99 protein-coding genes, 5 tRNA genes, 1 pseudogene and 1 riboswitch (2 of these 106 running past the window's edge) are annotated in these 114,212 nt (G+C 70.2%); of the genes and pseudogenes, 57 read left to right on the top strand and 48 right to left on the bottom strand.

What is annotated here, in order from left to right:
- The 3 genes from AB0C16_RS11640 to AB0C16_RS11630 form a co-directional block, all read right to left on the bottom strand.
- On the bottom strand, positions 1 to 705 hold the 5' portion of the coding sequence (locus AB0C16_RS11640; protein WP_357681548.1) for an alpha/beta hydrolase. 84 nt of this gene lie to the left of the window's left edge; 705 of the gene's 789 nt are visible here — the first part of the coding sequence; its start codon is at positions 703 to 705; its stop codon lies beyond the left edge, outside the window.
- An 82-nt stretch (positions 706 to 787) separates the two neighbouring features.
- Entirely contained in the window at positions 788 to 1,414 is a 627-nt protein-coding gene (locus tag AB0C16_RS11635; RefSeq protein ID WP_357681546.1) for a DUF6596 domain-containing protein, read from the bottom strand.
- Positions 1,415 to 1,454: 40 nt separating this feature from the next.
- A complete protein-coding gene (locus tag AB0C16_RS11630; protein WP_357681544.1) occupies positions 1,455 to 1,652 on the bottom strand; it encodes a hypothetical protein in 198 nt (65 codons plus the stop codon).
- Between the two features lie 248 nt (positions 1,653 to 1,900).
- Here AB0C16_RS11630 and AB0C16_RS11625 point away from each other — a divergent pair, with 248 nt between their 5' ends.
- From AB0C16_RS11625 to AB0C16_RS11615, 3 genes are read left to right on the top strand one after another with little or no spacing between them, the layout of a single operon-like run.
- Positions 1,901 to 2,212 (top strand): hypothetical protein, encoded by a 312-nt coding sequence (locus AB0C16_RS11625; protein WP_357681542.1) that lies wholly within the window; start codon positions 1,901 to 1,903, stop codon positions 2,210 to 2,212.
- Positions 2,203 to 2,763, top strand: coding sequence for a hypothetical protein (locus tag AB0C16_RS11620; protein ID WP_357681540.1), 561 nt, complete (start codon positions 2,203 to 2,205; stop codon positions 2,761 to 2,763). Before AB0C16_RS11625 ends, AB0C16_RS11620 begins: the two co-directional genes overlap by 10 nt.
- The gene (locus tag AB0C16_RS11615) at positions 2,753 to 3,397 is read left to right on the top strand and encodes a hypothetical protein (protein WP_357681538.1); all 645 of its coding nucleotides are present in this window, start codon (positions 2,753 to 2,755) and stop codon (positions 3,395 to 3,397) included. Before AB0C16_RS11620 ends, AB0C16_RS11615 begins: the two co-directional genes overlap by 11 nt.
- On the opposite strand, the gene AB0C16_RS11610 is transcribed toward AB0C16_RS11615, so the two are convergent.
- Complete coding sequence (locus AB0C16_RS11610) at positions 3,394 to 3,774, bottom strand: YciI family protein (protein ID WP_357681537.1); 381 nt, start codon at positions 3,772 to 3,774, stop codon at positions 3,394 to 3,396. The genes AB0C16_RS11615 and AB0C16_RS11610 overlap by 4 nt on opposite strands.
- 132 nt (positions 3,775 to 3,906) lie before the next feature.
- Positions 3,907 to 4,866, bottom strand: a complete 960-nt coding sequence (locus AB0C16_RS11605) for a LysR substrate-binding domain-containing protein (protein WP_357681535.1) — start codon at positions 4,864 to 4,866, stop codon at positions 3,907 to 3,909.
- A 114-nt stretch (positions 4,867 to 4,980) separates the two neighbouring features.
- Between AB0C16_RS11605 and AB0C16_RS11600 the strand changes: the two genes are divergently transcribed.
- Together AB0C16_RS11600 and AB0C16_RS11595 are read left to right on the top strand one after the other, a co-directional pair.
- Positions 4,981 to 5,409: a RidA family protein gene (locus AB0C16_RS11600; RefSeq protein ID WP_357681533.1), complete on the top strand. Its 429-nt coding sequence runs from the start codon at positions 4,981 to 4,983 to the stop codon at positions 5,407 to 5,409.
- A gap of 53 nt (positions 5,410 to 5,462) precedes the next feature.
- Complete coding sequence (locus AB0C16_RS11595) at positions 5,463 to 6,440, top strand: amidohydrolase family protein (RefSeq protein WP_357681531.1); 978 nt, start codon at positions 5,463 to 5,465, stop codon at positions 6,438 to 6,440.
- 324 nt (positions 6,441 to 6,764) lie between these two features.
- Here the strand turns inward: AB0C16_RS11595 and AB0C16_RS11590 are convergent.
- Both AB0C16_RS11590 and AB0C16_RS11585 read right to left on the bottom strand, forming a co-directional pair.
- Positions 6,765 to 6,890: pseudogene (locus tag AB0C16_RS11590) on the bottom strand (SWIM zinc finger family protein); the annotation flags it as partial.
- Between the two features lie 317 nt (positions 6,891 to 7,207).
- Positions 7,208 to 9,970 (bottom strand): DEAD/DEAH box helicase, encoded by a 2,763-nt coding sequence (locus AB0C16_RS11585; RefSeq protein WP_357681529.1) that lies wholly within the window; start codon positions 9,968 to 9,970, stop codon positions 7,208 to 7,210.
- 244 nt (positions 9,971 to 10,214) lie between these two features.
- Between AB0C16_RS11585 and AB0C16_RS11580 the strand changes: the two genes are divergently transcribed.
- Genes AB0C16_RS11580 through AB0C16_RS11555 form a run of 6 tightly spaced genes read left to right on the top strand, consistent with a single transcriptional unit; the run spans position 10,215 to position 17,275 of the window.
- Entirely contained in the window at positions 10,215 to 11,207 is a 993-nt protein-coding gene (locus AB0C16_RS11580) for a thiamine pyrophosphate-dependent dehydrogenase E1 component subunit alpha (protein WP_357681527.1), read from the top strand.
- A complete protein-coding gene (locus AB0C16_RS11575; RefSeq protein ID WP_357681525.1) occupies positions 11,204 to 12,184 on the top strand; it encodes an alpha-ketoacid dehydrogenase subunit beta in 981 nt (326 codons plus the stop codon). The genes AB0C16_RS11580 and AB0C16_RS11575 overlap by 4 nt, the downstream gene beginning before the upstream one ends.
- Entirely contained in the window at positions 12,181 to 13,443 is a 1,263-nt protein-coding gene (locus AB0C16_RS11570; RefSeq protein WP_357681524.1) for a dihydrolipoamide acetyltransferase family protein, read from the top strand. The genes AB0C16_RS11575 and AB0C16_RS11570 overlap by 4 nt, the downstream gene beginning before the upstream one ends.
- Before the next feature lie 10 nt (positions 13,444 to 13,453).
- Positions 13,454 to 14,857 (top strand): dihydrolipoyl dehydrogenase, encoded by a 1,404-nt coding sequence (gene lpdA, locus AB0C16_RS11565; protein WP_357681522.1) that lies wholly within the window; start codon positions 13,454 to 13,456, stop codon positions 14,855 to 14,857.
- Positions 14,854 to 16,176, top strand: coding sequence for an acyl-CoA dehydrogenase family protein (locus AB0C16_RS11560; protein ID WP_357681520.1), 1,323 nt, complete (start codon positions 14,854 to 14,856; stop codon positions 16,174 to 16,176). Before lpdA ends, AB0C16_RS11560 begins: the two co-directional genes overlap by 4 nt.
- Positions 16,160 to 17,275: a phosphotransferase family protein gene (locus AB0C16_RS11555; RefSeq protein ID WP_357681518.1), complete on the top strand. Its 1,116-nt coding sequence runs from the start codon at positions 16,160 to 16,162 to the stop codon at positions 17,273 to 17,275. Before AB0C16_RS11560 ends, AB0C16_RS11555 begins: the two co-directional genes overlap by 17 nt.
- Before the next feature lie 3 nt (positions 17,276 to 17,278).
- Here AB0C16_RS11555 and AB0C16_RS11550 read toward each other — a convergent pair whose 3' ends face one another.
- The 3 genes from AB0C16_RS11550 to ureA form a co-directional block, all read right to left on the bottom strand.
- Positions 17,279 to 17,902, bottom strand: coding sequence for a GntR family transcriptional regulator (locus tag AB0C16_RS11550; protein ID WP_357681516.1), 624 nt, complete (start codon positions 17,900 to 17,902; stop codon positions 17,279 to 17,281).
- 223 nt (positions 17,903 to 18,125) lie between these two features.
- Entirely contained in the window at positions 18,126 to 19,808 is a 1,683-nt protein-coding gene (locus AB0C16_RS11545) for an urease subunit alpha (protein WP_357681514.1), read from the bottom strand.
- Positions 19,809 to 19,869: 61 nt separating this feature from the next.
- A complete protein-coding gene (ureA, locus tag AB0C16_RS11540; protein ID WP_357681512.1) occupies positions 19,870 to 20,565 on the bottom strand; it encodes an urease subunit gamma in 696 nt (231 codons plus the stop codon).
- A 237-nt stretch (positions 20,566 to 20,802) separates the two neighbouring features.
- Between ureA and AB0C16_RS11535 the strand changes: the two genes are divergently transcribed.
- The 10 genes from AB0C16_RS11535 (at position 20,803) to AB0C16_RS11490 (ending at position 33,211) form a co-directional block, all read left to right on the top strand.
- Positions 20,803 to 22,002 (top strand): aminotransferase class V-fold PLP-dependent enzyme, encoded by a 1,200-nt coding sequence (locus tag AB0C16_RS11535; RefSeq protein WP_357681510.1) that lies wholly within the window; start codon positions 20,803 to 20,805, stop codon positions 22,000 to 22,002.
- A gap of 78 nt (positions 22,003 to 22,080) precedes the next feature.
- Positions 22,081 to 23,808, top strand: a complete 1,728-nt coding sequence (locus AB0C16_RS11530) for a peptide ABC transporter substrate-binding protein (protein WP_357681508.1) — start codon at positions 22,081 to 22,083, stop codon at positions 23,806 to 23,808.
- A gap of 21 nt (positions 23,809 to 23,829) precedes the next feature.
- The gene (locus AB0C16_RS11525; RefSeq protein ID WP_357681506.1) at positions 23,830 to 24,801 is read left to right on the top strand and encodes an ABC transporter permease; all 972 of its coding nucleotides are present in this window, start codon (positions 23,830 to 23,832) and stop codon (positions 24,799 to 24,801) included.
- Positions 24,798 to 25,730: an ABC transporter permease gene (locus AB0C16_RS11520; RefSeq protein ID WP_357681505.1), complete on the top strand. Its 933-nt coding sequence runs from the start codon at positions 24,798 to 24,800 to the stop codon at positions 25,728 to 25,730. The genes AB0C16_RS11525 and AB0C16_RS11520 overlap by 4 nt, the downstream gene beginning before the upstream one ends.
- Positions 25,727 to 26,707 carry an ABC transporter ATP-binding protein gene (locus tag AB0C16_RS11515; protein WP_357681503.1) on the top strand — a complete coding sequence of 327 codons (981 nt, stop codon included), beginning with the start codon at positions 25,727 to 25,729 and terminating at the stop codon, positions 26,705 to 26,707. Before AB0C16_RS11520 ends, AB0C16_RS11515 begins: the two co-directional genes overlap by 4 nt.
- Before the next feature lie 62 nt (positions 26,708 to 26,769).
- The gene (locus AB0C16_RS11510) at positions 26,770 to 27,759 is read left to right on the top strand and encodes an ABC transporter ATP-binding protein (protein ID WP_357681501.1); all 990 of its coding nucleotides are present in this window, start codon (positions 26,770 to 26,772) and stop codon (positions 27,757 to 27,759) included.
- Positions 27,760 to 27,833: 74 nt separating this feature from the next.
- Complete coding sequence (locus AB0C16_RS11505) at positions 27,834 to 29,330, top strand: aldehyde dehydrogenase (RefSeq protein ID WP_357681499.1); 1,497 nt, start codon at positions 27,834 to 27,836, stop codon at positions 29,328 to 29,330.
- Between the two features lie 88 nt (positions 29,331 to 29,418).
- Complete coding sequence (locus AB0C16_RS11500) at positions 29,419 to 30,594, top strand: FAD-dependent oxidoreductase (protein ID WP_357681497.1); 1,176 nt, start codon at positions 29,419 to 29,421, stop codon at positions 30,592 to 30,594.
- A 34-nt stretch (positions 30,595 to 30,628) separates the two neighbouring features.
- Positions 30,629 to 32,311 carry a N,N-dimethylformamidase beta subunit family domain-containing protein gene (locus AB0C16_RS11495; RefSeq protein ID WP_357681495.1) on the top strand — a complete coding sequence of 561 codons (1,683 nt, stop codon included), beginning with the start codon at positions 30,629 to 30,631 and terminating at the stop codon, positions 32,309 to 32,311.
- 174 nt (positions 32,312 to 32,485) lie between these two features.
- Positions 32,486 to 33,211, top strand: a complete 726-nt coding sequence (locus AB0C16_RS11490; RefSeq protein WP_357681493.1) for an aldolase/citrate lyase family protein — start codon at positions 32,486 to 32,488, stop codon at positions 33,209 to 33,211.
- Positions 33,212 to 33,421: 210 nt separating this feature from the next.
- Here the strand turns inward: AB0C16_RS11490 and AB0C16_RS11485 are convergent, their stop codons facing one another.
- Positions 33,422 to 34,996: an ATP-binding cassette domain-containing protein gene (locus AB0C16_RS11485; RefSeq protein WP_357681491.1), complete on the bottom strand. Its 1,575-nt coding sequence runs from the start codon at positions 34,994 to 34,996 to the stop codon at positions 33,422 to 33,424.
- A gap of 111 nt (positions 34,997 to 35,107) precedes the next feature.
- Between AB0C16_RS11485 and AB0C16_RS11480 the strand changes: the two genes are divergently transcribed.
- The 5 genes from AB0C16_RS11480 (at position 35,108) to AB0C16_RS11460 (ending at position 40,473) form a co-directional block, all read left to right on the top strand.
- Positions 35,108 to 35,320, top strand: coding sequence for a hypothetical protein (locus AB0C16_RS11480; protein WP_357681489.1), 213 nt, complete (start codon positions 35,108 to 35,110; stop codon positions 35,318 to 35,320).
- Positions 35,321 to 35,411: 91 nt separating this feature from the next.
- Positions 35,412 to 36,830, top strand: a complete 1,419-nt coding sequence (locus tag AB0C16_RS11475) for a S28 family serine protease (protein ID WP_357681487.1) — start codon at positions 35,412 to 35,414, stop codon at positions 36,828 to 36,830.
- Positions 36,831 to 36,886: 56 nt separating this feature from the next.
- Entirely contained in the window at positions 36,887 to 37,537 is a 651-nt protein-coding gene (locus AB0C16_RS11470; protein ID WP_357681485.1) for a TetR/AcrR family transcriptional regulator C-terminal domain-containing protein, read from the top strand.
- A 753-nt stretch (positions 37,538 to 38,290) separates the two neighbouring features.
- Positions 38,291 to 39,811, top strand: a complete 1,521-nt coding sequence (locus tag AB0C16_RS11465; protein ID WP_357681483.1) for an N-acyl homoserine lactonase family protein — start codon at positions 38,291 to 38,293, stop codon at positions 39,809 to 39,811.
- On the top strand, positions 39,808 to 40,473 hold the full coding sequence (locus tag AB0C16_RS11460) for a TetR/AcrR family transcriptional regulator (RefSeq protein WP_357681481.1): 666 nt from the start codon (positions 39,808 to 39,810) through the stop codon (positions 40,471 to 40,473). The genes AB0C16_RS11465 and AB0C16_RS11460 overlap by 4 nt, the downstream gene beginning before the upstream one ends.
- A 122-nt stretch (positions 40,474 to 40,595) precedes the next feature.
- Here the strand turns inward: AB0C16_RS11460 and AB0C16_RS11455 are convergent, their stop codons facing one another.
- The 4 genes from AB0C16_RS11455 to AB0C16_RS11440 form a co-directional block, all read right to left on the bottom strand.
- Complete coding sequence (locus AB0C16_RS11455) at positions 40,596 to 41,312, bottom strand: hemerythrin domain-containing protein (RefSeq protein WP_357681479.1); 717 nt, start codon at positions 41,310 to 41,312, stop codon at positions 40,596 to 40,598.
- A gap of 365 nt (positions 41,313 to 41,677) precedes the next feature.
- A complete protein-coding gene (locus AB0C16_RS11450; RefSeq protein ID WP_357681477.1) occupies positions 41,678 to 42,064 on the bottom strand; it encodes a VOC family protein in 387 nt (128 codons plus the stop codon).
- Positions 42,061 to 42,867, bottom strand: coding sequence for an ArsR family transcriptional regulator (locus AB0C16_RS11445; protein ID WP_357681475.1), 807 nt, complete (start codon positions 42,865 to 42,867; stop codon positions 42,061 to 42,063). Before AB0C16_RS11445 ends, AB0C16_RS11450 begins: the two co-directional genes overlap by 4 nt.
- 201 nt (positions 42,868 to 43,068) lie before the next feature.
- Entirely contained in the window at positions 43,069 to 43,650 is a 582-nt protein-coding gene (locus tag AB0C16_RS11440) for a TetR/AcrR family transcriptional regulator (protein WP_357681473.1), read from the bottom strand.
- A 78-nt stretch (positions 43,651 to 43,728) separates the two neighbouring features.
- Between AB0C16_RS11440 and AB0C16_RS11435 the strand changes: the two genes are divergently transcribed.
- Positions 43,729 to 44,136 carry a VOC family protein gene (locus AB0C16_RS11435; RefSeq protein WP_357681471.1) on the top strand — a complete coding sequence of 136 codons (408 nt, stop codon included), beginning with the start codon at positions 43,729 to 43,731 and terminating at the stop codon, positions 44,134 to 44,136.
- Between the two features lie 161 nt (positions 44,137 to 44,297).
- On the opposite strand, the gene AB0C16_RS11430 is transcribed toward AB0C16_RS11435, so the two are convergent.
- The 4 genes from AB0C16_RS11430 to AB0C16_RS11415 all read right to left on the bottom strand — a co-directional run bounded on the left by AB0C16_RS11430 (position 44,298) and on the right by AB0C16_RS11415 (position 46,287).
- On the bottom strand, positions 44,298 to 44,603 hold the full coding sequence (locus AB0C16_RS11430; protein WP_357681469.1) for a transcriptional regulator: 306 nt from the start codon (positions 44,601 to 44,603) through the stop codon (positions 44,298 to 44,300).
- Entirely contained in the window at positions 44,600 to 45,043 is a 444-nt protein-coding gene (locus tag AB0C16_RS11425) for a hypothetical protein (protein ID WP_357681467.1), read from the bottom strand. The genes AB0C16_RS11430 and AB0C16_RS11425 overlap by 4 nt, the downstream gene beginning before the upstream one ends.
- 150 nt (positions 45,044 to 45,193) lie before the next feature.
- Positions 45,194 to 45,883 carry an erythromycin esterase family protein gene (locus AB0C16_RS11420; RefSeq protein ID WP_357681465.1) on the bottom strand — a complete coding sequence of 230 codons (690 nt, stop codon included), beginning with the start codon at positions 45,881 to 45,883 and terminating at the stop codon, positions 45,194 to 45,196.
- A gap of 23 nt (positions 45,884 to 45,906) precedes the next feature.
- On the bottom strand, positions 45,907 to 46,287 hold the full coding sequence (locus tag AB0C16_RS11415; protein ID WP_357681463.1) for a helix-turn-helix domain-containing protein: 381 nt from the start codon (positions 46,285 to 46,287) through the stop codon (positions 45,907 to 45,909).
- A gap of 134 nt (positions 46,288 to 46,421) precedes the next feature.
- On the opposite strand from AB0C16_RS11415, the gene AB0C16_RS11410 reads away from it, so the two are divergent.
- Complete coding sequence (locus AB0C16_RS11410) at positions 46,422 to 46,829, top strand: RidA family protein (protein ID WP_357681461.1); 408 nt, start codon at positions 46,422 to 46,424, stop codon at positions 46,827 to 46,829.
- A gap of 23 nt (positions 46,830 to 46,852) precedes the next feature.
- Here AB0C16_RS11410 and AB0C16_RS11405 read toward each other — a convergent pair whose 3' ends face one another.
- From AB0C16_RS11405 to AB0C16_RS11395, 3 genes are all read right to left on the bottom strand, one after another.
- Positions 46,853 to 49,615 carry a cation-transporting P-type ATPase gene (locus tag AB0C16_RS11405; protein WP_357681459.1) on the bottom strand — a complete coding sequence of 921 codons (2,763 nt, stop codon included), beginning with the start codon at positions 49,613 to 49,615 and terminating at the stop codon, positions 46,853 to 46,855.
- A 709-nt stretch (positions 49,616 to 50,324) separates the two neighbouring features.
- A complete protein-coding gene (polX, locus tag AB0C16_RS11400) occupies positions 50,325 to 52,007 on the bottom strand; it encodes a DNA polymerase/3'-5' exonuclease PolX (RefSeq protein WP_357681457.1) in 1,683 nt (560 codons plus the stop codon).
- A 48-nt stretch (positions 52,008 to 52,055) separates the two neighbouring features.
- Positions 52,056 to 53,024 (bottom strand): aldo/keto reductase, encoded by a 969-nt coding sequence (locus AB0C16_RS11395; RefSeq protein ID WP_357681455.1) that lies wholly within the window; start codon positions 53,022 to 53,024, stop codon positions 52,056 to 52,058.
- Between the two features lie 214 nt (positions 53,025 to 53,238).
- Between AB0C16_RS11395 and AB0C16_RS11390 the strand changes: the two genes are divergently transcribed.
- The 6 genes from AB0C16_RS11390 (at position 53,239) to AB0C16_RS11365 (ending at position 62,642) form a co-directional block, all read left to right on the top strand.
- Positions 53,239 to 54,327, top strand: a complete 1,089-nt coding sequence (locus AB0C16_RS11390; RefSeq protein ID WP_357681453.1) for a histidine kinase — start codon at positions 53,239 to 53,241, stop codon at positions 54,325 to 54,327.
- Positions 54,328 to 54,465: 138 nt separating this feature from the next.
- Positions 54,466 to 57,039, top strand: coding sequence for a class III lanthionine synthetase LanKC (lanKC, locus tag AB0C16_RS11385; RefSeq protein ID WP_357681451.1), 2,574 nt, complete (start codon positions 54,466 to 54,468; stop codon positions 57,037 to 57,039).
- A 4-nt stretch (positions 57,040 to 57,043) separates the two neighbouring features.
- Positions 57,044 to 57,175 carry a SapB/AmfS family lanthipeptide gene (locus AB0C16_RS11380; protein WP_357681449.1) on the top strand — a complete coding sequence of 44 codons (132 nt, stop codon included), beginning with the start codon at positions 57,044 to 57,046 and terminating at the stop codon, positions 57,173 to 57,175.
- A 75-nt stretch (positions 57,176 to 57,250) separates the two neighbouring features.
- Positions 57,251 to 58,945, top strand: a complete 1,695-nt coding sequence (locus AB0C16_RS11375; RefSeq protein ID WP_357681447.1) for an ABC transporter ATP-binding protein — start codon at positions 57,251 to 57,253, stop codon at positions 58,943 to 58,945.
- A complete protein-coding gene (locus AB0C16_RS11370; RefSeq protein ID WP_357681445.1) occupies positions 58,942 to 60,669 on the top strand; it encodes an ABC transporter ATP-binding protein in 1,728 nt (575 codons plus the stop codon). Before AB0C16_RS11375 ends, AB0C16_RS11370 begins: the two co-directional genes overlap by 4 nt.
- Positions 60,666 to 62,642 (top strand): prolyl oligopeptidase family serine peptidase, encoded by a 1,977-nt coding sequence (locus tag AB0C16_RS11365; protein ID WP_357681443.1) that lies wholly within the window; start codon positions 60,666 to 60,668, stop codon positions 62,640 to 62,642. Before AB0C16_RS11370 ends, AB0C16_RS11365 begins: the two co-directional genes overlap by 4 nt.
- 44 nt (positions 62,643 to 62,686) lie before the next feature.
- Here the strand turns inward: AB0C16_RS11365 and AB0C16_RS11360 are convergent, their stop codons facing one another.
- Entirely contained in the window at positions 62,687 to 63,292 is a 606-nt protein-coding gene (locus tag AB0C16_RS11360) for a response regulator transcription factor (protein ID WP_357681441.1), read from the bottom strand.
- A 201-nt stretch (positions 63,293 to 63,493) separates the two neighbouring features.
- Positions 63,494 to 64,531 carry a zinc-dependent alcohol dehydrogenase family protein gene (locus AB0C16_RS11355; protein ID WP_357681439.1) on the bottom strand — a complete coding sequence of 346 codons (1,038 nt, stop codon included), beginning with the start codon at positions 64,529 to 64,531 and terminating at the stop codon, positions 63,494 to 63,496.
- 201 nt (positions 64,532 to 64,732) lie between these two features.
- Between AB0C16_RS11355 and AB0C16_RS11350 the strand changes: the two genes are divergently transcribed.
- A complete protein-coding gene (locus AB0C16_RS11350) occupies positions 64,733 to 66,142 on the top strand; it encodes a glutamate--cysteine ligase (RefSeq protein WP_357681437.1) in 1,410 nt (469 codons plus the stop codon).
- A gap of 61 nt (positions 66,143 to 66,203) precedes the next feature.
- Positions 66,204 to 67,238, top strand: coding sequence for a hypothetical protein (locus AB0C16_RS11345; protein WP_357681435.1), 1,035 nt, complete (start codon positions 66,204 to 66,206; stop codon positions 67,236 to 67,238).
- 14 nt (positions 67,239 to 67,252) lie between these two features.
- On the opposite strand, the gene AB0C16_RS11340 is transcribed toward AB0C16_RS11345, so the two are convergent.
- Complete coding sequence (locus AB0C16_RS11340; RefSeq protein ID WP_357681433.1) at positions 67,253 to 67,969, bottom strand: PaaX family transcriptional regulator C-terminal domain-containing protein; 717 nt, start codon at positions 67,967 to 67,969, stop codon at positions 67,253 to 67,255.
- 31 nt (positions 67,970 to 68,000) lie between these two features.
- On the opposite strand from AB0C16_RS11340, the gene AB0C16_RS11335 reads away from it, so the two are divergent.
- Complete coding sequence (locus AB0C16_RS11335) at positions 68,001 to 69,698, top strand: acyl-CoA dehydrogenase family protein (protein ID WP_357681431.1); 1,698 nt, start codon at positions 68,001 to 68,003, stop codon at positions 69,696 to 69,698.
- A gap of 360 nt (positions 69,699 to 70,058) precedes the next feature.
- Here the strand turns inward: AB0C16_RS11335 and AB0C16_RS11330 are convergent, their stop codons facing one another.
- The 4 genes from AB0C16_RS11330 to AB0C16_RS11315 form a co-directional block, all read right to left on the bottom strand.
- Positions 70,059 to 70,745 (bottom strand): class I SAM-dependent methyltransferase, encoded by a 687-nt coding sequence (locus AB0C16_RS11330; RefSeq protein ID WP_357681429.1) that lies wholly within the window; start codon positions 70,743 to 70,745, stop codon positions 70,059 to 70,061.
- A gap of 229 nt (positions 70,746 to 70,974) precedes the next feature.
- The gene (locus AB0C16_RS11325) at positions 70,975 to 73,230 is read right to left on the bottom strand and encodes a DUF4132 domain-containing protein (RefSeq protein WP_357681427.1); all 2,256 of its coding nucleotides are present in this window, start codon (positions 73,228 to 73,230) and stop codon (positions 70,975 to 70,977) included.
- 48 nt (positions 73,231 to 73,278) lie between these two features.
- Entirely contained in the window at positions 73,279 to 75,681 is a 2,403-nt protein-coding gene (locus AB0C16_RS11320; RefSeq protein WP_357681426.1) for a DUF4132 domain-containing protein, read from the bottom strand.
- A gap of 2 nt (positions 75,682 to 75,683) precedes the next feature.
- Positions 75,684 to 76,076 carry a hypothetical protein gene (locus AB0C16_RS11315; protein WP_357681423.1) on the bottom strand — a complete coding sequence of 131 codons (393 nt, stop codon included), beginning with the start codon at positions 76,074 to 76,076 and terminating at the stop codon, positions 75,684 to 75,686.
- A 149-nt stretch (positions 76,077 to 76,225) separates the two neighbouring features.
- Here AB0C16_RS11315 and AB0C16_RS11310 point away from each other — a divergent pair, with 149 nt between their 5' ends.
- On the top strand, positions 76,226 to 76,966 hold the full coding sequence (locus tag AB0C16_RS11310) for a crotonase/enoyl-CoA hydratase family protein (RefSeq protein ID WP_357681421.1): 741 nt from the start codon (positions 76,226 to 76,228) through the stop codon (positions 76,964 to 76,966).
- A gap of 303 nt (positions 76,967 to 77,269) precedes the next feature.
- Here AB0C16_RS11310 and AB0C16_RS11305 read toward each other — a convergent pair whose 3' ends face one another.
- A complete protein-coding gene (locus AB0C16_RS11305; RefSeq protein ID WP_357681418.1) occupies positions 77,270 to 78,541 on the bottom strand; it encodes an FAD-binding oxidoreductase in 1,272 nt (423 codons plus the stop codon).
- Positions 78,542 to 78,769: 228 nt separating this feature from the next.
- Between AB0C16_RS11305 and ligD the strand changes: the two genes are divergently transcribed.
- Positions 78,770 to 79,951: a non-homologous end-joining DNA ligase gene (ligD, locus tag AB0C16_RS11300; protein ID WP_357681416.1), complete on the top strand. Its 1,182-nt coding sequence runs from the start codon at positions 78,770 to 78,772 to the stop codon at positions 79,949 to 79,951.
- A 44-nt stretch (positions 79,952 to 79,995) separates the two neighbouring features.
- Here ligD and AB0C16_RS11295 read toward each other — a convergent pair whose 3' ends face one another.
- The 8 genes from AB0C16_RS11295 to AB0C16_RS11260 all read right to left on the bottom strand — a co-directional run bounded on the left by AB0C16_RS11295 (position 79,996) and on the right by AB0C16_RS11260 (position 87,177).
- The gene (locus tag AB0C16_RS11295) at positions 79,996 to 80,346 is read right to left on the bottom strand and encodes a cupin domain-containing protein (RefSeq protein WP_357681413.1); all 351 of its coding nucleotides are present in this window, start codon (positions 80,344 to 80,346) and stop codon (positions 79,996 to 79,998) included.
- 11 nt (positions 80,347 to 80,357) lie between these two features.
- Positions 80,358 to 81,776 carry an FAD-binding oxidoreductase gene (locus AB0C16_RS11290; protein ID WP_357681411.1) on the bottom strand — a complete coding sequence of 473 codons (1,419 nt, stop codon included), beginning with the start codon at positions 81,774 to 81,776 and terminating at the stop codon, positions 80,358 to 80,360.
- Positions 81,773 to 82,882 carry an ABC transporter ATP-binding protein gene (locus AB0C16_RS11285; protein WP_357681408.1) on the bottom strand — a complete coding sequence of 370 codons (1,110 nt, stop codon included), beginning with the start codon at positions 82,880 to 82,882 and terminating at the stop codon, positions 81,773 to 81,775. The genes AB0C16_RS11290 and AB0C16_RS11285 overlap by 4 nt, the downstream gene beginning before the upstream one ends.
- On the bottom strand, positions 82,869 to 83,666 hold the full coding sequence (locus AB0C16_RS11280; protein ID WP_357681406.1) for an ABC transporter permease: 798 nt from the start codon (positions 83,664 to 83,666) through the stop codon (positions 82,869 to 82,871). The genes AB0C16_RS11285 and AB0C16_RS11280 overlap by 14 nt, the downstream gene beginning before the upstream one ends.
- Positions 83,663 to 84,535, bottom strand: coding sequence for an ABC transporter permease (locus AB0C16_RS11275; protein ID WP_357681403.1), 873 nt, complete (start codon positions 84,533 to 84,535; stop codon positions 83,663 to 83,665). The genes AB0C16_RS11280 and AB0C16_RS11275 overlap by 4 nt, the downstream gene beginning before the upstream one ends.
- A 6-nt stretch (positions 84,536 to 84,541) precedes the next feature.
- Positions 84,542 to 85,660 (bottom strand): ABC transporter substrate-binding protein, encoded by a 1,119-nt coding sequence (locus AB0C16_RS11270; RefSeq protein ID WP_357681401.1) that lies wholly within the window; start codon positions 85,658 to 85,660, stop codon positions 84,542 to 84,544.
- 4 nt (positions 85,661 to 85,664) lie between these two features.
- Positions 85,665 to 86,273: an XRE family transcriptional regulator gene (locus AB0C16_RS11265; RefSeq protein ID WP_357681399.1), complete on the bottom strand. Its 609-nt coding sequence runs from the start codon at positions 86,271 to 86,273 to the stop codon at positions 85,665 to 85,667.
- 148 nt (positions 86,274 to 86,421) lie between these two features.
- Positions 86,422 to 87,177, bottom strand: a complete 756-nt coding sequence (locus tag AB0C16_RS11260; protein ID WP_357681397.1) for an IclR family transcriptional regulator — start codon at positions 87,175 to 87,177, stop codon at positions 86,422 to 86,424.
- Positions 87,178 to 87,258: 81 nt separating this feature from the next.
- Between AB0C16_RS11260 and AB0C16_RS11255 the strand changes: the two genes are divergently transcribed.
- The 9 genes from AB0C16_RS11255 to AB0C16_RS11215 all read left to right on the top strand — a co-directional run bounded on the left by AB0C16_RS11255 (position 87,259) and on the right by AB0C16_RS11215 (position 97,848).
- Positions 87,259 to 88,416 carry a 4-hydroxybenzoate 3-monooxygenase gene (locus tag AB0C16_RS11255; protein WP_357681396.1) on the top strand — a complete coding sequence of 386 codons (1,158 nt, stop codon included), beginning with the start codon at positions 87,259 to 87,261 and terminating at the stop codon, positions 88,414 to 88,416.
- Positions 88,410 to 89,159, top strand: coding sequence for a CoA transferase subunit A (locus AB0C16_RS11250; protein ID WP_357681394.1), 750 nt, complete (start codon positions 88,410 to 88,412; stop codon positions 89,157 to 89,159). The genes AB0C16_RS11255 and AB0C16_RS11250 overlap by 7 nt, the downstream gene beginning before the upstream one ends.
- Entirely contained in the window at positions 89,159 to 89,782 is a 624-nt protein-coding gene (locus tag AB0C16_RS11245; RefSeq protein ID WP_357681393.1) for a 3-oxoacid CoA-transferase subunit B, read from the top strand. The genes AB0C16_RS11250 and AB0C16_RS11245 overlap by 1 nt, the downstream gene beginning before the upstream one ends.
- A gap of 16 nt (positions 89,783 to 89,798) precedes the next feature.
- Positions 89,799 to 90,467, top strand: coding sequence for a protocatechuate 3,4-dioxygenase subunit beta (pcaH, locus tag AB0C16_RS11240; protein WP_357681390.1), 669 nt, complete (start codon positions 89,799 to 89,801; stop codon positions 90,465 to 90,467).
- Positions 90,464 to 90,955, top strand: a complete 492-nt coding sequence (gene pcaG / locus AB0C16_RS11235) for a protocatechuate 3,4-dioxygenase subunit alpha (protein WP_357681388.1) — start codon at positions 90,464 to 90,466, stop codon at positions 90,953 to 90,955. Before pcaH ends, pcaG begins: the two co-directional genes overlap by 4 nt.
- Positions 90,945 to 92,297, top strand: coding sequence for a lyase family protein (locus tag AB0C16_RS11230; protein WP_357681385.1), 1,353 nt, complete (start codon positions 90,945 to 90,947; stop codon positions 92,295 to 92,297). Before pcaG ends, AB0C16_RS11230 begins: the two co-directional genes overlap by 11 nt.
- 13 nt (positions 92,298 to 92,310) lie before the next feature.
- Positions 92,311 to 93,408: a 4-carboxymuconolactone decarboxylase gene (gene pcaC, locus AB0C16_RS11225; protein WP_357681383.1), complete on the top strand. Its 1,098-nt coding sequence runs from the start codon at positions 92,311 to 92,313 to the stop codon at positions 93,406 to 93,408.
- Between the two features lie 136 nt (positions 93,409 to 93,544).
- Positions 93,545 to 95,236 carry a glycosyl hydrolase family 18 protein gene (locus tag AB0C16_RS11220; RefSeq protein ID WP_357681381.1) on the top strand — a complete coding sequence of 564 codons (1,692 nt, stop codon included), beginning with the start codon at positions 93,545 to 93,547 and terminating at the stop codon, positions 95,234 to 95,236.
- 260 nt (positions 95,237 to 95,496) lie between these two features.
- On the top strand, positions 95,497 to 97,848 hold the full coding sequence (locus AB0C16_RS11215; RefSeq protein ID WP_357681379.1) for a glycosyl hydrolase family 65 protein: 2,352 nt from the start codon (positions 95,497 to 95,499) through the stop codon (positions 97,846 to 97,848).
- An 82-nt stretch (positions 97,849 to 97,930) separates the two neighbouring features.
- On the opposite strand, the gene AB0C16_RS11210 is transcribed toward AB0C16_RS11215, so the two are convergent.
- From AB0C16_RS11210 to AB0C16_RS11175, 8 genes are all read right to left on the bottom strand, one after another.
- A complete protein-coding gene (locus tag AB0C16_RS11210) occupies positions 97,931 to 98,608 on the bottom strand; it encodes a YoaK family protein (protein WP_357681377.1) in 678 nt (225 codons plus the stop codon).
- A 322-nt stretch (positions 98,609 to 98,930) separates the two neighbouring features.
- Positions 98,931 to 99,701 carry a DUF4389 domain-containing protein gene (locus tag AB0C16_RS11205; protein WP_357681374.1) on the bottom strand — a complete coding sequence of 257 codons (771 nt, stop codon included), beginning with the start codon at positions 99,699 to 99,701 and terminating at the stop codon, positions 98,931 to 98,933.
- 343 nt (positions 99,702 to 100,044) lie between these two features.
- The gene (locus AB0C16_RS11200) at positions 100,045 to 100,431 is read right to left on the bottom strand and encodes a hypothetical protein (protein WP_357681372.1); all 387 of its coding nucleotides are present in this window, start codon (positions 100,429 to 100,431) and stop codon (positions 100,045 to 100,047) included.
- Between the two features lie 543 nt (positions 100,432 to 100,974).
- Positions 100,975 to 101,049, bottom strand: a tRNA-Val gene (locus AB0C16_RS11195).
- Positions 101,050 to 101,068: 19 nt separating this feature from the next.
- Positions 101,069 to 101,140 (bottom strand) — tRNA-Gly (locus AB0C16_RS11190).
- Between the two features lie 55 nt (positions 101,141 to 101,195).
- Positions 101,196 to 101,266, bottom strand: a tRNA-Cys gene (locus AB0C16_RS11185).
- Between the two features lie 17 nt (positions 101,267 to 101,283).
- Positions 101,284 to 101,355: transfer RNA gene (locus tag AB0C16_RS11180), tRNA-Gly, on the bottom strand.
- A gap of 87 nt (positions 101,356 to 101,442) precedes the next feature.
- Complete coding sequence (locus tag AB0C16_RS11175) at positions 101,443 to 103,203, bottom strand: N-acetylmuramoyl-L-alanine amidase (RefSeq protein WP_357681370.1); 1,761 nt, start codon at positions 103,201 to 103,203, stop codon at positions 101,443 to 101,445.
- Positions 103,204 to 103,508: 305 nt separating this feature from the next.
- Between AB0C16_RS11175 and AB0C16_RS11170 the strand changes: the two genes are divergently transcribed.
- From AB0C16_RS11170 to AB0C16_RS11130, 9 genes are all read left to right on the top strand, one after another.
- Positions 103,509 to 103,778 (top strand): hypothetical protein, encoded by a 270-nt coding sequence (locus AB0C16_RS11170; protein ID WP_357681368.1) that lies wholly within the window; start codon positions 103,509 to 103,511, stop codon positions 103,776 to 103,778.
- Positions 103,779 to 103,798: 20 nt separating this feature from the next.
- Positions 103,799 to 105,619 (top strand): glutamine--fructose-6-phosphate transaminase (isomerizing), encoded by a 1,821-nt coding sequence (gene glmS, locus AB0C16_RS11165; protein ID WP_357681366.1) that lies wholly within the window; start codon positions 103,799 to 103,801, stop codon positions 105,617 to 105,619.
- A 72-nt stretch (positions 105,620 to 105,691) separates the two neighbouring features.
- Positions 105,692 to 106,459, top strand: a complete 768-nt coding sequence (locus AB0C16_RS11160) for an SAM-dependent methyltransferase (protein WP_357681364.1) — start codon at positions 105,692 to 105,694, stop codon at positions 106,457 to 106,459.
- A 109-nt stretch (positions 106,460 to 106,568) separates the two neighbouring features.
- Positions 106,569 to 107,528 carry a tripartite tricarboxylate transporter substrate-binding protein gene (locus tag AB0C16_RS11155; protein WP_357681362.1) on the top strand — a complete coding sequence of 320 codons (960 nt, stop codon included), beginning with the start codon at positions 106,569 to 106,571 and terminating at the stop codon, positions 107,526 to 107,528.
- Between the two features lie 4 nt (positions 107,529 to 107,532).
- Positions 107,533 to 107,725: riboswitch (cobalamin riboswitch) on the top strand.
- 116 nt (positions 107,726 to 107,841) lie between these two features.
- Positions 107,842 to 110,016, top strand: coding sequence for a ribonucleoside-diphosphate reductase subunit alpha (locus AB0C16_RS11150; protein ID WP_357681359.1), 2,175 nt, complete (start codon positions 107,842 to 107,844; stop codon positions 110,014 to 110,016).
- Positions 110,017 to 110,043: 27 nt separating this feature from the next.
- Entirely contained in the window at positions 110,044 to 111,039 is a 996-nt protein-coding gene (locus AB0C16_RS11145; protein ID WP_357681357.1) for a ribonucleotide-diphosphate reductase subunit beta, read from the top strand.
- A gap of 427 nt (positions 111,040 to 111,466) precedes the next feature.
- Positions 111,467 to 111,540 (top strand) — tRNA-Leu (locus AB0C16_RS11140).
- 523 nt (positions 111,541 to 112,063) lie between these two features.
- Complete coding sequence (locus tag AB0C16_RS11135; protein WP_357681355.1) at positions 112,064 to 112,501, top strand: hypothetical protein; 438 nt, start codon at positions 112,064 to 112,066, stop codon at positions 112,499 to 112,501.
- Positions 112,408 to 112,845: a hypothetical protein gene (locus tag AB0C16_RS11130; protein ID WP_357681352.1), complete on the top strand. Its 438-nt coding sequence runs from the start codon at positions 112,408 to 112,410 to the stop codon at positions 112,843 to 112,845. The genes AB0C16_RS11135 and AB0C16_RS11130 overlap by 94 nt, the downstream gene beginning before the upstream one ends.
- A 129-nt stretch (positions 112,846 to 112,974) precedes the next feature.
- On the opposite strand, the gene AB0C16_RS11125 is transcribed toward AB0C16_RS11130, so the two are convergent.
- Together AB0C16_RS11125 and AB0C16_RS11120 are read right to left on the bottom strand one after the other, a co-directional pair.
- Positions 112,975 to 113,625 (bottom strand): VC0807 family protein, encoded by a 651-nt coding sequence (locus tag AB0C16_RS11125; RefSeq protein WP_357681350.1) that lies wholly within the window; start codon positions 113,623 to 113,625, stop codon positions 112,975 to 112,977.
- Positions 113,622 to 114,212, bottom strand: the 3' portion of a protein-coding gene (locus tag AB0C16_RS11120; protein ID WP_357681347.1) for an alpha/beta fold hydrolase. 591 nt of this gene lie beyond the right edge of the window; 591 of the gene's 1,182 nt are visible here — the last part of the coding sequence; its start codon lies off the right edge, out of view; its stop codon occupies positions 113,622 to 113,624. The genes AB0C16_RS11125 and AB0C16_RS11120 overlap by 4 nt, the downstream gene beginning before the upstream one ends.

The raw sequence follows: 114,212 nt of genomic DNA, 5'->3' as shown, positions 1-114,212 counted from the left end.
GCTCGGGAGGGCGCCGGCCACGAGCCGGGCGACGTCGCGCATCCACGCCGGACTGGCGCCGCCCGCCATGACGAGCGTGGGGACGGTCGTCGTGGCGGCCCGCTCGACCGGCACGGCCCCGCCCGTGGCCGCGTCACCCATGACGGCCGAGTCGTAGGCGAGCGTCGGGGCCAGTGTCTCCAGGGCGGCCCACATCGGGGCGTGCCGCATCTGCCCGATCACTTCGGCGGGCGTGCCGACGATGGACAGGAACAACTCCAGCGCGGCTGCGCGCCGTCCCTCCGCCAGCACCTCGGCCAGCCGCGCCGCGTACGCCTTGGCCTCGATCCGCAGTTCCTCGTCGTCGGGGTTGAACGGCGGCTCGTAGAGGGCGAGGCGGGTGACGGCCAGGCCCTGCGCCGCCGAGTCCAGGGCCAGGGCGGCCCCGGACGAGATGCCGTAGACGGCGGCCCGCCCGCCGGCCGCGTCGATGACGGCCGCCAAGTCCTCCACCTCGCGCTCCACCGCGTAGGGCGGGGTGTCGCCGCTGTCGCCGCGCCCCCTGCGGTCGTAGCAGAACACGGTGAACCGCGGCGCGAGCCGCTCGGCCAGCGCGGCGCCGGTCGCGCGGTCGCAGAGCGCGCCGGCCACGTAGACGAGCGCCGGCCCGGACCCGGTGCGGTCGAACGCGATCGCGGTGCCGTCCTTCGAGTGCGTGACCTCCATGGTCTGCCTCCTTTTCCTCTCGGTCGTCTCCGGCCCGGTTGTTTCCGACTCAGCCGTTTCCCGACCTAATCGTTTCTCCGGCCTAATCGTTTCTCCGGCCTGGTCGCTTCCCGACGGCTCGGTCGTTTCCCGACCGACGAACGGGCGAGGCCAGGACGGACACACCAACGTCGCCGGTTTCGGCCAGGCGGCGTTCCAGGTAGAGGCGCTCGGCGTCGTTGCCGGCCAGGGCGAGGGCCTCGCGGTAGGCGGCGGTCGCCTCCGGCGAGCGTCCCAGGCGGCGCAGCAGGTCGGCGCGGGTGGCGGGCAGCAGGTGATAGCCGGGCAGCTCCGCCGACAGCCGTTCCACCAGCGCCAGCCCCGCGGCGGGCCCCTCGGCCATGCCGACCGCCACCGCCCGGTTCAGCCGCACCACGGGCGAGGGGACGAGCTCGGCGAGCCGGTCGTAGAGGGCGACGATCTGCGGCCAGTCGGTGGCTGCGGCGTCGGCCGCGGTGGCGTGGCAGGCGGCGATGGCCGCCTGGATCTGGTACGGCCCCGGCCGGCCGAGGCGCGGCGCCTCCTCCAGCAGCTCGACGCCTTCGGCGATCGCGGCCCGGTCCCACCGGGAGCGGTCCTGGTGTTCCAGGGTCACGAGCGAGCCGTCGCGGTCGACGCGGGTGGCGCTGGTGTCCCAGATCCGGTATCCGCCGGGAACGCCCTTGGCCACGTACCGTCTTCTACCGGGATCGTCGGCAGTGCTCCGGCCTTCAGGTCGGGGGTGAAGCCGACTGTCCAGCGTAGCGGGGCAGGAACAGCCGATTCGCCGCCAGGCGGACCGGCGTCTCGTAGATGCTTCCGCCGAGCGACAGCCGGATGCCGCGGCGGGTGAGGGTGTCGCCGATGTCGCGGGCGTCGGGGACGGAGCGGGCGAGCCGGTCAACTAGCCGATCAGTTCTCCCATCCACTGATCGCACCGTTTAAGCCCCCTTCACCGGACACATTCGCGGACTGCCTATGTGAGACGCCCCCGCTGCAGGTCACGATCCCGGCCAGTAGGCGGGCAACCGTCCGATGAGGGATCCTCTAACGGACACATCAAATAGGGCCGTGGCGTATAGGCGGGCTGACGTATTTCACCTGATCTCCGCTCTGGGACAGTGGTTCGATGATGACGGGAGTCCCAAGAGCGGACGGTGGTGAGGTTTGGCGGTTGATGCGCCAGGACGAGCTCGTCGGCGAGATCATGATCGTGGGAACGGATCAGCCGTGGCTGCACGGTCGGTTTACAGCGGGGCCAGCGTTCAGAGACCTGGAGCCGTTGTTCCAGGAAGAACTGGCGCTGATCGATCATCTCGAGGAGGAGTACGAACGGTGGGAGACGCTCTATGAGCGGATCGCCCGACAGCTCAGGCTGATCGCGCCCACTGGTCCTGTGCCGGAATTCCTCCTGCACGTCCAGGGCGACCATGCCTGGTTCCGCTGGAGCGAGGAACGCACGATGCAGAGTAGGAGGCGGTGCCCGTGACAACCGTTGAAAACACCGAGGCCAAGCAGCGGTTTCTGATCCTGCACGATTACGGCATGGGCGGCGCATGGTGGTGGGTTCGCGCACGTTCAGCCCGGCAGGTCCTCGAGACGTTCGCCGAGATCGAGGTAGTCGATGCCGCGGACCTCATCCAACAAGCAGAAGAATGGGACTTGGAAGAGGTCGAGGTCGACGCGCCGACCATGCCCGCAGGACTGGACGACCTGCGCGCCAAGCGGCAAGCGCACCGGCACCTGCCCGGCTTCGGGGCGCTGGCCGATCGAACCATCGTCTACCTTCGGCGCCGCTGGGACGGAGACGACGGCGTCGACCCGGCCACCTACCTGATGGAGATCGGATCCGACGGACGCCGACTGAGGCAGGTGAAGCTGCCTGAGAACGGAGACGCCCTCAAGAGCGATCCAGACGACTGGCCGTTCAACCCGCCCGTCGTGGACCTCTTCGACCCAGAACTGAAGGACCTGGAGATCAGCAGAGAAGAGTTCGAGGCGGCCTGGCACCGCGCCCGCAGGGACAACCGTGACCTTTGATCACCCGCCCGACCCTCCAGAAGCGCATAGGTACAGCGCGGCCGATATCACCGTGCTCGAGTTCGACGCCGCCGTCCTCAAACGGCCGGGCATGTACTTCGGCGTAGGACTGGACGACCCTAGGCTGCCGGTCTTGTTGCTGTCGGCTGCGGCTCGGCACGCACTGCACCCAGCGACACGAGTCGCAGAAGATCACTCTTTAGCCACAGAGATCGCCGTCCTCGGCGACCTCTGCTTCAACGTGACGATCAACCAGCAGCACGCTTGGTCAGATTCCCCGCCCCTCGGCTACTTCGACTCCCTACTCGGCCCCGAGTGGTGGCTCCTGGCAGCGATCGCGACGCTCTGCGCAACGACAACTGTCGAAATGTGGAGCGACGGCCGAGGCTTCAGCCAAGAACTCACCGGCCTCCGCCCCCTGAGCACTGTGCAGAGGTTCGATCCGCATGCCGGAAGCGGGACTCGCATCACCTTCACAATCGACGGCCACAACCTCCCGTCCAGCGCTGTCTTTCCCGCAGACCTCGGCAACATCGACGCCCACGGCCCGGACTGCACCGCCGCGGACGGGCCCGGCTACGTCGTCATCCGCGACCACAGGCGCGGCGACCAGAGCAGCACCCTCCTGGCCTAGGTGTCCTCTACTCCGCCCCCTGGTGCGTCGTTCTTGAACAGCACCGGCTTCCAGACCGGCCGGATCTCGATCTTCCCGACCTTCGCCCACGGGCGCTTCGCGGCGATCTCGATCGCCTCGTCCAGGTTCGCGCAGTCGATCACGCTGAAGCCTCCCATCTGGTCCTTGGTCTCGGCGAACGGCCCGTCGGTCAGCGGCACCTCGCCGGACCGCACGCGCAACGTGGTGGCGTCCGCCGGGGGCCGCAGCCCGGTCGAGCCGGCCAGGACGCCGCGGCTCCGCATTTCCTCGCCCCAGCCTCCGCACCCGGGGATCGCCGTGTCGTCCTGGACGCCTCCGGCGGACGCATCGCCGCACAGCATGAGCACGTATCGCATTCTTCCTCCTGCTTCCCCCTGGCGAATCGTCATTCTGCCGACGAACCGGGCCGGCAGTAAGGACCATCTTTGGGGTAATTCGACCTGCCGGGGCTGCTCGGCGTCGTGGGCCGCGTGCCTGACTAGAGCGCCTCAGGCCAGGCCGGGACGGAGCCTGGCCGCTTCCTGGCGCAGGTGCGTGAGGAGCGCGCCGGTCGCCGGCGACAGCGGCCGGTCCGCCGGGAACGTGACGCCGACCGAGCGCCGGATCGACGGCAGCGGGGTGTCGATGACGCCGAGATGGGCGTCGTCCTCGGCGATCAGCATGGGCAGGGCCGCGATCATGTCCGTGGTCAGCAGGAGCTGTCGCACGGTCAGGATGGACGTGCACTCGACGCGGTCCGCGGGAATCGGCAGGCCCTCGTGGACGAACAGCTCCTCCAGCTCCGCGCGCAGCTCGGTCTGGCTCACCGGGAAGATCCACGGGTAGCCGGCCAGTTGGCCGAGCGTGGGCTCGCGCAGCTCGTGCGCCGGATGGCCGGCTCTGGCCACCAGCCTGACCGGCTCCGCGTAGAGCCGCTCCTGCGCCAGGCCCTGCGGGAGCGAAGGAGTCAGCCGTCCGATGGTCAGGTCGGTGTCGCCGGTGAGCAGCGCCGTCTGGAGCAGGTCGGGCGTGGCCTCCCGGACGATGACGGTCAGCCGCGGATGCTCGCTCTTGAGGCTCGCGATGGCCCGGGGGAGCAGCAGGTTGGACCCGGCCAGGTGGGTGCCCACCCGCACCCGGCCGAGCTCCGCGCGGGCCAGCAGGTCGAGCTGCCGGCCCGCCTGGCGTAGCTGGGCCAGGACGGCACGGGCGTGTTCGATGAAGCTCTCGCCGTAGATGGTCGGCGTGACGCCGCGGTGGCCGCGGTCGAACAGGGAGACGCCCAGGATTGCCTCGACCTCGTGCAGTCCCCGGGTGACCACGGGCTGCGTGACGTGGAGCGCCTTCGCGGCGCCGACCACGCTGCCCTGGTCGGCGATGCCGGTGACCAGGGTCAGGTGCCGCAGCTTGAGCCGCCCGTCGAGCAGCTTGTCCGTCCTGTCGGTCCTGTCGGTCCCGTCCGTCGTCATGCCGGCGATGGTATGCCCGTACGGGCATAGGCCGCGATCGTTTCGGCATTGGACGGGCATGTCGGGAGATGCCTAACCTCGGACCATCGCGACGGACCGAAGGAGGGACGGAACGTGGCCGAGGCGTTCTCCGTCGAGGGCAGGGCGACCCCGCGCGGGCGGTTCCCGCACGTCAAGAGGGCCGGCGATTTCATCTTCGTCTCCGGCACCAGCAGCCGGCGCCCCGACAACAGCATCGCGGGCGCGTCGGCGGACGCGATGGGCGCCACCGACCTGGACATCCGCGTCCAGACCCGCGCCGTCATCGAGAACGTGCGCGAGATCCTGTCGGCCGCCGGGGCGGAGCTCACCGACCTCGTGCAGGTCACCGTCTACCTGGTGAACATGAACGACTTCGCGGGTTACAACGAGGTCTGGGCCGAGCACTTCGACGAGACCGGTCCGACCAGGACCACGGTCGCCGTGCACCAGCTGCCTCATCCCCACCTGCTCATCGAGATGCAGGCGATCGCCTGCGCGGCCCACTCCCGGGAGACGCCATGACCGAGATTCCGCCGGTGATCGATTCCCTTGGCAGGGGGTGAACCGTGGGCATCGTGGACGTTCACACGCATTACGTCCCCCGGGGGTGGCCCGACCTGGGAGAGGGGTGGCCGTGGTTGCGCGTCGACTCCGAACGCGAGGCGGTCATCATGATGGGCTCGCAGGAGTTCCGGCGGATCCGGGCCGACTGCTGGGACGCCGATGCGCGGCTGGCGGACATGGACGCCGACGGCATCGACGTCCAGGTCGTCTCACCGACGCCGGTGTTCTTCGGGTACGAGTCCGCCGGTGACGAGGCGCTCAAGGTGGCGCGGATCTTCAACGACCTCGCGCTCGAGATCTGCGAACCCGCGGGCCGGCGGCTGCTGCCGTTCTGCCAGGTGCCGCTCCAGGATCCGGACGCCGCCTGCGCGGAGCTGGACCGGTGCCTGGCGGCGGGGCACGTCGGCGTCGAGATCGGCAACCACGTGGGCGACCGCGACCTGGACGACGCCGGCGTGGTGACGTTCCTGCGACACTGCGCCGAGGTCGGCGCTCCGGTGTTCGTCCACCCGTGGGACATGGACCGGTCGCCCCGCCTGGACCGCTGGATGGCCCGCTGGCTCACCGGCATGCCGGCGGAGACCCACCTGTCGATCCTGGCGATGATCCTGGGCGGGGTCTTCGACAGGGTGCCGGACTCACTGCGCATCTGCTTCGCTCACGGCGGCGGGTCGTTCGCCCTGTGGCTGGGCCGGCTCGAGAACGCGTGGCACAGGCGGAGCGACGTCGTCGCCACCTCGCTGCACCCGCCGTCGCACTACCTCGACCGGTTCAGCGTGGACTCCGTGGTGTTCGACAGCCGGGCCCTGCGCCTGCTGGTCGACGTGCTGGGCGCTTCGCGGGTGATGGCCGGCAGCGACTACCCCTACCCGCTGGGCGAGCGTCCCGCCGGGGAGGTCGTCCGCCGGGCGGACTTCCTGGACGACGAGGCCAGGGCCGCGATCCTCGGTGGCAACGCCGCCCGTTTCCTCGGACGCGCTCTCGGCTGAGACGCCGGACCCGCCCGCCGGGCGGCCGGAGACGAGCAGTTGGCGCGCCCGCCAGGCGGCCGAGGCGGCGAGCACCTCCAGGGCGGCCACGTCCACGCCCGGAGCCGGCTCCAGCCCGAGCGGCGCGAACGCCACGTCCTGGGGCGGCGGGCCGGGCAGCGGCGGCACGCCGAGCGCGAACGCCTCGGCGGCGGGGGTGCCGGCCGGAGCGGCGGCGGGCGCGCCCCGCCCCCGCAACGCGTCGACCAGCTCCAGCTCGCCGCGCCCGCGCAGCAGGAGCAGCACGAACGGATCGCCGTCGAGCAGCCACGACGCCTGGTAGCAGAGCGCCGCGGCGTGCCGGCAGGGGTGGCCCCAGTCGGGGCAGGAGCACTCCGGTTCCAGGTCGCCGACCGCGGGCAACAGCGGCACGGCCGCCTCCGCGGCGGCCTCGACCAGGTCGTGGGGCATGTCGCGGTCGAGCAGCGCGGCGATGTGCCCGGCCTTGGCGGCCACCTGGTCGAGGAAGCGCCGCCATTCGGCGTCGGTGAGCCGCTCGACGTGGACGACGGTGTCGTACTCGTCGCCGGTGACGGCGGCGATGCGGCCGGGGCTGACCGTGATCGGGCCGACCTGGCCGGTCTTGGCGTAGGCGCGGCCCGCGCGCAGCAGGACCTGGTCGAGCGAGGTGTCCTCGAGGGCCTTGATCCAGGCGCGGCCCCACCAGGTGGTGGCGAAGCGGGCGCCGGCGCGTTGCGGGGGGAACGCGGGGAATCCTCTGGCGTCGTTCATCGGAGCTCCACGAGGGCGGCGAGTTCGGCGTCGGTCAGTTCGGTGAGCGCGGCCTCGCCGGAGGCGAGCACCGACTCGGCCAGGGAGCGCTTGGCGGCGAGCATCGCGGCGATGCGGTCCTCGATCGTGCCCTCGGCGATCAGCCGGTGCACCTGGACGGGCCTGCTCTGGCCGATGCGGTGGGCGCGGTCGGTGGCCTGGTCCTCGACGGCCGGGTTCCACCAGCGGTCGTAGTGGATGACGTGGTCGGCGCGGGTGAGGTTGAGACCGGTGCCGGCCGCCTTGAGCGACAGCAGGAAGACGGGCGCCCGGCCGTCCTGGAAGCGGCGGACCATCTCCTCGCGGCGGGCCACCGGCGTGCCGCCGTGCAGCAGCTGGGTGGCGACGCCCCTGGCCGTCAGGTGGCGGTCCAGCAACCGGGCCATGGCGACGTACTGGGTGAAGACCAGCACCGCGCCGTCCTCGGCCAGGATGGTGTCGACCAGCTCGTCGAGCAGCTCCAGCTTGCCCGAGCGGCCGGCCAGCCTGGGGGCCGCCTCGTGCAGATACTGGGCGGGATGGTTGCAGATCTGCTTGAGGCCGGTCAGCAGCTTGACGATCAGGCCGCGCCTGGCCATGCCCCGCGCGTCCTCGATCCGCGCCATGATCTCGCGCACGACGGCCTCGTAGAGCCCGGCCTGCTCGGTGGTGAGCGCCACCGGCCGGTCGGTCTCGGTCTTGGGCGGCAGCTCGGGCGCGACGCCCGGGTCGGACTTGCGGCGGCGCAGCAGGAACGGCCCCACCAGCCGGGCCAGCCGCTCGGCCGCCGCGGAGTCGCCCGACTCCACCGGCTTGGCCCATCGTGACCGGAACCGGCCCAGCGGCCCGAGCAGGCCGGGCGTGGTCCAGTCGAGGATGGCCCACAGCTCCGACAGGTTGTTCTCGACCGGGGTGCCGGTCAGCGCGACGCGGGCGCCGGCCGGGATCTCGCGCAGCGCCCTGGCCGTGCTCGACGTCGGGTTCTTGACGTGCTGGGCCTCGTCGGCGACCAGCAGGCCCCACGGCTGCGCGGCCAGCCGGTCGGCGTCCAGCCGCATGGTGCCGTACGTGGTCAGGACGAACCCGTCGTCGGCCATCGCGCGGGCGGCGCCGTGGTAGCGGCGGACCGGCACGCCGGGGGCGAACCTGGCGATCTCCCGTTCCCAGTTGCCCAGCAGCGAGGCGGGGCAGACGACGAGCGTGGGCCCGCTGCCGCGGCGGTGCAGGTGCAGGGCGATCAGCGTGATCGTCTTGCCCAGGCCCATGTCGTCGGCCAGGCAGCCGCCGAGCCCGAGCGAGGTCATCCTGGCCAGCCAGCGCAGCCCCTGCAGCTGGTAGTCGCGCAGCGTCGCGGCCAGCCCGTCGGGCGGGCCGATGTCCTCGGGCTCGGCGAGACGGTCGCGCAGGTCGCGCAGCCAGGCGCTGGGCTCCACCGGCACCTGCTCGCCGTCGAGCTCCGCCACCTGGACGGTGCCGGTCAGCGCGGCGCCGAGCGCGTCGAGGGCGGTCAGCGGCTTGAGGTCACGCCGGCGGGCCTTGCGGGCCAGGTCGGGGTCGATGAGCACCCACTGGTCGCGCAGCCGTACGACCGGGCGGTGCGCCTCGGCCAGCCGGTCCATCTCGGCCGCGGTGAGCGGCTCGCCGCCGAGCGCGAGCTGCCAGTCGAAGCTGGTCAGGTGGTGGCCGCCGAGGAACGACGGCAGGTCCGACGGCGCCGCGTCGCGCCCGCCGAGGACGGCGCGGGCGCTCAGGCCGCGCACCATCGACCGGGGCCAGTGCACCTCCACCCCGGCCGCGGCCAGCCGCTCGGCGGCCCCGGCCAGCAACTGCTCGACGTCGCCGTCGGACAGTGTGAGCTCGTCGGGGACGGCGCTGTCGAGCAGCCGTTCCAGCGGTGGCCAGACGCGGGCGGCCCGGCGTACCGCGATGGTGGCGTCGATCCGGGCCCGGCCGCCGAACCCGGGATCGCGGCCCTCCCACAGGTCGGCGGCGTCCGCCACGAGCGACGGATCGGCCAGGCTGTGCAGTTGCGCGACGGCGCGGAACTCCCCGGCCACCGGGTCGTCGGCCTCCAGGCGCAGCGACAGCCGCACCCCGGAGTCGAGCCCGGCCGCGACCTCGTCGGCCCACTCGCGCAGCCGCGGCGCCTTCACCGGCCTGGCCGACGCGAACGCCGACGTGCCGGTGGCGCGCACCGCGCCGGGGGAGCGCGGCATCGCGTCGGCCACCGCGTCGAGGAAAGCCCGCACCTGCCGTTCCGCGTCGGGCAGCAACAGCGCCGACGCGTCCGCCGTGTCCGCTGTGTCCGCCGCGGCGGCGGGTGGTCCGAGGGGTACGGCGCGCGCCGTGGCGGGCATGGCGTCGGCCAGTTCCTTGATGCGCCGGACGTCGGCCGCGTCGAACGGCCCCGCCCGCCAGGCGTCGTGGTCGCCGTCCGTCACCGCGGGCAGGATGCGTCCCCGGGTGACCAGCTGGAGCGCCACCAGCGCGGCGGCGCCCCAGAAGCGGGCGGCGGGGTGCGCGCTCTCGTCGCGGCGCGCCCTGGCCAGGGTGGCCACGGCCTCGGCGACGGGAACCCGCACGACGGTGGCCTCGCGGGTGCGGAGCCCGCCGCCGTGCTGCTCGACGACCGTCACCGTGGTGTCGCCGCCGGGGTCGAGGAAGGCCATCCGGCCGGCCCTGGGCGGATCGCCCGGCTCGAAGACGACCGCCTGCCGGACCAGATCGATGGAAGAACTCACAACCGTACAGCGTACGGTACGAAGGCACCGTGGCTCACCACGGGCACAGCCGGAGAGATCAGCGTTCATCTTTACACCGCTAGGATTCCAGCGATATATTACCACGACATCGCTTTGCGCCCTATGGAACGAGGTGACGGCCGTGCGTACCACCGAGTCATTCGCGGGAACGCCAGACAAGCTTCCGGCTGACGCGGTCAGGTTTCTCCATCCAGACGGACAGCTCACCGGTCCCGGACACTCGATGACCGCTGAGCAGCTGGTGGACGCCTACAAGTGGATGACGCTGTCCCGTGTCGTAGACGAACGGGCGTTCACCCTGCAACGGCAGGGCCGCCTCGGCACCTTTTCCCCGACCAAGGGCCAGGAGGCGTCCGTTGTGGGATCCGCCATGGCACTCACGGTCGGACAGGACTGGATCGTGCCCCAATACCGTGAGCTGGGCGCGTGCCTCGTCCATGGGCTACCTCTCGACCTGTGGTTCATGTACTGGATGGGCAACATGTCCGGGGGTCGGATCCCCGACGACGTGCGCATCCTTCCAGTACAGATCTCCTTGGCATCGCAGCTTCCCCATGCGGTGGGCCTGGCGTGGGCTCGCCGACTGCAGAACCTCGACGACGTGGCCATCGCGTACTTCGGTGACGGGGCCTCATCCGAAGGGGACTTCCATGAGGCGCTGAACTTCGCCGGTGTCCTTCGCGCACCGGCGATCTTCTTCCTGCAGAACAACGGCTGGGCCATCAGCACCCCGCGCAGCGCACAGACGGCGGCCAGTTCGTTCGCCAGCCGCGCCCAGGGTTACGGAGTCGCCAGCGCGACGGTCGACGGTAACGACGTGGTCGCCGTGTACGAGGTGACGAAGGAAGCCGTCGCCCGAGCCCGAGCCGACGAAGGTTCGACACTCATCGAGTCGATCACTTATCGACTGGGGCCCCACAACACCGCGGACGATCACACCCGATACGTCGCGGAGGGCGAGATGGAGGCGATGGCTGAGTTCGACCCGATCGTCCGCCTGCGAACACACCTCATCTCGCAGGGCCTCTGGGACGAACACCGCGACACCGAGCTGCTTGCCGGCCATGCACGTCGAGCCCAGCACGCCGCGGAGACCGCGGAGGCCAGGCGGCCGCACTACTCACAGGTCTTCGATCACGTCTTCGCCAGGCCCACACAACGCCTTGCTCGACAGGCTGCTGAGACGGCGAGACGTCACGGCCAGGAGCCGTCATGACGACGATGAACATGATCGAGGCGATCAACCTCGCACTCCGGGAAAGCATGTACGCCGACGATCGCGTGGTGGTCCTGGGCGAGGACGTCGGACGGCTCGGTGGCGTCTTCAGGGCGACGGCGGGACTGCAAGCACAGTTCGGGCGTCACCGGGTCGTCGACACCCCTCTGGCCGAGGGAGCGATCATCGGCACCGCCGTGGGCCTCGCCGCCGGCGGCATGATTCCCGTGCCGGAAATTCAGTTCCTGGGCTTCGCTCATCAAGCGTTTCATCAGATCGCCGCTCAAGTAGCGCGCTTTCGCCACCGCTCCCAAGGTCGCTATCCGATGCCGATGACGATTCGAGCGCCATTCGGCGGCGGCGTCCGGACGCCTGAGCTGCACTCGGACGCTCTCGAAGCACAGTTCGCCCACTGTCCGGGCCTGAAGGTCGTGGCACCCTCGAATCCGGCGGACGCGCGATCTCTGCTCATTGCCGCGATCGCCGATCCGGATCCCGTCCTCTTCCTCGAGCCGCTCAAGGGCTACCGGCTGGTCAAGGGAGACGTGTCCGAGAGCGCCGGCGGCGACACGCTCGGATCTGCCCGCACGGCACGTGCCGGAGACGATGTGACCATCATCGCGTGGAGCGCTTCGGTGCAGCTGGCGGAGCAAGCGGCGGTCCGGGCAGGTGAGGAGCTCGGCGTCTCGGTCGAGGTGCTCGACCTTCGGTCACTGATTCCCTTGGACGTAGCGAGCATCGCCACTGCCGCGGCCAAGACCGGCCGCGTCGTGGTTGTCCAAGAGTCGCCCGTGACGGGGGGATTCGCGAGCGAGGTCATAGCCACCATCGTCGAAGAAGCCTTCTACGACCTAGAGGCTCCAGTGCGACGTGTAGGCGCCCCCGACGCTCCATATCCCTTGCCCGGCGTCGAAGAGATCTACCTGCCGTCGGTCGATGCCGTGCTTGAGGCCATTCGTGAGGTGACCAGCGAGTGAGCCGCTACGAGTTCAAGCTGCCCGATGTCGGCGAAGGGCTGGAAGAAGCCGAGATCATCGAATGGCACGTGCGTCCAGGTGACACCGTCGGGGCGGATCAGGTCGTCGTCTCCGTGGAGACGGCCAAATCCGTCGTCGAGTTGCCGATTCCGGTCGGGGGACGCATCGCCACCGTTTGCGGAGAAGCCGGGACGGTCGTCCCAGTCGGCGGGGTTCTCATGGCCGTCACGACCGATGCGGAGTCCGCCGACGTGCTCGGCCTGACCGTGGCGGAGGACTCAGCGCCGGGTAGGGGCGAGGCGACGACCTCGCGGGCGCGGAGCACTGCCGTGCTCGGGCCAACGGCGGCACCTCGAGCGCTGAGGATCAAGGCGTCGCCCCTGGTCCGTCGCATGGCCAAAGAGCGAGGAGTCGACCTCGACGTGGTCACCGCTTCGGGTCCTAACGGCCGAGTAACCCGTGCGGATCTCGAGCGCCACGTCGCCGAGGCATCGGCGACGACCGCGCGGCCGCCGGCGGATCCTGCCATCGAGCGTAAGAGGCGAACCGAACCAGGCGGAGGGGCTTCCTCGTCCGTCCCGTTCCGGGGTGTGCGAGCGCGAATCGCCTCGGTCCTCACAGAATCGATCAAGACCGTTCCGCACATCTACGACTGGCGAACCACGGACGTGTCAGCGTTACTGGACTTGAAGCGACGCCTCGCCGGGATGCGACCGGAAGGTCATCGCCTGAGCCTTGTGTCGTTGCTGGCGCGCATCACTCTCGCTGGACTGAGAAGGCACCCCATCCTGAACGCCAGACTCGATGTCGTAGCCGGGAGGATCCACATCGACGGCGTCGTCGACCTCGGACTCGCGATAGCCGGTCCCGAAGGACTCGTCGTGCCAGTGGTCAAGAATGCGCACGCGCTGACGCTCACGGAGCTCAACGACGAGCTGAGACGACTCACCGACGGGGCGCTCGATCGGACCCTCCCGGTATCCGACATGGGCCGAGCCACCTTCACGGTGAACAACTTGGGACCGCTCGGCGCAGACCACGGGTCACCATTGCTGCGCGTCGGAGAAGCGGGGGCCGTGGCGTTCGGCGCTGTCCGGGATGGCGTCGTGGCAAGGGAGGGACGAGCAGTCGTCGCGCCCACGATGGGGGTCACCGTCGTGGGTGACCATCGGGTCCTCGACGGCTCGGATCTCTGCGCGTTCACGAACACCATCCTCCGGTTCATCGAAGAGCCGGATCTCCTCCTGACGGAACTCTGAAGGAGAAGCTGTGGTTGTCGGAGAGGTCGCTGAGCGCGCCGAGTTCCTTGTGATCGGCGGCGGTGTCGGCGGCTATGTCGCGGCTCTGCGGGCGGCGGAACTCGGCGCAGAGGTCGTCCTGGTGGAGCGACGCGGTGTCCCGGGTCTGGGAGGGGTTTGTCTCCACGAAGGGTGTGTCCCGTCCAAGGCGTTGATCGAGTTCGCCCGTCAGGTCGAATGCGTGCGTCGGCTCGCGGCCGGCCAGATCGCTGATTGGCGCCCTGACGTGGTCGGGGCGTGGGAGCGGCGAACCGCGGCGTCCGCTCGGCTGGCCGAAGGCATCGCGAGGCGGATGAAGGCCCTCAACATCCTGATCGTCGACGGGGAGGCCCGCTTCAACAGAAGGAGACGTGTCGCGGTCCAGCAAGCGAACGGAGTCGGCTTCATTGACTTCGAGCGATGCGTCATCGCCACCGGCAGCCGTCCGCGGCAACTGCCCCTCCTGCCGGTCGACGGCGACCGAGTAGTCGACTCTACGGGCGCTCTCGATCTTCGGGTGCTGCCGGGCCGGATGGTCATCGTCGGCGGAGGCTACATCGGACTCGAACTCGGAACCGCCTACGCCAAGCTCGGCGTCCAAGTGACAGTCGTGGAGATCGGGCCGCGGCTCCTTCCGGGCCTCGAAGGTGACCTGGTCCGGCCGGTCAGGAAGGGGCTTCGCAAGCTCGGCGTCGACATCCTGTTGTCGACGCGACCGGTCGAGCTGACCAGCGAGGGTCTGCTCGTCGCCGGTGAGGACGGTGGCCGGCAGGTCATCCCCGCCGACGTCGTCGTCGTCACCGCTGGCCGAGTTCCGAATACGGACGATCTCGGGCTCCACATGGCCGATGTGCCGGTAACCGATGATGGGCTCATCGTCGTGGACGCCAAGTGTCTTGTCCGCCCCGGTCTCGCCGCGATCGGCGACGTGACGCCGGGACCCGCGTTCGCGCACCGGGCCAGCGCTCAGGCCATCGTGGCCGCGGAGTCGCTCCTCGGGCACCCGACAGAACTTGATACCGCGACGATCCCGAGCGTCATCTTCACTGACCCGGAGATCGCGACGACAGGTCTCACCCTCGACACCGCCCGGTCCATGGGAATCGAGGCGCGGACCGCCACCGCGAGCTTGAAGGCGTCAGGGCGGGCGTCGGCGCTTGACACCGACGGATTCGCTCGCCTCGTCATCGACCCTGACCGTGACCTGGTCATCGGCGCACAGGTCGTGAGCCCTCACGCGTCAGACGTCATCAGTGAGCTCACGCTCGCGATCGAACTTGCCGCAAGTCCGTGGGACATCGCGCTGACGGTGCATCCGCACCCGACTTTCAGCGAGTCCCTCCATGAGGCCGCCGTCGCGGCCACGAAGGCACCGACACGTCGGAGGGCTGTATGACCTGGGATTTTTCGACCGAGCCGGAATTCGAAGCGTCATTGGAGTGGATGCGCGAGTTCGTACGTGAGCACGTCTTTCCGCTCGAGCTGCTCGATCTTGATCGACGTCGGCTGAAGCTTGTCGTGTCGCCGTTGCAGGCAGAGGTGAAGGCGCGTGGTCTCTGGGCCGCGCATCTGCCGCCCGAGTTGGGGGGGACCGGTTTCGGGCAGTTGAGGCTCGGTCTGATGCACGAGGTCATCGGGGAGTCGCCGTTGGCTCCTTACGTGTTCGGCAACAACGCGCCGGACTCGGGCAACAGCGAGTTGATGGCGTTGGCCGTCAAGGAGACGGGTCGCGAAGACCAGGCCGAGCGCTGGCTGAGGCCGCTGTTGTCGGGCGACCTGTCCTCAGCCTTCAGCATGACCGAGCCGCACACGGCCGGGTCGGATCCGCACCTGCTCCAGACCACGGCGGTTCTCGACGGTGACAGTTGGGTGATCAACGGCCACAAGTGGTTCACCACGCACGGTTCGAGCGCCGACATCTTGATCGTGATGGCGCTGACGGATCCGGACGCCGCGCGTGGCAACCGGCATTCCATGATCATTGTGCCCGCGGACACGGAGGGCGTGGACGTAGTACGTGATATCTCCACAATGGAGAACCCATCTCCCCATTACGGCACGTTCTGGTCCCATTCCGAGGTGCGGTACAGGGACGTCCGGGTTCCGGCGGACAACCTTTTGGGGCGACGGGGAGCAGGATTCCGGCTGGCGCAGGAGAGGCTGGGGCCGGGGCGCATCCATCACGCGATGCGCTGGCTGGGACAGGCGAACCGGGCGTACCGGATCATGTGCGAGCGGGCGGTAAGCCGGACCGCGCACGGCGGGCTGTTGGCCGACAAGCAGACGGTCCAGAACTGGATCGCGATGAGCAAGGCGGAGATGCACGCCGCTCGGTTGATGACCTTGCATGCCGCGTGGACCATGGATCAGGCCGGCGCGCCGAACGCACGCGTCGAGATCTCCATGATCAAATACTTCGGCGCCCGTGTCCTGCACGATGTCATCGACCGCGCCATTCAGACATGTGGTTCTCTGGGCTATTCCGCGGACCTGCCGCTTGAAGCGATGTACCGGGCCGCTCGGGCCGCTCGTATCTACGACGGCCCTGACGAGGTGCATATGCAGTCGGTAGCCCGTAGCGAGCTGAAGAGGTTCACGGCATCGGTCTTCCCCCAAGACCACGTGCCGACGCGCCGCGCGAAGGCGGCGGCGCGTTACGGCGACCTGGTTTCGGCTACCGGGATGGAGCGGCCGGCACGTGAATCCTCCCCATGAGAACTCGCCGCATGACGAGCCAGGACTACCTGGAGTCGAACATGAAGCGGCTCTGGTCAGGAACGCCCTGGAGCTGAAGGCGCTGTTGGTCGCCGACGGCCACGGGGTGCCCGGCGCACTGCGACTCGAACGCATCGAGGCCGGGATCTCGAACGAGACCTACTTGGTCCGAGGAGTCATCGAGCCCTGCGGAGGATCCATCCCGGCCGCGGGCACCTGGGTCTTTCGCCGTCCACCACGAGACCATGTTCTGCCGACCGCCCACGACATGGAACGCGAGTTCAGCACGCTGCGGTTTCTCGCCGGACAGTGCTACGCGGCTCCCAAGCCGCTGTCGCTCTTCAGCGGTTCCTCGTCATTGGGCAGTTCCTACATCATGTCCTGGGAAGCGGGCCGAACCCTTGCCTCCGCGCGAGACACCGCACGGCTCACTCCCGCCGAACGGGCAAGGGCCTCCTATGAGTTCATCGGCGCCCTGGCTCGGCTGCACCAGTTGGACGTCACCACCTATCCACGCAGATCGTCGTCGACGACGCCGTTCGCCGCCCGGCAGTTGTCCGTGTGGCGACGCCAATGGGAGGCCGGCGATCCGCCCCCCAGACTGACCCGGGCCTTCAACGATGTAGCCGCCAGGCTCTCATCGTGGGCGGAGTCTCGATCAGCTGGGACGGCCGCCGTCCTGGTCCACGGCGACTATCGCCTGGACAACACCGTCTTCGGCGACGACTTCCGTCTCCGCGCCGTACTGGACTGGGAGTTGGCCACTGTGGGCGACCCGTGGTGCGACCTCGGCTTGCTCCTCGTCTACTGGGCCGAGGCCGCCGACGACGAGCGCGCGCGCATCGGCATCGCCGAGGGAGCCACCCAGCACCCGGGCTTTCCCACCCGTCACGAACTCATCGAGTATTACGCGTCGGTCGGCACCACCCCGCCCGACGATCTTGACCACTACACCGCCCTTGGGTACCTCAAGCTCGCCGCGATCTTTCAAGGAGTCCACGCACGACTGCGGATCCGACCACAGCGGGGTGAACGATTCACCACCATCGCGGACGCGATCCCACGGCTTCTCTCGCTCGCCGGCCAGGCATGTGGATAGGCGTCATCGGAACCGGCGGAGAATGTGGGCGTTGATTGATCCGATGTGGTCTCGCATTGCTCGCTCGGCTTGGGCGGGATCGTGGGCTTCGAGGGCGGACAGGATGGCAAGGTGCTGTTCAAATGATTGCCGGTATCTGCTGACATCGTTCCCGACCAGTTCCTTGATGCCGCGGTCCACCTGGTTGCGCACCGCGGCCAAGATCTGATCCATCTTGCTGTTGTCCGCGGCCCGCATGATGCTCCCGTGCAGAGCCGAATTCAGCTCCTTCATTGTCGAAATATCCGATGCAGGATCTGCTCCCAGAGACGCCTGCCCCTCATCAAAAGCCTTCCGGAGCTCGGCGAGCTCCGTGTCGGAAATTCGGTCGGCGGCGAGCATGGCCAAATAGCCTTCGACGGCCTCTCGCACCTCCAGCGCTTCCCTTAGCTCCAAGTACGAGAGGTAGGGAATGAGATATCCGACGTGCGGAATGGGCAACACCAGGCCCTCGTTCTCCAGCTTGAGGAGCGCCTCCCTGACGGGGGTCTTCGACATCCCCAGCCTTGAGGCCAGTTCCGTCTCCGAAAGCCGCGAGCCGGCTGGGAGCTCGGAGAGAATCAACTTGACAAGCCGCTCGTATGCCACGTCGGCAAGGCGCGGTCTCGCAGCACGCCCAGGTGACTGGACCGAACTTTGTCTGGCCATTGAGTGCTCCTTACTGGAACGGGTCAACTCGGCCGAGGCCGGCGAATGTGCCGCCCTGTGCTGTGACCGCTTGATATCAGGACAATCCGGCACAGGACACGTTCATACATCACGTCGACGCCAAGAATAGATACCGCCAAGATATCACGGAGCTTGCAACGAGTTAGAGGAAGTACAGCCGGCTCAACGACACAGTGTCCGCCGGGTTGGAGCCGATGAGCTCGCCGTCGAGAGTGACCTGGCCGGTGTCCTGCCGCACACGCACCTCGCCGAGGCGGTCGTTGCGGATCATGGTCGCGGGCCCGATGCCCCGGGTGCCACGGACGGCAACGCGGCGACGCCGGGTGGTCATGGCGTCGTCACCGGCTTGAGCGGCCGCCTGGCTGACGAACGCCACCGACAGGTCTGCCGGCGTGGCGCCGTGAGCGCCGAACTGCGGGCCGAGCACGAGCGGCTGGGCGCGATCGATGGCCGCGTTCGGATCACCGGTTACACCGTACGCGGGAAACCCCGCCTTGAGCACCAGCTCGGGCTTGGCCGCGAAGTAGGAGGGCTGCCAGAGCACGATGTCGGCGAGCATGCCGACCTCCAAGGAGCCGACCTCGTGAGCCAGCCCGTGGGCCAGGGCGGGGTTGACGGTGAGTTTGGCGAGGTAACGCAGGACCCGCTCGTTGTCGTGGCGCGGGTTCTCGGCTCCGAGCTGGGCCTTCATCTTGGCGGCCATCGCGAAGGTCCGCCGCACCGTCTCGCCGGCGCGGCCCATGCCTTGCGCGTCGGAAGAGGTGATCGGGATGACTCCCAGGTCGTGCAGCACGTCTTCCGCGCCCATCGTCCCGGCGCGGATGCGATCACGGGCGAGCGCGGCGTCGCCGGGCAACTCGGTGTTGAGCAGATGCACGGCTGCGATCATGTCGAAGTGTTCGGCGACCGAGTCGCGCCCGAAGGGGAGCGTGGGGTTGGTCGAAGAGCCGATGATGTTGGCCTCGCCGGCCAGGCGCAGCACGTTGGGGACGTGCCCGCCACCGCACCCCTCGATGTGGAAGGCGTGGATGGTGCGCCCGGCCAGCACCGCGAGGGTGTCCTCCACGCAGAGGGCCTCGTTGAGGCTGTCGGTGTGCAGGGCCACCTGCACGTCATGCCGCTCGGCCACGCGCAGCGCGGTGTCCAGCGCACGGGGGTGCGCGCCCATGTCCTCGTGCACCTTGAATCCACACGCCCCACCCTGAGCGAGAGCTTCGACGAGCGGCGCAGGATCCGAGGAAGAGCCGCGGGCGAGGAAGCCGATGTTCACCGGCCAGGCGTCGAAGGCGTTGAAGGCATGCCGTAGCGCCCAGGGCGAATTGACCCCGACTCCCCAGACCGGGCCGAACTCCTGGCCGATGATCGTGGTGACGCCTGAGGCGAGGGACGCCTCCATGATCCGCGGTGAGAGCAGATGCACGTGCGTGTCGATCGCGCCCGCGGTGGCGATCAGACCCTCGCCCGGCACGATCGCCGTTCCGGTGCCGACCACGACGTCCACGCCGCCGAGAGTGTTCGGATTGCCGGCGCGGCCGATCCCGGCGATGCGCCCGTCCCGGATGCCGATCGACGCCTTGCGGACGCCTAGCATCGGGTCGATCACGACCACGTTGCTGATCACCAGATCGCATGTGGCGCGGACCGGTGCGGCGAGCAGGTGCAGCCCGTCCCTCGCGGTCTTGCCGAATCCGACGACGAACTCCTCGCCCGGTTCGGAGGCGTCGTGTTCGACCTCGACCACGAGCCCGGTGTCGCCGAGGCGGATCCGATCGCCGCGCCGCGGCCCGTAGCAGGCGATGTATTCCTCTGGGCTCAGCGGACTCATCGGCGCACCGCCGGAGCCGGGCACGCCGCCACAGCGGAGGGGAGCCGCTTGCGTCCGGTTCTCATGTCCGCTCCCGTCCGCTGTCCAGGTAGCCGAGCGCGTGTGCGCGTCGCAGCGCCCGCTCGGGTGCGCCCGGCGCGTCCAACGGTCCATCGACCAGCCCGGCGAAGCCGATCGCGACCCGTGCGCCGGCGATCGGCGTCAGCGCCACGTCGATCGTCTGGCCCGCGTCGAACCGGATCGTCGACCCGGCCGGCAACGCGGCCCGGAAGCCATAGGCGGCCGCGCGGTCGAAGGACAGTCTCCGGTTGACCTCGAAGAAGTGGAAGTGCGAGCTGACGCTGATCGGCACCGTGGCGGTGTTCGTCACGGTCACGGTCACGGTCTCGCGGAGCCGCGGCACCGGAGCATCCCCGGCCAAGATCGCGCCGGGCGCCTCCTCGGCGAGGCTCACGCCATGGATCGGTTCGTCGACCACCACCAGCCGGGTGCCGTCATCGAAAACGGCCTCGACGGCGACCTCGGTGAGCACATCCGCCACGCCGGGTAGCACATCGGCTGCGGTGAGGACGGTGCGGCCGACGCTGACCGCTTCGGCGAGCCGGGCGCCATCACGCGCCGCCTCGCACACCGCGTCGGCGATGAGCGCGGTGGCCTCCGGCACGTTCAGCCGAAGCCCGCGCGCGCGGCGAGCCCGGGCAAGTTCGGCCGCCGTGAACAGCAGCAGCCGATCGCGCTCACTGGGGGTCAAGCGCATCGCGGCTTCCCTCCACCTGCGGCCAACGCCGCATCCTCGTCGTTATCGATTTGTGTAGCAGGCATCTGGTTTTACCTCACCAAGCTCTAGTCCACCAGCGATACCTGTGGCATACTAGCGGCGTCGCGCTGATATTCTACCTCATCCGGTGATTACCAGGATCGGAGCTAGTAAGTGGCTGATGACCAGAACCTCGCCCCAGTCGCAATGGATCACTTTCCTCCGCTGGGTGCGACCATGGCCGAAGTCGAGGCGATGCTTGACGGCCTTCGCGCACAAGATCCAGACGTACGCCGGGGAAGGTTCGGCATGTTCTCGCTGCGCGGGAATGCCGACATCCAAGATGTGGCGCACCGAGGATACGAACGGTTCTTCAGCTACAATGGCCTATTTGCTCGCATGTTGCCGAGCATCGGCCTGATGCAGCAAGAACTGCTGTCCGGTTGGGCTTCTCTATTGTCCACGACCCCCGAATGCGGCGTGCTGACCTCGGGTGGAACGGACAGCCTTTTCAACGCGGTGCACTCCATGCGAGAGTGGGCACGAGAGCATCGGCCGGGAGTGGAACCCGAGATAATCGCGCCGTTCTCCGCGCACGCTTCTTTCACGAAGGCGTGCCATTACCTGGGCGTCCGGCTTGTGCGAGTTCCTCTGGATGGGGAGTACCGCGTCGACCTGGAGGCGATGGAGGCCGCCATCACCGACAGCACGGTGGGGCTGATCGCCTCTGCGCCGGCGTGGCCGCATGGCGTGTTCGACCCGATCGGCAAGGTCGCGGCGCTGGCCAGAAAACGCGACCTATGGCTGCACGTCGACGCCTGCGTCGGTGGCTGCCTCACTCCTTTCGTGCGAGAGCTCGGATATGCGGTGCCTGAATTCGCATTCGAGCACGAGGGGGTCTGTTCGGTCAGCCTGGACCTGCACAAATATGGATACGCACCCAAACCGTGCTCGGCTTTGTTCTACGCCGACGAGGAGCGCAGGCGCTACCAAGGATTCGCCACCGAGGAGTGGTCGAACGGTCCGTACAAGACGGATGCCTTCGTCGGATCGCGCCCAGGGGGAGCGGTAGCGGGGGCTTGGGCAGTGATGCGTTTCCTTGGCCACGAGGGATACCTGCGTACGGCCCAGAGAACGATGTCGGTGCGTGATCAGATCCTGGCCGCCATCGAGCAGATCCCCGAACTTCATTCGGTCGGAAGCGAGCTCTCGCTCGTGACGATCGGGTCAGCCGAACTCGACATCAAGGTGGTCGGGCAGGGTCTGGCCAGTCGCGGCTGGTCGCTGTTCGGTGTCAGGCACCCGGAGTTGCTCCACCTGACGTGCGACGCGGTCGATGACGAACTGGTGGCCGAGTTCATCGCCGACCTGGTCGACGTCACCCGTCGCGTCTCGGGCGGAGAACTGAACGAGCGCGGCGACCTCAGATACACCTGACAGAACCATCTCAAGGTCAGGCCGAAACGACTCGGCCTGCCGACGAGCAGCATGCTTTTAGCGAGTGGAGGCATTCACATGTTTGACGATCGAACAAGGGGCGTCGCGGAGACGGCCTCGCCCGGTGACAAGGGAATCACTCGCCGAGCAATGCTGTTCAGGCTGGGCGCCGGCGGGCTCGCGGTTGCCGGTCTACCGGCGCTGCTCACGGCGTGCGGTGAAGGATCGGGATCCGGCGAGGCCAAGAAGCACACCTTGCGCATCGGCCTGACCTCCGAGATGGATTCGCTCAACCCCTTCGTGCAACAGAGCGCCGCCGCCGTCATCGCGACGCACCTCATGTTTCCCACGTTGACACGTCAGGAAGGCAGTGAATTCACCCTCACACCTGATCTGGCGGAGAGATACGCGGTCAGCGACGACGGCAAGAAGATCACCTTCACGCTCCGCACCAACGGCAAGTGGTCAGACGCCAAGCCGATCACCGCGGAGGATGTCGAATTCACGATCAACACCCTCGTGCGCCTGAAGAGTTCGGCCGCCGCGCTGCTCGCTCAGTACGTCGTGGGGATCACCGAGGCGGTCGCCGAGGATGCCAAGACACTCGTCGTGACCTACAGCAAGCCGATCGCGAATGCGCTGGCACTGCTCTCCCGCGTGGTGATCCTGCCCAAGCATGTGTGGACGGCCCCGGCAGCCGGGGACGGTGCCGGCTTGAAGAGCTTCACGTTCAACGAGAAGGTCGTGTGCGGCGGGCAGTTCGTCCTGGAGAAGTACACGCCGAAGCAGATCGTCCTGCTCAAAGAGCACCGGGATTGGTACGGCGCCAAGCAGTCGATCACCACCCTCGGCTTCCTGACTTTCGGTTCGCCGGACGCGATGCTCAAAGCGCTGGAAACCAGTCAGATCGATGCGGTGGCTCTGCTTTCGCCCAGCGCGGTAGGGGCCGGCGTGGACAAGCTGCGGACCAAGAACATCAAGGTCGAGCAAGCGCCCGGGTTCGTCATGAACAACCTGTACTTCAACGTCAATCCCAAGAAGACGAAACATCGAGAACTGCTCGATCCGAAGGTACGGAAGGCGTTGTCGCTGGCGATCGATCGCGAACGCATCGTGAAGGTGGTGCTGTTCGAGATGGGCCGGCCGGGCAGCTCACTCGTCTATCCGGCAATGGGGGACTGGCATGACTCGAGCATCACGCCCGACCCCTTCGATGTCGCGGCGGCGAACAGCATCCTGGACGACCTCGGCTACAAGCGTGGGCCCGACGGAATTCGTATCGCCAACTCGGAGCCGATGTCCTACACCGTCAACCTCGCCAGCGGGCTCGCGGGCGGCAGCCGGATCGTGCAGATCATCAGCAGCGGCTGGGAGCAGGTCGGGGTGAAGGTGACCTCCCGCACACTCGACGCGAGCGCGATGATCGACGCCATCAGCGCACCCGATGGCAAGTACCTCACCAACGATGTGGCCGTCTGGGGCTTCTTACCGGCTTCCCCGGACCCATCAGCGGTGCTCGATCACTTCATAACGGACTCGATCGGCGGCTTCAACAACTGTCATTACAGCGATCCCGAATATGACCGTCTCTACGTCGAGCAGAACGCCACGCTCGACGCGGCGGCTCGCCGGGAGAAGGTGTATCAGATGCAGCGCAGGTTCTTCGACGCCCGTGCGATGCTCGCCCTGTGCTACGTCGACGCGCTCTCGGCCTCGGGCTCGAAGTTCACCGGCTACCACATGTCCGGCTTCGGGCCGTTCAACGCGATCTCGCGCGATCAGTTCACTGACATCCGCCCAGCGTAGGCGTGGGCACCAGTGACGACTATGGGCAGCGCGATCGTACGCCGCATCCTGAGTGCGGCGGTGCTGGTCTGGGCAGCGATCACGTTCAACTTCTTCCTCTTCCGCCTGGCCCCTGGAAACCCCACCGCGCAACTCAGCCGCGTCCCGCAAGGCAGCGTCGCCCTCCAGGAGCAGCTCAATCGCGAGTTCGGGCTCGATCGCCCGATCCTCGTGCAGTATTTCCGCTATCTGGAACAACTGGCCCAAGGCAACCTGGGTGTCTCCTTCGTCAACAAGCAGCCGGTCCGCGGCAACCTCGTGGAGGCCATCGGCAACACGTTGCCGATGGTCGCGCTCGGAGTTCTGCTGGCGGTCGTCATCGGCATCACGCTTGGCGTCCTGGCCGGCTCACACCGCGGCGGGCCGCTGGACCACGCCTCGGTCGGGTTCGCGACGTTCATGTACTCGCTGCCGGCCCAGTGGATAGGGCTGGTTCTGTTGTTCCTGCTGTCGGGCTGGTTGCCCGCCGGGGGAATGACCGACGAATTCCTCATCGACCCCTCGCTGGGCGAGCGGATCGCCGATGTCGCGGCTCATATGGTCCTTCCATCACTGACCATGGCTCTGGTCATGTTCGGCCAGTACGTGCTCGTCACGCGTTCGTCGGTGGTCGAGACACTGAGTGACGACTATGTCCGCACCGCGAGAGCCAAAGGCTTCGGTCCGGGATACATCGTTCGCCGTCACGTCTTCCGCAACGCGCTGTTGCCGACCGTCGCCCTGATCGGGCTCTCGGTGGGCGCGATGGTCGGTGGCGCGATCCTCGTCGAGGTGGTCTTCTCGTGGCCCGGGATCGGGCGCACGATCTACGACTCCATCGTCGCGCGTGACTATCCGATGATGCAGGGAGCATTCCTCGTGTTCACCGTCTCGGTCGTGCTTTCCAACTTGCTGGCCGATGCCACGTACGGACTTCTCGACCCGAGGGTGCGCAGGACAGGAGGGTCACGTTGACCGAGAGTCTTGCCGTTCGCACGGCACACGGCGCACGGCGCGGCGATGCCCTCTGGCGCGGAGTGCGGCGGAACCCGGGCCTCGGCCTCGGGATAGCGGTGCTGCTCGCACTGGGAGTGATCGCCACCCTGGCGCCGCTGATCTTCCCGGCCGGGTCAGGGCTCCAGGTGGGGGAGTCGTACGCCGCCCCGTCGAGTGGACACCTCCTGGGCCTGGACGACGGGGGCGCCGACGTGTTGGCTGAGCTGACCTGGGGTGCGCGGATCTCTCTTCTGGTCGGCGTCTGCGCGGGGGCCATCACCGTCCTGGTCGGCGGACTGGTCGGTCTCCTCAGCGGTTACTTCGGCGGTTGGCTCGAGCAGATGCTGATGCGGGTCACCGACTTCTTCATCGTGATCCCGGTGCTTCCGGTGATGATCATCATCGCAGCGCTGTACGGCACCCGGCTGGTCAACACCATCCTCATCATCGGGTTGTTGTCGTGGCAGAGCACCGCGCGGGTCGTGCGGGCACAAGCCAAGAGTGTGCGTGAGCGCTTGTTCGTCCGGCGAGCGCGGGCGATGGGCGCCGGCCACGCACGTACGCTCCTACGGCACGTGCTGCCGCAAGTCGGCCCGTTGCTCGCGGCGAGCACCGCACTCGCCATCGGGCACGCGATCTTCTTCGAGGCCGCGCTCCGCTTCTTGGGGTTGGCCGACAGCAACACCACCTCGTGGGGTCAGATGATCGCCGACGCGTTCCAGCGTGGAGCGACGAACGCGGGAGCTTGGTGGGTGTTGCTGCCCCCGGGCCTGGCCATCGGGCTCGTGGTGCTCATGACGACAGTGCTGGGAAGACGGCTCGAACAGCACATGAATCCGCGGCTGGAAGTGTCCCATCTGGGTCTGCGGTCGTTCCGCAGACAGCACGCTGCAGGGAGATCACGGTGACTGCGCCTTGCTTGGAAGTCAGGGGTCTGAACGTCTGGCTGCGTTCCGGGGAGCGTGACCTGCACTTGGTCAGGGACGTCTCCTTCACAGTGCGGAGCGGCGAACGGTTCGGCCTGATCGGTGAGTCCGGCTGCGGCAAGACGACAACGCTCATGGCACTCATGGGACTCCTGTCCGACCGGGCTTCGGTGGCCGGCGACGTTCTGGTCGACGGGGTGGACATCCTGGGCGACGGGGAGCGGGACGTCCGTGCGCACCGCTGGCGGGACATCGCCGTCGTGTTCCAGAGCGCGATGAACGCCCTCAACCCTGTCCAAACGGTCGGCCGGCAGATTGCCGAGGCCGCGGGCCGGATGGTCGGTGGATCCGAGGTGCCCGTGAGGCGCCGCGTCTCAGACGTGCTCGAGCTGGTGGGCCTCCGCGCAGAGGTCGCCGAACGCTATCCACATGAGCTGTCCGGCGGCATGCGCCAGCGCGTGGCGATCGCCATGGCGGTGGTGTGCGAACCCCGGGTGTTGCTGGCCGACGAGCCGACGACAGCGCTCGACGTGATCGTGCAAGCGCAGGTGCTCACGGCTCTCGAACGCGCCTGCGCCGAGCTCGGCGCGGCACTCGTCCTCGTGTCGCACGACATGGGCGTGATAGGCGAGGTCTGTGACCGGGCCGCGGTGATGTACGCCGGCGAGGTGGTCGAGACCGCAGAGATCGACACCCTCTACCACGACCCCGCGCATCCGTACACCCAGCTCTTGATCGCGGCAAGCCCCAGCCTCGCGCATCGCGACCGGGAGCTCGTGTCGATCGCGGGAACTCCTCCCGCGGCCGGCGTGGCGGTCCCCGGCTGCGGCTTCGTGGCCCGATGTCCGCGCCACTTCGGCCCCTGCGCCTCCTCGGCTCCGCATGTCTGGCCCGTCGGTTCCGGCATGCAACGAGTTCGCTGTCATCTGTACGACTCGGCGTCCAAGGTCCGGCCGTGATGACCAAGACCCCAGCGCTTGAGATCGACGGGCTGACCGTGCGATACGGGGCCAAGCAGGTCGTGGACGGGCTCTCCATGACGGTCCGCGGCGGTGAGCTGGTGGCTGTGGTCGGCGAGTCGGGCTGCGGGAAGACCTCGACCGCACTCGCATCCGTGGGACTCGTCAGACCTGCGGCCGGCACGGTGAGGGTGGCGGGTGCCGACCTGGTCCAGGCTCGCGGACGCGGTCGCCGTGGGATTCTCCGCTCGATCCAACTGATCTGCCAAGATCCCTACGAGGCCCTGGACCCGCGTTGCACGGTCGGTGAGGTGGTGGCCGAACCCCTGCTCGTCCACCGAGTCGGCGGAAGTGCGCCGGCCCGGCGCGCTCTGGTGATCGAGGCCTTGGCGCGTGCCGGGATCCCGAACGCCGAGACGTACTTGGACCGCTACCCGCACGAACTGTCGGGCGGCCAGCTGCAACGGGTGGCGATCGCGGCGGCGATCGTCCTGCATCCGCTGGTGCTGATCGCCGACGAGCCGGTGTCGATGCTCGATGTGTCTCTGCGCGCCGGAGTGCTCCGCCTGTTCGCGGACCTCCGCGACGCCGGCCTGGCGATCCTGATGATCACCCATGACCTCGTCACCGCCGCGCAGTACGCAGATCGCGTCGCGGTCATGTATGCCGGGAGGCTCGTGGAGGAAGGCAGTCCCGAGGCGGTTCTCCGTTCGCCGACGCACCCTTACACCCGAGCTCTGCTGGCGGCGGTGCCGAACCCGGACCGGTCACGAGACGTGGCTCGTCCGATCCTTCCAGGCGAGCCGCCGGACCTTCTCGACCTCCCTTCGGGTTGCCGCTTCCGCCCGCGGTGTCCGCTGGCGCAGGAATCCTGCGCGCAGACGGATCCGACGCTCGAGACGCTGACACCCGAACGGGTCGCGGACGCTCACCGGGTCGCCTGCATCCGTGCTTTCGAGCTGGACCACGCTCCGCCGGGTGACGTGCCGCTCACGCGGGCCGGATCGTCGGTCGAGGTACCCGTCGCGCAGGACGGCGGCAGGCCTGACTAGGTCCGCCGTCTCCTGTCGTCGGAGGCACCACACCCATTGCCGGCCACGAGATCGCGACCTTGAGGAGGTGGACGGTGACCGAGGGACCGCTTCCCCGCCATGACCATTACATCGCCGGATCGAGGCACGCGCCGAACCGCGGCGACTACTTCGAGAGCGTGAACCCGACGACGGGCCGCGCGTGCTACTACGCCGCTCGTGGTGACGCCGTCGACGCGGATGCCGCCGTCCGGGCCGCCCACGCCGCGTTCCACGACCCGGCGTGGCGCGACGTCACACAGACCAAGCGAGGCGCGCTGCTGCGGCGGCTGGCGGAACTCATCGCTGAGCACGGTGAGGATCTGGCCCGAACCGAGACGCTCGACAACGGCAAGCTGCTCACCGAGATGCGGGCGCAACTCGCCAGTCTGCCCGAGTACTTCCACTACTACGCCGGACTCGCCGACAAGATCCACGGTGAGACCATTCCAGGTTCGCACCGTGACATCCTCAACTACACCTTGCGCGAGCCCCTGGGGGTCGTGGTCGCGATCACGCCATGGAACTCGCCACTGCTGCTCACGGCCACCAAGCTCGCTCCCGCTCTCGCCTCGGGTAACACCGTGGTGGTCAAGCCATCCGAGCACACGTCGGCTTCCTTGCTGCAGCTGGCGCCGTTGTTCGCCGAAGCCGGGTTCCCGCCCGGCGTCGTCAACGTGGTGACCGGGCACGGCGACGAGGCCGGCAGGGCGCTGGTCGAGCATCCGCTGGTCGCCAAGGTGTCCTTCACCGGCAGCTCTGAGACCGGGTCGGCGATCGCCGGGAGCTGCGGGCTCCGCTTCGTGGGCACCACCCTCGAGCTGGGCGGTAAGTCGCCCAACATCGTCTTCGCCGATGCCGACATCGACAACGCGTCCGTCGGCATCGTGGCGGGCGTCTTCGCGGCGGCCGGCCAGACCTGTGTCGCGGGCAGCAGGGTGTTCGCGCAACGCCCGGTCTACGACGAGATAGTCGAGCAGGTCCGCACGCGCGCCCAGGCGATCCGGCTCGGGGATCCGCTGGATCCCACGACGCAACTCGGGCCGCTCGCGACCGCCGGTCAGCGCAGCCGGGTGGAGAAGTACGTCGCGCTCGGTGTCGCCGAGGGAGCTCGCGTGGTCACCGGCGGAGGCCGAGCGTCGGTGGACGGCCTCGACGGGTTCTTCTTCGAGCCGACCGTCTTCGTCGACGCCGACAATGGCATGCGCGTGTGCCAGGAGGAGATCTTCGGTCCGGTCGTGGCGATCATGCCGTTCGACACCGAGGACGAGTTGCTCGCCCTGGCGAACGACACGGGTTTCGGCCTTGCGGCCGGAGTGTGGACCCGCGACCTGGCTCGCGCTCATCGGGTCGTGTCGCGGCTCGACGCCGGCACGGTGTGGGTCAACACCTATCGGTCGACGTCGCCGATGTCCCCACGGTCGGGCTTCAAGAACAGCGGCATGGGAATCGAGCAGGGCACGCACGTGATCGGTGAGTACACCCGGCTCAAGAGTGTCTGGATCAACACCGGCGAAGGTCCGGCGGACGACCCGTTCGTGCTCCGCGCGTGACTGGATTCCGGCGGCCATACTCTGCTAATATACTAATCGAATAACACCAGTATTCTACTAAGGTCGACTACCTGATTGGAGTTAGCAAGTGGAGGAATACCGGAACCCTGACGTCGTGGTCGTCGGCGCCGGGGCCGTTGGCACTGCGTGCGCCTTTCATCTGGCGGCGGCGGGGATGAGAGTCGTGGTCCTCGAACAGGATCGGGTGGCCGCCGGGTCCTCGACATGCGCGACTGGAGCGATGTACTCCATCTCCGCCGACTTCGACGACGTGGACTACTTACGCTGGGGCGTGCAGGGGCACTACTCGACGAAGGAGATCGTTCCCGTCGTCGAGGACCTCTCAGGAATCACCACTGGCTTCCAGTGCCGCCCGGCCCTCCGGCTGGCGATCGACGACGACGAAGAGGCGCAGGTCCGGGCCGACCTGACCTGGCAGTCGGAGGTCATGAACACCCGGTGGCTGACGCCGGACGAGGTGCGGTCGATCGAACCGCGGATCAGTCGCGAGGTCCGCGGCGCCGCCCTGGAGCCGGAGGCGATCCAGGTCCCGGCGGACCTTCTGTCGCAGGCTTTCATGCGATCGGCCGAGCGATTCGGCGCGACGCTCGTTTCCACGGTGGCGACGGGCCTGGAGTGGAGCGGCGGCCGAGTGACGGGCGTGCGTCACCGCCAAGGGACGATCTCCTGCGACACCGTTGTCCTTGCGATGGGCGCTTCGGCCGCCGTCGCGTCGGACTGGTTCGACTACCAGGTGCCGGTCCGGCCGCTTCGGGGCGAGCGGTTGATGCTGCGCTGGCCGTCCCCGCCGCTCCAGGTGCTGCTCTCGACTCCTCGTCGCGGTCATCTCATCAGCCGCCTGGACGGCTACCTCAGCATCGGGAGCACGGGCGGACGCGACTTCGATGACCGCGACAACTGGATCGTCGACCAGGGTGCCGCGATCGCCGAACCGCACCCGGCGCCAAGCCCCGAGGCGCGCGCCGAACTCCTGACACAGGCGACCGAGGTTCTGCCCACCATCGAGTTCGCCACGGTCGGGCAGCACATCACGGGTATCCGGCCGCTCTCACGCGACGCCAGGCCGATCATCGGCCCGGTGCCGGGTTGCGAAGGGGTGCTCCTGGCCACCGGCCATACTCACCGAGGCATCCACTTGGCCGCGGTGACCGGCGAGCTGGTCCGCGACCTCGTCGTCCACGGGCGATGGCTGCGGACATCCTGTGACGCGAGTCTCCTCGATCCCGCACGGTTCCTCTCATGATCGCTTGTGCCGCCCGTCCCTGACCGGACGGGCGGTGACGGCGACGGCGACGACTGGAAGGCAGCAGATGAAATCTCCAGGCAACATGCTTCGCGCCGCAGTCGAGGGCTACGCGGGCGGGCGAAGCTACGCACCGGGCGAGACGCTCACCGTCCACTGCACCGCCGATGTGCCCTCCTTCGACATCGAGATCGCCCGCTGCGGGCGCACGCGTGAGGTCGTGTGGACAGCCAAGGGGATCGAGGGACACCGGCGTGAGATCCCCGCGGACGTGGGCGCGCGGGGATGCGGTTGGCCGGCCTCCTTCGAGCTCGTGCTGCCGTCGGACTGGCGGCCCGGCTATTACGAGGTGTCGTTCGAGTGGCCGGGCAAGGACGATCGCGGGCTCAACCTGCCGGCGTTCTTCGTCTTGCGCGCCTCGCCCGAGCGGCGTTCACCGATCCTGCTCCTGCTCACCGACACCACCTACAACGCGTACAACGACTGGAACCACAGCCTGAGTCTTTACACGGGCGGTGCGCGCGTGTCGTTCGAGCGGCCGTTCGCACCCGGCTTCCTGACGCGTCCACCTGACCTGCGACTGCGGGCAGCCACTGCGATGGGCACTTTCGACCCGGCGTTCCGCACGCAACGCGCGACGGTCGACGCGCATCGCCTGTCCGGGTGGTGTTACGGGGCCGGCTTCTACCAGTGGGAGCGGCCATTCATCACCTGGGCGGAGGAAGAGGGGATCGAGTTCGACTTCGCGGTGAGCTCGGACCTGGAGTTCCGGCCCGAGGTGCTCGACGGCCGGCAGTTGGTGGTGAGCGTCGGCCATGACGAGTACTGGTCATGGGCAATGCGCGACTCCATGGAGGAGTTCATCACCGGCGGCGGCAACGTCATGTTCCTGACCGGCAACGCCGTCTATTGGCAGGTGCGTTTCGAGGATGAGGGTCGCGTGATGGTCTCGTACAAGTACGCGGCACCACGAGAGGATCCGCTTCGCGGTACCGAACGGCAGAGTGGCATGTGGTCGGACAGCGTCGTGGGGCGGCCCGAGAACCACCTCACCGGCGTCAGCTTCACCCGGGGTGGCTATGTGCGCGCCGGCCACGGCGTCGCGCGTGGGCCGGGCGGCTACCTCGTCTGGCGGCCGGACCACTGGGTCTTCGAGGGCACGGACGTCCGCTACGGCGACTTGATCGGCGCCGAGCACGGCGTGGTCGGGTACGAGGCCGACGGCTGTGAGCTCACCTACGGTGAGGACGGGCTGCCGGTGCCGACGCACCGCGACGGCACGCCCGAGAGCTTCGAGATCCTCGCGACGTCGCCGGCGCGGCTCTGGGCGAATGAGGATCTGCCGCCTACGAACTCGGGGGTCGACGGCGACCTGTCCGACCTGGGATACACGCAGTGGCGTGTGTTCGGCGTCGACCCACGCATCACCCCGGAGTCGGAGATGGAGCCGCGAGTGCGTGCGCTCGGGCATGGAAACGCCGTCATGGGCGTGTACACGCGGGGCGGCACGGTCTTCACGACCGGCTGCACCGACTGGGTCCACGGCATCGAGGGCCGCGACCCGATCATCGTCGCCATCACTCGCAACCTGATGGCGCGGTTGGGTGGAGCGACTCGTTGGCCCGGCAGCGTCGAGGACGGCGCCGGCGAGGCTCGTGCGCCATCAGCCGAGGCGCAAGCGCCGCCCGGCCTCACAGCAGGCGCCGAGACGGGCTGAGGGTGGCTCCGTCGTGGGTCGATTGTCAGCAGCATTACCGAGAGCGATGCTGGTCACTATCAGCGATCAGCCGAACGGAGATGGTTCGGGAAATGAATTTCTCAACGGGGATGAGTTCTTTGGGTCTCGTGACCGGCGCGCGACGCGGTTGGCTGGGTTCCGGAGCGTCCGACAATGGCTGAGGCCGTGAACGATGTCCGCTCGCACCAGTTGGGCTTGCTGACTTCTTCCTCTGACCCGATTCTGATCGATTCGGTTGCCGAGGCTGGAATGGACTTTCTGTGGCTTGACGCCGAATACACCGGTCTGTCCGCCATCGCGGCCAGCCACGTCGTGCACCGGCTCTCCGGGCGCGGCGTGAGCACCCTGATCCGTGTTCCGACGATCGACCCGGACTCGCTCGTCACGTTCGCGAACATGGGCGTCGACGAGATCGTATTGCCACGCGTTCGCACCGTGGACCAGATACAACGCGCGTGGACGTGCCTGACCTATCCTCCCCGGGGAGAACGACCTCGACAGGTCATACCGGCCAGCGCGTGGGGCGCAAGATACGACAGGCAGCCCCAGATCAGCATGATCGTGGAAACGCTGGACGCGGTGCGGGCCTTGCCGCAGATTTTTGACACCAACCACCTCTCCAGCTATTGGATCGGCCACAAGGATCTGCTCGATGACTATGTCCGCGAGTTCGGCGACAAGGCGGGATTCGAGGACTTCGTCGGGGAGGTCGTGGAGACTTTCCGGCTGTCCGGAGTCAGCTTCGGCTGGGGAGTCCCCGAACCGGCTGAAGTCGAATCGGTGTGGACGGCCGGTGCCACGCGGTGCGCCTTGTACTGGGATCTGCACCTACCTCGCCACCTCGCACGGTCAGCCGCCTCCCGCCTTGAACGTCGCTAGCACGGCCGCCGCCCTTCGTCGTACGACCGGCGCAGACGCGGCATGGGTCAATGCGATCTCGTGATCGGGAGCAGGTCCAACCAGCGACGGCAGCCGCTCGTGATCACGTCTGAGTGACGAGTACAAGATCGCGAGCGGCCGCCGCGCTCATCGTTGAGGCTCGGCGCGTTCGGCGGTGCGTGGACGCGTGGATGACCGCGCTGTGGCGGCTCATCGGTCCCAGCGGGGCTCGGCGCTCTCGAGCACCCGCCCGTCGGCGGTGAAGATCAGATAGCGGTCGAAGTCGGCGGCGAACCAGCGGTCGTGGGTGACCGCCAGCACCGTGCCCTCGAACGCGGCCAGCCCCTGCTGCAGCGCCTCCGCGCTGGCCAGGTCGAGGTTGTCGGTGGGCTCGTCGAGCAGCAGCAGCGTCGCTCCCGACAGCTCCAGCAGCAGGATCTGCAGCCGTGCCTGCTGCCCGCCCGACAGCGTCTCGAACCGCTGGCCTCCGGCCGGGGCGAGCTCGTAGCGGGCCAGGGCGGCCATGGCGTCGTCGCGGGCCAGCCGGTGGTCGGTCATGACGATCTCGGCGACCGTGCGGCCGTGGAGGTCGGGGCGGGTATGGGTCTGGGCGAACAGACCGGCCGAGACCCGGGCGCCCAGCCGGGCCAGCCCGGTGTGCTCGATCGGCTCTCCGGCCAGCAGGCGCAGGAAGTGCGTTTTCCCGGTGCCGTTGAGCCCGAGCACCGCGACCCGTTCGCCGTACCAGATCTCGGTGTCGAAGGCGTCCAGCAGGCCCGTGAGCCGAAGCCGCTCGCAGACGACGGCGCGCTTGCCGGTGCGGCCGCCGCGCAGCCGGATCCGGATGTTCTGCCGGCGTGGGGGGCGCTCGGGCGGGCCGGCCTGCTCGAACCTGTCCAGCCGGGTGATCGCCGCCTGGTAGGCCGTGGCCAGCGCGTCGTTGCGGGTGGCGCGCTGGCGCAGCACGTGCACCAGGTCGCGCAGCCTGGCGTGCTCGTCGTCCCAGCGGCGGCGCAGCTCCTCCAGCCGCCGCGCGCGGTCCTGGCGCGCCCGCGCGTAGCCGGCGAAGCCGCCGCCGTGCACCCACACGCCGCGCGACTCGACGGTCACGATCCGGTCGGCCGTCTCGGCGAGCAGCCGCCGGTCGTGCGAGACCAGCAGCACGGTCTTGGCCGTGGCCCGCAGCTCGCGCTCCAGCCACTGCTTGGCCGGCACGTCCAGGTAGTTGTCGGGCTCGTCCAGCAGCAGGACCCGGTCGGGCCCGCGCAGCAGCGCGTGCAGCATGAGCCGCTTCTGCTCGCCGCCCGACAGCGTGCCGAGCGGCCGGTGCCTGACCTGCTCGTACGGCAGGCCGAGCGCCAGCGTGGCGCACACGTCCCAGACCACCTCCAGTTCGTAGCCGCCGGCGTCGGCGTAGTCGCTGATGGACTGCGCGTAGGCGAGCTGGGCCGGCTCGTCGTCACGCACGCCGATGGCCGCCTCGGCCCGGGCCAGCGTGGCGGCGGCCCGCCCGACCGGGCCCGGCGCGACGGCCAGCAGCAGGTCGGCGACCGTGCCCTGGCCCAGGAACTGCCGCATCACGCCGATCCCGCCGGACACGGCCACCCGTCCCGAGGCGGGCGCCAGCTCGCCGGCGATCAGCCGCAGCAGGGTGGTCTTGCCCGCGCCGTTCGGCCCGACCAGCGCCGCCTTGCCGCCGGCGCCGATCCTGAACGACACCCTGTCCAGCAGCGGCCGGCCGTCGGGCAGCAGGTACGTCAGCTCACTGACCTCGATATGGCTCACTGTTCTAGTACTAGACCATCGATCCGGTTCTCGTGCAGCGTATTTCCGTCGTATCAGACCGCGTTCCGCGTGCTCTGGGTGGTTGTGGGATCCGCTGAGAGGAGACAGATCATGCGCGGGATCAGGAAGGCCGTGGTCGCGGTCGCGCTCGTGGTGGTGGCGGCCGTGTCGGGGTGCAGGGTGCCGGTGGATCCACCGCCCGTCCGGCCTCCGGACCTGCCCGTGCCGAAGGTCGATGTCCCCGACGCGCGCCCGGGGCGCCTTCCCGATCTGCCCCTGCCCGATGTGGAGGTGCCCGACCAGAGCACACCCACGTACCGGTGAACGATCGAGGGTCGCGTCAGAACCGGCAGATCGGTATAAGTGGGACGTCTGGTTTCAACATCACTTAGCCCGACCACCCGCCAGGAGAACCATGCCCACCCGACCCCGCCTGCTTACGGCCGCCCTCACCCTCGCGTTACTCACCACCGGCGCCGTCTCCCTGCCCGCCTCGGCCGCCACGCCGCTCGCCTCGTCCGCCGCCGCGACCGAAGACGCCCTGCTGGCCAAGCTCAAGGCCATCCCCGGCCTGACCGTGATCTCCGAGACCCAGCCGAGCGGCTTCCGCTTCTTCGTCCTCACCCTCACCCAGCCGGTGGACCACCACCACCCCGGCAAGGGAACCTTCCAGCAGCGCTTCACCCTGCTGCACCGCGCCGACGACGCCCCCGTGGTGCTCTACACCGGCGGATACGGCCTGCCCGTCAACCCCGGCGCCTCCCAGACCGAGCCGACGCGGCTGCTCAGCGGCAACCAGGTCTCGGTCGAGCACCGGTTCTTCCGCAGCTCCCGGCCCGACCCGGCCGACTGGAGCACGCTCGACATCTGGCAGGAGGCGAGCGACGAGCACCGCATCGTCCAGGCGCTCAAAACCGTCTACTCCGGCAAGTGGATCCAGACGGGCGCCAGCAAGGGCGGCATGACCTCGGTCTACCACCGCCGCTTCTACCCCGGCGACGTCGACGGCGTGGTGGCCTACGTCGCCCCCAACGACCGGGTCAACCCCTCCGACGTCACCTACGACCGGTTCTTCGAGAACGTGAGCGACGCCTCCTGCCGCACCGCGCTGGAGAACGTCCAGAAGGAGGCGCTCAAGCGGCGCGACCGGCTCGTGCCGAGATTCGAAGCGGAGGCCGCGCAGAACGGCTACACCTTCACCCAGTCGCTCGGCAGCGCCGACCGGTCGTTCGAGATGACCGTCCTCGACTCGGTGTGGGCCTTCTGGCAGTACTCCAGCGAGAGCGCCTGCGCGGACGTGCCGCCCGCCACCGCCTCCGACGACGAGATCTACGACTGGATCGACGCCGTCGCCGGGTTCTCCTTCTACACCGACCAGGGCATCAGCTACTACGTCCCCTACTACTACCAGGCGGCCTCCCAGCTCGGCTGGCCTGAGCTCAAGTTCGAGCACCTGCGCGGCCTCACCCGCTACCCCAGGCTCTACCAGCCCAACTCCGTCATCCCCGCCGCGCTGCGCACCGGCCACGACCCGCGGCCCATGCTGGACGTCGACCACTGGGTGCGCGAGCAGTCGAGCCAGATGATGTTCGTCTACGGCGAGAACGACCCGTGGAGCGCGGAGCAGTTCACGCCCAGCCGTGATGACTCCTACCTGTACGTCGCCCCCGGAGCCAACCACGGGGCGAACATCTCCCGCCTGCCCGAGGCCGAGCGCCAGATGGCGACCGAGACCCTGCGGCGCTGGGCCGGAGTGACCGGCACCCAGGCGACCCAGCGCAGCGTGCCCTCCATCCCCGACGACGACATGCTGCCCGACCGGCACACCTTCTGATCCCCGGGCCCGCGTACCGGACCGTCGATCCGGTACGCGGCCGTAGGATCGGGCGCATGGCTGGCGAAAGCGTGTGGCTGCGACCGCGAAGGCAGGAGCGTCAGACGCTCACTCTCGACCGGATCGTCGCCGAGGCCGTGACCCTGCTCGACGCCGAAGGCGAGGCACGGCTGACGATGCGGCGCCTCGCCGAACGGCTCGACACCGGCTCCACCACCCTTTACTGGCACGTCAAGACCAAGGACGACGTGCTCGACCTGGCGCTGGACGCGGTGTTCGGCGAGGTGCCCCTGCCCGGCGGCCCCGCCGGGCCCGGCGGGGGGCGGGCCCGGGTGAGCGAGCTGGTCGGCGCCTGGCGGGCCGCCCTGCTGCGCCACCCGTGGTCCACCGGGCTGCTCGACCGCCCGATGATGGGGCCCAACGCGCTCAGCCGCACCGAGTTCCTCTACGCCACGCTGGCCGAGGCCGGGTTCGCCGGGCCCGACCTGCCCGCGGCCGCCTTCAGCCTGTCCACCTACGTCACCGGGTCGGCCACGATGCAGGCCCGCGAACGCGACGCCACCGCCGCCGCTCTGCGCGACCAGCTCCGGGCTCGGCTTGCCACCTATCCGACGCTGGCCGCCCACGGTCTTGACCACCACTGGGACGACACCTTCGCCCGTGGCCTCGGGTACCTGCTCGATGGGATGGCCTCCCAGGTTCGGTGACCACCCGACGCGTGGCTTCTGCGGCTTTGGTGGTTTTCAATGGGTGCCGTGGCTTTTTTGGGTGCCGTCGGTGCCGTGGCTGCCGTGGCTTTTTTGGGTGTCGTCGGTGTCGTGGGTTCCGTGGGTTCCGCGGGTTCCGTGGTTTCCGTGGTTTCCGTGGTTTCCGTGGGTTCCGCAGAGGCGGGTGGGCGTTCCGGCCGACCGCGATTGCCCGGGGTCTGGTGCTTTTGGCCTTCGGCCTTGTTGCGGGCGCGGGGGTAACTGGCACGGTCTTAAGTCGGCCGGAACGCACCCGCCTCCGCTTTTACGGCGCCCGACCGTCCTGGCTCGACCGCCGCAGAACGGGCTGGGGTCCGTCGCCTTCCTTCTCGCCGATGCTGAAGCATCCGCTTGCGTTTCTTTGTCCTGGTCGCCGTAGCTGAAGCTTTCACTTGCCGGCACAGTGCGGGCCAGGCGCCGTAGCTGTGGCCGGGCGCCGTAGTCGTGGCCGGCTTGTCATTCCCGCCGTGCACTTGGCCGACTATGGCCAGCGACGCGCCCGCTCGTGACGGTCGGCAGCAAAGGCACAGGTAGCTCTGCAGGCCACCGAGGGTCCGGGGTTGCGATCGCCCGCAATACAGCACTTCCTTTGCCATCGCCGCGTGAGGCGACGCCCGGCGCGGTAGCTCTTTGGGGCCTGAGGGAGCGGGGCGAGTGCTCCGGTCCTATTATGTAAACGCATTCGTTTGCGTTTGCTAAATGAGGTGAGGCCAGGTGCTGAAGATCCTGGGCAAGATCGGGTTACTCGTGCTTGCCCTCGCGGCCGGGACCGTCTGGTTGGTCGTCCTGCGACTGAAGAACGTCCCCGTGCCGCTGCTGGGGACCTACGGGCTGCTGCTGATCGGACTGGTGGCCGGGCTGCTGTGGCCGGGCGTGCTCGGCCGGCGGGTCACGCGGCGCCGGGTGCTGGCGTTCGCCGGCGTTCCGGTCGGCCTCGGCACGTTAGGGCTCTACCTGGCGGTCGTCTACTACGTCACGGACCTGCCGGTGCTGCTCACTATGGCTGCTGCGGTGGGCCTGGCCGGGGCGGCGTCCGCCCTGCTGCGTGGACGCCGGAGGGCCAGCGGCCAGGCCGCCCGGCAGACCAGGCGGGCCTTCCTGCTCGGCGGCGCAGGGCTGGTGCTGGGCGTGCTGAGCGTGCTGTCGGGTAGCCGGGCGGAACGGCAGCGCCGTGAGGTGCTGGCGCGGGGCGAGCAGGAGCGGCAGGCGGCTGTGCGCGCCCCGGGCGCGCGCCGGCGGATCGCCGATGGCACCGTGCGAGTGTTCCCGATCCACACCGGCGACACCATCGTCACCTACGGCCAGTTCTACGGCGGTCTGGACGGCTGGGAAGGGCTGAACGGCTACGTGCGCACTCTGGTCGACAAGGCGCAGATCGCGGTGCCCGTCTACGCCTACCTCATCGACCATCCCCGGCACGGCCTCATGCTGGTCGACACCGGCGTCAACTGGGAGCAGGCACACGATCATGATGGGTACTACGACATGACCTCGCGCCTGCTGACCGAGCGCGACGAGTACCGGATGAGCCCTGGGCAGGATCTGCGGGTCCACCTGGCCCGGCTCGGCTACGACGCCAAGGAGATCACCACCGTGTTCCTCACCCATGTCCACGACGACCATGCGGGAGGGCTGCGCTACGTGCCCCAGGCGACGGTGGTGCTGGATCGGCGCGACTGGGAGCACGGGGTGCTCTACCCGTACTCCTTCGACCTGGTCAAGGACAACCTCTCCTTCCCCGCCTTCGACTCCGGCGCCTTCGGCGCCTTCCCCGCCAGCCAGGACCACTTCGGCGACGGCAGCCTCGTCCTGCTGCCCACGCCGGGCCACTCGCCCGGCCACATGTGCGTGCTGCTGCGCCTGGACGCCGGCAGCGTGCTGTTCATGGGCGACACCCTCTACACGCTGCCCCACCTGGCCACAGGCCAGGTCCGGCAGATGACCATCGGCGGCACCGACACCATCCACCAGATCGAGGCCGCCCGGCGCATCCAGCGGTTGCTGGCCTCGGATCCCAGGGTCGTGCCGCTGTTCGCCCACGACAACACCCGCTACCAGTTCGACCTGGTCAATTCCGCGTTCACCAACGGGGCGCCCGGCGAGGCGGGGATGCGGGAGCTGCGCCGGCACATGCGGACCGTGCTCACCCCTGATGGGCGGCTGCGACCCGGGCACACTCCCCGCTTCGTCGCACCCGCCTCCGGGACGGGCTTGGGAACGGTGGAGTTCCGATGACCTCTACGCGGCGTACCCGGGGCAGGCCGCGCGACCCTGAGGCGGATGAGGCGATCATGAGGGCGGCGCTGGAGCTGTTCATGGAGCGCGGCCTGGAAGGCGCGAACTTCGAGCAGATCGCCAAACGCGCCGGCGTGGCCAAGGTGACCGTCTACCGGCGCTGGTCCTCGAAGGAGGAACTACTCACCCAGGCGATCGAACGAGCCCGCACCCTCGTCCCCGAGGCGGACATCTGGGCCACGGTGGACGCCGCGGCGCAGCCGGCCGACGAACGGCTCATGGACTCCTGGGTACGCACGTTCGGCGACGCCCGTTTCCGCGCGATCCTCGCCCAGCTCATCGGCTCCAGCATCACCCAGCCGTCGCTGCTGGACACCTACCGTGAGCAGTACATCCAGCCCCGCCGCCGCCTGATCCACACCGCGCTCGAACGCGCCCGCCACGACGGGCTCCTGGCTGAGGACGCCGACCTCGACATCGTGATCGACATGGTCGTCGGCGCGGCGATGTACCGCATGCTCATCGACCCGGACGCAACAGCCGACCCCGACGCCACACGCCAGTACCTGACGGCCGTCCTCCACCAAGCCGACCGGCTGCTGCGACACCCCGACGCGCAGCATCGACAGCATCGACAGGAAGAGAGGCGGGAACCCACATGACCGGATACATCGACGTCCAGCAACATGATCCCCGACGACTACGCGCGATGGCCGCGCGGGCACGGGGTGCACGCTCCCGGCGGCCGAGAGCCATCCCGGCAGGTTCGGGGCCTGGAAGATCGTCAAACGCGGGGTGTGAACTGGTTCAGGTCGTAGATGCCCAGCGTCTTTTCGATGTCGGCCACCTGCCCGACGATGCCGGTGAAGCCGGCCGCGCCGAAACGGCGGTGCTCCTCGTCTTCGAAGGTCTCGGCCATCTCGGTGAATTCCTTGGGCGGGATGACGTCCCGCATGGCGGGGAAGACCACGGTGTCCTCGCGGGCCTCGTGTGGCTCATACATGCCGATGAAGGCGGCCAGGTCGGCGACCAGGCCGCGACGGGCCTGCTGGGGAGTGGGTTGGGCGGTGGCGTCCAGGATGCGGCCAGTCAGGACACGTCCGCGCTGGTGCTGCTGGACCAGCACCGAGACAGTGTCGGTCAGCTTGCCGGCCTTGACCAGCCGCGGGAAGACGTATCGTTCTTCGAGCTGCTCGTGGTACTCCTCGATGAAGGTGCGGATGATGCCGGCCCCGGCGTGCAGGGGCTGCGCGGGCACCTGCTCGCCGGCGTTGATCCGCCGGATGCCCTCCCGATAGATCAACAGGATGCGTTTGAGGACCCCGTGCTCGCGCATGAGGTCTTCCGGTGGCGTGACCGGCACCTCGGGGGCCTCTTCCTGGCTGGGGGCAGGCGTGGGCTTCGCGGCGCTGCTGGCTTGTTGTGTGGTGCCGCATCCGGTCAGCACCGCCGAGCCACAGGCCAAGGCGACGGGAAAACCGAGCATCTCGCGGCGGCGCACGATCGGTGTTTCGCGGTCGGTCCTTGCTTCGTCCGTCACTTTGAGCCCCCGTCTCCCGGCCAGTCCGACGCGGTCCGGCTGGACGGCATCACGCCGGATGCCTGCCCGGTTGCCGGTGCTCTGACGCGATGACATGGGTAATGCTTGCCTCAGCCCCCCTGCTGAAGTTCGCCGTTTCTACCGAGATGCGGGCCAGTGCTCCGGCGTTCACGCCGGGGGTGAAGTCCCGTGCGGGAGTGCCCGCCAGGGCGCGAGCGCGCCTACACCCGCAGGTCAAACGGGACGTTGTTGTCGCTCGGTGGCCGAGCGGCTCACCCATGGGGTACATGGCGGCGGGATGCGGGGCCCCCGCGTAGAGGCGTTGCTCAGGATGTGGTGGCGGGCTGAAACAGTTCGATCAGGTTGCCGGCGGGGTCGGCGAGCAGGATTTGGCGTCCGCCGGGGCCGGTGACCACGTCGCTGTGGAACGGCAGGCCTGCGTCGCGCAGCCGGGCGATCTCGGTGTCCAGGTCGTCGACGACCAGGTGGATGCGGTTGCGGCCCGCGCCGGCGGCCTGCTCGGGGGTGGCGCGGGCGCCGGAACTGGTGGGTCCGGACAGCAACAAGCGCAGTGGCCCGCGTACTACGTCGGCGAAAGCGGGCGCAGCGCTGATGTTCAGGGTGAATCCGAGGTGAGTGGTGTAGAAGTCGATGGCTGCTTGGACGTCGTCGACGATGTAGCGGACGCTGGCGACCTGGTCGGCTGCTGTCATGGCTGGACCTCTCGGCGCGAGGTGGGGAAAAGGATGGGCTGCAGGTACCGGATGCGGGTGTCGATCTCCGCGGCGGTACGGTCGAAGGCGGGGTAGTTGTCCCGGGCGGTGTCGTCGCCGCTGGTGGCGGCTGGGTCGGGGATGCTCCAGTGCAGGCGTTGCGGGTGGTCGTCGAAGTCGGGGCAGACCTCGCGGACCTTGTCGCACAGGCTGATCACGTAGTCGAAGCGGCGGCCGGTCATCGTGCCCAGATGGCGCGGGCGCTGGTCGGCGATGTCGATGCGGTACTGCTGGCGCAGCACACGCACGGCGTCGGGGTGCAGGCGCGCCTTGGGGTGGCTGCCGGCGCTGGTCACCTCGGCGCGGCCGCCGATGCGGTGGCGCAGCAGGGCCTCGGCGATGGGTGAACGGGCGCTGTTACCGGTGCACATGAACAGCACAGAGGGTGCCGCCAAGGTTTCGGTCGCGGTTGTTTCGGCCGCGTTCGCCGGCTCGGCGGGGAGCAGACGCAGCGCGGGATGCAGGGCGCCGCCGGCGGCGGCCAGCGCGTGCGCACAGCGCTCCAGGTCCAGGTGGTAGTAGCTGTCGCGGCCGTCGAAGCTGCTGCGGCGGGCCCGGACCAGCCCGCCGGAGCGCAGCAGCCGCAGATGGTAGGAGATCAGGTTCTGTGGCTGGTCGATCAGGGTGACGAGTTCCCGCACGCGCAGATCGCTGCGCGCCAGTTCGCTCAGCAGCCGCCAACGCACCTCATGGGCCGCCAACCGGATGAACGGCGGCGGGACGGCTTGACCGGACAGCCCCATGCCCGCATGGTACATCAAACTGGTTTGATTGAACCGGCGTTCACGCGTGCGCTGACGCCACTACAGCAGGGCAGGCGCGAACGCACCGAATACCGAACTCGCCGCGCTGGTGCAGCAAGCCGGGCTCGCGGCGACCCGAGCGGAGGGCCTAACGGTGTGCATGCTCGACGGCTGGGGTCGTCCGACACCCCGCGCCGGCCGTCATGCCGTCCGCAGTGACTCCAGCAGGTGCGACAGCGCCGCCAATGTGGCGGTCACGTCGCCGGGGGCGGCGGTCTGCGCCAGCCACAGGGCCGCTTCGTTCATCGCTCCCGACAGCAGGCGGGTCAGCGGCGCGATCGGCTGGTCGGGGATCGTCCCGTTCTCGACGAGGTGGGTGAGCGCTTCGGCCAGGTGCTTGGCCGAGGCGTGCTCATCCATCGCCCGCCACTCGTTCCAGCCCAGCACCGCGGGCCCGTCGATCAACATGATCCGCTGGATCTCCGGATCGGCCCCCGCGGTCACGAAGGCCGCGCACCCAGCCTTGAATTGGAGCCACGGATCTCCCGCCGCCTCGGCCGCCGCGACCACCCGGGCGGCCACCTCCTGTTGCACCTCCTCGAGGACGGCGCGGAAGAGGTCGGACTTGCCCTCGAAATGGTGGTAGAGCGCCCCCTTGGTCACCCCGGACTCGCGCACGATCTCCGCCAGACCCACCGCGGTGTAGCCCTTGGCCGCGAACAGGCGCCTGCTCTCGGCGACCAGCGTCCGTCTGGTGTGTTCCCTCTGCTCCGCCCTGGTCACCGTGTCCCCACTTTGACATACCGATGGTACGCGAACTAGCGTACCCTCACATACCGACGGTATGCGAAAGGGAGAGCCATGGACCTGAGCAGCTTCTATCCGGTGATCTGCACGGCCCAGATGGCCGAGTCGAAGGACTTCTACGTGCGACTGCTCGGCTTCGAGGTGACGTTCGAGGCCGACTGGTATGTGAGCCTGCGCCGTGGCTCCTACGAGCTGGCGCTGCTCGACCACACTCATCCGACGTTGCCACAGGCCTACCGGCGACCGGTCGCGGGACTGTTGCTCAACGTCGAGGTGGCCGACGTCGACGCCGAGTGGGAGCGCCTGGTCGTCGGCGAGGGGCTGGCCCCGGAGTTGCCGCTGCGCGACGAGGAGTTCGGCCAGCGGCACTTCATCGTGCCGGACCCCAACGGCGTGCTGATCGACGTCATCACGCCGATCACCCCGTCCGAGGAGTACGCCGCGCAGTACACGTCCGTCTGAACGCCGGCACACTCCACTTTCAGGCAACAGCCAGAGGCAACCGTAAGGGCGCGATCACCATGATCATCAGGTTGCGACACAGGCACTCTAGAGCAAGCGCGAAAGCGGCAGTGGGGCCTTGGGCGCTTCCTTGGCGCCGAGAAATCCGCCGGCCCTGCGTCTCAAGGGCGAGGGGGTCCCTCCGTGATCTGCCGAAGGATGGACGTGTAGTCCTGGAAGGCGCTGCGCCCTTGGTCGGTCAGCGCCAGCCAGGTCCGGGGGCGTTTGCCGACGAAGCCCTTCTCCACCCGCACGTAGCCCGCCTTCTCCAGCGTGTGGATGTGCTTGGACAGCAGCGAGTCGCTGACCTCGATCGTGTCCCTCAGGAAGCGGAACTCGACCGTTTCCGCCGCCGCGAGCATCGCCATGATGGACAGCCGCACCGGAGCGTGGATGATCTCGTCGAGCGCGTGCCGGGGATGACTCACCGGTCACCTGTGGAGCGGAACATGCGCACCGCGCCATACAGCAGGGGTGCGCTCGCGATCAGTGCGACCAGCACACCGGCCACTCCCCACAGCGGCCCCGGGTCCCTTGGGTGCAGGAACATGTTGTAGACCGCCGCGACCACCGTCGTCCCCATGAACGCCCATGTGACGGAGAACGCGAGCCGGTACAGCAGCCGGTCGTAGACCCGCTGGCGGACGATGTAGACGCCGCCGGCCACGACAAGGGCGCCGATCGCCAAACCGGCGTAGTTCTTGACCGTTTCGGGGCCGAGCAGCGTGGCCAGCCAGTAGCCGGTGCTCCCGAGCCACATCGCCAGGAAGAAGCGCGCGCCCCGCCGGCTGGACTTCCGCACCGATTCCTGCGCGCGGTCCACTTCACGAAGAGCGGCATCCGCTGACAAGTCATCATGATCCGTCATGTTTCCCCCTACTCATCTACTTAACTCTTAAGAGAGTACTTAACTATCGTTCAAGTATCTAGGGGTGATCGGTAACCCTTGCCGGGCTCGGTGATCAGTTCGACCGGGGCCGCGCGGCTTCCCGCTGCCCACGTCGCAACCGTGGGTGGCTCAGATTTCCTTGACGAAGACGATGGCGTCGATCTGGTCGGTGGTGGCCGGGTCGAGGGCGAAGTACGTGTGGTCGGCCGGGACGCGGGGCGTCAGCCTCCGATCGAGGACCGCGGCGAGGCGGCCGGGATCGATGACGGCGCGGGCGTGGGGGAGGGTCGACAGGAGCCCTTCGAGGGTGTCGGAATGGGGGACGTCGGAGCCGCGGGCGCCAAAGGTGGTGGCGGCGAAGGCGTACTGGTCGCCCAGGCGGGTGCCGATGGCGGCGCCCGCGCTCCACCACTGGAGCGGCAGGCCGGCGAACTGCAAGTGACTCTTGTCGCGCTGCAGGTGCCGGTTGTGGGCGAAGGCGAGGGTGGGACCGCGACGGGCCTCGCGGCGGACGATGGCGTCGAGGTTGTCGGACATCATCGCATCGCGCAGGCACATGAGCGTGCCGACGCGGGTGGGTGCGGTGTCGGCCATGCCGGCGTGATAGCGCAGGAGCCCGGCGGCGGTGCGGGCGTGCAGGTCGGCGCGCCACCAGTCGTCGGGGGAGGTGGCGGCCGTCAGGTGGGGGGCATGCGCGGTGAGCAGCGCGCGCAGGTCGTCGGCGATCAGGGAGCCGCTGCAGGCGACGCTGCGGGAGTGGCGCGACCGGCTGACCGCGCGGGGCCTGGCGATGCTGGCGGGCGCGGCCGCGCTCGACACCTATCTGGGCACGCCATAGCCCGTCAGGCGTCGAAGCGGCGGCGGGAGGCCTCGATGTCCCCGAGGTACCGGCGGGTCCAGCCGCACATTCCATCGACCGTCGCTCGTAGGGCCTGGCCCGGCTCGGTGAGGGTGTACTCGACCCGCGGCGGCACAGTGGGGTGCACCCTCCGCTCGACCAGGCCGTTGCGCTCCAGCATGCGCAGGTTCTGGGTGAGCATCTTGTGGCTGATGCCCTCGATCTCGTTCCGCAACTCGCTGAAGCGCAGGGTGCCTTCACCGAGAAACTCGATGATCAGGAACGCCCACTTGTTGGCGACGTCCGAAAAGATCTCCCGCGCCAGAGAGTCCGCGCGCGCCAGGTCCGCGTCCTGGGGCGAACCCTTGAACTGCTTGGTCACCATGAGGTTCCCCAGTCACTGAAAAGTGCGTTCTTCCATGTCAGCCCACACTCTCCTACAGTTCCTGAGTAACCACAAGAGACCGAAAGTTCGGTGGAAGCGAGCCCACGGGCTCTCATGACAAGGAGGCAGGCAGCATGGCCATCACCCTGGTGAATCCCAGCGGATTGCCGGAAATCGATGTCTACCGGCAGGTGTCGATCGCGACCGGGTCGAAGTTGATCTTCATCGCCGGGCAGGTCGCCTGGGATGCCGATGGGGTCACGGTCGGCGAAGGTGACCTCGCCGCTCAGGTCGAGCAGTGCTACCTCAACATCGGCACCGCCCTGGCCGAGGTCGGTGGTTCCTTCGACGACGTGGCCAAACTGACCGTCTACGTCGTCGACTGGACCCCCGACAAGATGCCCCTGTTCTTGGAGGGCGTCACTCGGGCGGCCGCGAAGCTGGGGGTCACCCCGGTACCGCCGGGCACGCTGCTGGGCGTTGCGGCACTGGCCGCACCCGACCATCTGGTTGAGGTCGAAGCAACGGCGATCATCGACTGAACCGGTCTTCTTCGCCCGGCTGATCAGGATGGGGTGGCATCAGGCTGTTTCTCGCGTCGCCGGAGCAGCCAGCGGCGAGTCTCGTCGGCGCCCCAGACGATCAGGGGGAAGGGGACGACGAAGGCGAGCATGTCCGGTGTCAGGGCCGCGGTGCCCAGCAGGGCCTGGAAGGGAGGGGTGTAGATGAGGATGGCGGCCAGGACCAGCTCGAAGACGATGCCCCACAGCAGCAGGGGGTTGGAGGTGATGCCGACCGAACGCAGGGAGGCGCGTTCGGTGCGGGCGGCGAAGGCCGTGCCGATCTGACCGGTGATCATGCCGAGGAAGGTCATCGTGGTCGCCTGCTGGTAGGCGTGATGGAGCGGGGTGCCAGAACCGGTGGCATCGCCCGGATGCCAGCCGGCCCTGAGCAGCACGTAGAAGAACCCCGCCATGGACAGGACGGCACAGATCACGCCGAGGAACAACCAGGCACGCAGCAGCATCGAGGGGCGGATGACGCTTTCGGAACGGCTGCGGGGTGGGCGTCGCATGATGCCGGGCTCGGCGGGTTCGCGGCCGAGGGCCAGCGCGGGCAGGGTCTCGGTGCCGACGTCGAAGGCCAGCAGTTGCAGCACCGTGAGCGGGAGCGGCACGGCACCGCCGGCCAGGGCGAACACCAGGAACGGGGTGACCTCCGGAGTGGTGTGGGCGAAGATGTAGCAGATGAACTTGCGGATGTTGTCGTAGACCTGCCGGCCTGATCTGACCGCGGCGACGATGGTGGCGAAGTTGTCGTCGGTCAGCACCATCGTGGAGGCTTCGCGGGCGACGTCGGTGCCGGAGCGGCCCATCGCCACCCCGATGTCGGCACGACGCAGCGCGGGTGCGTCGTTGACCCCGTCGCCGGTCATCGCCACCACGTGCCCCTCGGCCCGCAGAGCGTCGGCGATCCGCAGCTTGGCTTCGGGCGAGCTACGGGCGAAGATCAGGTGACGGTGCTCACGCAGCAGCGCGTCGAGATCGTCCTCGCTCATCCTGTCGAGCTGCTCCCCGGTGACGACGGTGGGATCGTCGCCGCCGATGCCGACCTGCCTGGCGATCGCCGCAGCGGTCAGGGCGTGGTCACCGGTGACCACGATGATGCGGATGCCGGCGGCGTGGCAGTGCGCGACCGCGTCGGCGACCTCGGGGCGAGGTGGATCGTGCATGGCGACCAGCCCGAGGAAAGTCAGCTCGCATTCGGCGTCCTCGCGCCGTTGTGGCACCGGCTGCCCCGCATCGAGGCGGCGTGTCGTGACTGCGAGCACCCGCAGCCCTTGGCGGGCGTAGTCGTCGACTGCCTGCTCGATGTCGCGGAGCCGCGAAGGGGTGAGAGGCCGGATCTCGCCACCGCTTTCCATGGTCGCGGTGCAGTGCGGCAGGACCGCCTCGGGAGCTCCCTTGGTGTCCACCCACGTGCCGCCGTCACGCCGGTCGACGGTCGACATCCGCTTCAGCACCGGGTCGAAGTGGAACAGGCGCAGCCGCGTGGCGGGCCGTCCGGCCGCCTCTGCCCTCAGTTGGTCTGCGGCCTGCAGCATCGCCACCTCGGTGGGGTCGCCCGTCAAGGTGCCGGCGGCGTCGCGCTGGGCGTTGTTGCAGGCCACCATGACAACGACCAGTTCGCGCAGCGCCGCATCGCCGAGCCGGCCGTGCCCGGCCCCGCCACCGAGGTCGTACGCGCCGGCCGCGGTCCAGATCGTGGTGACGCGCATCCGGTTCTCGGTGAGCGTGCCGGTCTTGTCGGTGCAGATCACGCTCGTCGAGCCGAGTGTCTCCACCGCGCTCAGCCGCTTGACCACGGCCCCCTGCCGTACCAGGCCGCGTACACCCAGCGCCAGCGCCAGCGTGATCACCGGCAGCAGGCCCTCGGGCACGTTGCCCACCAGCAGGCCCACGGCGAACACGACCGCGTCGCCCAGCGGAAGGTGCGCACCGAAGGTCGCCAACGGAATGAACGCCACCCCGAACAGCACCGCGATCGCCGCGATCAGCCACGCCACCTTGCGGACCTGGCTCTCCAGCGGGCTTTCCTCCCGCTCGACGCGCTCCGACAGCGCCGCGATCCGCCCCAGCTCGGTACGCATCCCGGTGGCGAACACCACCGCCCGGGCCTCACCCTCGCTGCACATCGTCCCGGAGAACACCAGGTCACGGGCCCTCAGCATGGGCACCTTGGCGTCAACCAGCTCCGCGGAACGAAACACCGGCATCGCCTCGCCGGTCAGCATCGACAGATCCAGTTCGATGCCGCCCTCGATCAACCGGGCGTCAGCGGAGATACGGTCCCCCTCCTCGATCACCAGCACGTCACCGGGGACGAGCTCGACGGCCGGCACCATCTGCGGCCGTCCGTCACGCAGAACCTTCGCCTGCACCGGCAGATACGCGGCCAGCGCCTCGACCGCCCGCTCAGCCTGCACTTCCTGGGCGAACGCGAACGCCGCATTGATCACGACCACCACCACGATCGCCACAGCCACAGCGATGATCCCCGCCGCCCAGGCCAGGATCGCCGCCACCCACAGCAGCAACGCCAGCGGATGGGTGAACTGCCGCGCCAACTCCCGCGGCCACCGCCGGCCACCACGGCGACGAAGCTCATTGGGACCGAAGTGGACCAGCCGCCGCGCCGCCTCCCGAGACGACAGCCCCGACCGGGCACTGCGCAGATCACGAAGCAGCAGATCCAACCGCTCGGTCGGATCCACCCCCCGCTCCGGCACCGCCTCGTCCGCCCGGCTCATCATCCCCTCCCTCGCCATCAACGCCCACCTTGCTGCCGAAAAGCCTGCCAACGGCAAAGCGCATACAGGTGCCGGGCGGGAAGAAGTCGAACCACATCGTCGCCAGGAGCAGGCCGGCAAGGCGATCCCTTTCCAAGAAGCGACCCTGCACGGCCCCACTCCCACAGCTCCGCTATGCGATGACGTCCCAGCTCAACGCCCTACTCTTACCCAGCCACGACGCACAGACAGGCCACAGCAACGGCGCCCGGCCACAGCTACGGCGCCTGGCCCGCACTGTGCCGGCAAGTGAAGGCTTCAGCTACGGCGACCAGGACAAAGAAACGCAAGCGGATGCTTCAGCATCGGCGAGAAGGAAGGCGACGGACCCCAGCCCGTTCTGCGGCGGGCGAGACAGGACGGCCGGGCGCCGTAAAAGCGGAGGCGGGTGGGCGTTCCGGCCGACTTAAGACCGTGCCAGTTACCCCCGCGCCCGCAACAAGGCCGAAGGCCAAAAGCACCAGAGCCCAGGCAATCGCGGTCGGCCGGAACGCCCACCCGCCTCCGCGGCACCAACCAGAACCCCACCTTCACGGCACCCACAGAACCCCCGGCGCGGCACCAACTAGAACCCCGCTTTCACGGCACCCACAGAACCCCCGGCGCGGCACCCACGGAGACACCCGTCTGCGCAGGGGGGAGCGGCGCGTCGAACACCCCCGGGGACGGCGAGGTCCGGAGAGGCCGATCAGGGCCGGAGGAAGGCCTGGAGACGCTCCAGCGGCCAGGTGTTGATCACATCGTCGGTGGTCAGCCAGGCGCGCTGGGCGACGCCGACGCCGAAGCGCTGGTGGGCCAGGTGCGGGATCGCGTGGGAGTCGCTGTCGATGGAGAACTTGACCCCGTGGTGCCTGGCCAGCCGGACCAGATCGGACGGCAGATCGGAACGGTCGGGATAGGAGTCGATCTCCATCGCCGTGCCGGTGCGGGCCGCGGCGCGGAAGACGGCGTCCCAGTCGGCGTCGACCGGATCACGCTTGCCGATCTTGCGGGTGGTGGGGTGGCCGATGATGTCGACGTAGGGGTTTTCGCAGGCCGTGATGAAGCGGCGGGTCATCTCCTCGCGCGGCATGCCGAAGTGGGAGTGGACCGAGGCCACGCAGACGTCGAACCCGCGCAGGATCTCGGCCGGCCAGTCGACCGAGCCGTCGGGCGCGATGTTGAGCTCGGTGCCGTGCAGCAGGCGCATGCCGGGATAGGAGCCCTGGAGCCTCGCGATGCGCTCACGCTGCGCCAGCGCCTTGTCGAGGGTCATGCGCTGCATGGCCAGGTCGGGGGCGTGGTCGGTCACCGCGTAGTAGGAGTAGCCGCGGGCGGAGGCGGCCGCCACCATGTCCTCCAGGGAGGCGATGCCGTCGGTCAGGTCGGTGTGCGTGTGCAGGTCTCCGCGCAGGTCTTCGAGCCGGACCAGCTCGGGCAGCTCGCCGCGGAGCGCCGCGCGCACCTCGCCGCCGTCCTCGCGCAGCGGCGGCGGGACGTACTGCATGCCGAGCGCCGCGTAGATCTCCTCCTCGGACTCCGAGGCGATCACCCGCTCGCCCTCGAACAGGCCGTATTCGGAGAGCTTCCAGCCCTTCTTCACCGCGATCTCGCGGATCGCGACGTTGTGCTCCTTGGAGCCGGTGAAGTATTGCATCGCGGCGCCCCACGACTGAGCGGGCACCACGCGCAGGTCGACCTGGACCCCCGAGGTCGTGCGCACCGACGTCTTCTTGTCGCCGGCCGCGATGACCTCCGCGACGTAGGGCTGCGCGCGGAACTCCTCCATGATCGACTCGGGTGCCACGGCCAGGATGTCGACGTCGCCGATCGTGTCCTTCATCCGCCGCAGCGACCCGGCGTAGGCGACGCGCTCGGTCCGCAGCGACGCCATCACCTGCTCGGCCAGCGACATCGCGATGCCGATGTGCACCCGGCGGCCCGACTGCTCCAGCTGCTGGACGCCCTTGAGCAGGTTTGCCAGGGTCTTGGGGCCGAGGCCCTTGACGCCGTCGAGCCGCCCGGACGTGATGGCCTCGCCCAGCGCCACCGGAGAGTCGATGCCGTAGTCGTCGAACAGCATGATCGCGGTCTTCGGCCCCAGCGTCGGCACGCGCGTCAGCCGCCGCACCCCCTCGGGCACCCGCCCGCGCAGGTCGTCGAGCTGGCGGAAGCTCCCGCGCTGGAGGAACTCCTCCATCTTCTTCGCGATCGCCTCGCCGACGCCCGGCACGGCGCGCACGTCGGTCGCCGAGATGTCCTCGGGGAAGCCGGCGATCGCCTTGGCGGCCTTCTGGTAGCTGCGCACGCGGAACGCGTCGCCCCCGGTCAGTGCGAACAGCTCCGCGTATTCCTGGAGCGCCGCCGCCGCCTCCTCGTTTGCACGTGCCATGCGCACAGCTTAGAAGGCGGCACCGACACTTCACCCGGGCCGTACGTGTCAGAAGCGGACCTCGCGCGGCCGGTACGGCTCGGCGAGGAAGGCCAGTTCCTTGTCCGAGAGCGACACGTTCACGGCCGCCACCGCGTCGTCGACGTGGCCGTCACGGGTGGCGCCCACGATCGGCGCCGTGACCTCTGGCCGGGCCATCAGCCAGGCCAGCGCGATCTGGGCGGCGGGCAGGTTCCGCTCCCGCGCCAGCTGCGCGACCCGGTCCAGGACCAGCCGGTCGTTGTCGGCGTCGTACAGGAAGTCGATGCGCGCGTCGGAGCCGGCCCGGGTGGTGGACTCGGCCGCCCCGGCGCGGGCCAGGACGCCGCGGGCCAGCGGGCTCCACGGGATCACGCCCACGCCCTGGTCGGCGCAGAGCGGGAGCATCTCGCGCTCCTCCTCCCGGTAGAGCAGGTTGTAGTGCGGCTGCATGGACACGAACCTCGTCCAGCCGTGCTCGTCGGCGACGTGCTGCGCCTTGGCGAACTGCCACGCCCACATCGACGAGGCGCCCAGGTAGCGGGCCTTGCCCGCCTTGACCACGTCGTGCAGCGCCTCCATGGTCTCCTCGATGGGCGTCTCGTCGTCCCAGCGGTGGATCTGGTAGAGGTCCACGTAGTCGGTGCCGAGGCGGCGCAGGGAGGCGTCGATGGCGGCGAGGATGTGCTTGCGTGACAGGCCGCGGTCGTTGAGCCCCCTGCCCATCGGGAAATAGACCTTCGTGGCCAGCACGTAGTCCTCACGCCGGCGGAAGAGCTCGCGCAGCAGGTTGCCGGTCACGACCTCGCTCTGGCCGGCGCTGTAGACGTCGGCGGTGTCGAAGAAGGTCACGCCCGCCTCGACCGCCCGGCGGACGATCGGCTTCGCCCGCTCCTCGGGCAGCGCCCATTCCTGCTTGGCCGGATCGCCGTAGCTCATCATCCCGAGGCAGACGCGAGAAACTTTCAGTCCGGTGGCGCCCAATCGTGTGTAGTCCATAGGCGTAACTATATGTCTGGAATGTTCCAGATTGTGTTTCCCGGGTCCGTGTCCAAAGTTGGAAACGCGCTTTACATGGGCAGAGGGATCGGGTCGATTGGAGGAGTGTGGCGGACGTTCCGTTCTCGCGATGCGACGAGTCCGGTGGAGACGACCTCATATCGGGGGATGGGTGAAAGGAACAGGTAACCGGTTCGCGCTCGGATCGCGTTCCGTGGCCATTGTCCCCTTCTCTCCGCTGATGCTGGGCGGGCTCAGCCTGACGGCCGGGGTGCTGGCGCTGACGGTGCCGGTGCACCGGGGGCTGGCGGATTCGGGGTACGTATTCGCGGGTTCGGCGGTCCTGCTCGTCCTCCTGGCGGTGCACGCCCGGTTCGTGCTGGGAACGCTGGCCCGCAAGGGCGTCGGATGGTGGCTGGTCGCCGTCCAGGCGTGGCTGACGTACCTGCCGTTGCCTTTCGTCGGGCCGGCCTGGATACCCATGTCGGGGCTGCTGTCCGGGGCTCTGCTGCTGGTCGCCTACCGGACCCGGTCCTTCGTGCCGGCGGCCCTGGCGATGGCCTGCGGGCCGGTGCTCCTCGCGACCCACTCCGAGGCGCTGACCCACGCCGGCTGGGCGGTCACCGCCCCGCTACTCGGCCTGGTGGAGTTCGCCCTGATCACCCTGGCCGCGCAGGCCCACTGGCTGTCGGCCGCGCGCAGCGATGTGATCCACAGGGCGGTGGCGCTCGAACGCCGCCGCTTCACCAGGGATTTGCACGACCTGGTGGGCCACCGGCTCACCGTCCTGGTGCTGAAGACCCAGCTCATCCGGCGTCTCGTACACGAGCACGACGAGAAGGCGGGCCAGGAGGTGGACGAGACGCTGGCGCTGCTGCGCGCCCTGGCCTCGGACGTGCGGGCCGTCGCCCACGGCGGGCAGCGCTCCTCGCTGGAGACCGAGCTGAGCTCGGCGCGAGCCCTGCTGGAGTCGGTGGGGGTTCGCTGCCAGGTGCGGGTCTCGTGCCGCGACCTGCCGCGGGAGGTGGCGGTGGCGCTCACCCATACGCTGCGTGAGGGCGTGACCAACGTGCTGCGGCACGCCGCCGCCCGCGAGTGCGTGATCCAGCTGCTCGAACGGGACCGGGTCGTCAGCCTGTCGATCAGGAACGACGGCGTCTTGCCGCCGCGCCAGCCGAAGGACGGCGGGCAGGGGCTGGCCAACCTGACCGAACGGGTCGCGGTGCTCGGCGGCCGGTTGGAGACCGCGACGTTTCACGGAGGGCACTTCTCGTTCACGGTCCACATTCCGATAAATCAATAGTGACTGCTTAACGAAACCATTTATGAGAAACGCATATAGGCGATGAGTTCGGCACGCGACAATGCTGTTCCGTGTTACTAGACGAAATATTCGCGCGCCGCCAGTCTTCTCGTGTAGACCTCATCGGGAAGGCGCGTGATGGACCAGTATGAGCTGTACTGCCTCGCGGATCGTCATTTCTACGACACTCTTGAGCACAGTACGGCCGACGAGGCCGGCTTTCCCATTCTGCGCAGGCCGGCGCCCGACAACTGGTCATCTGAGGTCACCGACACCTGGTGCTATTACGCGCCCGGCGGGCAGCCGCCGATGCCCGCGCAGGGTTGGAAGATTCACGTGTCGGCCCGGCTCGACGACGCCGAGAAAGCGATAGCGGCCGTCTACGACTACTGCGTGCCCCGGGCGATCGCGTTCAAGTTCCTGCGCGGCCCGGCCGTCCTGGTCATGGTCAACTCCAAGGCCGCCTCGCGCGCCTCCAGCGGCAAGCTGATCACCATCTACCCGAGGGACGAGGCACAGCTCGAGCTCGTCCTGAAGGAGCTGCACGAGCTGCTGCGCGACATCCGGGGCCCCTACATCCTCAGCGACCTGCGCTACGGCGAGGGACCGCTGTTCGTCAGGTACGGCGGCTTCGCCGAGCGGCACTGCCTGTCCGGCGGCGAGCGGGTGCTGGCCCTCGAGGACGGCGCCGGACGGCTCGTCCCCGACGTGCGCGGCGCCACCTTCTCGGTGCCACCGTGGGCGACGCTGCCGGAGTTCCTGGAGCCGCACCTGGCCGCCCGCAACGCGGTCACCATGAGCGGCCTGCCGTACGAGATCGACACGGTGCTGCACTTCTCCAACGGCGGCGGCGTCTACCTCGCCCGTCACCTGCCCACCGGCGACCGGGTCGTGCTGAAGGAGGCCAGGCCGCACGCCGGCCTCGACGCCGCCGGCCGGGACGCGGTGACGCGACTGGCGCACGAGCGCGACATCCTGGAACGCCTGGCCGGCCTCGAGGCGGCGCCCGAGCTGCGCGACCACTTCACCGTCGGCGAGCACCACTTCCTCGTTCAGGAGTTCGTCGACGGCACCCCGCTGCAGCGGCGCCTGGTGCACCGTTACCCGCTCACCCGCGCGACCTGCACCGCCGACGACGTGGCCGACTACACTCGCTGGGCACTCGGCACGCTGGAGCGGGTGGACGCGGCCATCGAGGCGCTGCACGCACGCGGCGTCGTCTTCGGCGACCTGCACCCGGACAACATCCTGCTGACCGGGAGCGGCCGCGTGGTGCTGATCGACTACGAGGTCGCCACCCTGGTCGGCGACGGGGCGCGGGCGGCGCTGGCCCACCCGGCGTTCGTGGCGCCACCCGACCGGCAGGGGGTCGACGTCGACAGGTACGCGATGGCGTGCCTGCGGCTGGGCCTGTTCGCGCCGCAGTGCACGATCATGCTGCCGCTGGGCCCCGCGAAGGTCGCGCAGCTCGGCGAGCTGGTCGCGGACACCTTCCCTGGCACCCGAGACGTGGCGCGGACGGCCGCGGCCACCATCATGGGCCGCGACCGGGCCGAGGCGGAGGACATTCCGATGCCCGGCTCCTCGCCCTGGCCGCCGCTGCGCGCCGCGTTCCGCCGGGCCATCACGGCCGCCGCGACACCCGATCGCGACGATCGGCTGTTCCCCGGCGACGTGGCCCAGTTCCGGCCCGGCGGCGGCCTGAACCTCGCCCACGGCGCGGCCGGCGTCCTGTACGCGCTGGCGGTCAGCGGGGCCGGGCGCTTCCCCGAGTACGAGAGCTGGCTGCGCGAGCGGGCACTGCGCCCGCTCCAGGGATCGGGCCTCGGACTGTACGACGGGCTGCACGGCATCGCCCATGTCCTCGACCGGCTCGGGCACCGCGACGACGCGCTCGACCTGGTGGACATCTGCCTGCGCGAGAAGTGGGACGGGCTGGAGTCGGCGCTCCACTCCGGGCTGGCCGGGATCGGACTGAACCTGCTGCACCTCGGCGAGCCCGAGATGACGAAGGCCGCCCTGCGAGCCGTCGACATCTGCGCCGACCGGCTCGGTGGCCCCGGCGACGTGCCCGAGACCAGCGGCGGCGCCCATCCGAAGGCCGGGCTCATGTACGGCTCCAGCGGGCCCGCCCTGTTGTTCCTGCACGCCTACGAGCACACCGGCGACACGTCGCTGCTCGACCTGGCGGCCGTCGCGCTCCGGCAGGACCTGCGCAGGTGCCGGGTGGCCGAGGACGGCTCGCTCCAGGTGAACCAGGGCTGGCGGCTGCTTCCCTACCTGGACGAGGGCTCGGCCGGCATCGCGCTGGTGCTCGCCCGCTATCTGACCCACCGCGACGACCCGGCGCTCGCCGCCGCGCTCGCGGACCTGCTCAAGGCGGCCCGCTCGGGCTTCTTCGTGCAGCCGGGCCTGTTCACCGGCCGCGCAGGCATCATCGCCGCGCTCGCCGGGGTGCCGCCGGAGCCGGACACCGGCCAGGTGCTGGAGGCGCACGTCAAGGGCCTGTGCTGGCACGCGTTGTCGTACGGCGGTGGCCTGGCGTTTCCGGGCGACCAGCTGCTGCGGCTCTCCATGGATTTCGCGACTGGTTCGGCAGGTGTCCTCTTCGCCCTGAACACGGTGCTGGGCGAGAACCCGGGACACCTGCCGTTCCTGAAGGCCGCGCCTGCAGTGCGGCCTGTCACCCACGACTCCCGGAAGGAGGTGTAAGACCATGGTACTTCTCGACCTGCAAGGGCTCGAGACTCCGGCAAGCAGCGACGTCGCCAGCGGCGGCAGCACGCTTACGGCTCTCGGATGTCACTCCGGCAAGCCCAGCAACCTCAGTGTCGCTCTCTGCCACTGATCCGTGATGCCGATCCCCGCACCGCCCGAGAAGGCCGGTGCGGGGATCTTCAGACTTGACGCGAGGAGGCTCGGGGTGCTCGCCGGAGACCGGCTGGTCACGCACGCGGTACGGCGGAACGGGCCGTGGACCGCGATCCTGGCGGTCACGGCCGCCGGGGGCGCGGCCGGCGAGCTGGCCCTGCCGTACGTGGCCGGCCGGACCGTCGACGCGTTCGTCGCCGCCGAACCCGCGGCCGCGGAGTGGCTGGCCGGCTGCGCGGCGGTCGTCGCCTGTGTGGTGCTCTGCGAGAGCCTCGGTGTCTGGGCCGGCGGCGCGAGCGGGGCCTGCGCCGCCGCTCGGCTGCGTCTCAGGGTGCTGCGCCACGTGCTCGGCGCCGGCCCGGCCGTCACCCGCCGCTTTCCCGAGGGCGAGCTCGTCACCCGCGCCGGGCTGAACGCCGAGGAGGTCGGGCGGGCTCCCGAGTCGGTCACCGGGGCGCTCGCGCTGCTGGTGCCCACAGCCGGCGCGGTCGTGGCGCTCACCCTCATCGCTCCCGTGCTCACGCTGACCCTGCTCGCCGGCATCGTGCTCACCCTGCTCGTGCTCAACACCTTCCTGCGCGCGACCACCACGATCGCGGGCGGCTACCAGGAGGCGCAGGGCGAACTCGCGGCAGGTCTCGTCGAGGCGCTCGACGGGGCGCGCACGATCGCCGCCGCCGGAACCGCCGGCCGGGAGGCGCTGCGCGTGCTGCGGCCGCTGCCCCGGCTGCGCCTGCACGGCATGCGGCTGTGGCGCGCCAACGCGACGGCGGGGGTGCGCGCCGGACTTGTCGTGCCGCTGGTGGAGGTGGCCGTGCTGGTGGTCGGCGGCTTCATGCTGGCCGCGGGCGCCCTCACGGTGGGCGAGCTGTACGCCGCCGCCAGGTACGCGGTGCTCGGCGCCGCCCTGAGCGGCGCCCTCGGTTTCGTCGGCGGCCTGGCCAGGGCGCGGGCCGCGGCCGGGCGGGTGGCCGAGGTGCTCGCCGTGCCCCGGCCCCGCCACGGGACCCGGACCCTGCCGCCCGGGACGGGCACCGTGGAGTTCCGCGACGTGACGGCCGCCGACCTGAGCGTGCCGGAACTGGTGATCCCCGGCGGCTCGGTCACGGCCGTGATAGGGCGGTCCGGGTCGGGCAAGTCGCTGCTCGCGGCGCTCGCGGCCCGGCTGGCCGACCCCGACGGCGGCACGGTCCTGCTCGACGGGGTCCCGCTGCCCGAACTGGCCCGCGACGAGCTCAGGCGCGCCGTCGGCTACGCCTTCGAACGTCCCGTCCTGGTCGGCGCCACGATCGCCGACGCCATAGCCCTCGGCGACGGGCCCGGTGTCGTGCGGTCGGTTGGCGTCGAGCTCGACGCGGTGGAGGTGGCGGCGGGGGCGGCGCGCGCCGACGGGTTCGTCAGGCGGCTGCCGCACGGGTACGCCACCCGGACCGCGGACGCGCCGCTGTCCGGTGGCGAGCGCCAGCGGCTCGGCCTGGCCCGGGCCTTCGCCCAGGGAGAGCGCCTGCTGGTTCTCGACGACGCCACCTCCAGCCTCGACACCGTGACCGAACGCGAGGTCGGCCGCGCCCTCACCGCCGACCACGGCGGCCGTACCCGGCTGGTCGTCGCGCACCGCCTCGCCACGGCCGCCCGCGCCGATCAGGTCATCTGGCTGGAGGACGGCGCCGTACGCGGCCGGGGGCCGCACCGCGAGCTGTGGCGCGACCCCGCCTACCGGGCGGTCTTCCAGGTGGAGCAGCCATGAGGGCATTGCTGTGGCGCGCACTGCGACGCGAGCCGCGTCAGCTTGCCCGGATCTGCCTGTGGTCGGTGCTGGAGGCGGCGCCCGCCTTCCTCATCGGCCTCGCGGTCGCCCGGGCCATCGAGGACGGCTTCGCCGCGGCCCGGCCGGAGATCGGACTGGCCTGGCTGGCGGTGCTCGGCGTGGCCTGGCTGGTGGCCGCCGTGGCCGCCCGCCAGATCGTCCTCGCGGTGGCGGCCATCGCGGAGCCGTTCCGCGACGACCTGCTCGGCCACGTCGTCGGCGGAGCGGTCCGCCGCGCCGCGGCCACGCCCGGCGCGCGGCAGGACAGCGCCGCCGTCACCCGGGCCGGCCTCCAGGTCGAGCTGGCCAGGGACGCCTTCGCGGCCGTCGTCACCACCGTGCGGGGCTTCGCCTTCACCGTGGTGAGCGTGGTCCTGGGCCTGCTCACGCTCGCGCCGGGGGCCGCGACGCTGGTGTTGCCGCCGTTCGCGGCCGGGCTGGGCCTGTTCCTGGCGTCGCTGCCGCTCCTGGCACGGCGGCAGCGGGAGTTCCTGGTGGCCGACGAGCGGCTCGCCGAGGCGATGACCGCGATGGCCGGCGGGCTGCGCGACATCGTCGCGTGCGGCGCGGAGGAGCGCCAGGGCGCCCAGCTGGCCGCCCACGTGGACGCCCAGGCGTCCGCCGCACGTGCTCTGGCCAGGGTGACCGCCGTCCGCACCGCCGCGCTGGGCGTCGGCGGCCGGCTGCCCGTGGTGCTCGTGCTCGCCGGGACGCCCTGGCTGCTGAGCGGCGGTGCGGGCGCCGGAGTCGTCGTCGGCGCGCTGGCCTACGTCACCCAGTCGCTGGCGCCGGCCCTCGGCGGGCTGGTGCACGGCCTCGGGGTGAGCGGGGTCCAGCTCGCCGCGTCACTGGACCGGATCACCGCCGCCGCGCAGCCACCGCCCCCGCCCGCCGCCCGCCTCCGGCCCGAGTCCGCCGAGGTGCGCCTGCGGGAGGTCACCTTCGCGTACGGCCCGCACTCCGCCCCGGTCGTCGACGGCCTCTCGCTGTGCGTCGCCGAGGGCGAGCACCTGGCCGTCGTCGGGCCGAGCGGGGCCGGGAAGTCCACGCTGGCGGCCCTGATGAGCGGGCTGCTGCGCCCGGACACGGGGGAGGTGCTGGTCGGCGGCGTCCCCGCGGACCACGCCGAGCACGCCGCCCGGGTGCTCATTCCCCAGGAGGCGTACGTCTTCCGCGGCACCCTGCGCGAGAACCTCACCTACCTCCGTGCCTCGTCAGACGGCGAGGGCGGTGGCCAGGTCGGACATGAGGAGGCGGCCGAGGAGGCGGAGCTCGCGGCGGCGGTGCACGCCCTGGGAGCGGCCGATCTGGTGGCGGCCGTGGGCGGGTACGACGCCCGCCTCGACCCGGGCGCGCTGTCGGCGGGACAGCGGCAGCTCATCGCGCTGGTGCGCGCCTACCTGTCGCCCGCCCGCCTGGCCATCCTGGACGAGGCCACCTGCCACCTCGATCCCGCCGCCGAGGCGCGGGTGGAGAACGCCTTCGCCGCCCGCGGCGCCACGCTCGTCGTCGTCGCGCACCGGATCACCTCGGCCCGGCGCGCCGGCCGCATCCTGCTCATGGACGGCGGCCGGGTCCAGGCCGGCACCCACGACGAGCTCGTACGCACCGCATCCCTGTACGCCGACCTGGTCGGCCACTGGCAACCGGAGCCCGTGTCATGAGATATCCAGAGGCAAGGCGATCGCCACTCGTCGACAACCTGCACGGCCACCTCGTCCCCGACCCCTACCGCTGGCTGGAGAACCCCAGCGATCCCGCGACCCGAGCCTGGCAGGCCGCTCAGGACCGGCTGTGGCGCGACCGGGCGGCCGGGCTCCCGCTGCGCGAGCGGTTCGCGGCCCGCCTGGCCGAGCTGGCCGTCACAGGGCTGGTCACCCCGCCGGTGTGGCGGGGCGAGCATCGCTTCCACCTTTCCCAGTCCGCCGGGCAGGAGCATCCGGTGCTCTGCCTCGACGACGAGGTGATCCTCGATCCCATGCGGCTCGATCCCAGCGGCCTCACCACCCTCGACGACTGGCAGCCCGACCCGGACGGCCGGCGGCTCGCCTACCAGGTGTCCAGGCGCGGCGACGAGCGGGCCGACCTGTACGTCATGGACCTCGGCACCCGCCAGGTGGTCGACGGCCCGGTGGGCGGCTGCCGTTACTCCCCGGTCGCCTGGCTGCCGGGCGAGGCGGCGTTCCTCTACGTCCGTTTCCGCCAGGGCGTCTACCTGCACCGCCTCGGGCAGCCGGACGACGCCCAGGTCTTCACGCGCGGGGCGGTGCCGTACGGGCTGCGGATCGACGCCGGCCGCTGGCTGACCATCTCCGCGGGCACCCGGGCCGGGAACGACGTCTGGCTGGCCGACCTGTCCACCTGCTCCGCGCTGCGGCCCGGACTACGCGCCGTAAATGAGGAACTGGAGGCCAACACGGCAGCGGCCGTCGGCCACGACGGACGCGTCTACCTGCTGACCGACCACGGGGCGCCTCGGCGCAGGCTGTGCGTCGCCGACCCGGCGGCCCCCGCCGCCTGGAAGGAGCTGATCCCCGAGGATCCCGAGGCGGTGCTCGGCGCCTTCACCCTCCTCGACGGCGACCGGCTCCTGGTCACCCGGACCCGCCACGCCGTCGGCGAGATCGGCGTCCACGACGCCGTCACCGGGACGCGGCTGGCCACCGTGCCCCTGCCCGGCAGCGGGACCGTCACCTCGCTGACGTCCCGGCCGGACGGCGGCCACGAGGCGTGGTTCGGTTACACCGACGCCGTCACTCCCGCCGAGGTGTGGCGCTACGACGCGCGCCGCGAGCGGGCCGTCAGGTGGGCCGCGCCGCCCGGTCACGTGCCGCCGCCGCAGGTGGAGAGCCATCGCCTGGAGTACCGTTCCGCCGACGGCACCCTCGTGCGCATGGTCGTCTCCGCGCTTCCTGGGCGGAACGGGCCCCGGCCGGCGATCCTGACCGGTTACGGCGGGTTCGGGATGCCGCTCACGCCCGGTTACGCGGCCGACTCACGTGCCTGGATAGAGGCCGGCGGAGTTCTGGCGGTCGCCGGCCTGCGCGGCGGCGGCGAGGAGGGAGAGGCCTGGCACCGCGACGGCATGCTGGACCGCAAGCAGAACGTCTTCGACGACTTCATCGCCGCCGCTGAGAGACTCGTCGCGGACGGGTGGACGACGCCCGAGCAACTGGCCGTCTGGGGCGAGTCCAACGGCGGTCTGCTCGTCGGCGCGGCCGTGACCCAGCGACCCGGCCTGTTCGCCGCGGTCGTCTGCTCAGCGGGCCTGCTCGACATGGTCCGATACGAACGGTCCGGACTGGGGCCGTCCTGGACGGCCGAGTACGGCTCCGCCGACAGTCCCGAGCAGCTACGCTGGCTGCTCGCCTACTCGCCCTACCACCACGTCCGCGACGGGGTGGACTATCCGGCGACGCTGTTCACCGTCGCGGGGGCGGACTCCAGGGTCGACCCGATGCACGCCCGCAAGATGTGCGCCGCGCTGCAGCGGGCCACTTCGGGCGACCGGCCGATCCTGCTGCGGCACGAGCCCGACGTCGGCCACGGTGCCCGCGCGGCCAGCCGCTCCATCATGCTCGCCGCCGACATCCTGGCCTTCGTGGCCGACAGCACCGGCCTGACAGTACCGGCCTGACAGCACCGCGGCACCGGCCTGGGACCGGCCGGGGCCGGGCGTGTTCAGATCCAGCCCGACTCGCGGGCGATGCGAATGGCGTCGATGCGGCTGCGCGCGCCGAGCTTGGCCGTACTGCGATGCAGGTAGTTTCGGACCGTTCCTATGGACAGGAACAGCGAGGCGGCGATCTCCGACACCGACGCACCCTCGGCCGCCGCGCCGATCACGTCCAGCTCGCGCGCCGTCAGGGGCGCCTCGGGCGGGGTCATCGCGGCGATGGCGATCTCCGAGTCGATGACACGCTCCCCGGAGGCGACCCTGCGGATGGCGTCCGCCAGCTGATGGGGTGGCGCGTCCTTGGCCATGAACCCCCGCACGTGCGCGTCCAGCGCCCGCCGCAGCAGCCCGGGTGTGCCGACACCGGTGAGGATCAGGACCCCGCATCCGGGCAGATGGTCGTGCAGCTCGCCCGCGGCCATCAGGCCGTCCTTGCCGGGTAACGCGATGTCCAGCACCGCGACGTCCGGCTGGGTGGCACGTGCGGCGGCGAGAATGTGGTCACCCCTGCCCACCTCGGCGACGACCTCGATGTCCTCCTCGTATGCCAGCAAAGCCACGATCGCCCCGCGCACCAGATGCATGTCCTCAGCGAGCAGAGTTCGGATCACGGTTGTCCTCGCGGTCAGCCAGCAAATCCTTACCGATCACAGCAGCGTCAGGCCGCCGTCCACCGCCAGAACCTGCCCGGTGACGTAAGAAGCATGCCCAGAAAAGCGGGAAAAATCACCACGTTGGTGACTGTCCTGGCTGCCCATCGGCACCCGCACCCGCTTGCGGGATCGACCCCGCCGGGCAGGGAGCGGAACCGGTCAGAGCGGGGAGCCGGGGGTGATCATCGTCACTCCGGGCACCGAGCCGATCGAGGCCAGCGCCTTGCCCGCGTCGGCCAGCCCGATCGTCCGGGTGACCAGCTGGTCGGGATGGAGCAGCCCGGCCCTGATCATCTCCAGCATCGGCGGATAGGCGTGCGCCGCCATCCCGTGGCTGCCGAGCAACCGCAGCTCCTGGCCGATCACCCGGCTCATCGGGATCGGCGTCGCGTCGCCCGGCAGCAGCCCCACCTGGACGTGGCGGCCCCGGCGGCGCAGGCTCTCGACGGAGGCCGCGCACGTGCGCGGGCTGCCCAGCGCGTCGATCGACACGTGCGCCCCGCCCCTGGTCAGCTCCCGCACCTGAGCGCCCACGTCACCGGCCGAGCCGTCGACGAAGTGCGTGGCGCCCGCCTGCTCGGCCAGGTGGAGCGCGTCGGTGCTGATGTCGACGGCCACCACCCGCGCCCCGGCCGCCGAGGCGATCATGACGGCGGACAGGCCGACCCCGCCGCAGCCGTGCACGGCCACCCACTCGCCCGGCCGCACCTCGCCGACCTGCGCCACGGCGCGGAAGGCGGTGGCGAAGCGGCAGCCCAGGCCGGCCGCGGTGACGTAGGACATCTCCTCGGGCACCGGGATGAGGTTGACGTCGGCGTGGTCGATGGCCACGAACTCGGCGTAGGAGCCCCAGTGGGTGAATCCGGGCTGGGTCTGCCGCTCGCACACCTGCTGCTCGCCGGCCGCGCACGCCGGGCAGGACCCGCAGGCGCACACGAACGGGACGGTCACGCGGGCGCCGGGCAGCCAGCCGCGCACGTCGGAGCCGACCGCCTCCACGACCCCGGCCAGCTCGTGGCCGGGGACGTGCGGCAGGACGCGGATATCGGGGTCGTGGCCCTGCCACCCGTGCCAGTCGCTGCGGCACAGGCCCGTCGCCTCGACCCGGATCACCGCCCCGTGTGAGGCGGGGGATGGGTCGGGCAGCTCGCGCAGGTCGAGCTCCCCACCGAAGACGTCAAAGGCAACAGCTCGCATCTCATGAGCTTAGAGTCTGTTGCCGCAGGTCGCGCAAGGCCTGGTGGAGGCGGAGCCGGGTTCGGCGGTGTGGGAGGCGAGGCGGGGATCGTCGCCATCGGGCACCGGCGAGCGGGTTCCAGGCGAGGAGCCTTCCGGCGTGCCGAGGGCCTTGTGGGCTGGTGAGGTGTGGAGCCTCCCTTACCGGACAGTAAGGGTGGCATGGGACGAGATCTAGACAAGGAGCGCTTCTCCGAAGAGGAGTACACCCGCTTCGGAGAGCGGCTCGACGAGCAGCTGGGCGTGCTGCGCGAGCTGCTGGATGAGCCGGGGTTCGGTGAGGGACCCACGACGATCGGGGCGGAGCTGGAGCTGTTCCTGGTGGACGGCGAGGGGCGGCCGCTGTCCCGCAACGAGGAGGTGCGCGAGTCGCTCGACGACTCCCGCGTGGTGCTGGAGCTGGGCCGGTTCAACCTGGAGGTCAACCTGACCCCGGTGCCGCTGGCCGGCCGGCCGTTCGAGCGGCTCGGCGCGGAGATCCAGGAGACGGTGACCAGGGTCGACGCCGCGGTCGGCGGGCTCGTGGACCAGGGCGGGGCGCTGCCGATCGGCATCTTGCCGACGCTCGGCACCGACGACTTCACCCGGGAGGCGATCAGCGACCAGAACCGGTACCGGGCGATGAGCAGGGGCGTCAGGCGGCTGCGGCTCGAACCGTTCATGGTCAAGATCGAAGATCTGGAGCTGTCGGTCGAGGACGTCATCCTGGAGGCGGCCAACACCTCCTGGCAGGTGCACATCCGCACCCCGCCCGACCGGTTCGCCCGGCTGTTCAACGCCGCGCAGCTCGCCATCGGGCCGGTGCTGGCCGTCTGCGGCAACTCGCCGTTCTTCCTCGGCAGGCAACTGTGGGAGGAGACCAGGATCGCGCTGATGGAGGAGGCCGCCGACGACCGCGACGTCGAGCGGCGCTACCGCAAGGACGGGCGGGTCACGTTCGGCTCCGACTGGGTGCGCGAGGGCGCCTACGAGCTGTTCGAGAGGTACGTCCGCGACTACGACCCCATCCTGCCCGACCTGACGGACGACGCCGGCCCGCTCGACGTGCCCGAGCTGAGGCTGCACCAGGGCACGGTGTGGCAGTGGAACCGGCCGGTGTACGACCCGGCCGACGGCGGCCATCTGCGCGTCGAGATGCGCGCCCTGCCGGCGGGGCCGTCCTGCGCCGACATGACGGCCAACACGGCGTTCCTGCTCGGGCTGACCCTGGCGCAGGCCGAGCGTGACCTGACCGGCTACCGGTTCGCCGAGACGTACCAGAACTTCTACCGCGCGGCCATGCACGGTCTGGACGCCAAGCTCTCGTGGCCGGACAGGGACGGCGAGTTCGAGGCCGCCGACCTGGTGCTGAGTCTGCTGCCGGAGGCGCGGGCCGCGCTGCTGGCGGCCGGGGTGGTGCCGGACGAGGTGGACCGCGCGCTCGGTGTGATCGAGGAGCGGACCCGGCTGCGCCGTACCGGGTCGGTCTGGCAGCGGGAGGCGCTCGCCCGCCTGGGCGGCGACCGGGACCGCCTCGTGCGCGAGTACCGGCAGAACGTGCTGACCGGCGTCCCGGTGCACTTGTGGCGTTAACTACAACTTTGGCCGCCCCTCGTCCGTCACACTGTCAAAGAGACGGAAAAGCGAGGAATACATGGCGGCAACGGGGATGGTTCCGACCGACAGCGCGCCCTTCGCCTTACGGCGGGACACCGGCACCCTCGCCGAGGGCGCCGCCAAACTGGCCAAGGACCTCGGCGCCGTCACCGTCGAGACGGTGCTGGCGCGGGGCAACAGGACCGCGGTGCGCAACGGAGCGGCGGCGGCGCTGGGCAGGATGCAGCCCAGACCGGCCGACTGGTACGCCTTCGACCAGGCCGACCAGGACACCGCCGACTGGTATCCGCAGGGGCTCACGTGCGGCGAGGACTCGGGGTCCGTGAACGTGCCGGTGTTCGCGGTCAGCTGGTATTTCAAGCCGCTGCCGCCGGTGCCCGAACGCGGGATCAGGGTGACCTTCCTGAGCCCGCGCACCCTGAAGTACCAGCACGCGCTGCTGGTCGAGGCCAGGCCGGACGGGTCGTACCGGCCGATCGACATCCACGCGGGGGGCATGGCGTGGTACGGCGGCCTGCTCTACGTGGCCGACACCACGCGAGGGCTGCGGGTGTTCGACCTGAAGAACCTGCTCGACCTGCGCACGGCCCAGAACGACGTCGGCGACCCCCAGCGGATCGGCCGCCTGAACGGCAGGTTCCACGCGTTCGGCTACCGCTACGTGATCCCGCAGACCGACTTCTGGCGCGTCGCGCAGCCGGGGCCGCGCTTCTCGTTCGTGTCGATCGACCGCGGCGCCGGCTCGCACGCGCTCGTCTCCGGTGAGTACTCCGAGGCCAGCCCCGACGGCCGCGTCTTCAGGTGGGACCTGCCTCTGGACAGTGGCACTCCGCGGGACGCCTACGTCATGGGTCACCCGAAGATCCAGGGCGCCGTCTCGGCCCGCGACAGGTGGTATCTGAGCCAGGCGGCCGACGCCGCCACCAACGGCAGGCTGCACGTCTACAGCGCGGGCAAGCTCCTCACCCGCCAGTTCCCGATCGGGCCGGAGGACCTGACCGTGCGGGGCGCCAAGGTGTGGAGCGTCACCGAGTTCCGGAACAAGCGGGTGATCTTCGGGGTCGACCTGTGAGGGCCGTGGAGGGGTCAGTCCCTGAGGTGCCGGTTGAGCAGCTCCCGGTAGCGGCGGTCGAAGTCGTCGTAGCGGGCCCGTAGCGCGCCGCCCGGCCAGCCGGCGGGCAGCAGCTCCTCGGGCAGCAGCGGATCGGCCAGCAGGTGGCGCAGCACCGCCGCCGACACCAGGAAGCCCTCGGCCAGCCCTTCGGCCCGATCCAGGGCCCGCCGCAGGCGGTGCGCCTCGGCCGCCCAGCCGTCGAGATCCCACAGCAGGGGAGTGGGGTCGCCGTGCGGGCGGCCGTCGATCAGCGTGCACTGCTCGGTGACGGTCTCCGGCCAGGCGCGCAGCAGGTTGGCGGGCCGCATCCAGGTGCCCTCGCGCAGCTCGGCCAGGCGCAGCGCGGTCATCGTGTGCCGGAACGCGGCCCGGTCGGCGGGCGCGCGGCGCTCGGCGGTGACGACGGCGATCTCCCAGGCGCCGTCCCACGGCTTCGGATGCGGGTCGCGGCTCTCGTCCTGCCGGGCCTGGCGCTCGATCAGTCGTTCCGACAGCGTGTAGCGGCCTCCGGCCTGGACGAGGTCGCCCGCGGCCACCATCCGCGACAGCGCCACCCGCACCGTGCCCTCGGCGATGCCGAACAGCGCGCCGATGCGCACCAGGTGGCGGGCGGCCAGCTCCGGCGGGTGGCTGCCCAGCAGCGCGCTCAGCACGGCCGACCGGGCACTCAGCCCATTACGCACTTCCATCGCGTGTCGAGTATATGTAACACTCGCGGGTATGGGGAGCTATCTCATCGAACCGTTCGACGGCAGCGACCGCTACGCGACCGAGCGCTACCAGGGCGCCGCCGGGCGCAACTGGTGGAGCTGCGACCCGTCGCTGCGCCTGCTCATGCGGCGCCACCTCGGCGACGGCTACGCCTGGGCGGAGCCGCACCTCGAGAAGCTGGGAGCCCTCATGGGCGGCCCGATCGCCCGCCACGCGGAGGAGACCGACCGCAACCCGCCACGGCTGGAGAAGTACGACCGCTGGGGCAGGGACGTCAGCGAGGTCGTCATGCCGCCCTCCTTCCACGCGGCCAGAGACGCGCTCATGGCCGACAACTTCACCTCGCCGGCCTTCGCGGAGCGGGCCCGCGCGCACGGGGCGACCCCGGAGGCGCTCGCCGCCGCCTGGACCTACCTGCTCGACCAGGCCGACATCGGCATGGGCTGCGCCCTCGGCACCGGCGGCGACATGGTGGTGTCGCTGGCCGAGAAGCACGCGCCCGGCGACGTCAAGGAACGGGTGCGGGAGATCTTCGCCAACGGCTTCTACTCCGGCGAGGCCGCGCAGATGTTCACCGAGCGCACCGGCGGCTCCGACCTGGCCGCGCTGGAGGCCACGGCCGTCCCCGACGGCGACGCGTGGCGGCTGTCCGGCCTCAAGTGGTTCGCCTCCAACGCGGGCGGGTCGGCGTTCGTCGTCCTGGCCCGCCGCGACGGCGGCGACGTGGCGCCGTTCCTGGTGCTGTGGGAGCGGCGCGACGGCTCGCGCAACGCGGTGCGGATCAGGCGGCTCAAGGACAAGCTCGGCACCCGCTCCGTCGCCTCGGCCGAGGTGGAGTTCACCGGCGCGGAGGCGTTCCTGCTCGCGGGCTCCGGCTCCGGCTCGGGCCTCGGCACGATGATGAAGCTCACCAACGCCTCCCGGCTCGGGGTGGCGATGATGGGCGTCGGAGTGGCCCGCCGCGCGCTGGTCGAGTCGCTCTGCTACGCCCGCGCCCGCGAGGCGTTCGGCCGGCCGCTGATCGAGCAGCCGCTGATGCGCCGCAAGCTGGCCGAGCTGATCGTCGAGGTCGAGGCCGCCCAGGCGCTGGTCTTCGACGGTCAGATCGGGCCCCGGCTGCGCCTCGCGCCCGCCCTGATCAAGCTGCGCGCCTCGCGGCTCGGCGTCACCGCCGCGAGCGACGCGATCGAGGTGCACGGCGGCAACGGCTACATCGAGCAGTGGCCGGTCGCCAGGCTGCTGCGTGACGCCCAGGTCAACCCCATCTGGGAGGGCGGCGACAACATCCTCTGCCTGGATGTACGCCGGGCGATGCTCCGCGAGAACGCCCACGAGCCGTTCCTTGAGCGGCTGGAGGCGGCCGTCTCGGCGGCTCCTCAGGGTGATCCCGCGACCGCCGATCTCGTGCGCTCGCGGATCGGTGATCTTCGTAAGGCGATCACCGCCTGGTCGGGCTTGGCGCCTCAGGTCGCCGAGGCTCGGCTGTTTCCGCTGGCCCAGCTCATGGCGGACGTCTACGCGGCGGCCCTGCTGCTGGAGCAGGCGGGCTGGGAGGAGAGCAACGGCTTCGGCGATCGGAAGGCTCTGGTGGCCCGGCTGTACGCCGAATTCCACCTCGTGGATCAAGGGCCGCTGCGTGGCCTCGACCGCCCGGCCGAGGACCTGGAGCGCTTCGACGATCTCCTTGCCGGGGCCTTCACGGGATGATCAACGGCAGGGCCTGGCGGAGGCTCTAGGGCAATTGCCCGGTATGCACTGCAGCTAGGGGTCTGGATGTCGATCGTCGAGTTGGGGTCGTCCGATTCGGTGATCGGGTTCGTGCAGGGCACGGCCGCGAACCCCTGACTGGGGCGGTTCCTGACGATCAACGGCGTCGCCGGGCACGCCCTCGCCTACTCCTGCGGCACATGCGGTCTGGTCCTGCGCCGTCAGCCAGGGGCACCGCCTTTGCCGTCGGCCGTGCACGATTTGCTGCCAGATATCCCGTTGGCCAAGGTGAGCCGCCTTACGACACGGTGTCCGTACGGTGGCGCCGTCCTGAACGGCACGTTCGCCAGAGGGCCTGTGTCAGCGGGGGACGGCCCGCACCCATCCGCGGTCGCCGCCGAGGAACTCGGAGATCGTCAGGCCGGCCTGGTTGAGGCAGCGCTCCAGGTAGTCGTCGTCGAGGCGGCGGCTGACGAAGGTGTGGGTCCAGTGCCGGTCGCCGATGGAGTATTCGGTGGTGGCCTGGAGCAGGCCGGGACCGGGCCGGCTGAGGTTCGTCATGCGGACGGTACGGCCGTCGCCGGTGACGCGTTCGAACGGCTGGACGGTGTCGTACCACTCGGGAGGCTTGCGCTGCAGGATCACGCAGCCGTCGGCGGCGACCTGGCGACGGCAGGTGCGCAGGAACCCGGCGCGCAGGTCGTCGTCGGCGGTCTCGATGACGAACGACATGAGCAGCACGAGGTCGAAGGCCCGCGGCAGGGCCAGGGCCTGGATGGGGGAGGCGACGGTCTCGGCGCCGGTGATGTGGGCGAGCATCTCGGGAGACTCGTCGACCGCGACGACCTCGTGGCCGAGGGCGAGCAGGGGGTGGGTGACGCGGCCGGCGCCGGCGCCGAGCTCCAGGATGCTCGCTCCGGGCGGGATGGCGGCGTGGATGAGCTCGGGTTCGCCGCTCGCGGTGAGGGTGGCGTAGTAGTCGACCGCGCAGCCGTCCGGGGTGATCGGTCCTGGACCCGTGCCGTGATAGAGCCGTCGTGAGATCATTTTTCCCATTCTGGGGCACGGTTCGGCCGATCGGGGCGGCGAAAGGGGCAACGTGCTTGGGAGTGCGAAGATTCGAAAGGTTCCGTCGGGGTCGGCATGGGCTCCGGAGGAGAGCGGCCCCCATGTGAACCACTGTGCTGCCTCGTGGAAGCCTCCTCTGTGGAGGCTCTAGCCCGGCAGATTGCCGTCATCGACGCGGACGGCTCCCTGTGAGGTCGTTACCCACAGGTCAGGGCTGGATCTGGCGGGTGATGGACGGATCGGTGATCGCCGTGTCGGCGGCCAGCAGGAACGCCTTGGACAGGATGATCGACAGCATGCCGCCGTCCTCCTCGAACGGCAGGAAGACCTGGTCGCCGGAACCGCGCGGGACGATGCACAGGTAGGCGTCGTTGGGCTCCATCAGGATGTTGCCCGAGCCCAGATGGATCTTGTAAGTCCGCAGGTCACCCCGGACCACCAGGAAACGGTCGATCAACGTGCACCGCTCGGCTATGGCCGTACGGCCGATCAACCGCGACAGCGCGTCGCGACGCACCTCGGCGGAGGGTGGCAGCGGTCCGAACGAACCCCGATGCCAGTGGTCCCGCAGCCGGTCGGCGCCCTGGTCGGTCCACTCCGGGTCGGCCGCGATCGACGTGACCGCGACGAACAGGTCCACATCGCGCATCGCCTCGCTGAACACCAGCGGCGGCACCTCGGCCAGCGGCGCCGGCCGCCACGCGCCCTCGGCCAGCCGGTGGAAGCGCACCTGGTCGGTGGCCGCGTAGCCGTCGTCGTCAGGCAGGTGCTCGTGGAAGAACGTCACCCGCCACCGCCCGCCGGCCAGCACGCGCTGCGCCTCGCCGGAGCCGCCGCCGTCCCACGGCCCCAGGTAGTCGGCGTGCCAGCCCCGCCGCTTGAACAGGGCGTACAGCTTGCGATAGTCGACCACGTGCCCGGCGAACCTGTTGGAGTAGACGCCCGTCGCCTCCTCGGCGGGTGTCAGCAGATACACCTCACGGAACGCCTGCTTGAACGGCTGCCGGAGCTCCTTGTCCTGCACGGCCTCGCGCCAGGCGCTCACCTCGGCCACCGAGGCGCGGGCGGGATGCCACAGCCGCACCGGCACGTCCGGCACGCTCAGCCCCAGCTCGGCCCGCCACTCACCGGGTGACACCTCGAACTCCCAGATCAGCCGGTCCACGACGGGTTGCCCCGCCAGCCGCCGGTAGGGCGGTGTGACGTCACCGGTGTATCCGGCCTCCAGCGCCCTGACGAGGGTCGCCTGCTGTTGCCGCACCTGTTTGGCCAGCTCTCGCAGCCGCTTGACCTCGTCGGCGTGCTCGCGTCTGACCGCCGCCGGGGCCGACTTGAGCCTCTTGTCGCCGTGCCACCACGACAGCTCGACCTCGCCCTCGGTCGAGATCACCGCCGTGTGCTCACCCACCGCCTGCCTCGTGCGCCCGTCGGGCAGCCGGAACGCGACCTCGATCCGGTCGGCCAGGGCGGGCTCGATGCGCTTGAGCATGCGGTCGAGCTGTTTGGGCACCCCCGCGTGCCGGGTCACCTGCCGGGCGGCGCGCAGCGCCGAGATCGCCTCCGGCGTCGGGTGGTCCTCCACGGCGCGGGCGATCTCGAACAGCACCCCCTGCGAGGGCAACGTCCGGGCCTGGATGGGGGCCACCGCCACCCCGCGCACCAGCCGGTCGAGCAGCTCGGGCAGCCAGGGCTCGTCCCGGAACAGGGCCAGGCGTGCGGCCCGGCCGATGGTGTCCTTCTCTCCGCTCTCGAACGCCTTGTCCGCGCGATACGGGATCGCCCCGGCGTGGATCGCGGTGACGCGGGCCTCGGCCGTCTCCAGGGTCGACCGGGCGAAGTCGAGGTAGCCGGGCAGACCGCCGAGCCGTTCCAGGACGTCGGGCAACGGCGGCGAGGCGTTGTAGGACCGTTCGCATACGGACTCGGCGAACAGCGCCCGCCGCTCCACATCCCAGCCGAGCAGCAGCTCCACCTCGGCGACCGCGATCGGCCCGCGCCCCTCGGTGAGCCGCCCGGCCACTTCGGTGTCGAGCCCCGCGAGCCCGGCCGCCGCCAGCAGTGAGAAGGGACTGTCCGGCCGGTTCTCGCGCAACAGGAACTCGACCAGGGTGCGGGCGGGATCGGCCAGCCGCTCCAGCGGCGCACCCGCCGGGCAGCGCGCCAGCGCGCCGACCCCGACGCACATGTCAGCCCATCTCCGAGTGCGCAACCCTTCCACCAGCGCGTCGAACAGCTCCGCGCACGCCTCCGGCGTGAACAGCGGCTGCCGCTGCCTGGCCTGCTCCTCGACCGAGAACCGGGCCATCCTGGCGCCTCCGTCTCGTTTCCCGACCCGGTAGGCCGCCGGCAGCAGCGCGCCGAGCTCGAACGCGCTCAACTGGGAGGTGTCGGGCCACTCCGCTGTGTCGCCGGAAGCTCCGGTCATCAGGTCCAGCAGGCGCCGCGCCAGGGGAGATAGCCGCATGCCGAAGATCCTGCCGGACGCCGCCGACAGAATCGGCCCCGGCCCGTTTCACCCGATCTGCCGGGTGATGGACGGGTCGGTGATGGCGGTGTCGGCGGCCAGGAGGAACGCCTTGGACAGGATGATCGACAGCATGCCGCCGTCCTCCTCGAAGGGCAGGAAGACCTGGTCGGCGGAGCGGCCGGGGACGATGCACAGATAGGCGTCGTTGGGCTCCATGAGGATGTTGCCGGAGCCGAGGTGGATCTTGTAGGTGCGCAGGTCGCCGCGCACCCGCAGGAAGCGGTCGGTGAGCTCCAGCCGTTCGGCGACGGCCAGGCGGGGGAGCAGCCTGGTGAGGGCGTCGCGGCGGATCCGGGCCGTCTCGGTCAGGTCGCCGAAGCCGTACGCCTGCCAGTAGTCGCCGTGGCCCTCGGGGTCCAGTCCGGTGGAGGTGACGCCGACGGCCAGGTCGGCGTCACGCAGCGTCTCCGACAAGGTGAGCGGCGGGATCTCCTCCAGCGGGATCCGACGTCCCTCGTCGTCGGTGAAGTGGAGTTCGTCGCTGACGCAGATGGAGACCGTGCCGACGTCGTCGCGCTCGAACGAGCCCTCGTCCAGGTGGAACCCCCAGTGCGCGGTCAGCCCGCCGGGCAGCTCCTTGGTGGCGTCGGCCTGGCCGGAGCCGTACTCCCAGCCCCAGTGCCCCAGCGACATGCCGGTCCAGCCGCGCCCGGTCAGCAACGCCTTGGCCTGGCCGTACCTGAGCAGGTGGTTCGCGAAGCGAAGGGAGTGGTCACGGGTCCGCTCCTCGGCGGGGGTGAGCAGGTAGACCTCACGGAAGGCCTGCTTGAACGGCTGGCGCGAGCCGTGCGAGATCAGCTGGTCGCGCCAGGCGCGGACCTCGTCCACGGTGTGGGAGATGGGGTGCCACAGGTGGACGGGGGTGTCGGGGCGAGGCTGGACGCGGCGTCCGGCGGGATCGGTCAGCTCCCATCCGCCGTCGGCCCGCACCGGGAGCCCGGTCGGACCCTGGAGGATCTCCCAGATCAGGGCGCGGCCGAACGAGCCGGTCACCGGATGATCGAGATAGAACGCGCACACGTCACTCCAGCGCTGGATCCGCCCGGTCGACAGGGCCCGTTCGACGCGGAAGCGCTCGGCCGGCAGCGCCTTCTTCAGCTCCTTGGCGGTCGCCCTGAACCCGGCCAGCAGCTCGCGGTCGACCGTCTTGGGGACGCTCTTGCGGTCGTTGTAGGTGATCGTGCCGTCCAGCGACAGCCGGAGACCGTCCACGGCGCGGGTGCCGTCGGGGTCCAGCCCGAAGGTGGGGACGGTCCGCTCCAGCAGCTGTTCGGGAGACAGACCGGTCTGTACGGCCACCGACTCCAGGGTCTGGCCGACCTTGGACAGGATGCTCTTCTTACGCACCTTTGCCTGGACCCGGGCCAGCTGTGTGACCACCGCCAGGCCGCCACGCCGAGCCAGGCACCCGATCGCGGCGTTGGCGACCAGTTCGCTGCGGGAGTTGGCGCCGGATCCGCCGACGCCGGTGCCGGTGGCCACGGCGACGTCACCCAGCGACGTGGTCACCCACGGCTCGGCCACGAGGTCGAGGGTCCAGATCATGCCACGCAGCAGTACGGCGGTGCGCTCGTGGAAATAGGTGACCTCGACGCGTTCGTAGTCGCCGTAGCGGTGGCGCACCACCTTCTCGCGGTAGGCGGGGACGTGGTCGAGCACCTCCCTGATGAGGGGGACGGCCTCGGGGGTGAGCAGCTCGGCGGCTCGCGCCGACCACTTGGGGGCGGGGTTGGCGGTCGTGGCGGAGGTCCAGTGCCGCATGAGAGGCACCAGCGCCGGGTGGCCGAGACGCCTGCCGTACTCCTCACGCACGAGTGCGGCGAAGCCGTCGCCGTCGGGCAGCAGGGAGCGGGTGGCGTCGGCGGGGTCGTCGGTGGGGTGTTCGGCCAGGAGGTCGTCCAGCACGCGCTTGGCCTGCCAGGTGGAGGCGTAGGGCATGCCGTCGAGCTCCCGCTGGGCTTGGCGCAGATGCGGCACCAGTGGTTCGCGTTCGGCCGCCGGCAGGCGCTGGATCGCGGAGATCGGGATGCGATAGAGGTGGTCGGTCTGCCGTTGCCGCTCCAGCGGGCCCAGCGTCGTGCGCCACAGCAGGTCCAGCTCGTGAGCGGTCCAGCGCAGCTTGCGCCGGGCGATGGCCGTCGGCACCGTCTGCACGATCAGGCTGCCGTCCGTCGTCCGCAGGCGCAACTGCGTCCACAACCCCATGATCCGCCATTCGGCGTCGCCCCACGTCCTGGCCAGCCCGCCCAGCGGGGTGCGGTCGGGGAACTGGTCGGAGCCCGTGGGGACGTAGGTCGCGTCGAGGTGCCGGAACGCCTCCAGCGTGGCCGGCCCGAGCTCGTCCAGCCAGCCGCGGTGCTCGGCCGGAAGGCCGTCGAGGACACCCATGTTCAGCCCCCGACCAGGGGGACGAGCTTGACGAAGGAGACCACCGGGTCGGCGGTCAGGTCGATCTCGGTGTCCAGGTCGTCGATCTGCCGGTCGCCGATGAGCAGGAGGAAGCCGTTGCGGGCGAACGCGGCCTCGGCGGCGTCGGCCTGCCTCTCCCAGTCGAGCCTGCGCGTGGTGCGCATCCGGTAGCCGTTCAGCTCGGCCTCGGCGTCCGTCGGTTTGACCAGGCCGCGGAAGTGCGCGGAGGGGGCGGCGTTGTGGCGGGCCACCTCCTCGCGGACGCGGAGCCGTACGAGTTCCCGGGCCGAGATCCGCTCGGGCAGGTCGGGAAGGGAGAACTCCTCCAGCGTCCGGCCGGTCGCCGTCTCATCGCGAAACGTCACTAACGCCATTGATAGCCCTGTTCTATGAAATGTTGGGAGATGGCGTCATTAGTAGCAGTGGTGAACGACAGAACTTCGGTGAGGCGCCCGACCCGGGCCGGGGTTGATTCCCGGCCATTCGCTCGGGATGCTGTGGGACCAGGCTCATGGAGGTAGCCATGACCGTGCGGATCGAGCGCCGGGGGCCGGTCACGACCGTCGTGATCAGCAGGCCCGAGGCGCGCAACGCCGTCGACCGCAAGACGGCCGACGGGCTGACCGACGCGTTCGGTGAGTTCGACGAGTCCGACGCCTCGGTGGCGGTGCTGTGGGGCGAGGGCGGCACGTTCTGCGCCGGCGCCGACCTCAAGGCGCTCGACAACCACGTCGGCGAGGACGGCGACGGCCCGATGGGCCCCACCAGGATGCGCCTGTCCAAGCCGGTCATCGCCGCCGTCGCCGGGCACGCGGTGGCCGGCGGGCTGGAGCTGGCGCTCTGGTGCGACCTGCGGGTGGCCGAGGAGGACGCGGTGTTCGGCGTCTTCTGCCGCCGCTGGGGCGTGCCGCTCATCGACGGCGGCACGGTCCGGCTGCCGCGGCTCGTCGGCGCCTCCCGCGCCATGGACATGATCCTCACCGGCCGCCCGGTCGGCGCCGCGGAGGCCCGCGAGATGGGCCTGGCCAACCGCGTCGTGCCCACCGGCACGGCCAGGCGCCACGCCGAGGAGCTGGCCTACGAGCTGTCCCGGTTCCCGCAGACCTGCCTGCGCGGCGACCGGCTGTCGGTGCTGGAGCAGGACGGCCTGGACGAGACCGAGGCGATCAGGAACGAGCTGCGCCACGGCCTCGTCTCGCTGCCCGGCGCGGCCGGGGGCGCGGCCCGGTTCGCCGGCGGCGCCGGCCGCCACGGAGCGTTCTGACGCGCCCCGACGTCGCGTACGGCCCCGGTGCGGGGTGTTCCGCTGGGGGACTCGCGCGTACCGTCGGCGCCCGGGCGCATGCCGGCAGCGGCGCACCCGTCCCAGGCGGGGCCCGCCTCGCGATCAGGACCACCTGACCGCCAGTGCCCAGCCTCGGCCTTCGCCCGCTGTCGTTGGGAGGCACTGAATGCTCGACTTCCTGCTGTTGCCGGCGGTGCTCGCCCCCGCGCCACTGCTCGCGATCGTGGTCCTCGCGCCGTACCGGAATCCCGGCGAGGCCCTGGAGGATCTCCCAGATGGCCGTCAGGCGTCCACCGGGAAGTTCGCCCGGATCACGCCGTGCGGGTCGCGGGCCTGCTTGAGGTCCCGAAGCCGCGCCAGCGCGTCACCGGAGAACGCCGACGCCGCCCGCTCTCCGGCCGTCAGCATGCTGTACGGCTTGCGCCCGCTGGCGTACGGCACCAGAGCGGCCCCGAGCCCGGCGATGCGGGCGGTCGTGGCCTCCGACGGCAGCCCCAACAGGTAGGCCGAGTACTGCTCGGCCAGGGGGGCCGCCGCCCCGCCACCCGCGACCGGCCGGGCCAGGGCGCCGCCCAGATGCCGGACCTGCACGCTGATCAGCGGATCCATCGGCTCCCCGAACAGCACGTCGTCCGGGAGCTCGGTGAGCAGCTCGCAGCGGGCCGTCCCCGGGCTCGGATCGGTCGGCTCGTCGCAGATCGACCCCAGCTCGGCCACCGGCAGCGGCCTGCGGCTGTCGCTCACGACCCCGTCGATCTTGTCGAAGCGGCGCAGCAGGTCGCCCGGGTGCTCGCCCAGGTAGGCGACGTCGAGCGCGACGAACCCCGGGCCCCCGGGAAACCGCAGCAGGCCGAACCAGAGCGTCAGCTCGTCCGGCGCCTCCGCGGTGACCTCCTTGAACGCCTCGAACACCGCGGCCGCCCGGTCCGCCGGCCACATCACCCGCCCGCCGTACAGGAAGGGCGCCGGGTGCAGGTCGAACTCCAGCGCGGTGACCACGGCGAAACTGCCGCCGCCGCCGCGCAGCGCCCAGAACAGCTCCGGATCGGACTCGGCGGTCACCCGCACCCTCGCGCCGTCGGCGTCCACCGCCTCGAACGCCCGCACGCTGTCCGAGGCCCACCCATGCCTGCGGCCGAACCAGCTCAGGCCGCCGCCGAGCGTGTAGCCGGTCACGCTCACCACCGGAGAGCTGCCCGCCAGGCCGATCAGGCCGAGCGGGCTCGCGGCGGCCAGCACCTCGCCCCACAACACTCCGGCACCCACCCGGGCCACTCCGTCTGAGATCTCCACCCCGTCGAGCCGCCTCGTGCGCAGCAGGATCGCGCCCTCCGTGTCACCGGACGCGCCATGCCCGCTCGCCTGGGCGGTCACCGCCAGCCCGTGCAACCGCGCATGGCTCACCACGGCCGCCACGTCGTCGGCGTCCGCCGCCTCCACGACCGCCCGCACCGGCTGGTCCACCGACAGGTGCCACGGCGTGCGCGCCTCGTCGAAACCCTCGTCGCCCTGGACGAGCACCCTGCCCTTGATCGTCTTCTTGAGTTCGTTCATGAAGCCCAGCATGCAACAAATATCTTGGGCGGGAGTTGGGGTTGACTTGGAGTTCGTGGAGATCCGACTGTTCGGCTCGGTCGAGGCTGCTGCTCACCCGCGAGCCCGGCTGCCTGCTCGCCGTCACGCCCGCCCAGACCGGCGTGCTCCGCGACGGCCACCCTGGAAGAGCTGCTGGACGGCCCGCTGGACGACCGTTCCAGAGCGGCGGCGCGTATCGTGATCAGCATGCCCGACATCGAGGTGACGGGGCGGCGGGTGCGTGTCACCAGCCCCGACAAGGTGATCTTCCCGCGGGCGGGTCATACGAAGCTCGACCTGATCCGCTACTACCTGGCCGTGGGCGAGGGCGCGCTGCGGGGCGTGTGCGGCCGCCCGATGATCCTCAAACGGTTCGTGCGCGGCATCGAGGAGGAGGCGTTCTTCCAGAAGCGGGCTCCGGCCAAGCGGCCCGACTGGATCGAGGTGGCCGAGCTGCGTTACCGCTCCGGGCTGAGCGCCGACGAGGTCGTGGTCCGTGAGCTGGCCCAGCTGGTGTGGGTGGTCAACCTGGGGTGCGTCGATCTCAATCCGCACCCGGTGCGGGCGGGCGATCTCGGCCATCCCGACGAGCTGCGGATCGACCTCGACCCGGTGCCCGGCGTCGAGTGGGCCGACGTGCTGCGCACCGCGCAGGTGGCGCGCGAGGTGCTGGCCGACCACGGGCTGACCGCCTGGCCGAAGACCTCCGGGTCGAGGGGGTTCCACGTCTACGCCCGGATCGAGGCGCGCTGGCCGTTCGCGCAGGTGCGCAGGGCGGCCGAGGCGGTGGCCCGGGAGGTCGAGCGGCGGGCGCCCGAGGTGGCCACCAGCCGTTGGTGGAAGGAGGAGCGCCACGGGGTGTTCGTCGACTTCAACCAGAACGCCTACGACCGCACCGTGGCCTCCGCCTACTCCGTGCGGGCCGTGCCGGACGCCCGGGTGTCCACGCCGCTGACCTGGGACGAGGTGCCCGGCTGCCGGCCCGAGCTGTTCACGATCGACACCGTGCCCGGGCGGCTGGCCGAGTTCGGCGACCCGTGGCAGGACATCGGCCTGCACCCGGGCTCGCTCGACGGCCTGCTGGAGCTGGCCGAGTCGCAGGGGCCCGCCCCCAGGCCGCCCAAGGGCGAGGGGCGCAGGCGGCAGGTGGTGCCGGTGATCGAGATCGCGCGGGCCGAGCACAAGGACGAGGCGATGGCCGGGTTCGAGCGGTGGAAGGCCTGTCATCCCGAGGTCGCCGCGCACCTTCGGCCCGCCGACGTGCTGGTCGACGGGATGCGGGGGCGCAGCAGCGTGTGGTATCGGATCCGGGTCAACCTTCAGCACGTGCCCGAGGCCGAGCGGCCGGAGCAAGAGCCGCTGGAGGTCGACTACGACCCCTGGCGTTAGCGCGCATGACGGTCTCGCGCCGGCGCCGACCTGAGGTCCGGCCGTCAGCGGGCCGCCGGCATCATCACATACGTCTTGCGGATCGTCTCGTGCACGTCCCAGGTGCCGCGCCAGCCGTCCGGCAGCACGATCGTGGAGCCCGGCGCGAGCTCTACGACCTGGCCGTCCTCCCCGGTCAGTGTGGCGCGGCCGGCCAGGATCTGGCAGACCTCGTGATGGCCGTCGCGCACCGCCGTGAACGAGCCGGGCTCGCATTCCCAGATGCCCGTCTCGGCCCGGCCGTCCGACCAGACCTCGAGAGTCGACTCCGACTGCCCCGTCAGGCTGGTCGGTTTCGGCTGCTCGGGAGGCAGCGCGGCGGAGTGGGCGTTCGGCAGGTGGACAAGGTGAGTCACAAGTCGTCCTCTCAGCGGCCAGAGATGAGGTTGGCGAGCCGCGCGTAGGCCGAGGTGGTGGTGCCCCGGTCGTTCTCGTGGCGGTCGGCGGTGCGGAACAACGCGTAGATGAGCTGCACTCCGATCCACCGCAGTGGCTCCGGCTCCCACTGACGGACCTGGCGGCCCACCCACGGCAGCGCGGTCAGCTCGGTGTCGCGCCGCAGCACGAGGTCCCGCAGAGTGCGCCCGGCCAGGTTCGTGGTGGACACACCACTGCCCACGTAGCCGCCCGCCCAGCCGAGGCCGGTCGTGTGGTCGAGGTGAACGGTCGAGACCCAGTCGCGGGGGACGCCGAGCACCCCGCACCACCCGTGCTGGACGCGCGCGTCGGACGCGGCGGGGAACAACCTGACCAGCATCCGCCAGAGCAGCGCGACCGTCTGCGCCTGGGTGGCGCCCCGGTCGTCGGTGCGTGAGCCGTACCGGTAGGGGACGCCGCGCCCGCCGATCGCGATCCGGTCGTCCGCGGTGCGCTGGGCGTAGATGTAGGCGTGCGCCTGGTCGCCGAGGAGTTCGTTGCCCGACCAGCCGATGTGCTTCCACACCTCGGCGGGCAGCGGCTCCGTGACGATCATCGAGCTGTTCATCGGCAGCCACTGCCGGTGCTGTCCGGCGAGGTTGGCGGTGAAGCCCTCGGTGGCGCGGATGACGTACTCGGCAGAGACGAGGCCGCGCGTCGTGACGGCCGACGCCTTGCCGCCCTGGCGGGGGCGGATCTCGGTCACCGTGGTGTCCTCGAAGATGTCCACGCCGAGCCCGGCCACGACGCGGGCCAGGCCCACCGCGAGCTTGGCGGGCTGGATCCGGGCGCAGTGGGGGGAGTAGGTGGCCTCCAGCGTGCCCGCCACCTGCAGACGTTCCCGCTGCTCGTCGCGGTCCAGCAGCCTGAGGTCCTCCTCGCCGTATCCCCAGGTGCGCAGGTCGGCCAGTTCCTCGTGCAGGCGGCGTCGCTGTGCCGGGTTGGTGGCCACGTGGATCAGGCCGCCCTTGTGGACGTCGGCGTCGATGCCCTCCTCACGGGTGACGTCGATCACCTCGTCGACCGCCCGGAACATCGCGTGCTGCAGGTCGATCATGGCCTGGCGGCCGCGTGCCGCGGCGAGCCGCTTGCGCGAGCCGGCGAACTCGGCCGACAGCCAGCCGCCGTTGCGGCCCGACGCGCCGAACCCGGCGAACTCCTTCTCCAGGATCGCGACGCGCAGGTCGGGCTGCGCCTTCTTCAGGTAGTAAGCGGTCCAGAGGCCCGTGTAGCCACCGCCGACGATCGCCACGTCGTATTCGCGGGAACCGGGCAGGGGCGCCCGGCGGTCCGGCAGCCCGATCTGCCGATACCAGTAGGAGACGCCGCCGTTGGCGAAGTCTCCGGTCAGCGGAATGCCTCTTTTCACGTGAGAACAGCCTCCACATCAGGCTCATCGAGAAGGAGTACGGAATCGGTGACGCGCCACGTCATCGTGACGGCGTCGCCACGACGGGCGTCGCTGAGGTTGCCCGCCTGCTCGCGGACCAGCGCGGAAGAGCCGTCGGGCAGTTTCAGTTCCAGCTTGCGGCTCGACCCCAGGTAGATCTCGCCGATGACAGTGGCCGGCAGCGCGTTCCATCCGACGTCGGGCAGGTGGTCCGCCGGCCGTACGGCCAGCCGCTCGGGACGCACGACGAGTGCTCCGGGGCCGCCGGGGAGGGCGTCTGGGGCGTTCAGCAGCCGGGCGCAGACACCGATGCCGTCAGGCGTGATCTCGCCGCGCAGGATCGTCGACTCGCCGAGGAAGCGGGCCACGAACAGAGTGGCGGGCCGCTCGTACAGCTCGTCGGGCGCGCCCACCTGCTCGATGCGGCCCTTGTTGAACACGGCGATGCGGTCCGACAGCACCAGCGCCTCGTCCTGGTCGTGCGTGACGTAGACGAACGTGGTGCCGAGCTCGCCGTGGATGCGCTTGATCTCCAGTTGGAGCCAGTCGCGCAGCTTCTTGTCCAGCGCTCCCAGGGGCTCGTCCATGAGGAGCACCCGTGGGCTGTAGACGATCGCGCGGGCGACCGCGACCCGCTGCTGCTGCCCGCCGGACAGCTCGCGCGGGTAGCGATGGCCGTACTCGCCGAGGTGCACGGTCGCCAGCGCGGCCTGCACCAGCTCGGCCCGGCGCGACTGGGGGATCTTGCGCTGCTTCAGCGGGAAGGCGATGTTCTCGGCGACCGTCATGTGCGGGAACAGGGCGTAGTGCTGGAACACCATGCCCATGTCCCGCTGGTGCGGCGGGGTGGCCGCGATCATGCTGCCGTCCACGGTCAACTGGCCGGAGGTCGGCTGGAGGAACCCGGCGATGATGTTGAGCGTGGTGGTCTTGCCCGAGCCGCTCGGCCCGAGCAGCGTGATGAACTCGCCCGCCTTGATCGACAGTGAGACGTCGTCCACGGCGACGAAGTCCCCGTAACGCTTGGTCAGATCGGTCAACTCGATGCCCGCGCCGCGGGCGGCGAGATCGTTACTTGGGGGCACTGGAGGACCTCCTGGTGATGAAGAAAGTGGCGACGAGCACCAGGGTCGTTGTCAACACGATGATCATTGTGGCAGCGGCGGCGATGGTCGGGTCGATCTCGCGGGTGACGCTCGCGTACATCTTGACCGGCAGGGTCTGCAGGTAGGGGCTCTGGATGAACAACGAGACCACCACCTCGTCGAAGCTGGTGACAAACGCGAACAGGGCGCCGGAGGCGACGCCGGGCGCGACCAGAGGCAGCGTCACGCTGCGGAAGGTGGTCCACGAGCCCGCGCCCAGGCTGGCCGCCGCGCTCTCCAGCCGCCGGTCGAACCCGCGCAGCGAGGCGGTCACGGGGATCATCACGAACGGCAGCGCCAGCACGGTGTGCGCCATGACGAACCCGACCAGGGTGCCCACGAGCTGCAGCTTCAGGAACACCGCGTAGGTCCCGATGGCGAGCACCACGCCCGGCACGATCATCGGGGCCAGCATCGCCCCCTGCGCCAGCGGCAGCCCGCGCATCCGGGCCCGGGTCAGCCCGAGCGCGGCGGCCGTGCCGAGCGCCGTGGCCACGACCGTGACCAGCAGGGCCACCTGGATCGACGTCCACAGCGCCGACATCCAGGTGGGGTCGGTGAAGAAATGCTCGTACCAGCGGGTCGAGTAGCCGTCGGGCGGGAACTTCAGCGACGCCTTCGAGGTGAAGCTGAGCGGCACCACGATCAGCGCCGGTGCCACCAGCCACACGCCGACCAGGGCGCAGAAAGCCCACAGCACCCCGCGTCCGAGGCGAGCGGTCATCCGGTCACCTTCTTTCCGGTACGGCGCAGCGTCAGCGCGAGGAGCGTGATCATGGTCAGCGTCAATCCGAGCAGCACCACGCCCATCGCCCCGCCGCGTCCCCACTTGAGCAGGCCGTTGACCTGGGTGAAGATCTGCTGCGAGATCAGCGCGTCGGTCGGCGAGCCGAGCAGCGCCGGGGTGATGTAGAACCCGAGCGCGCTGATGAACACGGTCAGGCACCCGGCGGAGACGCCGGGGAGTGACAGCGGCACGTACACCCGGGCGAACGCCGTGACCGGACGCGCGCCCAGGCTGCCCGCCGCGGTGAGCAGCCGCCGGTCGATCCCGCTCATCACCGCGTAGAGCGGCAGCACCATGAAGGGCATCAGCAGCTGCACCATCCCGATGACCACGCCCGTCTGGGTGCGGATCAGGCTGAACGGTCCGAGCCCGATCGCCCCCAGCGCGCTGTTGATCACGCCGGTGTCCTGCAGCAGGATCATCCAGGCGAAGGTGCGGACCATCAAGCTGGTCCAGAAGGGCACCAGCACCAGCAGCGTCAGCACCGCGCGGGCACGCGGCCCGGCGATCGTCATGCCGTAGGCGTACGGGTAGGAGATGACCAGCGCGAGCACCGTCACCCACAGGGCGGTGGTGAACGTCCTGCCCAGCACCTGCAGGTTCTGCGGCTCCCCGAAGAACCAGGTGAAGTTGCCCAGGCCGGGTTCGGGATCGGCGAACGCGCTGATCATCATGGAGATGAGCGGGTAGAGGAAGAAGACGGCGAGCGCGACCAGCGCGGGCAGCGTGAGCAGCGCCGGCCGGCGGTCACCGGGATCCCGGCCCGCGGTGGCAGGCCGGGATACCGCTTGCAGAGTCGAGGCCATCCGCGATCAGCCGCCGAGCCAGGCCGACCACTTCTCGATCATCTCGCTCTGGTGGTCGGCCCACCACTTCGAGTCGATCTTGAGCGCCTTGTCGGCCACTTCCGGCTTGGTCGGCAGGAACCTCTGCGCCGTCTCGTCCAGGTTCGGCTTGGCGTCGACGTTGATCGGGGCGTAGGAGGTCAGCTCGGTGAGCTTGGCCTGCTGCTGTGCGCCCAGGTAGTAGTTGATCAGTGCCATCGACGCCTTGGGGTTCTTGGCGTTCTTCGGCACGGACAGCGAGTCCATGATCGGCATCCACTGCTCGAAGGAGACGTCGAACGGCGCGCCGTTCTTCACCGCCGCGTGCGCGCGGCCGTTCCAGATCATCGCCATGTCCACCTCGGTGGACTCCAGAAGCTGCTGCGACACCGCGCCGGTCTTCCAGAACACCAGGTTCGGCCGGATCGACTCCAGCTTCTTGAGCGCACGGTCCACGTCCAGCGGGTAGAGCTGGTCGGGGGCGACGCCGTCGGCGATCAGAGCGGCCTCGAACGGACCCGGCGCCGAGTCACCCGGGTCGCCCGGGATGCCCCGCTTGCCGGGGAACTTCGCGGTGTCGAAGAAGTCCTTCCAGTCCTTGGGCGGGTTGTCGCCGAATTTGGCCTTGTTGTAGACGATCACCATCCCGTACTGCATCGCGGGGACGCTGCAGTCGGAGGCCAGGCCTTCGGGGATCTTCGACTTGTCGATGATCGTGTAGTCGAGCGGCTGAAGCAGCTTGCCGCACTGCGCCTGGGCCCAGATGGAGTCGGTGTCGACCACGTCCCAGGTGACGTTCGAGGAGTCGACCTGGGCCTTGATCTTGGCGTAGTCGGTCGGGCCGTCCTGCAGGATCTTCGCGCCCGACTCCTGGGCGAACGCGTCGATCGCGGCCTTCTGCTGGCCCTCCTGGTAGATGCCGCCGTACGAGACGAACGTCATGTCGACGCCGCTCAGCGCGTCCTTCTTGACGGTGCCTGCCTCGGCGGGTCCGGTCCCGAGGTCGACGGTGGCGGGGCCGGCGGATCCAGTGCCGCAAGCGGCCGAGAGCAGCAACGAAGCAGCGATGCCGGCGATGCCGGCCAGTCGCGAGGAACGCTTCGGCATGAAGTTACCCCCTAGGTAACGGTGGGAGCGGTGTTCGGGTGGATGGCGTTGGTGGGCTGACCACCCAGATGACCTCGGCGGTCTCTGGGCCGTCGTTGATGACGCGATGAGGGACCGACGTCCGGTACTCGACGCTGTCGCCCGGCCCCAGCCGGTGGCCGGTCTCCGCGTCATCGAGGCCGAGCCGGAGGGTGACCTCGCCCCGGACCACGAGGAGGATCTCCTGTGAGTCGCCGTGGGTGAACGGCTCGTCTCCGGTGGAGGCGCCAGGGTCGAACTCTCCGGCGTACATCTCCAGGTTCTGGAGCGGGCGCTGGGAGATCAGGTATTTGCGGGTGCCCGGCCTCATGGGTAGTTCGGGACGTTCGGAACGGCGCAGGACCCGGTGGCCTACCTCGTCGTCGTCGTTGAACAGGTCGGCCACGGTGATGCCGAGGGCGACGGATATCCGACGTAGCATTCCGATGCTCGCGCTGGTCTGCCCGCGCTCCAACTGGCTGATGAAGCTGGGGCTGGCCTGGGCGTCGGCGGCGAGACCGCGCACGGTCATCCGGCGCATCTTCCGGTACGCCTGGATGCGTACACCTAATCGCGTGATTTCTGACTCGGTCATCGAACCTCTCGGCTGGTTGCACTGAACAAGTTGTTCAGTGGCAATGGAAGGACCGTACATATGCTGGCTAATCCCCAGCAAGGGGGCGTTACCTAACGAATGGGTAAAGTAGCGGTCTGGCGGTCACCACGGCACCGGCCGGAGGGGGTCAGGTCGCCGAGGCGCACGCGCGGGCGATCTGGCCCGCCGCGCCGCGCAGCGGCTCGATAAGCCGGTGCAGTTCGCGGGCCCGCCTGGAGGTCAGCACGATGCCGAGCGCGGCGACGGGGCGGCCGTCCACCAGGATCGGCGCCGCCGCCGAGCACGATCCGAGCGTCATCTCCTCGAACGTCAGCGCGTAGCCCTGGGCGCGCACCATGGCCAGCTCGCGTGACAGCCGCCCCGGCTCGGTGATCGTGTGCGGGGTGGGCCGCTCCAGCTTGCGCGCCAGATAGGCCTGCACGAACCACTCGGGCTCGTAGGCCAGCAGCGCCCGGCCCACGCCGGTCGGGTGCATGGGCAGCCGGCCGCCCGTCCTCGACACGATCGGCACCGCCCGCCTGCCGTGCACCTTGTCGACGTACAGCACCTCCAGCCCGTCGCGGACGGCCAGGTGCACGTTCTCGCCCGTGGTGCCGAACAGCTCCTGCAGCCACGGGTGCGCCACGTCCTGCAGTCTGCCGGGCGCGAGCTGGCCGAGCTCCCACAGCCGCAACCCGACCCGCAGCCGCCCGTCGGGGGTGCGGCTCAGCGCCTGCCACTGCTCCAGCTCGCCGACCAGCCGGTGGGCGGTGCTCAGCGGCACCCCGCTGCGCCTGGCCAGCTCGGTCAGGCTGAGCTGCGGATGCGCGGCGTCGAACGCGCCCAGGATCGCCAGCACCTTGGACGTCACCGTGCGCCCCGCCTCCCGGGACCCGCCTGCCATAAGGGGAAATCCTGCACGGTTCTTCCACTCAGTGGAAGAGGCCTCTCGGCTATCGCACCGGCGAGGAAGGATGCTGTCCTCATGCGAACTCAGGTCGGGATCATCGGGGCCGGCCCGGCGGGTCTCCTCCTGTCCCACCTGCTCCATCTGCGCGGCATCTCCTCGGTGGTGCTGGAGAAGCGCAGCCGCCCCTACGTGGAACGCCGCGTGCGCGCCGGGGTGCTGGAACAGGGCACGGTGGACACGCTGGTCGAGGCCGGCGTCGGGGCGCGCCTGCTGCGCGAGGGGCTGCCCCATCAGGGCATCGAGCTCAGGTACGGCGGGGCGGGCCACCGCATCGCGTTCGACGAACTGGTGCCCGGCAGGTCCATCACCGTGTACGGCCAGCAGGAGGTGGTGAAGGACCTGATCGCCGCCAGGCTGGAGGCGGGCGGCGACGTCCGCTTCGAGATCGAGGACGTGGCGCTGCACTCGCTGGAGGAGCGGCCCTATCTGACGTTCGGCGGCGAGCGGCTCGACTGCGACGTGATCGCCGGCTGCGACGGCTTCCACGGCGTGTCCAGGCCGTCCATCCCCGAGGGCGTGCTGCGGTTCTTCGAACGCGACTATCCCTTCGCCTGGCTCGGCATCCTGGCCGAGGTGGCCCCCTCCTCCGAAGAGCTCATCTACACCCAGACCGAGCGCGGCTTCGCCCTGCACAGCATGCGCTCGCCCACGATCAGCCGCTTCTACCTGCAGGTGCCCCCCGACGCGACCACGGAGGAGTGGCCCGACGAGCGGATCTGGGACGAGCTGAAGGCCCGGCTGGAGAGCGTGCCCGGATTCACGCTGACCACCGGGAAGATCATCGAGAAGGGCGTCACGCCGATGCGCGGGTTCGTCTGCGAGCCCATGCAGTACGGCAGGCTCTACCTCGCCGGCGACTCCGCCCACATCGTGCCGCCCACCGGGGCCAAGGGGCTCAACCTGGCCGTGGCCGACGTGCGGGTGCTGACCGAGGCGCTCGACCGGTTCTTCGCGACCGGCTCGGCCGACCTGCTCGACGGCTACTCCCAGGCGTGCCTCAAGCGGGTCTGGCGGGCCCAGCACTTCTCCTGGTGGATGACGACGTTGCTGCACACGTTCGACTCCGACGAGGATTACGGGCGGCGGCTGCAGCAGTCCTACCTGGACTACGTCACCTCCTCGGAGGCGGCCGCGACGACGCTGGCGGAGAACTACGTGGGGATGCCATGGTGAACAAGATCGTTGACTCGGCGGCCGAGGCGGTGACGGACATCGGAGACGGCGCCTCCCTCGCGGTCGGCGGGTTCGGGCTGGCCGGGGTGCCCGCCGTGCTGATCAAGGCGTTGCTGGAGCGGGGCACCACCGGGCTGCACGTCGTGTCCAACAACTGCGGCACCGACGGGCGCGGGCTGGGCGAGCTGCTGGCCGCCGGGCAGATCTCCCGGGTCACCGGCTCGTACGTGGGCGAGAACAAGGAGTTCGCCAGGCAGTACATGTCGGGCGAGCTGGAGGTCGAGCTGATCCCGCAGGGCACGCTGGCCGAGCGGCTGCGGGCCGGTGGGTGCGGCATCCCCGCCTTCTACACCCGGGCCGGGGTCGGCACCCTGGTCGAGGAGGGCGGGTTGCCGTGGCGCTACCGGTCCGACGGGTCGGTGGAGGTCGCCTCGCCGGCCAAGGAGGTGCGGGAGTTCGACGGCGTCAGGTACGTCATGGAGCGCGGGATCGTGACCGACTTCGCCCTCGTGCGGGCCGCTCGTGGCGATATTTACGGAAATCTCGTGTTTTCCAAGTCCGCACGAAACTTCAACCCGCTTGCCGCGATGGCCGGACGTGTGACGATCGCCGAGGTCGAGGAGCTGTGCGCCTTGGATCCTGAGGAGGTGCACCTGCCGGGCGTGTTCGTCCAGCGGGTGCTCGTGCTCGACCCCGAACAGGCCGCCGACAAGCCCGTCGAGCGGCGGACGGTGCGTTCCTGATGGCCTGGACCCGGCAGCAGATGGCGGCCCGCGCCGCGGCGGAGCTCCCCGACGGCGGCTACGTCAACCTCGGCATCGGCCTGCCCACCCTGATCCCCGGCCACCTCGACGGGCGCACCGTGATCATCCACTCGGAGAACGGCATCCTCGGCGTCGGCCCCTACCCGTCGCGGGAGGAGATCGACCCCGACCTCATCAACGCGGGCAAGGAGACGGTCACCGTCGAGCCGGGGGCGTCCTACTTCGACTCGTCGCTGTCGTTCGGGATGATCCGCGGCGGCCACATCGACGTCGCCGTGCTCGGGGCCATGCAGGTGTCGGCCGGGGGAGACCTGGCCAACTGGGCCGTCCCCGGCAAGATGATCAAGGGCATGGGCGGGGCGATGGACCTGGTCCACGGGGCCCGCCGCGTCCTCGTGCTGATGGAGCACACCACCCGGGACGGCGCCGCCAAGATCGTCCCCGAGTGCACGCTGCCGCTGACCGGCCGGGCCTGCGTCGACCGTGTCATCACCGACCTCGCCGTCATCGACGTCACCCCCGCCGGGCTGCGCCTGGCCGAGACCGCCCCCGGCGTCAGCCCGGCCGACGTGCGGGCCAAGACCGGAGCCGAACTGCTGTGAACCCCCTAGGACAGCCATGACCCATCCGCCGTACCTGAGTCCCGCCTACCGGAGCACGGTCCTGCGGGCGCCCTCGCGGGCGCCGGTGCCGTTCAAGGCCGACCCCGACACGATCGAGCTGACCAGCCCGGTCTTCGGCCACCACGAGGTCGGCTCGCTCGACTGCGACCTGACCAGGCAGCATGCCGGAGAGCCGATCGGCGAGCGCATCAGCGTCAGCGGGCGCATCCTCGACGCCGCCGGCCGGCCCGTGCCCAACACGCTGGTCGAGATCTGGCAGGCCAACTCCGCCGGCCGCTACGCCCACCAGGGCGACCGGCATCCGGCGCCGCTCGACCCCAACTTCACCGGCGCCGGCCGCTGCCTCACCGACGACCAGGGCCGCTACCGGTTCGTCACGATCAAGCCCGGCGCCTATCCGTGGCGCAACCACGCCAACGCCTGGCGCCCCGCCCACGTGCACTTCTCGGTCTTCGGCACGGCGTTCACCGAGCGGCTCGTCACCCAGATGTACTTCCCCGGCGACCCGCTGATGCCGTTCGACCCGATCCTGCAGTCGATCCCCGACGCGGCCGACCGGGAGCGGCTCGTCTCGGCCTTCTCGATGGACCTGACCGAGCCGGAGTGGTCGCTCGGCTACTCCTTCGACATCGTGCTCGGCAGCACCCCCCTGGAGACGCCATGATGCCCACGCCGTCGCAGACCGTGGGGCCGTTCTTCGGCCACGCGCTGCCCTACCTCCACGACTGGGAGCTCGTCCCGGAGGGCCACCCCGAGGCCATCACGCTGGCCGGGCGGGTGTTCGACGGGGCCGGCGAGCCGGTGCCCGACGCGCTGCTGGAGCTGTGGCTGGGCCACACCGGCGACGGCGGCGCGCTGCGCCGTGGCGACGGGCTGACGTCCGGGTTCGGGCGCTGCGCCACCTCTCCCACCGGCTCCTATCGGTTCCGTACGGTACGCCCGGCGGGTCCGTACCTGTCGGTGCAGGTCTTCGCCCGTGGCCTGCTCCGGTCCCTGCTCACCCGCGTGTACCTCGAGGATCGGCCCGATCCGCTGCTCGACGACCTCGACCCCGCGCGGCGTTCCACGCTCATCGCGACCGGGTCCGGCGATGCCTACCGGTTCGACGTGCGGTTGCAGGGAGAAGGGGAGACGGTCTTCCTTGACTTCTGACGGCCCGGCCGCCGCGCCCGCCACCGACGGCGGGCTGCTGGCGCCGGTGCGCGCGGGCACCCGGGCGGAGGCGCTCACCTCCGACTCAGCGTGGACAGACGCGATGCTGGCGGCCGAGGCGGCGCTGGCCCGCGCGCAGTCCCGCGCGCGACTCATCCCGGAGGCGGCGGCCGAGCTGATCGGCCGGACGGCCGCGGCGCTCGTCGTCGACGCCGCCGGCCTCGCCCGCCGCGGCCGCCAGTCGGCCAACCCGGTCGTGCCCCTGGTCTCCGACCTGCGCGAGGCCGTGAGAGCGGCCGCCGAGACGGCCGGTTCGCCGGGGTTGCCGGATGACCCGGCCAGGCTGGTGCATCTGGGAGCGACCAGCCAGGACATCATGGACACCGCGGCCATGCTGGTCGCCACGAGGACGGTCGGCGCGATCACGGCCGACCTGGACACGGCCATGCGCGTGCTGGCCGGCCTGGCGGAGCGGCACCGCGACACCGTGATGGCCGCCCGCACACTGGGGCAGCAGGCGGTGCCGACGACGTTCGGCCTGAAGGCCGCCGGCTGGCTCACCGGGCTGCTCCGAGCCCGCGACCGGCTGCGCGCCCTGCGGCTCCCGGCCCAGTACGGCGGCGCGGCCGGCACCCTGGCCGCCCTCGCCGAACACGTGTCCACGACCTCGGCGGCCCCCGGGGCCGTGAGCCGCGAGCAGGCCGCCGAGGCGGCGTTGCGGGTCGCCGGGTTCTTCGCCGAGGAGCTGGGCCTGGCCGCCCCGCCGGCGCCGTGGCAGGCGGAGCGGTCGGTGGTGGCCGAGCTGGGCGCCGCCCTGGCGGCCGTGGCGAGCGCGCTCGGCAAACCGGCCACCGACATCGTGTGGCTGGCCCAGACCGAGGTGGGCGAGGTGGCCGAGTCCTCGCGCGGCGGCTCGTCGGCCATGCCGCACAAGCGCAACCCTGCCCTGTCCGTGCTGATCCGCTCGGCGTCGCTGCAGGTCCCGGCCTACGCGCAGGTGCTGGGCACGGTGGGCGAGCACGAGCGGGCGGCGGGCGCGTGGCAGGCGGAGTGGCTGCCGCTGCGCGAGTGCCTGCGCCTGACCGGGGGAGCGGCGCAGACGGCCGTCGAATTGCTGGAGGGCCTGCGGGTGTTCCCCGACCGGATGCTCGCCAACGCCGGCCTCACCGGCGGTCTGCTCGTCTCCGAACGGCTGGCCGTCCACCACGGGCGCGACGCCGCCGAGGAGATCCTGCGCGAGGGCGGGCCGCTCGACGGCGAGCCGCCGGACCCGAGCGGCTATCTGGGCGCGGCCCCCGAATTGGTCGACCGTATCCTCGCCGCGTACCGGCGGCAGACGTGAAGGAAGGCCCGGGGTGAAGCTCCACTGCCGCGTTGACGGTCCCGACGGCGCGCCGCTGCTGGTGCTCGGTCCCTCGCTCGGCACGACGCTCGACGTCTGGCGGCCGCAGCTCGCCACCCTCACGCGCGAGTGGCGGGTGCTCCGCTACGACCTGCCCGGCCACGGCGGCTCGCCGGCCGCGCCCGCCGGGCTGACCGTCGACGACCTGGCGCAGGCCGTGCTCGACCTCGTCGAGGACACCCGGTTCGCGATCGGCGGCATCTCGCTCGGCGGCGCGATCGCCACCACGATCGCCGCCCGCGAGCCCGGCCGGGTGCTCAGCCTGGTGCTGTGCTGCACCGCGGCCCGCTTCGGCGAGCCCGGCCCCTGGCACGAGCGGGCGGCGACGGTGCGCGCCGAGGGTGTGGCCTCGCTCGCCCCGGTGCTGGCGACCCGGTGGTTCACTCCCGGGTTCGACGGCGGCTGGGTCGTCGACATGCTGGGGCAGGTCGACAGCGAGTCCTACGCCGCCTGCTGCGAGGCCCTGGCCGGGTGCGACCTGACCGGCCGCCTGGGCGCGATCACCGCTCCCACGCTGGTGGTCGCCGGGGCCGACGACCCCGCCACCCCCGTCGGCCAGGCGGTCACGCTGGCCACGGGCATCCCCGAGGCGCTACTCAAGGTGGTGCCCGGCGCGGCCCACCTGGCCAGCGTCGAACGAGCCGGCGACGTGACCGCCGCGATCGGCGACCACCTCGGCGGCTCCGCCAACTGGGCGGCCGGGATGCGCACCCGCCGCGAGGTGCTCGGCGACGCCCACGTGGACCGCGCCGTCGCCGCCACGACCGGCTTCACCGCCGACTTCCAGCACCTCATCACCCGCTACGCCTGGGACGAGATCTGGAACCGTCCCGGTCTCGACCGCCGCACCCGCAGCTGCGTCACCCTCACCGCGCTGGTCGCCGGGGGCCACCTCGACGAGCTGGCCATGCACGTGCGCGCCGCCCTGCGCAACGGGCTCACCCCCGACGAGATCAAGGAAGTCCTGCTGCAGACGGCGGTCTACTGCGGGGTGCCCGCCGCCAACGCCGCCTTCGCCGTGGCTCAGCGCGCGCTCGCCGAATCACGCTGATCTCCCGGTCGCCGATTCGTTATTGACGGTTCCGCAGGTACGGGTTAGCGTCGTCTCTAAATAAAAAGGAAACCTTACTAATAGTTTCCTTCGGCCACTCCCATCCCACCCCCCAAGCAACGGATGTCGGAGCATCATGAGACACAGAGCTCTCAGCAAGATCCTCACCGGCCTCACGGCGTTACTGCTGCCGCTCACCGCGGCCTTCGCCGTCCCACCCGGCGCGTACGGCGCCACCACCTCGGCCACCTCGGCCACCTCGGCCGCGCTCGCGGAATGGACGGCGTGGACCGCCTACACCGCCGGCACCCGCGTCACCTACAACGGCGTCGAGTACGAGTGCGTACAGAGCCACACCTCCCAGCCCGGCTGGGAACCACCCGTCGTCCCGGCCCTCTGGAAGGTCACCGGCGGCGGCGGGGGCGACACGACGGCGCCGTCGGTGCCGGGCAACCTGCGTTCGACGGGGGTGTCGTCGAGCAGCGTGTCGCTGGCGTGGAACGCCTCGACGGACAACGTGGGGGTGACGGGTTACGGCGTCTACCGTGGCGGGACGCTGGTGACGACGGTGACGGGCACGTCCTACACCGATGGCGGGCTGAGTGCGAACACCGCCTACACCTACACGGTCCGGGCGCGTGACGCGGCCGGCAACCAGTCCGCCAACAGCAACCAGGTCACCGCGACCACCACCGGCGACGGAGGCGGAGGCGGCAAGAAGGTCCTCGGCTACTTCGTCCAGTGGGGCGTCTACCAGCGCGCCTACCACGTCAAGAACATCGACACCAGCGGCTCGGCCGCCAAGCTGACGCACATCAACTACGCCTTCGGCAACGTGCAGAACGGCCAGTGCACGATCGGCGACAGCTACGCCGACTACGACCGCTTCTACTCCGCGGCCGAGAGCGTCGACGGCGTCGCCGACACCTGGGACGCGGGCGCGCTGCGCGGCAACTTCAACCAGCTGCGCAAGCTCAAGCAGAAGTACCCGAACCTCAAGGTGCTGTTCTCGTTCGGCGGCTGGACCTGGTCGGGCGGCTTCGGGCAGGCCGCGGCCAACCCGGCGGCCTTCGCCGAGTCCTGCTACCGCCTGGTCGAGGACCCGCGCTGGGCCGACGTCTTCGACGGCATCGACATCGACTGGGAGTACCCGAACGCCTGTGGCCTGACCTGCGACACCAGCGGACCGGCCTCGTTCAGGAATCTGATGTCGGCGCTGCGCACCCGCTTCGGCTCCGGCAACCTGGTCACCGCGGCCATCACCGCCGACGGCACCTCGGGCGGCAAGATCGACGCGGCCGACTACGGCGGCGCCGCCCAGTACCTCGACTGGTACAACGTCATGACCTACGACTACTTCGGCGCGTTCGCGGCGCAGGGCCCGACCGCCCCGCACTCGCCGCTCACCTCCTACACCGGCATCCCGACGCCGGGGTTCTACTCCGACAACGCCATCCAGAAGCTCAAGAGCAAGGGTGTCCCGGCGAGCAAGCTGCTGCTCGGCATCGGCTTCTACGGCCGCGGCTGGACCGGCGTCACCCAGTCCGCCCCCGGCGGCACGGCGACCGGCCCGGCACCGGGCACGTTCGAGCAGGGCATCGAGGACTACAAGGTGCTCAAGACCCGCTGCCCCGCCACCGGCACCGTCGCGGGCACCGCCTACGCCCACTGCGGCAGCCAGTGGTGGAGCTACGACACGCCGAGCACGATCGGCGGCAAGATGGGCTACTCGAAGAACCAGGGCCTCGGCGGCGCGTTCTTCTGGGAGCTCAGCGGTGACACCACCAACGGTGAGCTGATCACCGCGATGAGGAACGGCCTGGGGTGACACCCCGAGGGGCCGGGCCCTCCCGCCGGGGCCCGGCTCCTCGCAAGCCGGGGACGCGTCGTCTCCGCCATCAGTCGGCTCCGTTTTCGCTGGTAGCCGGGGTAGAAGGCGGGTATTGGCAGGATATCGGGGGGTTGGTGGACGGCGCCGGTCGATCGGTGTTCCATGAGCGCGCGAACCGCCTGATGATCCTGTCGCCGGATGGTCAGGGAGGTCGACCACGATGGGGTGTCCGACCTCGGCGAGCTCCTGGACCACTCGTGATCTCCCATGAGGGATTCACCTGCGAGCCGTGGGCCCTGCGGGCCGCCGGGCTGGATCTGGACGTGCTCGCCCAGGCCGAGTCGTTGTTCGCGCTGTCGAACGGGCACATCGGCTGGCGTGGCAACCTCGACGAAGGCGAGCCCCACGGCTTGCCCGGCAGCTACCTCTCCGGCTTCCATGAGCTGCGCCCGATGCCGTACGCCGAGGCCGGCTACGGCTATCCCGAGTCGGGGCAGACGGTCATCAACGTCACCAACGGCAAGGTGATCCGCCTGCTCGTCGACGACGAACCGTTCGACGTCCGCTACGGACGGCTGCGCGATCACGAGCAGGTGCTGGACTTCCGGGCCGGTGTCCTGCGCCGGCGGGCCGAGTGGGAGTCCCCTGACGGATCCGCCGTGCGGGTGTCCTCGGTCCGGCTGGTGTCGCTGGTCCAGCGGTCGATCGCGGCGATCTGCTACGAGGTGACGCCGCTCGACGAGACCCTGCGGGTGGTGGTGCAGTCCGAGCTCGTCGCCAACGAGCAACTGCCGAAGATGGGAGGCGACCCCAGGATCGCCGCTGCACTCGACGCCCCGCTGGTGGCCGAGGAGGACTCGGCCAGGGACGCCCGCTCGGTGCTGGTCCACTCCACCCGCCGCAGCGGCCTGCGCATGGCCGCGGCGATGGACCATCTCGTCGACGGGCCGCCCGGCACCCAGGTCGTCGCGGAGAGCTCGCCCGACCTGGGCCGCGTGACGGTGACGGCGTCGCTCGCCGCGGGGCAGCCGCTCCGGCTGGTCAAGTTCGTCGCGTACGGCTGGTCGGGGTCACGCTCGCTGCCGGCGGTACGCGACCAGGTCGAGGCCGCGCTCGCCGGCGCCCGCGGGACCGGCTGGGAAGGGCTGCTCGCCGCGCAGCGGACCTACCTGGATGAGTTCTGGACCCGGTCCGACGTCCAGGTGGAGGGCGATCCCGAGATCCAGCAGGCGGTGCGGTTCGGGCTGTTCCACCTGCTGCAGGCCACCGCGCGCGCCGAGGGCAGGGGCATTCCGGCCAAAGGGCTCACCGGCCGCGGCTATGACGGGCACTGCTTCTGGGACAGCGAGGTGTTCGTGCTCCCCGTGCTGACCTATCTCGTCCCCGACGCCGTCGCCCACGCCCTGCGCTGGCGGCACTCGACCCTGCCGATGGCCACCAGGAGGGCGGCGCAGCTCGGGTTGCGCGGGGCGGCCTTTCCCTGGCGGACCATCCATGGGGAGGAGTGCTCCGGCTACTGGCCGGCCGGCGCCGCGGCGTTCCACGTCAACGCGGCCATCGCCGACGCCGTCATCCGCTACCTCGACGTCACCGGCGACGACGCCTTCGAGGCCACCGCCGGGATGGAACTTCTCGTCGAGACCGCCCGGCTGTGGCGGTCACTCGGCCACCACGCCGACGACGGCGCCTTCCGGATCGACGGCGTCACCGGCCCGGACGAGTACAGCGCGGTCGCCGACAACAACGTCTACACCAACCTGATGGCCCAGCAGAACCTGCTCGCCGCCGCGAAGGCCGCCGAACGGCACCCCGAGCGGGCCCGGAGACTCCACGTCGACGAGGAGGAGACGGCCGGCTGGCGGAGCGCCGCCCAGGCGATGTTCCTGCCGTACGACCGCGGACTCGGCGTCCACCAGCAGTCGGAAGGCTTCACCAGCCACCAGCGGTGGGATTTCGCCGCCACCGCGCCCGAGCAGTATCCGTTGATGCTGCACTTCCCGTACTTCGATCTCTACCGCAAGCAGGTCGTCAAGCAGGCCGACCTCGTCCTGGCGCTCCACCGCCGCGGCGACGCCTTCAGCGCCGAGGAGAAGGCGCGCGACTTCGCCTACTACGAACAGATCACCGTACGGGACTCCTCGCTTTCGGCCTGCACCCAGGCGGTGATCGCCGCCGAGGTCGGCCACCTGGACCTCGCCTACGACTACCTGGCCGAAGCGGCGCTGATGGACCTCGACGACGTCGAGCACAACACCCGCAACGGGCTGCACATCGCGTCCCTGGTCGGCGGCTGGATCGCCCTGGTCGAGGGATTCGGGGGCCTGCGGCGGCGCGAGGGCGTCCTGAGCTTCGCGCCGCGCCTGCCCACGGGGCTCACGAAGCTCTCCTTCACGATCTCCACGCTGGGGCGCCGGTTGACGGTCGAGATGAGCGGGGAAACCGCCACTTACACCCTGCTCGACGGCGAGCCCCTTCGGATCCTCCACCATGGACGGCCTGGGACGACCGCCGTCGGCGCACCGCTCAGCCGCCCGATCCCGGCGGCGCCCCCGGCCAAGGCGCCCACGCAGCCGCCCGGCCGCCGGCCGGTCCGACGTGCGTCCACCTAAGGACGCCGGTCTTCCGGTCGGTGTTGGCGACCCGGTCGACACGGGCGACGCGCCGGCCGTCGCGGGCGGCGATCTCTGGGGGCTACCTCGGTCCGGATCGGCCACGCACCACGGCGAAGACGATGTGGCTGCCCGTGATCAGGCAACTGAACACGGCCATCGCCGTCAGCGCACCGGGCGGTCCGAAGTGCAGCAGGAGCAGGGTGCCGACGAAGGCGCCGAGAACCAGCGCGCCGATCTGGCCCGTCCGGCGGCCCGCGCGCGTTTGCGCGCCGGTCCCGAACGGCGAGTCGGCCGCCAGGTTGGTCAACGTGCCGGTGACCACGGTCGTGTTGATATCGGCGATCTTGAGCCGGCGTACGACGGTGTTGCGAGCGCCCATGGTGACCGCCAGGATGACGATCAGCGGGTATTGGCCGGCGGGCTTCGTGACGGGCAGGGCGAACGCGGCCATGGCGGCGATCACGTGCATGACCGACTCGGCGGCGAAGGCGATGACGAGCCGGCGGCGAACGTCTCCCACCCTCGCGGTCAGCTGGCCCCCCAACGCGGCCCCGGCGAAGAAGCTCGCCAGCGAGATGAGCGTCGCGACGACCGACAGCTGGGCCACACCACCCGCGGCGAAGCCCATGATGAGCAGGTTTCCCGTCATGTTGCCCGTGAAGACCTGGCCCAGGGCGACGTAGCTGATCGCGTCGACCATCCCGCTGATGACGGTGAGAGCGCCCCAGAAGGGCCAGGCGAGGTTGCCGGAGCTCACCCGCGGAACCTCGCGTGCCGGATCAGATCCCCGACGGCCATGGCAGAACCTCTCGTCATCGGTGCCCTCAGGCGGCCGGCCTTCCCGGCCGGGGGCCGAACCTGAACGGTGTCCCTTCGGTCCTACCCTCCGATGGCGGTCAGACGAGGGTGCGCAGGATGGCGTGGCAAACGGCGAAGACGGCGAAGCCGAGGACCAGGCCGCCGACCGCGTTCACGGCGGCCTTGCCGGGCCGCGCCGGTGGCCGCGACCGCGGTCGGGACCGCAGCCCCGACCGCCGCGACGGCCGGCAGTGAGCCCACCACGACGATGGCCACGCCTCCTAGCCAGGGCCGGTGCGGCCCGTCGGCGCCGGGTCCGGCGCCGTGTCCGGCATGGTGGTGCCGGTGGGTCCGGTGTCCGGGTCGGCGTGCGGGCCGGGCTCGTGGCCGCCGGTGTCGAGGCGGAACGGCGGGTAGGCGTCGGTCATCAGGGTCGCGTACGCGGCGACGCGCAGTGCCCACCGATTCATGCCGAGCACGAAGTCGAAGATCCCGCGCGGGTAGCGTCCGGTGAACAGCAGGACGAGTGCCGCGACGAGGACCAGCAGGGCGATGATCCCGCCACCCCAGGTGATGATGGGTACGCTTCCGCCCTGGCCGGCGGTGCCGGCCCGCCAGACCGGCACGCTGCCGCTGGTGAACAGGCCGACGATGATGTAGTGCGGGATGGCCAGCAGCCACCATTTCACCAGGACCAGCCCGCGCGACAGCCGTACGGGATAGTCGATGTCCAGGGTGGCGGGGTAGTCCGGCACGCGGTCGAGTGTGAACGGGGGATAGCGGTCGGTCCCAAGGGCGCTGTAGCTGTAGTACGCCACCCGCCAGGTCCAGCGCAGCACGCCGACGTTGAAGTCGAAGATGACGCGCGGGTAGGTCCCGGTGAACAGGATCGCGAAGAACGCGACCACCGTGAGGACCGCGAAGGCGGTCCACAACAGGGCGAGGACCACGTAGTGCGGGATGGCGAGAAGCCATTTGACCAGCCACAATCCGCGGTTCAGTGGGACGTCGAGGCACGCTTCCACGCGCACTGGATAGCTGTTGGTTGTCATGGGGATACCTCCGCTCACAGCGTCCGCGTCGGCGGCCGCCGTGCCCAGATGCGATGGTCGCCTCCGGGAGGGACCTTCGGCACGATGTGGTGCCTCAGGTTTCGGCCGCTTCGGCGGAGCGTGATGAGTGAAGGCGTGGTGATCGCGTCGGCGGCTCCACATCGGCGTCATCGCCTGCCGCGACCTCGACCTCATGGGATCTGGTCGACCACCTCGAAGCCGAGGTGAAGGCCCTGCTGTCGGCTGAGCCGGGCGGCGCCGGTGCCGGAATGGCCGGTGGGAGCGGACGCTCCCACCGGCCTCGTCGCGCGCCGACGTCAGGTGATGACGTCAGGTGACGGCGTCACGCGTGCTTCGTGGTGTTCCTGTCGATGACCTCGTGTGTGTCGCGGGTCAGCGGCGACGCGGCGGAAGCCGTCAGCATGTGCCGCAGCGTGGCGACGAACCACAGCGCGATCGTGGCGTAGAACAGAACCCCGAGAGCGCCTTCGGCATCACCGATCAGCCCGATGACACCAGCGGCCAACGCGGTGACGCCGAGCGCGCTGGCGATCACAACGTAGAACCGCTGGCTCACCGACTGGTCCCTGCGATACAAGCCTTCGGCGGAGCCGAGCGCGCAACCTCCGAACGCGCCGAGGATCATGATCGTCGCCGTGGCGCCCCGGGTGCTGTCGATGATCGGCAGATCAGTCCCCTGCAGATACGCGACGTACACGAGGGTGTTCACGGCCGCGACGAGTGTGGCGGCCGCGTCCTTCCAGCTCAACCTCATCGTCCACACCTCCTTTCGAAATCGGTGCGGACTTGCTTTCCTTTCAGGCTTATCGCCTGGCTGGACGCGCGGTAAGAGCCGATGGTCACCAGTGGCAGGGAGGTTCGGCTTCACGCCGCGGAGAGGACCGGCCTCCTGTGATCGCGAAACGCTCGACCTCGGCCGGCTGCCCGCCGGTCAGGCCACGATCGTGCTCGGACCAGCGTTGCCGGATCTCGACCCGGATGCTCTCATCGATACCGGTGATCCGGCCGCGGACGCTCAGGCGGGGTTCCGGAGAACTCCCTGTTGCTGGGAGGGGCGATGGACGCGGCTGAGCCGCTGGAGCCCTCGCCGCGAACGTGCGGCGGTCCTTCCGGCGAATCACCCAAAACATCTTCGGCGACAGCCGACAGGAAAGTCCGCCTGAGGTGGCTCCCCGTTTGGCTCCCCGCGACCTTTCAAGATCAAAAGAGGGCTCCGGTTAAGCTCCGGAACCCTCTCTGACCTGGTGGAACATGGTGGACGATACTGGGATTGAACCAGTGACCTCTTCCGTGTCAGGGAAGCGCTCTCCCGCTGAGCTAATCGTCCGTATCGAGCTGTCACTCAGAGCGGAAGACGGGATTCGAACCCGCGACCCTCACCTTGGCAAGGTGATGCTCTACCACTGAGCCACTTCCGCATGGCACTGCTTGCTCTTTACTTTAGCGGATCCCGGGGGGTCCGCCGCCCACCTGAGGTGGAGACGGGATTTGAACCCGTGTAGACGGCTTTGCAGGCCGCTGCCTCGCCTCTCGGCCACTCCACCAGGAGTGTTGATCTCCGAGCGGAAGACGGGATTCGAACCCGCGACCCTCACCTTGGCAAGGTGATGCTCTACCACTGAGCCACTTCCGCGTGTTTCCGGCGATGTGCCGGCCCACGGGAAAACCATATCGCTTTCGCGGAGTGCCCGGCGCGTCCTGACCGGGGTGGGCGCGGGATTCAGCGGATCACGCGGACGTCCTTGGCCATGACGAACGCGATGCGGTGACCGAGCTGAATCTGGTGGAAGCGTTGGGTGCCCTCGACCCTGACGTGGCGGGCCGGGGTGAGGGAGCCGGTCGCGAGGTAGGAGCCGGGCAGGGTGAGGCCGAGGGAGTAGTACTGGCCGGGGCGGATCACGTACTGGAGGGGGATCTCCTGCTGGTAGGCGGCGCGGGTGCCGCGGTAGGCGGATCGTTCGGGGTAGGCGCGGCCGTACACCCTGACGCGGCCGTTGATCGGGGTGACCAGCGGGCCCCTGGCGGGCACGGCGGTGGGCCGGTCGGGCGGGTTGCGGAACCACGCCTTCTGGCCCAGATACCAGATGGCCGTCCAGTCGCCACTGGTCCCGGCGACGGCGAACCGCTGGCCGGTGGAGGCTCGCGCGCTGTGGTCGTACACGCTGTGGGTGCTGGGCCGGCCGACCCGCTTGCCGATGTCGTCGATCAGCGGGGCGTCGGCGCGCGGCTCGGTGCGCAGCCACACCGTGGAGGCGCCGTGTGGTTCGCAGCCGGTCTTGGAGCAGCCGGTGAAGCGCGGCAGGTGGGTCTCGTAGTCGGGCCGGATGATGACCGAGGTGCCGCCGCGGGCGCCCTCGATCGGGCTGCCCATGAGGTCGAAGTAGTGGGCCCAGTCCCAGTAGGGGCCCGGGTCCTCGTGCATGCCCGGCAGCGACTCGGGCGTCGTGCCGGGCACGGTGTCGTGCCCGAAGATGTGCGCGCGGTCGATCGGGATGTCGTGCCGGGCCGCGAGGTAGCTCACCAGCTTGGCCGACGCGCGGTACATCGCCTCGGTGTACCAGGTGCCGCCCTTGGCGAGGTAGCCCTCGTGCTCGATGCCGATCGAGCGGGTGTTGACGTCCCAGTTGCCGGCGTGCCAGGCGATGTCCTGGGTCCGCACGTGCTGGGCGACGTGCCCGTCGCGGGAGCGGACCGTGTAATGCCAGCTCACGTAGTCGGGGTCGTGCACGAGCTTCGGCAGGCCGTCGTAGGCGCCCTCGGTGTCGTGGATCACGATGTAGTCGATGCGCCGTTCGCCGTCGAGCCGGTCGTGGTTGCCGTAGCCGCCGCCGGTGCGCCGGTGGGCGGCGGGCATCCACTCGCAGGCCAGCGAGGCGGGGCACTCCGCCTGCCGGGCCGGGGGTGGCGGCGGGTCCGGGCGCAGGCCGGGCTTCGGCTCCAGCCGCACCGGGAAACCGTCGTCCGTACGGCGCGCGGCGCCCTCGCGGATGACCGCGAACACCTCGTCGGCGAAGTCGCGGGAGCCGGAGTAGCGGGTGATGGCGTCGTGCCAGTCGGCCGGGTCGGAGCTGCGCCGCCCCTGGTAGGAGGCGAGGACGGCGGCGCCGCCCCTGATGTTGGCGGCCGGGTCGGTGCGCAGCCTGGCGACGGGGAGCCCGGTCAGCCGCGCCGCCTGCCGCAGCGTCGCCTCCCCGGGCGCGGGCCGCGCCGGGACGCCCGCCGCCGCCACCTCGTCGGGCACCGGCCGCGCGGCATCGGTGTCCACGAGGTGCATCGGGCCGTAGCCGCCGCCCGTGCTGGGCTCACCGGCGTTGACGTCCCACCGGGACTCCAGGTAGGAGACGCCGAGCAGCACGCTCACCGGCACGCCGTAGGCTCTGGCCGCCTCGGCGAACTCGGCCTGCCGGCCGGGCTGGCTCGGCCCGGCCAGAGCGCTGACGGCCAGACCGGCGATGACCCAGAGCAGCATGGCGACCCCCACGGAACGGCTCTCCTCGATTACCCGCCGTAACCATTCCCAGAAAGGGATGTGTCAGACGTGGCTGATGATGCGCATGAGGTCGGCCTGGCATGAGGTCGGCCCGGCATGAGGTCGCCTGGCATGAGGTCGGCCAGATCGGCCGCGCATCGCTCGCCGGCCTCGATTTGGCCGCCGGAGCGTTCGCCTGCCGGCGCTTGGCGAAAGGTTGGGGACGTTCGGGAGTCCTCTAGGCGGTAATCCTGCCCGATTTCGGGCAGGACCTTGGCATGTCTCGTCTCGCATGCGTAGTGTCCTCGTCTGTGTCCATGGCACGGCATCCCTACGAGGAACTCATCGCCCACCTGACCCGCACCAGCGGGCTCGGTCCGGGCGAGGCGGCGCGCGTGGTGGCCGACGTGGTGTCGTACTTCTCCGAGCCGGTCGAGGAGTTCGTACGGCGGCGTCACGGTGAGCTGAAGGCTCACGGCTTCACCAACGACGAGATCTTCCCCAGGGTCGCCGCGGAGCTGCGGGGCCGCCCGGTGGCGGCGCCCGCGCTGTCTCTGCGGCAGCTGCGCCGGATCGTCTACGGATAAACGGACAGAGGAGACCTCGGATGTGCGGAATCGTCGCCTACGTCGGATCGAAGGACGCGGCGCCCATCCTGCTGGAGGGCCTGCAGCGGCTGGAGTATCGCGGCTACGACTCGGCGGGTGTCGTGGTGTCGAACAAGGGCCTCAAGCTGCGCAAGGTCAAAGGCAGGGTGGCCGACCTGGCCAAGGTGATGCCGGCCAGGTTCAAGGGCGGTCTCGGCATCGGCCACACGCGCTGGGCCACCCACGGCGTGCCCAGTGACGTCAACGCGCATCCGCACCTGTCGTCCGACGAGCGCATCGCGGTCGTCCACAACGGCATCATCGAGAACGCCGACGAGCTGCGCGCCAAGCTGGTCGCCGACGGGGTGCTGTTCGCCTCCGAGACCGACACCGAGGTGCTCGCCCACCTGATCGCCCGCACCGCCGAGGAGACCGAGACGCTGGAGGAGGCGGTCAGGAAGGCGCTCAAGAGCATCGTCGGCACGTACGGCATCGCGGTGATCGACTCCCAGCGGCCCGGCGAGGTCGTGGTGGCGCGCAACGGCAGCCCGATCGTGCTCGGCATCGGCGAGAAGGAGATGTTCGCCGCCTCCGACGTGGCCGCGCTGGTCCGCTACACGCGCCAGGTCGTGCACCTGGAGGACGGCGAGCTGGCCGTGCTCAAGGCCGACGGCTTCCACACCTTCGCCAGCGACGCCCGCGAGACGGCCAAGGAGCCGCTGACCGTCGACTGGGACGCCGGCCACTACGACACCGGCGGCTACGAGCACTACCTGCTCAAGGAGATCTCCGAGCAGCCCGACACGGTCTCCCGCACCATGCGCGGCCGGCTGGACGAGCGCTTCCACATCGCGCACCTGGGCGGGCTCAACATGGACGCCCGCGAGACCCGTTCCTTCCGCCGGGTGAAGATCATCGGCTGTGGCTCGGCCTACTACTCCGGGCAGATCGGCGCCCAGCTGATCGAGGAGCTGGCCCGCATCCCGGCCGACGCCGAGCCGGCCAGCGAGTTCCGCTACCGCAACCCGGTCGTCGACCCCGACACGCTCTACGTGGCGATCAGCCAGTCGGGCGAGACCTACGACACGCTCGCCGCGGTGCAGGAGCTCAAGCGCAAGGGCGGCCGGGTCATCGGCATCGTCAACGCGGTCGGCAGCGCGATCGCCCGCGAGGTCGACGGCGGCGTCTACCTGCACGCCGGGCCCGAGGTGTCGGTCGCGTCGACCAAGGCCTTCACCTCCACCTCGCTGGCGTTCGCGCTGCTCGCGCTGCATTTCGGCCGGGTGCACGACCTGTCGCCCGCCGACGGCCGGCGCGTCTGCGAGGGGCTGCGCAGGCTGCCGGGCCAGATCGAGGAGATCCTGGCCCAGGGCGACAAGATCGCCGAGCTGGCGCAGAAGTACGCCAAGTATCCGAGCATGATGTTCGTCGGCCGGGTTCGCGGCTACCCGGTGGCCCGCGAGGGCGCGCAGAAGCTCAAGGAGATCTCCTACGTGCACGCGGAGGCCTATCCGGCCAGCGAGCTCAAGCACGGGCCGCTCGCGCTGATCGGCCCCGAGATGCCGACGGTCGCGATCGTCCCCGACGACGAGCTGCTCGACAAGAACCTCACCACGCTCGGCGAGATCCGGGCCCGCGGCGGCCAGGTGCTCATGGTGGGCCATCGCGAGCCCGACGCGAAGCTGGCCGACGACGTGATCGTGGTGCCGCGCAACGAGATCGAGCTGGACCCGATCCTGCTGACGATCCCCCTGCAACTGCTGGCCTATCACGCGGCGGTCGCCCTCGGCCGCGATGTGGACAAGCCACGCAATCTGGCAAAGAGTGTCACAGTTGAATAAATCGGTGTGGCACTATGGCCACAATCCGACAAACTTCTCGTTAATCGCCGAAGACCGACTTAAGCTCCTCGTGTGGTCGAGTTCGATCCTCAGGCTCCCAACCTTGCGCGGATGTACGACTACATGCTCGGCGGCGACGACAACACCGCCGTCGACCGCGAGGTGACCGACCGGCTTGCGGCCCTGTTCCCGCAAGCCGTTCCCCTCGCGCGGACCAACCGGGAATTCGTCCAGCGGGCGGTGCGCTACCTCGCGCACGCGGGCGTCCACCAGTTCCTCGACCTCGGCAGCGGGCTGCCCTCTCAGGGGCACGTGCACGAGGTGGCCCCTGCCGCCAAGGTCGTCTACGTGGACCACGACCCGGTCGTGGCCACGCGGGCCAGAGACCTGCTGGAGGAGTCGGGCCTGGCCGCGTTCGTCCAGGCCGACCTGCTCGACGCCGGCGCGGTGCTGGAGCGGGTCTCCGCCCACCTCGACCTGGACCGGCCGGTCGGGGTGGTGCTGGCCTCGGTGCTGCACTTCGTCCCCGACTCGGCCGGCCCCCAGGCGATGGTGGCCAGGCTGCGCGATGCCCTGGCACCCGGCAGCCACCTGGTGATCACGCACGCCACCTCGGTCGGGCGCCTGAACCCCGAGGACGCGGCCAAGGTGATCTCCCACGGCTCGTCCGCCGCCGGCGCCGACCGGACGCCCGCCGGCATCAGGGCGTTCTTCGGCGACTTCGCGCTGGTCGAGCCGGGCCTGGTGAACGCCCCCGACTGGCGTCCGGACCGGCCGAGGCTAGTCGGCGAGCCGTCCGCGGCGTCGTACCTCATGGCCGGGGTCGGCGCGAAGCGGTAAGTCCGGTTTTCGGGATCATGGGTTACGGCGACCCCGATGTGTGACCGTACGTGATGTGTTAATAACCTGTAGTAATAGGAGGTCTTGCGGAACCCCGTGGAGGCACGTCATGCGCCGACGGCACTTCTTCGCGCTAGGACTCGGCGTCGTGGCGTGCGCCGGCGGGTGCGGCGCCGAGCGCGGCGTCACCGCGGGGCCTCGGGCGCGGTTCTCCGTCGTGCCGGGCGGCGAGCGGTGGGAGAACGTCGTCCAGGCGCTCGTGCGCGCCGGCGTCCGGGCCGGGTTCGAGGTGTCGGGACGGCAGAGCGAGCCGGGACCGGCCACCCCGATCACCGTCACCGGGCTGCCCGCCCTGGCCGCCGCCGAGCTGAACGGCCGGCCGACCCTGATCGACACCACGACGCCGCTGGCCAGGCTGGTCGGCGACATCGAGGTCGTGGTCGTGCCCGCCAACTCGCGGTTCAGGGACTTCGACGAGTTCGGCGCCCACCTGCTGGCCGATCCCGAGCAGACGCTGCTCGCCGGCGGGCCCCAGGGAGAGCCCGACCACCTGCTGTTCGGGCTGATCGCGAGAGGGCTGGGCGCCGACACCCGGCGGGTCGACTACACCGGCTACCCCAGCGCCGTCGGGGCCGCCACCGCGCTGCTCGGCGGCCGGGCCGCGGCCGCCGCCGGCACCCTCGGCGACTGGCGCGGCAGCATCCGCATGGGTCTGGTCAGGGTGCTGGCCGTGTCCTGCGCCCATCGGGTCGACGGGGTCGACGCGCCGAGCCTGCTGGAGTCGGGGGTGCGCGTCGACTTCGCCGACTGGTGCGCGGCGGTCGGGCCGTCCGGCATGTCCGAGGAGAGCCGCGCCTCCGCCATCGAGATGTGCGAGGCGGTCGCCGACTCGGCCACCTGGCGGGCCGCCTGCCGCGCCCGGGGATGGAGCTCCATCCCGCTCACCGGTGACGACTTCGAGGTCTGGCTCGCCTCGGAGATCGACCGCACCCGGGCGGTGCTCCGCGATCTCGGCCTCCTCAACACACCGGGCACAACATGCTGGGGTAGTTGCGGGAATGGCCACTAGATGTAGGATCCTGCTCGTCGCTGGTTCGCCCCTCGGGGCGGAGCAAAAGGGAACCCGGTGTGATTCCGGGGCTGCCCCGCAGCGGTGAGCGGGAACGACCGCCGTCACGAGCACTGGAGAGATCCGGGAAGCGACGGCCAGTAGGACGTGCGTGACGCCCGCGAGCCCGAAGACCTGCCCGCGACGCCGGGGGCCGAACCCGGCTGACCTGTCTGGGCCTCGAGGGAGGGCCCGAGGGCGTCATGGCCGGGGGCAGCCCGTGCCGGCGTGCTCTCGCGTGCCCTCCGGGGGCGAGCTCGCGAGGAGAGAGCACATGACGCAGATCGTCGAAGGCGACCGGCGACCGGCCATCGAGGAGGCCGCCGCCAGGGTGATAGCCGACCCGGCCAACTCCCGGATCGCCGCCCGGCTGCTGGCCGAGGAGATCGCGGACGAGACCGCCCGGCAGGGCGTGCGCTCGTTCTCGGAGTCCATCGCGGCCACCCACGCGGCGGGGCTGATCCAGGACACGCTCGCGGCCTTCGTCACCGCCCACGCCGCCGAGCTGGACGCGCTGGTCTCCGGCGAGGCCGACGACCGCTTCGAGTACTTCGGGCTGCGCACCGTCTACGACCGCTACCTGCTGCGCCACCCGGAGACGCGCGCGGTGCTGGAACGGCCGCAGCACTTCCTCCTGCGCGTGGCCTGCGGCCTGTCGGCGTCGGTGGCCGAGGCCGCCGAGCTGTACGAGCTGATGTCCACGCTGTCCTACCTGCCGAGCTCGCCGACGCTGTTCAACTCGGGCGCGCGCCGCCCGCAGCTCTCGTCGTGCTTCCTGCTCGACTCGCCGCGCGACGAGCTGGAGGCGATCTACGACAGGTACGGCCAGGTCGCCCGGCTGTCGAAGTACGCCGGAGGCATCGGCGTCTCGTGGACCCGGGTGCGCTCGCGCGGCTCCCTGATCAGGGGCACCAACGGGCACTCCAACGGCATCGTGCCCTGGCTGCGCACGCTGGACGCCTCGGTCGCCGCGGTCAACCAGGGCGGCCGGCGCAAGGGCGCGGCCTGCGTCTACCTGGAGACCTGGCACGCCGACATCGAGGAGTTCCTGGAACTGCGGGACAACACCGGCGAGGACGCCCGCCGCACCCACAACCTGAACCTGGCCAACTGGGTGCCGGACGAGTTCATGCGGCGGGTCGAGGCCGACGAGCTTTGGTCGCTGTTCGACCCGAAGGACGTCCCCGACCTCCCCGACCTGTACGGCGAGGCGTTCGACCGCGCCTACCGGGGCTACGAGGCCGAGGGGCGGCACGTCCGCCGGATCCCCGCCCGGACCCTCTACGGCCGGATGATGCGGACCCTCGCCCAGACGGGCAACGGCTGGATGACGTTCAAGGACGCGGCCAACCGCACCTCCAACCAGACGGCCCGCCCCGGGAACGTCATCCACCTGTCCAACCTGTGCACCGAGATCCTCGAGGTCACCAGTGACGCCGAGACCGCCGTGTGCAACCTCGGTTCCGTCAACCTCGCCGCCCACCTGCTGGGCCGCGACCAGGTCGACTGGCCCCGGCTGCGCCGGACCGTACGGACCGCCGTGCGGTTCCTGGACAGGACGATCGACCTCGGCTTCCACCCGACCCCCGAGGCCGAGGCGGCCAACCGGCGCTGGCGGCCGGTCGGGCTCGGCGTGATGGGCCTGGCCGACGTGTTCTTCGCGCTCAGGCTGCCGTTCGACTCGCCCGAGGCGCTGGAGCTGTCGACCCGGATCGCCGAGGAGATCGCGCTGGCCGCCTACGACACCTCCGCCGACCTGGCCGTCGAGCGCGGCCGGCACCCGTCGTACGCCGACACCCGCGCCGCCGCCGGGGTGCTGCACCCCGACCACTACGTCACGGCCTCGCCCCGCTGGGAGGCGCTGCGCGCCAAGATCGCCACAACGGGGCTGCGCAACTCGCTGCTGCTGGCCATCGCGCCGACGGCCACCATCGCGTCCATCGCGGGCTGCTACGAGTGCATCGAGCCGCAGGTGTCCAACGTGTTCAAGCGCGAGACCCTGTCAGGGGAGTTTCTGCAGGTCAACCGCTATCTCGTGGCCGACCTGCAGGCCCTCGGCCGGTGGACGCCGGGGCTGCGCGACGACCTCAAGCGGGCCGACGGCTCGGTCCAGGACCTGCCCGGCCTGCCCGCCGACCTCAAGCTCCTCTACCGCACCGCCTGGGAGCTGCCGCAGAAGGCGCTCATCGACCTGGCCGCGGCCCGCCAGCCGTACATCGACCAGTCGCAGTCGCTCAACCTGTTCATGGCCGCCCCGACCATCGGCAAGCTCTCCTCGATGTACGCCTACGCCTGGCGGCAGGGCCTGAAGACCACCTACTACCTGCGCTCCCGCCCGGCCACCCGGATCGCCCAGACCACGGTGCCGGCCCTCGCCGAGTCGCCCGAGTCGCCCGAGGCGCTCGCGTGCTCGCTGGAGAACCCCGACGTCTGCGAAGCCTGCCAGTAACCCCCTGAACCACGGAGATCTCTCACGATGCTGCTCGACCCCGGAATGGACCTGACCCTGCGCCCCATGCGCTACCCGGACTTCTACGAGCGCTACCGGGCCGCCATCCGCAACACCTGGACGGTCGAGGAGGTCGACCTCCACTCCGACCTCGCCGACCTGGCCAGGATGACGCCTCAGGAACGCCACCTGATCAACCGGCTCGTCGCCTTCTTCGCCACCGGCGACTCGATCGTGGCCAACAACCTCGTGCTCAACCTCTACCAGCACGTCAACGCCCCCGAGGCGCGCCTCTACCTGAGCAGGCAGCTGTACGAGGAGGCCGTGCACGTGCAGTTCTACCTCACGCTGCTCGACACCTACCTGCCCGACCCGGAGGAGCGGGCCCGGGCGTTCGCCGCGATCGACCACATCCCGTCCATCAAGGACAAGGCGGAGTTCTGCTTCCGGTGGATCGACTCGCTCGGCGGGCTGCGGCGGCTGGAGAGCGCCGGCGACCGCCGCGCGTTCCTGCTCAACCTCATCTGCTTCGCCGCCTGCATCGAGGGATTGTTCTTCTACGGCGCCTTCGCCTACGTCTACTGGCTCCGCTCGCGCGGCCTGCTCGGCGGGCTGGCCACGGGCACCAACTGGGTGTTCCGCGACGAGTCCATGCACATGGAGTTCGCGTTCGGCGTGGTGGACACCGTACGGGCCGAGGAGCCCGAGCTGTTCGACGACGAGCTGGGCGAGCAGGTCACCGTGATGCTGGAGGAGGCCGTGGCCGCCGAGCTGGCCTTCGCCCGCGACCTGTGCGGCGACGGCCTGCCGGGGATGGACGCCGAGCGGATGCGCGAATACCTGGAGTACGTCGCCGACCGGCGCCTCGCCCGGCTCGGCCTGCCCGGCAGGTACGGCACGGCCAACCCCTTCGCGTTCATGGAGCTGCAGGACGTGCAGGAGCTGGCCAACTTCTTCGAGCGGCGTGTCTCCGCTTACCAGGTGGCCGTTGAGGGCAATGTGAGTCTCAACGAGACCTTTTAGACATAAGGGTTAGACATAAGGGTTAGACATAAGGGGGCTTCCACGTGGAGACGCCCGAGACCCGCGCCGGGGTCCCCTGGCCCGCCGAACCCGGCTGAGGCTCGGCGCCGTCCCACCGGCCGCCGGTAAATGCGTGGCGCCGCCGGTGATCGCGCGGCTACCGTTGAAGACGTCCAGCACGACGAGAAAGGCACACGAGTGAGCGACCTCAGGACCCCCGCGCTGCTCGCGGGCGGGCAGGCTTCCGGATAGTCCGCGCCACGGACTCCAGGAGCCGCCCGGGACACTCCCGAGGCGGCTTTGTCATGTGCGGGCCCTGATCGACCAGGGCCGCGGGCCACGGCCTGACCGGTGGGAATGGCGCCCCCGGCCGGACACCAGCCCTCCGCCCCGGGCATGGCCCACGCCAGCCCGGCCCGGGGCCCACGCCGCTCTGGCCCAACTGGCAGAGGCGCCACATTCAGGATGTGGAGGTTCGGGGTTCGAATCCCCGGAGCGGCACCCACGCGTGCGCGGGCCGCGCCCCCGCCGCCACCGAGACGGTCGTCCGCCTGGAGAGACCGGCTCGGCGGATTGTCCGCGGTTGTCTGTCCCGCGGACCGCTCGCTTCCGGACACCCCCTCGACCGGCTTTCCCGCGGTGGCAGACACCCACAGGAGGGCAACCATCATGGTGAGACACGCGCTGATCGTGCTGTCGGTCCCGAGCCTGCTCACGGCGGGTTCCGGCGACCTCGATCCCGCGTTCGGCCACGGCGACTTCGGGCTGGTCCGCTACAGTCCCGACGGCTCGCCGGACCGGCCTTTCGGCACCGGCGGCAGGACGACCACGCACTTCGCGAACGAGGACGAGGCGTTCGACATCGCCCTCCAGGCCGACGGCAGGATGGTGGTGACCGGACCACCCGGTCAACCGTCGGGCCGGTCCACCGCCCTCGACGCCCTGATCGGCCGGGACCGCCTCGAAGCCAGAGCACGAGCAGGCCGTCCGGCTGGCGCGGGCCGTACCCGAGGAGACGCTGCACGTGGGCAGCGGCTGGGGCGCGCTGGAACGCAAGGTCCTGGCCAAGCGGCGCAGCAGGGCGCTGAACCTGCCCGGCACGCCGTTCGCCGAGACGACCATCGGCCGCGACCAGCAGTCGTGGCTGGCGCTGGTGCGTGACGGCTCGATCCCCACCCCCGCACCCGCCCTGCCGCCCTCCTCCTACACGGTCGGCCCGGAATGGCGGGCGCTGCTGGAGAGGTCCATCGAGCGGTCGGGCGGCACCTGGTTCACCCTGCTGCACCTCGGCGTGAATCGGTATCACGACGGCGACCGCGAGGGCGCGCGGGACGCCTGGGAGAGGTCCCTGGCCTGCACGGAGAACGCGTGGGCGCTGCGCAATCTGGTGGTGCTGGACGACGAGCGGGCGGCCGGCCTCTACACGCGAGCCCACGCGCTGGCGCCCGGCTACGCCCGCTGACGATCGAGACGCTCGGAGCCCTCATCGCCGCCGGGCGACCCCTCGACGCGCTCGCCCTGATCGACCGGCTCACCACCAAGGACCGGTGGCACGGGCGCGTCCGGCTGCTGGAATCCCGGGCCGCGCTGGACGCGGGCGACCTCGGCAGGGCCGGGCGGGTGCTGGACACGGGCCTCGTGGTCGACGACCTGCGCGAGGGCGAGGACGCGCTGGACGAGCTGTGGTGGGACTACCACGAGCGGATCCACCCGTCGGGCGCCGCCCGCGCGCGCCGGGAACCCGCTGCCGTGCGGCTACGACTACAACGTCAGGCAGTACTGAACCGCCGGGTCCATCAGCGATGAGATGAGCCGGTCAGGCGAGGAGGCCGGCGGTGGAGTTCGCGGTGACGGCCAAGGCTGCCATGAACGCCTCGGTGACCGGTCGTGCTCTCCGTGGACCATCACCGCGACGATCGACGGCTCCAGACGACGTCAGCCCTCGTGTGCGGGCGGTGATTGACCCTTTGTCGGTTCGGCTTGCTGGTGGGCGAGTTCGCCGCGCTTGCCGTACCAGGCGCTCCATACGCCGATGAGGAGCACGGTGCCGATGAGCAGCAGCGCGGACAGGCCCGTCATGACGTCCACGGGCAGCAGGTAGACGAGGGGGATGCGCAGTGCCGACTCGATCAGCAGAGCCGCGGCCCAGGTGAGGGTCATGACCACGTACACACGGCGGAAGCCGGGCTCGGCCTGGTAGAGCGCCTCCCAGCGGGCGGCCGTCCGAGCGTCCTCCGCGCCGAAGCGCTTGGCCACGCCGAAGGCCGCCGGGCGGCCGGTGAGGCAGGTGCCGACAAAGACGACGGCGACGACCGCGGTCGTGACCGACTTGACGGCCAGTAAGAGGCGCTCGTCGCCGGTGACGAAAGAGAGGATCAGGCCGAGGCCGAAGACCAGGCACATGAAGGCGGCGAAGCCGTCCAGCCTGCGCTCCCGGATGCCGACGTAGCCGACCCGCAGCAGCCCGGCGGACGCCGCCGCGAGGAGGGCGGCGTACTCGTCGATACGCAGCATGCGCAGCAGGTAGTAGGTGGCGACCGAGGGAAGCACGTCCCACAGCAGCACGTTCAGCACGGAGCGGTTCATGCGAAGATCCTTTCCAGCCAGTCGGAGATGCGGGCCAGGGCCAGGCGCTGGGCGCCCGACTGGCAGTGGGCGTCGGCGCCCTCCGCCTCGGTGAATTCGATCAGAGTCTTGTCGCAGGTCAGGTGTTCGTAGAGCGCCTCGGGCTGGCCCTGGAAGGCGAAGTCGCCGAAGGCGGAGCAGACGAGCGTCGGGCAGGTGATCCGCTCGGCGACGCCGTCGCCCAGGTGATAGTCGAGCAGAGCGGTGAGGTAGCCGCGGGGTGAGGGCGCGCCGAAGGCCCAGGTGCCGTGGGTGAACGCCCACCGCATGGTGGGGTCGTGCTCCATCAGCGCGCTTAACTGCGCGTCCGCCTCCGGACGGCTGAGCGCTTGAGCCGCGGCGGACCGGTCCCCGCCGAAGCGCGCGGCGACGATGTGTCCCATGTCGTAGACGCCGTCGAACGCGATCAGCGCCTTGATCCTCGGGTCGAAGGCGGCCGCGCGGGGTGCGAGCATCCCGCCCATGCTGACGCCCAGCAGCGCCACGCGTGAATCGTCCACGTGCGGCTCGGCGAGCAGGAAGTCGAGCACCGGGCCGACCACGTGTTC

The sequence above is a fragment of the Nonomuraea sp. NPDC048916 genome (assembly GCF_040649575.1).
Classification (GTDB): Bacteria; Actinomycetota; Actinomycetes; order Streptosporangiales; family Streptosporangiaceae; genus Nonomuraea.
The sequence above is the reverse complement of the archived record's forward strand: the minus strand, read 5'-3'. Positions and strand labels throughout refer to the sequence as shown.

Bases quoted from the DNA above. Each gene is read 5' to 3' on its own strand.
- AB0C16_RS11625 (WP_357681542.1), top strand. From the start codon at position 1,901: ATGCGCCAGGACGAGCTCGTCGGCGAGATCATGATCGTGGGAACGGAT.
- AB0C16_RS11610 (WP_357681537.1), bottom strand. From the start codon at position 3,774: ATGCGATACGTGCTCATGCTGTGCGGCGATGCGTCCGCCGGAGGCGTC.
- AB0C16_RS11605 (WP_357681535.1), bottom strand. From the start codon at position 4,866: ATGACGACGGACGGGACCGACAGGACCGACAGGACGGACAAGCTGCTC.
- AB0C16_RS11580 (WP_357681527.1), top strand. From the start codon at position 10,215: ATGACCGCTGAGCAGCTGGTGGACGCCTACAAGTGGATGACGCTGTCC.
- AB0C16_RS11575 (WP_357681525.1), top strand. From the start codon at position 11,204: ATGACGACGATGAACATGATCGAGGCGATCAACCTCGCACTCCGGGAA.
- AB0C16_RS11560 (WP_357681520.1), top strand. From the start codon at position 14,854: ATGACCTGGGATTTTTCGACCGAGCCGGAATTCGAAGCGTCATTGGAG.
- AB0C16_RS11545 (WP_357681514.1), bottom strand. From the start codon at position 19,808: ATGAGTCCGCTGAGCCCAGAGGAATACATCGCCTGCTACGGGCCGCGG.
- ureA (WP_357681512.1), bottom strand. From the start codon at position 20,565: ATGCGCTTGACCCCCAGTGAGCGCGATCGGCTGCTGCTGTTCACGGCG.
- AB0C16_RS11535 (WP_357681510.1), top strand. From the start codon at position 20,803: ATGGCCGAAGTCGAGGCGATGCTTGACGGCCTTCGCGCACAAGATCCA.
- AB0C16_RS11530 (WP_357681508.1), top strand. From the start codon at position 22,081: ATGTTTGACGATCGAACAAGGGGCGTCGCGGAGACGGCCTCGCCCGGT.
- AB0C16_RS11525 (WP_357681506.1), top strand. From the start codon at position 23,830: ATGGGCAGCGCGATCGTACGCCGCATCCTGAGTGCGGCGGTGCTGGTC.
- AB0C16_RS11490 (WP_357681493.1), top strand. From the start codon at position 32,486: ATGGCTGAGGCCGTGAACGATGTCCGCTCGCACCAGTTGGGCTTGCTG.
- AB0C16_RS11480 (WP_357681489.1), top strand. From the start codon at position 35,108: ATGCGCGGGATCAGGAAGGCCGTGGTCGCGGTCGCGCTCGTGGTGGTG.
- AB0C16_RS11475 (WP_357681487.1), top strand. From the start codon at position 35,412: ATGCCCACCCGACCCCGCCTGCTTACGGCCGCCCTCACCCTCGCGTTA.
- AB0C16_RS11470 (WP_357681485.1), top strand. From the start codon at position 36,887: ATGGCTGGCGAAAGCGTGTGGCTGCGACCGCGAAGGCAGGAGCGTCAG.
- AB0C16_RS11460 (WP_357681481.1), top strand. From the start codon at position 39,808: ATGACCTCTACGCGGCGTACCCGGGGCAGGCCGCGCGACCCTGAGGCG.
- AB0C16_RS11450 (WP_357681477.1), bottom strand. From the start codon at position 42,064: ATGACAGCAGCCGACCAGGTCGCCAGCGTCCGCTACATCGTCGACGAC.
- AB0C16_RS11445 (WP_357681475.1), bottom strand. From the start codon at position 42,867: ATGGGGCTGTCCGGTCAAGCCGTCCCGCCGCCGTTCATCCGGTTGGCG.
- AB0C16_RS11435 (WP_357681471.1), top strand. From the start codon at position 43,729: ATGGACCTGAGCAGCTTCTATCCGGTGATCTGCACGGCCCAGATGGCC.
- AB0C16_RS11425 (WP_357681467.1), bottom strand. From the start codon at position 45,043: ATGACGGATCATGATGACTTGTCAGCGGATGCCGCTCTTCGTGAAGTG.
- AB0C16_RS11415 (WP_357681463.1), bottom strand. From the start codon at position 46,287: ATGGTGACCAAGCAGTTCAAGGGTTCGCCCCAGGACGCGGACCTGGCG.
- AB0C16_RS11410 (WP_357681461.1), top strand. From the start codon at position 46,422: ATGGCCATCACCCTGGTGAATCCCAGCGGATTGCCGGAAATCGATGTC.
- AB0C16_RS11405 (WP_357681459.1), bottom strand. From the start codon at position 49,615: ATGGCGAGGGAGGGGATGATGAGCCGGGCGGACGAGGCGGTGCCGGAG.
- polX (WP_357681457.1), bottom strand. From the start codon at position 52,007: ATGGCACGTGCAAACGAGGAGGCGGCGGCGGCGCTCCAGGAATACGCG.
- AB0C16_RS11395 (WP_357681455.1), bottom strand. From the start codon at position 53,024: ATGGACTACACACGATTGGGCGCCACCGGACTGAAAGTTTCTCGCGTC.
- lanKC (WP_357681451.1), top strand. From the start codon at position 54,466: ATGGACCAGTATGAGCTGTACTGCCTCGCGGATCGTCATTTCTACGAC.
- AB0C16_RS11380 (WP_357681449.1), top strand. From the start codon at position 57,044: ATGGTACTTCTCGACCTGCAAGGGCTCGAGACTCCGGCAAGCAGCGAC.
- AB0C16_RS11370 (WP_357681445.1), top strand. From the start codon at position 58,942: ATGAGGGCATTGCTGTGGCGCGCACTGCGACGCGAGCCGCGTCAGCTT.
- AB0C16_RS11365 (WP_357681443.1), top strand. From the start codon at position 60,666: ATGAGATATCCAGAGGCAAGGCGATCGCCACTCGTCGACAACCTGCAC.
- AB0C16_RS11355 (WP_357681439.1), bottom strand. From the start codon at position 64,531: ATGCGAGCTGTTGCCTTTGACGTCTTCGGTGGGGAGCTCGACCTGCGC.
- AB0C16_RS11350 (WP_357681437.1), top strand. From the start codon at position 64,733: ATGGGACGAGATCTAGACAAGGAGCGCTTCTCCGAAGAGGAGTACACC.
- AB0C16_RS11345 (WP_357681435.1), top strand. From the start codon at position 66,204: ATGGCGGCAACGGGGATGGTTCCGACCGACAGCGCGCCCTTCGCCTTA.
- AB0C16_RS11340 (WP_357681433.1), bottom strand. From the start codon at position 67,969: ATGGAAGTGCGTAATGGGCTGAGTGCCCGGTCGGCCGTGCTGAGCGCG.
- AB0C16_RS11335 (WP_357681431.1), top strand. From the start codon at position 68,001: ATGGGGAGCTATCTCATCGAACCGTTCGACGGCAGCGACCGCTACGCG.
- AB0C16_RS11330 (WP_357681429.1), bottom strand. From the start codon at position 70,745: ATGATCTCACGACGGCTCTATCACGGCACGGGTCCAGGACCGATCACC.
- AB0C16_RS11325 (WP_357681427.1), bottom strand. From the start codon at position 73,230: ATGCGGCTATCTCCCCTGGCGCGGCGCCTGCTGGACCTGATGACCGGA.
- AB0C16_RS11320 (WP_357681426.1), bottom strand. From the start codon at position 75,681: ATGGGTGTCCTCGACGGCCTTCCGGCCGAGCACCGCGGCTGGCTGGAC.
- AB0C16_RS11315 (WP_357681423.1), bottom strand. From the start codon at position 76,076: ATGGCGTTAGTGACGTTTCGCGATGAGACGGCGACCGGCCGGACGCTG.
- AB0C16_RS11310 (WP_357681421.1), top strand. From the start codon at position 76,226: ATGACCGTGCGGATCGAGCGCCGGGGGCCGGTCACGACCGTCGTGATC.
- AB0C16_RS11305 (WP_357681418.1), bottom strand. From the start codon at position 78,541: ATGAACGAACTCAAGAAGACGATCAAGGGCAGGGTGCTCGTCCAGGGC.
- ligD (WP_357681416.1), top strand. From the start codon at position 78,770: ATGCCCGACATCGAGGTGACGGGGCGGCGGGTGCGTGTCACCAGCCCC.
- AB0C16_RS11280 (WP_357681406.1), bottom strand. From the start codon at position 83,666: ATGACCGCTCGCCTCGGACGCGGGGTGCTGTGGGCTTTCTGCGCCCTG.
- AB0C16_RS11275 (WP_357681403.1), bottom strand. From the start codon at position 84,535: ATGGCCTCGACTCTGCAAGCGGTATCCCGGCCTGCCACCGCGGGCCGG.
- AB0C16_RS11270 (WP_357681401.1), bottom strand. From the start codon at position 85,660: ATGCCGAAGCGTTCCTCGCGACTGGCCGGCATCGCCGGCATCGCTGCT.
- AB0C16_RS11265 (WP_357681399.1), bottom strand. From the start codon at position 86,273: ATGACCGAGTCAGAAATCACGCGATTAGGTGTACGCATCCAGGCGTAC.
- AB0C16_RS11260 (WP_357681397.1), bottom strand. From the start codon at position 87,177: ATGGCAGGCGGGTCCCGGGAGGCGGGGCGCACGGTGACGTCCAAGGTG.
- AB0C16_RS11255 (WP_357681396.1), top strand. From the start codon at position 87,259: ATGCGAACTCAGGTCGGGATCATCGGGGCCGGCCCGGCGGGTCTCCTC.
- AB0C16_RS11250 (WP_357681394.1), top strand. From the start codon at position 88,410: ATGGTGAACAAGATCGTTGACTCGGCGGCCGAGGCGGTGACGGACATC.
- AB0C16_RS11245 (WP_357681393.1), top strand. From the start codon at position 89,159: ATGGCCTGGACCCGGCAGCAGATGGCGGCCCGCGCCGCGGCGGAGCTC.
- pcaH (WP_357681390.1), top strand. From the start codon at position 89,799: ATGACCCATCCGCCGTACCTGAGTCCCGCCTACCGGAGCACGGTCCTG.
- pcaG (WP_357681388.1), top strand. From the start codon at position 90,464: ATGATGCCCACGCCGTCGCAGACCGTGGGGCCGTTCTTCGGCCACGCG.
- AB0C16_RS11220 (WP_357681381.1), top strand. From the start codon at position 93,545: ATGAGACACAGAGCTCTCAGCAAGATCCTCACCGGCCTCACGGCGTTA.
- AB0C16_RS11205 (WP_357681374.1), bottom strand. From the start codon at position 99,701: ATGACAACCAACAGCTATCCAGTGCGCGTGGAAGCGTGCCTCGACGTC.
- AB0C16_RS11170 (WP_357681368.1), top strand. From the start codon at position 103,509: ATGGCACGGCATCCCTACGAGGAACTCATCGCCCACCTGACCCGCACC.
- glmS (WP_357681366.1), top strand. From the start codon at position 103,799: ATGTGCGGAATCGTCGCCTACGTCGGATCGAAGGACGCGGCGCCCATC.
- AB0C16_RS11155 (WP_357681362.1), top strand. From the start codon at position 106,569: ATGCGCCGACGGCACTTCTTCGCGCTAGGACTCGGCGTCGTGGCGTGC.
- AB0C16_RS11150 (WP_357681359.1), top strand. From the start codon at position 107,842: ATGACGCAGATCGTCGAAGGCGACCGGCGACCGGCCATCGAGGAGGCC.
- AB0C16_RS11145 (WP_357681357.1), top strand. From the start codon at position 110,044: ATGCTGCTCGACCCCGGAATGGACCTGACCCTGCGCCCCATGCGCTAC.
- AB0C16_RS11125 (WP_357681350.1), bottom strand. From the start codon at position 113,625: ATGAACCGCTCCGTGCTGAACGTGCTGCTGTGGGACGTGCTTCCCTCG.